At 71.3% G+C, this 114,507-nt stretch carries 96 protein-coding genes, 4 tRNA genes and 2 pseudogenes (2 of these 102 cut by a window edge); 31 read left to right on the top strand and 71 right to left on the bottom strand.

What is annotated here, in order from left to right; all coding sequences use genetic code 11:
- Positions 1-348: the final stretch of a pyridoxal kinase PdxY gene (gene pdxY, locus ASC64_RS09135; RefSeq protein WP_056907200.1), read on the top strand. It extends 516 nt beyond the left edge of the window; only the last 348 of its 864 coding nucleotides appear in the window; its start codon lies beyond the left edge, outside the window; the stop codon is at positions 346-348.
- Here pdxY and ASC64_RS09130 read toward each other — a convergent pair.
- Together ASC64_RS09130 and ASC64_RS09125 are read right to left on the bottom strand one after the other, a co-directional pair.
- Entirely contained in the window at positions 345-746 is a 402-nt protein-coding gene (locus ASC64_RS09130) for an HNH endonuclease (protein WP_056907199.1), read from the bottom strand. The two genes, pdxY and ASC64_RS09130, sit on opposite strands and share 4 nt — an antisense overlap.
- 32 nt (positions 747-778) lie before the next feature.
- Positions 779-850 (bottom strand) — tRNA-Thr (locus ASC64_RS09125).
- 61 nt (positions 851-911) lie between these two features.
- Here ASC64_RS09125 and ASC64_RS09120 point away from each other — a divergent pair.
- Complete coding sequence (locus ASC64_RS09120; protein ID WP_082550318.1) at positions 912-2,756, top strand: glycoside hydrolase family 13 protein; 1,845 nt, start codon at positions 912-914, stop codon at positions 2,754-2,756.
- Between the two features lie 9 nt (positions 2,757-2,765).
- A complete protein-coding gene (locus ASC64_RS09115; protein ID WP_056907197.1) occupies positions 2,766-3,974 on the top strand; it encodes a DUF4032 domain-containing protein in 1,209 nt (402 codons plus the stop codon).
- Here ASC64_RS09115 and ASC64_RS09110 read toward each other — a convergent pair.
- The 4 genes from ASC64_RS09110 to ASC64_RS09095 all read right to left on the bottom strand — a co-directional run bounded on the left by ASC64_RS09110 (position 3,958) and on the right by ASC64_RS09095 (position 14,085).
- On the bottom strand, positions 3,958-5,490 hold the full coding sequence (locus ASC64_RS09110) for a metallophosphoesterase family protein (protein ID WP_056907196.1): 1,533 nt from the start codon (positions 5,488-5,490) through the stop codon (positions 3,958-3,960). The two genes, ASC64_RS09115 and ASC64_RS09110, sit on opposite strands and share 17 nt — an antisense overlap.
- 10 nt (positions 5,491-5,500) lie before the next feature.
- Positions 5,501-6,460: a 23S rRNA (guanosine(2251)-2'-O)-methyltransferase RlmB gene (gene rlmB / locus ASC64_RS09105; RefSeq protein WP_056907195.1), complete on the bottom strand. Its 960-nt coding sequence runs from the start codon at positions 6,458-6,460 to the stop codon at positions 5,501-5,503.
- 1 nt (position 6,461) lies between these two features.
- Positions 6,462-7,862 carry a cysteine--tRNA ligase gene (cysS, locus tag ASC64_RS09100; RefSeq protein WP_056907194.1) on the bottom strand — a complete coding sequence of 467 codons (1,401 nt, stop codon included), beginning with the start codon at positions 7,860-7,862 and terminating at the stop codon, positions 6,462-6,464.
- Positions 7,863-7,950: 88 nt separating this feature from the next.
- On the bottom strand, positions 7,951-14,085 hold the full coding sequence (locus tag ASC64_RS09095; protein ID WP_156385101.1) for an ExeM/NucH family extracellular endonuclease: 6,135 nt from the start codon (positions 14,083-14,085) through the stop codon (positions 7,951-7,953).
- A 191-nt stretch (positions 14,086-14,276) separates the two neighbouring features.
- Between ASC64_RS09095 and ASC64_RS09090 the strand changes: the two genes are divergently transcribed.
- Positions 14,277-15,479, top strand: coding sequence for a peptidase C39 family protein (locus ASC64_RS09090; RefSeq protein ID WP_056907192.1), 1,203 nt, complete (start codon positions 14,277-14,279; stop codon positions 15,477-15,479).
- Here ASC64_RS09090 and ASC64_RS09085 read toward each other — a convergent pair.
- On the bottom strand, positions 15,476-16,999 hold the full coding sequence (locus tag ASC64_RS09085) for a molybdopterin-dependent oxidoreductase (RefSeq protein ID WP_056907191.1): 1,524 nt from the start codon (positions 16,997-16,999) through the stop codon (positions 15,476-15,478). The two genes, ASC64_RS09090 and ASC64_RS09085, sit on opposite strands and share 4 nt — an antisense overlap.
- Positions 17,000-17,036: 37 nt before the next feature.
- Here ASC64_RS09085 and ispF point away from each other — a divergent pair, with 37 nt between their 5' ends.
- Positions 17,037-17,534 carry a 2-C-methyl-D-erythritol 2,4-cyclodiphosphate synthase gene (ispF, locus tag ASC64_RS09080; RefSeq protein WP_268788233.1) on the top strand — a complete coding sequence of 166 codons (498 nt, stop codon included), beginning with the start codon at positions 17,037-17,039 and terminating at the stop codon, positions 17,532-17,534.
- Positions 17,534-18,217: an IspD/TarI family cytidylyltransferase gene (locus ASC64_RS09075; RefSeq protein WP_056907190.1), complete on the top strand. Its 684-nt coding sequence runs from the start codon at positions 17,534-17,536 to the stop codon at positions 18,215-18,217. The genes ispF and ASC64_RS09075 overlap by 1 nt, the downstream gene beginning before the upstream one ends.
- Here the strand turns inward: ASC64_RS09075 and ASC64_RS09070 are convergent.
- Both ASC64_RS09070 and ASC64_RS09065 read right to left on the bottom strand, forming a co-directional pair.
- Positions 18,198-18,668 carry a 2-C-methyl-D-erythritol 4-phosphate cytidylyltransferase gene (locus ASC64_RS09070; RefSeq protein ID WP_235563608.1) on the bottom strand — a complete coding sequence of 157 codons (471 nt, stop codon included), beginning with the start codon at positions 18,666-18,668 and terminating at the stop codon, positions 18,198-18,200. The two genes, ASC64_RS09075 and ASC64_RS09070, sit on opposite strands and share 20 nt — an antisense overlap.
- A gap of 113 nt (positions 18,669-18,781) precedes the next feature.
- Positions 18,782-19,267, bottom strand: a complete 486-nt coding sequence (locus ASC64_RS09065; protein WP_056602200.1) for a CarD family transcriptional regulator — start codon at positions 19,265-19,267, stop codon at positions 18,782-18,784.
- A gap of 159 nt (positions 19,268-19,426) precedes the next feature.
- Here ASC64_RS09065 and ASC64_RS09060 point away from each other — a divergent pair, with 159 nt between their 5' ends.
- Genes ASC64_RS09060 through ASC64_RS09050 form a run of 3 tightly spaced genes read left to right on the top strand, consistent with a single transcriptional unit; the run spans position 19,427 to position 21,360 of the window.
- Positions 19,427-20,125 carry a UbiA family prenyltransferase gene (locus ASC64_RS09060; protein ID WP_056907188.1) on the top strand — a complete coding sequence of 233 codons (699 nt, stop codon included), beginning with the start codon at positions 19,427-19,429 and terminating at the stop codon, positions 20,123-20,125.
- A 21-nt stretch (positions 20,126-20,146) separates the two neighbouring features.
- The gene (locus tag ASC64_RS09055; protein ID WP_056907187.1) at positions 20,147-20,620 is read left to right on the top strand and encodes a hypothetical protein; all 474 of its coding nucleotides are present in this window, start codon (positions 20,147-20,149) and stop codon (positions 20,618-20,620) included.
- Positions 20,617-21,360 (top strand): phosphoglyceromutase, encoded by a 744-nt coding sequence (locus ASC64_RS09050; RefSeq protein ID WP_056907186.1) that lies wholly within the window; start codon positions 20,617-20,619, stop codon positions 21,358-21,360. Before ASC64_RS09055 ends, ASC64_RS09050 begins: the two co-directional genes overlap by 4 nt.
- Before the next feature lie 120 nt (positions 21,361-21,480).
- Here the strand turns inward: ASC64_RS09050 and phoU are convergent, their stop codons facing one another.
- A complete protein-coding gene (gene phoU / locus ASC64_RS09045; RefSeq protein ID WP_056907185.1) occupies positions 21,481-22,131 on the bottom strand; it encodes a phosphate signaling complex protein PhoU in 651 nt (216 codons plus the stop codon).
- Positions 22,132-22,250: 119 nt separating this feature from the next.
- On the opposite strand from phoU, the gene ASC64_RS09040 reads away from it, so the two are divergent.
- Both ASC64_RS09040 and ASC64_RS09035 read left to right on the top strand, forming a co-directional pair.
- The gene (locus ASC64_RS09040) at positions 22,251-23,480 is read left to right on the top strand and encodes a sensor histidine kinase (RefSeq protein WP_056907184.1); all 1,230 of its coding nucleotides are present in this window, start codon (positions 22,251-22,253) and stop codon (positions 23,478-23,480) included.
- Entirely contained in the window at positions 23,477-24,154 is a 678-nt protein-coding gene (locus ASC64_RS09035) for a response regulator transcription factor (protein ID WP_056907183.1), read from the top strand. The genes ASC64_RS09040 and ASC64_RS09035 overlap by 4 nt, the downstream gene beginning before the upstream one ends.
- Before the next feature lie 18 nt (positions 24,155-24,172).
- Here ASC64_RS09035 and ASC64_RS09030 read toward each other — a convergent pair whose 3' ends face one another.
- Positions 24,173-24,385 carry a hypothetical protein gene (locus ASC64_RS09030; protein ID WP_056907182.1) on the bottom strand — a complete coding sequence of 71 codons (213 nt, stop codon included), beginning with the start codon at positions 24,383-24,385 and terminating at the stop codon, positions 24,173-24,175.
- A 161-nt stretch (positions 24,386-24,546) separates the two neighbouring features.
- Here ASC64_RS09030 and ASC64_RS09025 point away from each other — a divergent pair, with 161 nt between their 5' ends.
- Complete coding sequence (locus ASC64_RS09025) at positions 24,547-25,458, top strand: DMT family transporter (protein WP_056907181.1); 912 nt, start codon at positions 24,547-24,549, stop codon at positions 25,456-25,458.
- Between the two features lie 32 nt (positions 25,459-25,490).
- On the opposite strand, the gene ASC64_RS09020 is transcribed toward ASC64_RS09025, so the two are convergent.
- The 5 genes from ASC64_RS09020 to ASC64_RS09000 all read right to left on the bottom strand — a co-directional run bounded on the left by ASC64_RS09020 (position 25,491) and on the right by ASC64_RS09000 (position 30,132).
- Positions 25,491-26,882, bottom strand: coding sequence for a serine hydrolase domain-containing protein (locus ASC64_RS09020; RefSeq protein ID WP_056907180.1), 1,392 nt, complete (start codon positions 26,880-26,882; stop codon positions 25,491-25,493).
- Between the two features lie 101 nt (positions 26,883-26,983).
- Positions 26,984-27,463: a YbjN domain-containing protein gene (locus ASC64_RS09015; protein ID WP_056907179.1), complete on the bottom strand. Its 480-nt coding sequence runs from the start codon at positions 27,461-27,463 to the stop codon at positions 26,984-26,986.
- A gap of 7 nt (positions 27,464-27,470) precedes the next feature.
- Positions 27,471-28,727, bottom strand: a complete 1,257-nt coding sequence (gene mshA / locus ASC64_RS09010; RefSeq protein ID WP_235563607.1) for a D-inositol-3-phosphate glycosyltransferase — start codon at positions 28,725-28,727, stop codon at positions 27,471-27,473.
- Positions 28,728-28,826: 99 nt separating this feature from the next.
- Complete coding sequence (locus ASC64_RS09005) at positions 28,827-29,198, bottom strand: hypothetical protein (RefSeq protein ID WP_056907178.1); 372 nt, start codon at positions 29,196-29,198, stop codon at positions 28,827-28,829.
- Positions 29,199-29,235: 37 nt separating this feature from the next.
- On the bottom strand, positions 29,236-30,132 hold the full coding sequence (locus ASC64_RS09000; RefSeq protein WP_200937547.1) for a ribonuclease HI family protein: 897 nt from the start codon (positions 30,130-30,132) through the stop codon (positions 29,236-29,238).
- 25 nt (positions 30,133-30,157) lie between these two features.
- Here ASC64_RS09000 and ASC64_RS08995 point away from each other — a divergent pair, with 25 nt between their 5' ends.
- Together ASC64_RS08995 and ASC64_RS08990 are read left to right on the top strand one after the other, a co-directional pair.
- Entirely contained in the window at positions 30,158-30,910 is a 753-nt protein-coding gene (locus ASC64_RS08995) for an SDR family NAD(P)-dependent oxidoreductase (RefSeq protein WP_056907176.1), read from the top strand.
- Between the two features lie 67 nt (positions 30,911-30,977).
- Positions 30,978-31,667, top strand: a complete 690-nt coding sequence (locus tag ASC64_RS08990; protein WP_056907175.1) for an aspartate/glutamate racemase family protein — start codon at positions 30,978-30,980, stop codon at positions 31,665-31,667.
- Here ASC64_RS08990 and ASC64_RS08985 read toward each other — a convergent pair.
- The 4 genes from ASC64_RS08985 to ASC64_RS08970 form a co-directional block, all read right to left on the bottom strand.
- On the bottom strand, positions 31,664-32,527 hold the full coding sequence (locus tag ASC64_RS08985) for a hypothetical protein (RefSeq protein WP_056907174.1): 864 nt from the start codon (positions 32,525-32,527) through the stop codon (positions 31,664-31,666). The genes ASC64_RS08990 and ASC64_RS08985 overlap by 4 nt on opposite strands.
- Complete coding sequence (locus ASC64_RS08980) at positions 32,524-33,744, bottom strand: class I SAM-dependent methyltransferase (protein WP_056907173.1); 1,221 nt, start codon at positions 33,742-33,744, stop codon at positions 32,524-32,526. Before ASC64_RS08980 ends, ASC64_RS08985 begins: the two co-directional genes overlap by 4 nt.
- Positions 33,745-33,885: 141 nt before the next feature.
- Entirely contained in the window at positions 33,886-35,154 is a 1,269-nt protein-coding gene (locus ASC64_RS08975) for a hydroxyacid-oxoacid transhydrogenase (RefSeq protein WP_056907172.1), read from the bottom strand.
- Positions 35,147-36,085 (bottom strand): NUDIX hydrolase, encoded by a 939-nt coding sequence (locus ASC64_RS08970; RefSeq protein WP_082550316.1) that lies wholly within the window; start codon positions 36,083-36,085, stop codon positions 35,147-35,149. The genes ASC64_RS08975 and ASC64_RS08970 overlap by 8 nt, the downstream gene beginning before the upstream one ends.
- 31 nt (positions 36,086-36,116) lie before the next feature.
- Between ASC64_RS08970 and ASC64_RS08965 the strand changes: the two genes are divergently transcribed.
- Positions 36,117-37,139 carry an acyltransferase family protein gene (locus ASC64_RS08965; protein ID WP_156385100.1) on the top strand — a complete coding sequence of 341 codons (1,023 nt, stop codon included), beginning with the start codon at positions 36,117-36,119 and terminating at the stop codon, positions 37,137-37,139.
- Here the strand turns inward: ASC64_RS08965 and ASC64_RS08960 are convergent.
- From ASC64_RS08960 to ASC64_RS08825, 28 genes and pseudogenes are all read right to left on the bottom strand, one after another.
- Complete coding sequence (locus tag ASC64_RS08960) at positions 37,075-37,905, bottom strand: lysophospholipid acyltransferase family protein (RefSeq protein WP_162245781.1); 831 nt, start codon at positions 37,903-37,905, stop codon at positions 37,075-37,077. The two genes, ASC64_RS08965 and ASC64_RS08960, sit on opposite strands and share 65 nt — an antisense overlap.
- Positions 37,902-39,149: a geranylgeranyl reductase family protein gene (locus ASC64_RS08955; RefSeq protein WP_056907169.1), complete on the bottom strand. Its 1,248-nt coding sequence runs from the start codon at positions 39,147-39,149 to the stop codon at positions 37,902-37,904. The genes ASC64_RS08960 and ASC64_RS08955 overlap by 4 nt, the downstream gene beginning before the upstream one ends.
- 30 nt (positions 39,150-39,179) lie before the next feature.
- Positions 39,180-40,205 (bottom strand): sugar phosphate isomerase/epimerase family protein, encoded by a 1,026-nt coding sequence (locus tag ASC64_RS08950; protein ID WP_056907168.1) that lies wholly within the window; start codon positions 40,203-40,205, stop codon positions 39,180-39,182.
- 129 nt (positions 40,206-40,334) lie between these two features.
- The gene (locus ASC64_RS08945) at positions 40,335-40,916 is read right to left on the bottom strand and encodes a DUF4232 domain-containing protein (RefSeq protein WP_056907167.1); all 582 of its coding nucleotides are present in this window, start codon (positions 40,914-40,916) and stop codon (positions 40,335-40,337) included.
- Positions 40,917-41,016: 100 nt separating this feature from the next.
- Positions 41,017-44,862: a DNA-directed RNA polymerase subunit beta' gene (locus ASC64_RS08940; protein ID WP_056907166.1), complete on the bottom strand. Its 3,846-nt coding sequence runs from the start codon at positions 44,860-44,862 to the stop codon at positions 41,017-41,019.
- 84 nt (positions 44,863-44,946) lie between these two features.
- A pseudogene (gene rpoB, locus ASC64_RS08935) lies at positions 44,947-48,498 on the bottom strand (DNA-directed RNA polymerase subunit beta); the annotation flags it as partial.
- Between the two features lie 261 nt (positions 48,499-48,759).
- Entirely contained in the window at positions 48,760-49,548 is a 789-nt protein-coding gene (locus ASC64_RS08930) for a J domain-containing protein (protein WP_056907164.1), read from the bottom strand.
- Positions 49,545-50,207 (bottom strand): hypothetical protein, encoded by a 663-nt coding sequence (locus ASC64_RS08925; protein ID WP_056907163.1) that lies wholly within the window; start codon positions 50,205-50,207, stop codon positions 49,545-49,547. Before ASC64_RS08925 ends, ASC64_RS08930 begins: the two co-directional genes overlap by 4 nt.
- Positions 50,208-50,253: 46 nt before the next feature.
- The gene (locus tag ASC64_RS08920; protein ID WP_056907162.1) at positions 50,254-51,567 is read right to left on the bottom strand and encodes an MCE family protein; all 1,314 of its coding nucleotides are present in this window, start codon (positions 51,565-51,567) and stop codon (positions 50,254-50,256) included.
- Positions 51,564-53,006: an MCE family protein gene (locus tag ASC64_RS08915; RefSeq protein WP_056907161.1), complete on the bottom strand. Its 1,443-nt coding sequence runs from the start codon at positions 53,004-53,006 to the stop codon at positions 51,564-51,566. The genes ASC64_RS08920 and ASC64_RS08915 overlap by 4 nt, the downstream gene beginning before the upstream one ends.
- On the bottom strand, positions 53,003-54,148 hold the full coding sequence (locus tag ASC64_RS08910) for an MCE family protein (protein ID WP_056907160.1): 1,146 nt from the start codon (positions 54,146-54,148) through the stop codon (positions 53,003-53,005). Before ASC64_RS08910 ends, ASC64_RS08915 begins: the two co-directional genes overlap by 4 nt.
- Positions 54,149-54,150: 2 nt before the next feature.
- Entirely contained in the window at positions 54,151-55,122 is a 972-nt protein-coding gene (locus tag ASC64_RS08905) for an MCE family protein (protein WP_056907159.1), read from the bottom strand.
- Positions 55,119-56,156, bottom strand: coding sequence for an MCE family protein (locus ASC64_RS08900; RefSeq protein ID WP_056907158.1), 1,038 nt, complete (start codon positions 56,154-56,156; stop codon positions 55,119-55,121). The genes ASC64_RS08905 and ASC64_RS08900 overlap by 4 nt, the downstream gene beginning before the upstream one ends.
- On the bottom strand, positions 56,153-57,427 hold the full coding sequence (locus tag ASC64_RS08895) for an MCE family protein (protein ID WP_056907157.1): 1,275 nt from the start codon (positions 57,425-57,427) through the stop codon (positions 56,153-56,155). The genes ASC64_RS08900 and ASC64_RS08895 overlap by 4 nt, the downstream gene beginning before the upstream one ends.
- 7 nt (positions 57,428-57,434) lie before the next feature.
- Positions 57,435-58,259 (bottom strand): MlaE family ABC transporter permease, encoded by an 825-nt coding sequence (locus ASC64_RS08890; protein WP_056907156.1) that lies wholly within the window; start codon positions 58,257-58,259, stop codon positions 57,435-57,437.
- A 9-nt stretch (positions 58,260-58,268) separates the two neighbouring features.
- Positions 58,269-59,054 (bottom strand): MlaE family ABC transporter permease, encoded by a 786-nt coding sequence (locus tag ASC64_RS08885; RefSeq protein ID WP_056907155.1) that lies wholly within the window; start codon positions 59,052-59,054, stop codon positions 58,269-58,271.
- 6 nt (positions 59,055-59,060) lie between these two features.
- On the bottom strand, positions 59,061-60,017 hold the full coding sequence (locus ASC64_RS08880) for an ABC transporter ATP-binding protein (RefSeq protein WP_056907154.1): 957 nt from the start codon (positions 60,015-60,017) through the stop codon (positions 59,061-59,063).
- 191 nt (positions 60,018-60,208) lie between these two features.
- Positions 60,209-61,189 carry an electron transfer flavoprotein subunit alpha/FixB family protein gene (locus ASC64_RS08875; RefSeq protein ID WP_056907153.1) on the bottom strand — a complete coding sequence of 327 codons (981 nt, stop codon included), beginning with the start codon at positions 61,187-61,189 and terminating at the stop codon, positions 60,209-60,211.
- Positions 61,186-61,962: an electron transfer flavoprotein subunit beta/FixA family protein gene (locus ASC64_RS08870; RefSeq protein ID WP_056907152.1), complete on the bottom strand. Its 777-nt coding sequence runs from the start codon at positions 61,960-61,962 to the stop codon at positions 61,186-61,188. Before ASC64_RS08870 ends, ASC64_RS08875 begins: the two co-directional genes overlap by 4 nt.
- 91 nt (positions 61,963-62,053) lie before the next feature.
- Positions 62,054-64,579, bottom strand: coding sequence for a GcvT family protein (locus tag ASC64_RS08865; RefSeq protein WP_056907151.1), 2,526 nt, complete (start codon positions 64,577-64,579; stop codon positions 62,054-62,056).
- 125 nt (positions 64,580-64,704) lie between these two features.
- A complete protein-coding gene (locus ASC64_RS08860; protein WP_156385099.1) occupies positions 64,705-66,447 on the bottom strand; it encodes a BCCT family transporter in 1,743 nt (580 codons plus the stop codon).
- Between the two features lie 154 nt (positions 66,448-66,601).
- The gene (locus ASC64_RS08855; protein WP_056907150.1) at positions 66,602-67,591 is read right to left on the bottom strand and encodes an ABC transporter substrate-binding protein; all 990 of its coding nucleotides are present in this window, start codon (positions 67,589-67,591) and stop codon (positions 66,602-66,604) included.
- 57 nt (positions 67,592-67,648) lie between these two features.
- On the bottom strand, positions 67,649-69,709 hold the full coding sequence (locus tag ASC64_RS08850; RefSeq protein ID WP_082550314.1) for an ABC transporter permease: 2,061 nt from the start codon (positions 69,707-69,709) through the stop codon (positions 67,649-67,651).
- Position 69,710: 1 nt separating this feature from the next.
- Positions 69,711-70,739, bottom strand: coding sequence for a quaternary amine ABC transporter ATP-binding protein (locus ASC64_RS08845; RefSeq protein ID WP_056907149.1), 1,029 nt, complete (start codon positions 70,737-70,739; stop codon positions 69,711-69,713).
- A 326-nt stretch (positions 70,740-71,065) separates the two neighbouring features.
- Positions 71,066-73,096, bottom strand: coding sequence for a choline BCCT transporter BetT (betT, locus tag ASC64_RS08840; RefSeq protein ID WP_056907148.1), 2,031 nt, complete (start codon positions 73,094-73,096; stop codon positions 71,066-71,068).
- 55 nt (positions 73,097-73,151) lie between these two features.
- Positions 73,152-74,861 carry a choline dehydrogenase gene (betA, locus tag ASC64_RS08835; RefSeq protein WP_056907147.1) on the bottom strand — a complete coding sequence of 570 codons (1,710 nt, stop codon included), beginning with the start codon at positions 74,859-74,861 and terminating at the stop codon, positions 73,152-73,154.
- The gene (locus ASC64_RS08830; RefSeq protein WP_056907146.1) at positions 74,858-76,336 is read right to left on the bottom strand and encodes an aldehyde dehydrogenase family protein; all 1,479 of its coding nucleotides are present in this window, start codon (positions 76,334-76,336) and stop codon (positions 74,858-74,860) included. The genes betA and ASC64_RS08830 overlap by 4 nt, the downstream gene beginning before the upstream one ends.
- A gap of 90 nt (positions 76,337-76,426) precedes the next feature.
- Positions 76,427-77,200: an IclR family transcriptional regulator gene (locus ASC64_RS08825; RefSeq protein WP_056907145.1), complete on the bottom strand. Its 774-nt coding sequence runs from the start codon at positions 77,198-77,200 to the stop codon at positions 76,427-76,429.
- A 99-nt stretch (positions 77,201-77,299) separates the two neighbouring features.
- Here ASC64_RS08825 and purU point away from each other — a divergent pair, with 99 nt between their 5' ends.
- Both purU and ASC64_RS08815 read left to right on the top strand, forming a co-directional pair.
- Complete coding sequence (gene purU, locus ASC64_RS08820; protein WP_235563605.1) at positions 77,300-78,148, top strand: formyltetrahydrofolate deformylase; 849 nt, start codon at positions 77,300-77,302, stop codon at positions 78,146-78,148.
- 37 nt (positions 78,149-78,185) lie between these two features.
- The gene (locus ASC64_RS08815; protein WP_056907143.1) at positions 78,186-79,865 is read left to right on the top strand and encodes a formate--tetrahydrofolate ligase; all 1,680 of its coding nucleotides are present in this window, start codon (positions 78,186-78,188) and stop codon (positions 79,863-79,865) included.
- Between the two features lie 8 nt (positions 79,866-79,873).
- On the opposite strand, the gene ASC64_RS08810 is transcribed toward ASC64_RS08815, so the two are convergent.
- Complete coding sequence (locus tag ASC64_RS08810) at positions 79,874-81,313, bottom strand: trimethylamine methyltransferase family protein (RefSeq protein WP_056907142.1); 1,440 nt, start codon at positions 81,311-81,313, stop codon at positions 79,874-79,876.
- Between the two features lie 137 nt (positions 81,314-81,450).
- On the opposite strand from ASC64_RS08810, the gene ASC64_RS08805 reads away from it, so the two are divergent.
- From ASC64_RS08805 to ASC64_RS08785, 5 genes are read left to right on the top strand one after another with little or no spacing between them, the layout of a single operon-like run.
- Positions 81,451-82,245: an IclR family transcriptional regulator gene (locus ASC64_RS08805; RefSeq protein ID WP_056907141.1), complete on the top strand. Its 795-nt coding sequence runs from the start codon at positions 81,451-81,453 to the stop codon at positions 82,243-82,245.
- A complete protein-coding gene (locus tag ASC64_RS08800; RefSeq protein WP_056907140.1) occupies positions 82,242-82,907 on the top strand; it encodes a corrinoid protein in 666 nt (221 codons plus the stop codon). The genes ASC64_RS08805 and ASC64_RS08800 overlap by 4 nt, the downstream gene beginning before the upstream one ends.
- Positions 82,904-83,785 (top strand): dihydropteroate synthase, encoded by an 882-nt coding sequence (locus ASC64_RS08795; RefSeq protein ID WP_056907139.1) that lies wholly within the window; start codon positions 82,904-82,906, stop codon positions 83,783-83,785. The genes ASC64_RS08800 and ASC64_RS08795 overlap by 4 nt, the downstream gene beginning before the upstream one ends.
- A gap of 7 nt (positions 83,786-83,792) precedes the next feature.
- Positions 83,793-85,781: an ASKHA domain-containing protein gene (locus ASC64_RS08790; RefSeq protein ID WP_082550312.1), complete on the top strand. Its 1,989-nt coding sequence runs from the start codon at positions 83,793-83,795 to the stop codon at positions 85,779-85,781.
- Entirely contained in the window at positions 85,714-86,382 is a 669-nt protein-coding gene (locus ASC64_RS08785; protein ID WP_200937546.1) for a DUF1638 domain-containing protein, read from the top strand. The genes ASC64_RS08790 and ASC64_RS08785 overlap by 68 nt, the downstream gene beginning before the upstream one ends.
- Here the strand turns inward: ASC64_RS08785 and ASC64_RS08780 are convergent.
- The 3 genes from ASC64_RS08780 to rplJ form a co-directional block, all read right to left on the bottom strand.
- Entirely contained in the window at positions 86,379-87,221 is an 843-nt protein-coding gene (locus tag ASC64_RS08780; RefSeq protein WP_056907138.1) for a methylenetetrahydrofolate reductase, read from the bottom strand. The genes ASC64_RS08785 and ASC64_RS08780 overlap by 4 nt on opposite strands.
- A gap of 202 nt (positions 87,222-87,423) precedes the next feature.
- The gene (gene rplL / locus ASC64_RS08775) at positions 87,424-87,816 is read right to left on the bottom strand and encodes a 50S ribosomal protein L7/L12 (protein ID WP_056907137.1); all 393 of its coding nucleotides are present in this window, start codon (positions 87,814-87,816) and stop codon (positions 87,424-87,426) included.
- Positions 87,817-87,893: 77 nt separating this feature from the next.
- Complete coding sequence (gene rplJ / locus ASC64_RS08770) at positions 87,894-88,553, bottom strand: 50S ribosomal protein L10 (RefSeq protein WP_056907136.1); 660 nt, start codon at positions 88,551-88,553, stop codon at positions 87,894-87,896.
- A 310-nt stretch (positions 88,554-88,863) separates the two neighbouring features.
- On the opposite strand from rplJ, the gene ASC64_RS08765 reads away from it, so the two are divergent.
- Complete coding sequence (locus ASC64_RS08765; protein ID WP_056907135.1) at positions 88,864-89,853, top strand: DnaB-like helicase C-terminal domain-containing protein; 990 nt, start codon at positions 88,864-88,866, stop codon at positions 89,851-89,853.
- A 36-nt stretch (positions 89,854-89,889) separates the two neighbouring features.
- Here the strand turns inward: ASC64_RS08765 and ASC64_RS08760 are convergent, their stop codons facing one another.
- The 6 genes from ASC64_RS08760 to ASC64_RS08735 form a co-directional block, all read right to left on the bottom strand.
- The gene (locus tag ASC64_RS08760; RefSeq protein ID WP_056907134.1) at positions 89,890-90,756 is read right to left on the bottom strand and encodes a hypothetical protein; all 867 of its coding nucleotides are present in this window, start codon (positions 90,754-90,756) and stop codon (positions 89,890-89,892) included.
- A 143-nt stretch (positions 90,757-90,899) separates the two neighbouring features.
- Positions 90,900-91,622 carry a 50S ribosomal protein L1 gene (rplA, locus tag ASC64_RS08755; RefSeq protein ID WP_056907133.1) on the bottom strand — a complete coding sequence of 241 codons (723 nt, stop codon included), beginning with the start codon at positions 91,620-91,622 and terminating at the stop codon, positions 90,900-90,902.
- 62 nt (positions 91,623-91,684) lie between these two features.
- Positions 91,685-92,113, bottom strand: a complete 429-nt coding sequence (gene rplK / locus ASC64_RS08750; RefSeq protein ID WP_056907132.1) for a 50S ribosomal protein L11 — start codon at positions 92,111-92,113, stop codon at positions 91,685-91,687.
- A 213-nt stretch (positions 92,114-92,326) separates the two neighbouring features.
- Complete coding sequence (nusG, locus tag ASC64_RS08745) at positions 92,327-93,172, bottom strand: transcription termination/antitermination protein NusG (RefSeq protein WP_439956795.1); 846 nt, start codon at positions 93,170-93,172, stop codon at positions 92,327-92,329.
- Positions 93,173-93,222: 50 nt separating this feature from the next.
- Complete coding sequence (gene secE / locus ASC64_RS22730; protein ID WP_235563603.1) at positions 93,223-93,531, bottom strand: preprotein translocase subunit SecE; 309 nt, start codon at positions 93,529-93,531, stop codon at positions 93,223-93,225.
- Positions 93,524-93,596, bottom strand: a tRNA-Trp gene (locus ASC64_RS08735). The genes secE and ASC64_RS08735 overlap by 8 nt, the downstream gene beginning before the upstream one ends.
- A 129-nt stretch (positions 93,597-93,725) precedes the next feature.
- On the opposite strand from ASC64_RS08735, the gene ASC64_RS08730 reads away from it, so the two are divergent.
- Positions 93,726-94,766 (top strand): adenosine deaminase, encoded by a 1,041-nt coding sequence (locus ASC64_RS08730; RefSeq protein ID WP_056907131.1) that lies wholly within the window; start codon positions 93,726-93,728, stop codon positions 94,764-94,766.
- On the opposite strand, the gene ASC64_RS08725 is transcribed toward ASC64_RS08730, so the two are convergent.
- From ASC64_RS08725 to ASC64_RS08695, 7 genes are all read right to left on the bottom strand, one after another.
- Complete coding sequence (locus ASC64_RS08725; RefSeq protein ID WP_056907130.1) at positions 94,767-95,819, bottom strand: UDP-N-acetylmuramate dehydrogenase; 1,053 nt, start codon at positions 95,817-95,819, stop codon at positions 94,767-94,769.
- Positions 95,812-96,213: a MaoC/PaaZ C-terminal domain-containing protein gene (locus ASC64_RS08720; RefSeq protein WP_056907129.1), complete on the bottom strand. Its 402-nt coding sequence runs from the start codon at positions 96,211-96,213 to the stop codon at positions 95,812-95,814. Before ASC64_RS08720 ends, ASC64_RS08725 begins: the two co-directional genes overlap by 8 nt.
- A complete protein-coding gene (locus ASC64_RS08715; RefSeq protein WP_056907128.1) occupies positions 96,210-96,623 on the bottom strand; it encodes an FAS1-like dehydratase domain-containing protein in 414 nt (137 codons plus the stop codon). Before ASC64_RS08715 ends, ASC64_RS08720 begins: the two co-directional genes overlap by 4 nt.
- Positions 96,624-96,692: 69 nt before the next feature.
- Positions 96,693-96,863 (bottom strand): 50S ribosomal protein L33, encoded by a 171-nt coding sequence (rpmG, locus tag ASC64_RS08710; RefSeq protein WP_056907127.1) that lies wholly within the window; start codon positions 96,861-96,863, stop codon positions 96,693-96,695.
- A 48-nt stretch (positions 96,864-96,911) separates the two neighbouring features.
- Positions 96,912-96,988: transfer RNA gene (locus tag ASC64_RS08705), tRNA-Met, on the bottom strand.
- Between the two features lie 34 nt (positions 96,989-97,022).
- A tRNA-Thr gene (locus ASC64_RS08700) sits at positions 97,023-97,095 on the bottom strand.
- Between the two features lie 59 nt (positions 97,096-97,154).
- Positions 97,155-98,561, bottom strand: coding sequence for an amidase (locus tag ASC64_RS08695; protein WP_056907126.1), 1,407 nt, complete (start codon positions 98,559-98,561; stop codon positions 97,155-97,157).
- A gap of 86 nt (positions 98,562-98,647) precedes the next feature.
- On the opposite strand from ASC64_RS08695, the gene ASC64_RS08690 reads away from it, so the two are divergent.
- Complete coding sequence (locus ASC64_RS08690) at positions 98,648-99,379, top strand: class I SAM-dependent DNA methyltransferase (protein ID WP_056907125.1); 732 nt, start codon at positions 98,648-98,650, stop codon at positions 99,377-99,379.
- A 21-nt stretch (positions 99,380-99,400) separates the two neighbouring features.
- On the opposite strand, the gene ASC64_RS08685 is transcribed toward ASC64_RS08690, so the two are convergent.
- Entirely contained in the window at positions 99,401-99,985 is a 585-nt protein-coding gene (locus tag ASC64_RS08685) for a DNA-3-methyladenine glycosylase I (RefSeq protein WP_056907124.1), read from the bottom strand.
- 4 nt (positions 99,986-99,989) lie between these two features.
- A complete protein-coding gene (locus ASC64_RS08680) occupies positions 99,990-100,940 on the bottom strand; it encodes a pirin family protein (RefSeq protein ID WP_056907123.1) in 951 nt (316 codons plus the stop codon).
- Between the two features lie 159 nt (positions 100,941-101,099).
- On the opposite strand from ASC64_RS08680, the gene nemA reads away from it, so the two are divergent.
- From nemA to ASC64_RS08665, 3 genes are all read left to right on the top strand, one after another.
- On the top strand, positions 101,100-102,194 hold the full coding sequence (nemA, locus tag ASC64_RS08675; RefSeq protein WP_056907122.1) for an N-ethylmaleimide reductase: 1,095 nt from the start codon (positions 101,100-101,102) through the stop codon (positions 102,192-102,194).
- A 63-nt stretch (positions 102,195-102,257) separates the two neighbouring features.
- Positions 102,258-104,141: an ABC transporter ATP-binding protein gene (locus ASC64_RS08670; RefSeq protein WP_056907121.1), complete on the top strand. Its 1,884-nt coding sequence runs from the start codon at positions 102,258-102,260 to the stop codon at positions 104,139-104,141.
- Positions 104,138-106,063, top strand: a complete 1,926-nt coding sequence (locus ASC64_RS08665; protein WP_056907120.1) for an ABC transporter ATP-binding protein — start codon at positions 104,138-104,140, stop codon at positions 106,061-106,063. Before ASC64_RS08670 ends, ASC64_RS08665 begins: the two co-directional genes overlap by 4 nt.
- Positions 106,064-106,086: 23 nt before the next feature.
- On the opposite strand, the gene ASC64_RS08660 is transcribed toward ASC64_RS08665, so the two are convergent.
- Genes ASC64_RS08660 through ASC64_RS08645 form a run of 4 tightly spaced genes read right to left on the bottom strand, consistent with a single transcriptional unit; the run spans position 106,087 to position 111,828 of the window.
- Positions 106,087-107,313, bottom strand: a complete 1,227-nt coding sequence (locus tag ASC64_RS08660; protein WP_056907119.1) for a multidrug effflux MFS transporter — start codon at positions 107,311-107,313, stop codon at positions 106,087-106,089.
- On the bottom strand, positions 107,310-109,166 hold the full coding sequence (locus ASC64_RS08655; protein WP_200937544.1) for a glycoside hydrolase family 15 protein: 1,857 nt from the start codon (positions 109,164-109,166) through the stop codon (positions 107,310-107,312). The genes ASC64_RS08660 and ASC64_RS08655 overlap by 4 nt, the downstream gene beginning before the upstream one ends.
- Positions 109,163-110,569: a glucose-6-phosphate dehydrogenase gene (gene zwf, locus ASC64_RS08650; RefSeq protein ID WP_056907245.1), complete on the bottom strand. Its 1,407-nt coding sequence runs from the start codon at positions 110,567-110,569 to the stop codon at positions 109,163-109,165. Before zwf ends, ASC64_RS08655 begins: the two co-directional genes overlap by 4 nt.
- Before the next feature lie 38 nt (positions 110,570-110,607).
- Positions 110,608-111,828 carry a homogentisate 1,2-dioxygenase gene (locus tag ASC64_RS08645; protein ID WP_056907118.1) on the bottom strand — a complete coding sequence of 407 codons (1,221 nt, stop codon included), beginning with the start codon at positions 111,826-111,828 and terminating at the stop codon, positions 110,608-110,610.
- 65 nt (positions 111,829-111,893) lie between these two features.
- On the opposite strand from ASC64_RS08645, the gene ASC64_RS08640 reads away from it, so the two are divergent.
- From ASC64_RS08640 to ASC64_RS21635, 3 genes and pseudogenes are all read left to right on the top strand, one after another.
- On the top strand, positions 111,894-112,757 hold the full coding sequence (locus tag ASC64_RS08640; protein WP_156385098.1) for a hypothetical protein: 864 nt from the start codon (positions 111,894-111,896) through the stop codon (positions 112,755-112,757).
- On the top strand, positions 112,754-113,965 hold the full coding sequence (gene fahA, locus ASC64_RS08635; protein ID WP_056907116.1) for a fumarylacetoacetase: 1,212 nt from the start codon (positions 112,754-112,756) through the stop codon (positions 113,963-113,965). Before ASC64_RS08640 ends, fahA begins: the two co-directional genes overlap by 4 nt.
- A gap of 51 nt (positions 113,966-114,016) precedes the next feature.
- A pseudogene (locus ASC64_RS21635) lies at positions 114,017-114,507 on the top strand (glycosyltransferase) (its annotated part continues 734 nt past the right edge of the window); the annotation flags it as partial.

Raw genomic sequence — 114,507 nt, 5'->3', positions numbered from 1 at the left:
GTCCGCGCGCTCGGTCCGGGGACCGTGCTGGTGACATCGGTGATCCGCGAGGGTGCGCCCGACGACGTGATCGAGATGCTGGCCGTGACCGGCGACGGCGCCTGGCTGGTCACCACACCACGGCTGCCGATGAAGGCCAACGGCTCGGGCGACATCACCGCGGCCCTCTTCACCGCGCACCTCCACGAGACCGGCTCCGCGGCCGAGGCCCTCGCCCGCACCGCATCGTCGGTCTACGCCGTGCTCAAGGAGACTTTCGACTCGGGCGAGCGCGAGCTCCGGCTCATCGCCGCCCAGGACGCGATCGCCGCGCCGGCGTGCGAGTTCGCGGTGGAGCAGGTGCGCTAGTAGGACTTGCCGTCGGCGTAGCGCTGACGGCGCCACGCGCGCCCCTTGCCTCGGTTGCGCGCCTTGAAGGTGGGCAGCTGCGAGTCGCAGTTGGGACACACCAGCCGGAGGTTGTCCCGTCGGTTGTTGCTCGCGTCGCCGTCGACATGGTCGAGGACGAGGCGCAGCTCGCTCCCCTGCCATGTCGTCGGACATCGGCAGATGGCACAGGCGGAGCCCTGCTCCTCGAGCACGTGCAGTCGGACGTAGTGCCCCGTCCCGCTCCCGGGCTGCGCCACACCGGTCTCCAGCCATCGAGCCACGTTGCCCGCGCGCTCCACGGCGCGCTGGCAACGGTTGCTGCAGAAGACCTTCTGATGCCGCTTGGTGAGGGCGGTCCCACATCCGAGACAGAACATGCCAGGACCCTAGGAAGGACCACCGACACCGGAGCCGCGTGAGAGATTCGAACTCTCGCAACCCAATTTACAAGATTGGTGCTCTACCCCTGAGCTAACGCGGCGTGCGTCCGGGGACGCGGCGCAATCCTAGTCAGCGCACCCGCGGCTGCGAGGATGGACCCCGTGAGCCTCCTCCACCTCCCCCACCACGACGGCTCGTCGCTCTACGTCGCGGACGAGGCGCCGACGCTGGGCGCCACGGTGGCCGTGCGGGTGCGGACGAGCGCCGACGATCCGGTGGACGCGATCTGGCTGCGCACGACGTACGACGCCGAGCCGGTGTACCACCCCATGACCGCCACCACCGACGGCGACACCGTGTGGTGGGAGGGCGGGCTGCCGGTCCACAACCCGGTGACGCACTACCGCTTCCTGCTCGTCCGCACCGGCCCGGACGGGGAGAGCGCCCAGGAGTGGCTCACCGGCGCCGGCACCGTGGGGCACGACGTGCCCGACGCCACCGACTTCCGGCTGTCCGCCCATTCAGCGGCGCCCGACTGGGGCCGCGACGGCGTGGTCTACCAGGTCTTCCCGGACCGGTTCGCCCGGTCCGCGGCAGCCGACGACCGCCCCAGCCCCGACTGGGCGCTGCCCGCCGGGTGGGACGAGGAGGTGGCGTTCGAGCCCGACGACCCGCGCACGCCGATGCAGCTCTTCGGCGGCGACCTCGACGGCATCACCGAGCACCTCGACCACGTCGCCGACGTCGGTGCCGACATCCTCTACACGACCCCGGTCTTCCCCGGCGAGAGCAACCACCGCTACAACGCCACCACCTTCACCGAGGTCGACCCGCTGCTCGGCGGGGACGAGGCGTACGCCCGGCTGAGCACCGCCGTGCACGAGCGCGGCTGGCGGATCCTGGGTGACCTCACCACCAACCACACCGGCGACACCCACGAGTGGTTCCTCGCCGCCGCCGACGACCCGGAGGACCCCCACCGGTCCTTCTACTACTTCGGCGACGACGGCAGCTACGCCTGCTGGATGGGGCACGGCACGCTGCCCAAGATCAACCACACCGACCCCGACCTGCGCGCCGCGATGGTGGAAGGTCCTGACTCGGTCGTCGGGCGCTGGCTGCGCCCGCCCTACGACGTCGACGGCTGGCGCATCGACGTGGCGAACATGACCGGCCGCCTCGGCCCCATCGACGTGGCCCACGACGTGGCACGGGCGGCCAGGGCGACCGCGGCGGAGCTGCGCGAGGACCCGTGGGTCATCGGAGAGCACAACCACGACGCCACCGGCGACGTCGACGGTGACGGCTGGCACGGCACCATGAACTACTCCGGCTTCTCCTGGCCTGTGTGGTCCTGGCTGCGCGACCCCGCGTCCGCGGCACGCCCCTTCGGCCGTCCGGTGCCGGTCCCCCGGCGCGGCGGCCCCGCGGTGGTCGACACCTTCCGGGCGTGGCAGGGCACGCTCGGCTGGCGAGCGACGGCCGACAGCTGGAACATCCTCGGCTCGCACGACTCCGCGCGCATCCGCACGCTCGTCGGCGGCGACGCCGCCGTGCACCGCGTCGCGGCCGCCCTGCAGTTCACCCTCCCCGGCGTCCCGATGGTGTTCGCCGGCGACGAGATCGGCCTCGAGGGCGTCAACGGCGAGGACGCACGCCGCACGATGCCGTGGGACCGGCCCGAGACGTGGGACCGCACCACCCTGACGACGTACGCCGACCTGGCGCGGCTGCGACGAGCGCGCCCCGCGCTCCGGCGCGGGGGCCTGCGGTGGGCCCACGTCGACACCGACGCCATCGCCTACCTCCGCGAGCACGAGGGGGGCTCGGTGCTGGTGGTGGCGCGGCGTGCCGCCGGACCGGGCTTCGACCTGCCGGTCGCGGCGGGCGCCCACCTCTTCGGCTCCGAGCCCGGGGGCGCCGACCTCGCGGCGAGCCCGTCCGGTGTGCACGTGCCGGCGGCCGACGGACCGCGGCTCGACGTCTGGGCGCTCGACACGGAGTAGGTTGCTGGGATGGCCATGCGGATCGTCGCCAGCCGGCCCGACCCGGCCATCCTCGGCCTGCCGTGGGACACCCCGCTCGAGGACTGGCCCGACGACGTCGTCGTCCCCCTCCCGCGCGGCCTGTCGCGCCACGTGGTGCGGATCGTGCGGCTCCGCGACCGGGTCTACGCCGTCAAGGAGACGCAGGGCGACATCGCCTTCCGGGAGTACCGGATGCTGCGCGACCTCCAGCGGATGGGCATGCCGGCCGTCGTCCCGCAGGGCGTCGTCACCGGTCGCGAGGACGGCCAGGGCGAGGAGCTGCCGGCGGCGCTGATCACGCAGCACCTCCAGTTCTCGCTCCCCTACCGCAGCCTCTTCAGCCGCGGCATGGACGCCGAGCACGTGCCGATCCTCATCGACGCCATCGTGGTGCTGCTCGTGCGGCTGCACCTGGCCGGCTTCTTCTGGGGCGACGTCTCGCTGTCCAACGTGCTGTTCCGCCGCAACGCCGGCGAGTTCGCCGCCTACCTCGTGGACGCCGAGACCGGCGAGCTGCACGAGGGAGTGAGCGACCGGATGCGGGAGTACGACATCACCGTCGGCTGCGAGAACATCTTCGCCGAGCTGATGGACCTCAGCGCCAGCGGCGCGGTCAACCGCCCGATCGACGGGCTGGCCATCGTCGATCACCTGCGCGAGCGCTACGAGGCGCTGTGGGGCGAGCTGACCGGTCTGGAGGAGTTCCGCGCCGACGAGATGTGGCGGATCGAACGCCGCGTCGAGCGGCTCAACGACCTCGGCTTCGACGTCGACGAGCTCGACATCGTCACCGACCTCGGGGGCGACACCGTCAGGATCCAGCCGAAGGTCGTCGACCTCGGCCACCACACACGCGAGATCCAGGCGCTGACCGGGATGACGGTCGAGGACAACCAGGCGCGCCGACTGCTCAACGACATCGCGTCCTACACCGCGCACCTCGACCTCGGCCGCGAGGACAAGCACCTGGTCGCGAGCCGCTGGATGCACGAGATCTTCGAGCCGATCATGGCGATGATCCCGCCCGACGCGACCGGCAAGCTGGAGCCGGCCGAGATCTTCCACGAGATCCTCGAGCACCGCTGGTACCTCTCGGAGCAGGCCGGCGAGGAGGTCGGCATCCACGAGACCGCTCGTGACTACATCGACCGCTTCCTGACCGCGAAGCCGGACGAGGCGATCACGGGCGAGGAGTGAGGTCGTCGGCGGCCACGGGCTCGATGGGCGCCCAGTCGCCGACCCGCCACGTCCCGTCGGTGCGCAGGCGCACCCACTGCAGGCCGGTGGGGCGTCCGTCGGCGTAGGTGACGAGACTGACGTCGGCGTTGCGGCGCGGCTTGCTGCCGAGCGCGATGGCGTACGCCGCCCCGCCGGTCGTGCCGTTGGTCCACCGGTAGCCGACGCTGCCGTCCTCGCCCTCGACCGCATCGGGTCCTGCCTGGACGTGGGTGTGCCCGCCGACCACGAGGTCCACGCACCCGCGGCTCAGCGCCTCGCGGCCGAGGTTGGCGTCGTGGACCAGCACGGTGCTCACCCGCTTCCCGTCCTCCATGGCCGAGCAGGCGGTGTCGGCCAGGCGTTCGGCGACCTCGGCGAAGCTCAGGCCGGTCTCGTCGCGCCAGCTCCCCAGGCCGCTGCTGCGGGGGTCGTCGACGCCGAGGAGGGAACCTCCCCAGGGCGCCTCGACCACCTCGCTGTCGAGCATCGTCCAGCCGAGATCGGCCAGGTAGCCACTGACGAAGGGGCCGTGGTCGTGGTTGCCGGCGACGCCGAAGCGGTCCCAGTCCTCGAAGGCTCCGGCCAACGAGTCGAGGCTGAACGCCTCCCACGGCTGCCCGGTGGAGGTGTCGTCCCCCGCGTCGAGCACGACGCTGGCGCCCGCAGCCTCACCGACGGCCCGCGCGACGCGGTCCATCCCGATGTTGTCGTGGCGGTCGCTCACCAGCAGCGCCACCGTCTCCCCCGGCTCCGGCTCACGGAGGTCGAGGTCCGCCGCCTCTGCTGCCGCGTCGGAGTAGAAGTCCTTGCTCGTGCTGTAGGTCCCGAGCGCGCTGAGCACCAGCCGCCTGCTCTGCGTGGTGAACGCGCTCGTGCGGATCTCGATGTCGCGGACCTCGCGGGGCAGGACGGCCTCCGGACCGACGAAGTCCTCGAGGGTCACCCAGGTGCCCTGACCCTCCTGCGTCTCCTCCGGAGACTCCCACGGCTGCCAGACCAGCACGGGCAGGACCAGGATCAGGACCAGCGCCAGCAGCCCCTGCCGGGTGCGGAGACCGCGGAAGAGCTCTCCGCGGCGGTGGCGTCCGAGGAGCAGGAACACCGCCACCGGCAGCAGACCCACCCCCAGCCCGCGGATGGCCGCCGCCACGGCCATGTCGATGAGCACGGCCCTCACCTTGTCGACCTGCGCCGTCGGGTCGCCGGCGATGTAGGCGTAGCGGTCGACCAGCTCCTCGATCGAGCCGACCTCGGTCTTGCCGAGCGCCAACGTGGCCCCCACTGGTCCCACGTCGCGGATCCGGAGGTCCGGGAGGATCGGCCCCGTCTGGATCACCGCGTCGCGCGCCAGGGTGGGACGCACGACGGTGTCGTGCCCCAGCAGCACCACCGTCCGGCTGCTGGTGAGGAACAGCGACACCGCGACCACCAGGCCGAGCGCCACGCTGAGGGTCACCAGCGCGGCGCCGACGAGCAGGCGACGCGGGAGGCTCATCCGGCGGAGCTCATCCCAGGCGGGCCTGCGAGATCGCGTAGAGAGCCACCGAGGCGGCCACACCGGCGTTGAGGGACTCCAGCTGACCGGCCATCGGGATCGACACGATCTGGTCGCAGGTCTCGGTGACCAGACGGCCCAGGCCCTTGCCCTCCGAGCCCACCACCACGACGAGCGGGCCTGCGGCCAGCCCGTCCGGCGCGACCAGCTCGGGCAGCGTGATGTCGCCGTCAGCGGCGAGGCCGACGACCATGCAGCCGGCGTCCTGGTAGGCCTTCAGCTGGCGGGTCAGGTTGACGGTCTGGGCGACGGGCAGCCGAGCAGCCGCGCCGGCGCTGGTCTTCCACGCCGAGGCCGTGATGCCGGCGGCACGGCGCTCGGGGATCAGCACGCCGTGGGCGCCGAAGCCCGCGGCCGAGCGGATGACCGCGCCCAGGTTGCGGGGGTCGGTCACCTGGTCGAGCGCCACGATGAGGGCCGGCTCCTTGAGCTCCGCGGCACGCTCCAGCAGGTCGTCGGCGTGGGCGTACTCGTAGGCCGGGAGGCGTACGGCGAGGCCCTGGTGCACGGCGCCGCTGGTCATCCGGTCCATCTCGTTGCGGGTGACCTCGAGCAGCGTGAGTCCACGGTCGGCGGCGAGCCGGAACGCCTCGCGCATCCGGCCGTCGCGCTCGGCGCCCTCGGCGACGTAGATCGCCGAGACGGGCACGCCCGCCTGCAGCAGCTCGACCACCGAGTTGCGCCCGGCCGCCCACTCCGCCTCGGAGGTCGTACGACGCTTGGGGCGGGTGGACCGCTCCTTCTCCGCTCGGGCCGCCGACTTGTGCGCCTTGTGGTAGGGCCGGTCCTTGGCCTTCGGCGTCGGTCCCTTGCCCTCGAGGCCGCGGCGTACGCGACCGCCGGACCCGGCGGTGGGGTTGCCCTTGCCGGTCTTCTTGATGGCGCCCTTGCGCTTCGAATTGCCAGCCACTTCACACGCTCCACTTCGGTCCGGACGGGGTGTCCTCGACCTCGACACCGGCTGCCTTGATCTGGTCCCGGATCGCGTCGGCCCGCGCCCAGTCCTTGGCCTCGCGGGCAGCCGCACGCTCGGCCAGGAGGCCCTGCACCAGGGCGTCGACCACGTCGGTGAGCCGGTCGTCGCTGCGGCCGGTGGCCCAGGCGGGGTCGGCCGGGTTGAGGCCGAGCACGTCGAGCATCGCGATGACCTCGCCGAAGGTCCGGCTCAGCGCGTCGGACGGCCCGGCGGTCAGGAGCCGGTTGCCCTCGCGCACGGAGTCGTGGATGACCGCGACGGCGGCCGGGGTGCCGAGGTCGTCGTCCATCGCCTCGATGAAGGTGTCGGGCAGCGCGGCGAACCACGAGCCGACGACCGGGGCGGCGCGGTCGAGGAAGTCCTCGACCCGCTGGAACGCCTTGGCCGCCTCGTCGAGCGCCTGGAAGGAGAACTCGACGTGCGAGCGGTAGTGCGCGGCCACCATGTAGTAGCGCAGCTCGATCCCGCGCACGCGCTCGAGCACCGACGGGATGAGCAGGGAGTTGCCGAGCGACTTGCTCATCTTCTCGCCCGCGGTGGTGATCCAGGCGTTGTGCAGCCAGTACGACGCGAACGGCCGGCCGGCCGCCCGGGACTGGGCCTGCTCGTTCTCGTGGTGCGGGAAGCGGAGGTCGACGCCGCCACCGTGGATGTCGAACGCCGGGCCGAGGTACTTCCCGGCCATCGCGGAGCACTCGATGTGCCAGCCCGGACGCCCCGGGCCCCAGGGCGAGGGCCAGGCCGCCGTCTGCGGCTCGGTCTCCTTCTTCCAGCCCTTCCAGAGGGCGAAGTCGCGCGGGTCGCGCTTGCCGCGCGGGTCGGCGTCACCTGCCGGCTCCATGTCGTCGATCTTCTGCCGCGTCAGCTCGCCGTAGGACGGCCAGCTCCGCACGTCGAAGTAGACGTCCCCGCTGCCGTCCTCGGCCGCGTAGGCATGGCCGCGGACGACGAGCTGCTCGATCAGCTCGACGATCTCGGGCACGTGCCCGGTGGCGCCCGGCTCGTAGGTCGGGGGCAGCACGTTGATCGCGGCGAGCGCGGAGTCGAGCTCGCGCTTCATCGCGCTGGCGAGGGCGTACCAGTGGACGCCCTGCTCCGCGGACTTGGCGAGGATCTTGTCGTCGATGTCGGTGACGTTGCGGATGAAGTCGACGTCGTAGCCGGTCGCGGTCAGCCAGCGCCGCAGGACGTCGAAGTTGACCGCGGAGCGCACGTGGCCCACGTGGGGCTCCGACTGGACGGTGAGGCCACACACGTAGATGCCCGCCCGACCCTCGACCAGGGGGACGAAGTCGCGCGCCTCGCGCGTCGCGGTGTCGTGGAGCCTCAGAGTCACCCGCCGAGTCTAGGGGCGAGGGTCTCCCAACGCAGAAGTCCCGGGCCACCGTGGTGGCCCGGGACTCTGGTCGTTCAGTGGATGCCGGTCACCTCACCCGCAGCCGGGCGGTGTCACCGCCGGGCAGCGTGCCGCGGTCGCCGCCGTAGATCGCGGTGACCTCGTAGTCGCCCGCCTTCGCCATCCGCGGCCGTACGGTCGCCTGCCCGTCGTCCAGGCTCGCGAGCACCTCGGCGTGCTTGCTGCCGTCCCTCAGGAGGACCAGCACCAGCCCGGTCGGCGTGTGGCCGTCCGCGGACACCTCGACGGTGATCGATGCCCTCTCCCCTGCCTTGATCGCCTTCGGCTCGTCGATCCGGACCGCGGGCGTGGCCTTGGGCTTGGACTTGGTGACGGTGACCGTGACCGTGCCCTGGGACGCGGCGTGGGTCGCCGAGCCCAGGTAGCTCACGGTCAGGGTGTGACGCCCGACGTCGAGCGCCTTGGACGGGATCGTGATGCGAGCCGAGCCGCCGTTGAGGGTGGCAGAGCCGAGCCGCCTCGTGCCGTCGAGGAGCTCCACCGTGCCGGTCGCCGCAGCCGGGGACACGGTGACCTGCACCGAGCCGCCCTTGGCCCACTGGATCGTGGTGTCCGAGCCGGACACGGTCGTCGGGGCCTTGGCCACGGTCACGGTCACGGTCCCCTCGCTCCCCGCGTGCCGGGCGTCGCCGAGGTAGGTCAGCGTCAGCGAGTGGCTGCCGGGCGTCAGCGTCCCGGCCGGGATCGCGATCGTGGCTGCGCCCGAGTCGAGCGTGGCCTCGCCGAGCTTCGTCGCGCCGTCGTGGAGCTCCACGGTGCCCGTCGCCGACGACGGGTCAACCGTCACCGACACCGAGCCCGCCTCGCCCCAGGTGATGTCGGCAGCCGTGCCCGACACCGTCGACGGGGCCTTCACCACCGTGACCACGACCTCGCCCTGCGAGGGCTTGACGCCGTCGGTCCCGAGGAACCTCAACGTCAGGGTGTGGGCCCCCACGGACAGCGACTCGGCCGGGACCGCGATCGTCGTGGCGTCGCCCGCGAGGGTGCCTTCGCCGATCTTCGTCGTGCCGTCGTAGAGCTCCACCGTGCCACCGTCGGCAGCCGGGCTCACGGCCACCGAGACCGAACCCGCCTCGCCCCACGTGATGTCGCTGGCGGTGCCCGTGACCGTGGAGTCCGCCCTGGTGTCGACGACGTCGACCGGGATCCTGGCGGTGGTCCCGGTGGCGGCGCCGGTGAGGGTGAACCACGTGGTGCCGCCGCTCAGGCCGGCCGGCAGCGTGAAGCTGACCGAGGCCGTGCCCGGGACGTCGTAGGGCGTGGTGGGCAGCGCCGTCGTGACCGGGAAGGTCCCCAGGTCGACCGCGCCGCGGGAGACGACCACCGAGGTGTCCGTGACGTCGGTGACGTCCGCGGAGGTGCCGCCGCCGGTCATCGACAGGGAGTCGAGGGCCACGGTGACGGTGTCTCCCGCGCCGAACGGACCGCCGGCGACCCGCGCGCCCACGCCGTGCTGGCGGTAGTCCACCGGCAGTGGCGCGTCGCCCTCGGACGTGTTGGCGTGCTCGTCGAGGTAGTCGATGGTCGCCTGCAGGTCGGTGAAGCCGGTGTCCTGCCGGTCGGTTCCCAGCGTCAGCGCCCGGAAGTTGTCGCCTCCGGTCGCGATGAAGCTGTTCGCGGAGACCGTGTAGGTGCCGGCCGGGTCGATGGCCACGCCGTCGAGCCACATCCCGGTGATCCGGTTGCCCTCGGCCCGGGACGAGTCCTCGGTCCAGGTGAAGCCCTGCGAGGTGCCCAGGCGCAGGAACGGCCGTGAGGGGACGTTGTTGTCGGGGTCACGCTGCCACTGCTGCTCGAGCAGCAGCTTGAGCTGCGCCCCCGTCAGGTCGACGGTCACGAGCGTGTTGGCGAAAGGCTGCACGTTGGCCGCCTCGCGGCGGGTGACCGGACCGGGACCGTCGCCGGTGCCGATCAGGTCGTCGCGCAGGCCGCCTGGGTTCATCACGCCGATGTCGGCGCCGGTCTTCCAGCGCTGCATCTCCGCGACGAGGTTGCCGAGCGTCGACTCGCCACCGCGGTTCTCCACGACGCCGCTCTGCGGGTCGACCCGCCGGGCGCGCTTGAACGGGGCGGCCACCTGGCCGAGCTCGACCGCACCCTCGACCTCGGCGACCTGGACGGCAGCGTCGACGATCGCCTTGGTGTCGGCGTCCTCGTCGTAGTCCTTCATCGCCAGGACGTGCTGGCGGATGCCCACCAGGTCGTCGGTGCCCGGCGCGAAGTCGAACTGCAGCTGGTTGAGGTAGGAGCCGTACTGGCCGGCCGAGACCACCGGACGCGGGAGCGCCTTGCCGGCGACGTCGACCTTGCAGTTGTACTTGAGGTGGGTGTGACCGGAGACGATGGCGTCGACGTCGGTGCTCGCCCCGTGGACGATGCGGCCGAAGGTCGAGGCGGTGTCGTTGCGCACGGTGTCGCAGCTGGGGCTGGGCGCACCCTCGTGCACCAGCTCGATCACCAGGTCGCAGGCCTCGCCGCCACAGCCGGTGGCCTTGAGGTCGGCGGCGGCGTCGTTGACCTCGTCGACGATGCTGGTGATCTCCAGCCCGTCGATCGCCGACGGGGCGACCAGGGAGTCGAGGTCCTCCGTCACCGCACCAACGAAGCCGACCTTGATGCCGGCCCCGCCGTCGAGGCCGGTGAACTCCTTCCACCAGGTGGCGCCGTCGGAGTGCGCGAAGTTGCCGTCGGTGCGGTCGGTCGCGAGGGCGTAGTCGCCGGTGGCGGCGTCACGGACGTTGGCCGCGATGTAGGGCCAGGCGGCCCCGCCCTCGGGGTCGGTCGCGGACATGATGCGGTCCATCAGGTCGTCGTAGCCCTGGTCGAACTCGTGGTTGCCGGCCGCGGAGACCTCGAGGCCGGCCTCGTTCATCGCATCGATCGTGGGCTTGTCGTTCTGGATGAACGACTCGAACGTCGAGGCACCGACGATGTCGCCGGCCATCACGAACGCGGTGTTGCCGTTCTCCTGGCGCAGGCCCTTGACCGCGCCGGCCATCGCCGCCGCACCTGCGGAGGCGCTGCCCGGGTCGTCGAGGAGGCGTCCGTGGAAGTCGTTGGACGCGAGGACCTGGACGGTGTCAACGGTCGCCGGGGCCGCGGAGGTCGGGGCCCGGATGCCGATGATCTCCGGGTTGTGGTCGGAGGAGCGGAACGCGGTCTCGTCGTAGAGCGGCGTGACGTTGTAGTTGTAGCGGCTGTACTCGTAGTAGATCGGCTCGTTGGCGTTGATCGGCCAGATCGTCGCGCCCTGGACCAGGTCCAGCGCGGCGTCGTTGGCGAAGACGTGGTCGAGCGATCCGGCCAGGCCACCGAAGAAGTAGCTGGTCTCACCGTTGTCGGCGTCGAGCGGGTTCCAGCCGAGGCCCTCGAGCGTGGTGACCGGGTCCTCGTGGGAGTAGGAGTTGTAGTCACCGGTCATGAAGACCGACGCGATGCCCTTGTCCTCGACGAGGGAGTCGGCGAAGGCGTCGAGGGCCCGCGCCTGACGGACGCGGTCACCGTTGTAGGAGCCGGCGCCGTTGCCCGTGTCCTCGTTGTCGGTGCCGGCGATGGTCGACGGGTCGTCGGGCCCACCCTTGGACTTGAAGTGGTTGACGATCACCAGGAAGGCGTCGTCGCGCGTGCCGTCGACGTGCTTGAAGGCCTGCGCCAGGGGCTCACGCGCGTTGCGGAACGGCGGCGAGTTCACGAGGATCTCCGAGCGGCCCACGGTGCTGACCACGCGCGGGTTGTAGATGAACGCCGAGCGGATGGCGTCCTGCTCCTGCACGGTCGGCTGCGCCGCGGCGCGCGGGGTCTCGACGTAGGCCCAGCGCCTGCCGAGGACCTGCGGGTCCTGACCGGGGTGCGTGGCGTCCCAGTCGGCGTTGAGCGCGGCGACGAGCACCTTGAGCGCGGCGTCGCGGTCGGAGTAGCCCAGCTTGACCGGGTTCTCGACCTCCTCGAGGCTCATCACGTCGGCGTCCATCGTGTTGATGGCCGCGACCTCCTTGACCTGCTGGCGCGCCAGGCTGACGGCCGTCGCAGCGCCACGGGGGCCGATGTCGGGCAGGGTGCCCGGCGGCTGGGTGCGCGGGTCGCGCCACGTGCAGGTGTTCGCGGTGATCCGGTTGCCGGCGCGGTCGTTGTAGTAGGTGCAGGTGCGGCTGGTGCCGGGGTAGGCGTCACCGCCGGTGGCGACCCAGTCCTGTGCCGGGTGGACGAAGTAGTTGAGCATGTTGAAGGTGGCGATCTTCAGGTTGCCCGCGGCGCCGGTGACGTCGTCCGGTGAGGCGGGGCGGTCCTGCTCGAAGGCGACCTGCCCGCTGCCGTCGCTGCCCGGCTGGATGCGGTTGGCGGGCTGCAGGCGCCACGAGCCGAACCGGTAGTCGAGGACCACCGGCTTGACGAAGGTGGCGCCCGCACCCGCGCGGACCGTGTTGGTCAGGGTCAGCCACGGGTAGGCGGTGGAGGCGTTGAACGTGACGGTCGCGCCGTCGTCGAGCACCACGCCGTGGGCGGCGTTGAACGCGGTGATGTCGGCGATGCGCTGCGACTCGGTCGGACGTGCCTTCTCCAGCGGGACGTAGAGGGGCTCGGCCGAGCGCATCGCGAGCTTGAACTCGCCGCGCATCGACGACGACCCGACACCGCCGCTGTAGGAGTCGGTGACGGTGTGCGCGCCGGTCGGCAGGAACGCCTCGTGCTCGTGGGCCTCTCGGAGCGCGTCGAGCTCGGCGCCCGTCGGGCAGTCGCCCTCGGCGCAGTCGGTCCCGGGGACGACGGTGCCCGGGGCGACGGCCTCCTCGGCGGTGGCGGCGCGGGTCTCGACGAAGTCGCCGTTGGTCACGGTGACCTCGGTGATGCCGGAGAACTCGGTGACGCGACCGTTGAGGATCGTGACGTGCTCGCCGACCGCGGGGACCGGGTAGCCGGGGGTGGAGCCGAAGTAGACGAACAGGCCGTCCGAGGCGGCCGGGGTGGCGTCGTCCTGCGGGTCGTAGCCGGGCGTCTGGATGACGTAGCCGTTGAGGCCGCCGTCGGGGTAGCGCGCGGTGACGACGCCCTCGACCGAGACGTCCTGGCCGTCGAGGGGGGAGGTCGCCCCGTCGCCCTGGATCTCCGGGATGGTCTTCAACGGCTTGACCGGCAGCTCCGAGACGACGATGTCGAACTCGGTCGACGCCGTCGCACCGGCCGCGTCGGTGGCGGTCGCGGTGACCGTGGAGGTGCCCGTCGCGGTCGGCGTGCCCGAGACGACGCCGGCAGGGCTCACGGTGATGCCGTCCGGCAGGCCCGTGGCGCTCCACGTGTAGGGCGTCGCTCCGCCGGTCGCCTGCAGCGTGATCTCGGCCAGCGGCTTGCCGACGTAGCCGGTCCGGTCGCCCGGGTCGGTGGCCGCGAGCGGGGCAGCGCCGCCACCGGCGGCGATGGTGATGTTGTCGACGCCGACGTGCTCGTTGCTGCCCGAGGCGTTGTCGAGCGTGATCACGCGGAGGAAGACGTCCGGGCGGCCGTCGACGGCCGACGGCAACGTCGCCGAGACGTGGGTCGAGGTCACCGTGGTGTTGGCCGCGGTCGTGGCATCGGAGACGTAGGCGGACGGGACGTTGGTGTAGGCGCCCGAGGTGCCGACCCGGTACTGGAGGGCGACGCGCGTCGGCTGGTCGTCCGCGCTGCTGTCGAGGTCCTGGAGGTCGTAGTCGACGCTGAAGCCGGACCGGCCGGTCGTGTCGAGGTGGAACGCCAGCAGCGGCGTGGTGACGCTGCCCGTGGCGCTCAGCGCCACCGTCTTGTTCGCGACGTTGGGGTAGGCGAGGACGCCACCGTTGGAGTCGCCGTTGGGGGCGGCCGTGCCGGTGCGGATGACCAGGTTGGAGGTCAGCGTGCCCTCGGCGGTCAGGGTGCCGACGTCCGTGGTGTTGGGCAGGTTGCCGGCCGCGATGGTGGTGCCGGTCGTGAAGCCCTCCACGCCGGGGAAGTCGGCCCAGGTGCTGGTGGCGGTCAGGCCCGACCAGTCCTGCGTGTAGGGGAAGGACGAGATCGCGGACGAGACGCTCGCGCTCGCCGGGGCGGTGATGCCCACCGCCAGCGGGGCGGCCACCAGGGCCGTCAGAGTCGTCAGGTGGAGCGCTGTGCGGAGCGTGCGTGCGGGCAAAGGAGGTCCCTTGGATCGAGGGCCGCAGGACAACCCGAATTGGCGGCCGAGCCGCAGACTAAGCGGCAGGACTGACAAGTGGCCACAAAGGTCCCCACGATCCGTGGGGACATTTTCGTGAACATTGGCCGTAGGCGCCCCCAGTCCTGTGACTCGTGGGACGGGTGGGTCTGGGCGGGTTATCGTCGTCCGTGCTCAGACGTCCCGCCAGCGCTCTCGTCCTCGCCCTCGTGGGCCTCCTGCTCCCCCACGCGCAGGCGGCGGTCGCCGCCCCGGCGGCCCGCGCCCGGGTGACGCCGCAGGTCGAGCTGACCTCCTGGAGCACCTACGCCGACCTCAAGTCCGGCACCCGGAGCGGCCTGAAGCTCGGACGCGGCGACGTGTCGATCCGCAAGCCCCGGACCCGCACCGTCTCCGGTCGCCGCTACGACGCCGGCACCTGGACCTCGCCCTGGGCCACGCCGGCGTTCGCCGCGACCGCGCTGATCCCCTCGTGGGAGGCCACGACCCCCGGCAAGAGCCTGGTGCGGGTCGAGGTCCGCGGCCGCGCCGCCGACGGCAGCACGGGCACGTGGGACACCGTCGCGGACTGGTCCCGCCTCAACAAGCGGCTCCCGCGCACGACGTACTCCGGGCAGGCCGACGACCTCGGCCGGGTGAGCGTCGACACCTGGTACGCCACCACCTCGGTCGCGGCGTGGCAGGTGCGGGTCACCCTGCTGCGCCCCCGGGGCAGCGACCTCGCCGTCAGCCTCGAGCGGGTCGGCGCCGTCGCCTCCGCGGACGCCGCGGCGGCGAGGCCGACGTCGCTGCCCGGCCCCGGCGCGGGCACCGTCCTGCCGGTGCCGACGTACTCCCAGATGGTGCACTCCGGCCACTACCCCCAGTGGGGCGGCGGCGGTGAGGCCTGGTGCTCGGCGACGTCGACCGCGATGGTGCTCGCCTACTACGGCATCGCTCCCACCCCGAGCGGCATCGCACGGGGCCACGTCGACGCAGCCGTGGACCACACCGCCCGCATGGTCTACGACCACGGCTACGACGGCACCGGCAACTGGGCCTTCAACACCGCCTACGCCGCGACCCTCGTCGCCGGCGACTCCTACGTCACCCGGATGCGCGACCTGCGCGAGGCCGAGGACTACGTCGCGGCCGGCGTCCCGCTGGTCATCTCGATCGCATTCGGACGCAACCAGCTCACCGGGGCACCGATCTCGGCCAGCAACGGCCACCTGCTGGTGGTCGTCGGGTTCGAGGCCGACGGCGACGTCGTGGTCAACGACCCCGCGGGTGCGACCGACGCCGACGTACGCCGCGTCTACGACCGCGCGCAGCTCGAGCGCATCTGGATCGCGGCCTCGGGCGGCACGGCCTACGTCATCCGCAACAGCTAGGACTGGCTCGCGCTGATCTCGATCGTGTGCAGCCCGGTCGCCCCGTCCGGGGCCGGGTCGCGCACGACGCCGGTCTGGGTGTCGCCGTCCCGGCCGACCGCCCGTACGCGCACCTCGTGGTCGCCCTCGGGCAGGTCGACGGTGAGTGCCCACTGGACCCAGGTGTCGACCGAGGGGACCGTGCCGAGCTCCGCGCGCTGCCAGGGGCCACCGTCGACCTGCACCTCCACCGCGGCGATGCCGGTGTGCTGGTGCCAGGCGACCCCGCCGATGGAGACCGGGCCCGCCTCGACGTCGTCCCCCGACCGCGGCACGTCGATGCGGGAGGCGATCTTGACCGGGCCCTCGGCCGACCAGCCCTTCGTGGTCCAGTAGCCGACGGCCTTCGCGAAGGTCGTCACCTCGAGGTCGACGACCCACTTCGTCGCCGAGACGTAGCCGTAGAGCCCCGGGACCACGGTCCGCACGGGGAAGCCGTGCTCGATCGGCAGCGGGCGGCCGTTCATGGCGACCGCGAGCATCGCGTCGCGCTCGTCGGTGAGCACCTCCAGGGGCGTCGCGCAGGTCCAGCCGTCGTGCGACGTCTGCAGCACGCAGTCGGCCTCCTCGCTGATGCCCAGCCCGGACAGCAGCGTGGCCAGGCGTACGCCGCTCCAGCGCGCGTTGCCGACCAGGCCGCCGCCGACCTCGTTGCTGACGCACGCGAGGGTGATCCACGACTCGGTCTTCGGACGCGCGACCAGCTCGGAGTAGGTCAGCTCCAGCTCGCGCTCGACCAGGCCGTGGATGCGCAGCGACCAGTCCTCGGGCTCGATGGTCGGCTTCGCGATGGTGGTGTCGATCAGGTAGAAGTCCTCGTTCGGCGTCTGCCACGGGGCGACCCCGGGAAGCCCCACCGACGTGGCGGCCGGCGCCTGCCGGCGGGTGACGCCCGGGATGCGCAGGAGCCGGCGGCTCACCTCGACGTGCCGGCGGCCGGCGCCGACGAAGCGGCCGGCGACCGCGATGCCGAGCGAGGCGACGGCGACGACGCCCGCGACCATCACGAAGACGCGGCGCTCGCGGGACTCGAGGTCGGGACGCCGCTGCTCGCGGCGGAGCGCGTCGGTCAGCGCGGAGTGGACGGTGATCCACGTCATCAGCCCCACCACCACGGGCAGGGCGTCGACCGGGTCCGCGCCCCGCTGGGTGAGGACGGCCACGAGCCCCAGGCCCGCCAGCGCGGCCCAGACCGTGATCGGCAGCCACCACGACCTGCGGGCCAGGACTCCAGCTCCCGCGAAGCACCCCAGCAGGAGGACGACGATGCCGACGACCAGGGCCGGCTTGTCGAGGTGGCCGAGCACCGAGATCGCGCGCTCGGCGACCGCGCCGGGGGTGAGCCGGATGACGAGCTCAGCCACGGCCACCACCGGCGACTCGCGGATGGTGAGCACCATCGCGGCGGCGTAGCTGGTGGCGAGCCCGGCGAGACCGGCGAGGACGCCGGCCAGCGCCCAGGGCGGGCGGTGAGTGGTCACTGGACCATTCTGGCCTCCCCTCGGGCATGATGCGGACGTGACCTCAGCCGCCACCGGACTGCCCACCGGCCTTCGCATCGGCATCGGCACCGACGTCCACCGGCTGGTGCCCGGCGTGCCGATGCACCTGGCCGGGCTGGAGTGGCCCGACGAGCCGGCCGGGCTCGAGGGGCACTCGGATGCCGACGTCGCCGCCCATGCCGCGTGCGACGCCCTCTTCTCCGCCACCGGACTGGGTGACCTCGGCAGCAACTTCGGCACCTCCGCCCCGGAGTGGGCGGGCGCCTCGGGGGCGAGCCTGCTGGCGGAGACCGCGCGCCGGGTGCGCGCCGCCGGCTGGGAGATCGGCAACGTCGCCGTCCAGGTGATCGGCAATGCGCCCCGGCTCGGACCGCGCCGTGACGAGGCGGTCACCGCGCTGTCCGCCGCTGTCGGCGCACCGGTGAGCGTCTCCGCGACCACCACCGACGGTCTCGGGCTCACCGGGCGCGGCGAGGGCGTGGCGGCGATCGCCACCGCGCTGGTCAGCCGCTGATGGCGGCAGCCGTCGTCATCCTCGCGGCCGGGTCGGGGAGCCGGGTCGGCGCGCAGGTCAACAAGGTCCTGCTGCCGCTGGGCGACGTCCCGGTGCTGGTCTGGTCGGTGCGCGACGCCCTCTCGCTCGACGACGTACGACGTCTCGTGCTGGTCGTGCGACCGGAGGACCGGACCGCCGTGGAACAGGCCGTCGCGCCCCACCTGGGTGATCGCGAGGTGCTCGTGGTGGACGGCGGCGCCACCCGGCACGCGTCGGAGTGGGCCGCGATCCGCGTGCTGGCCGACGACATCGTCTCGGGCGAGGTGGACGTCGTGGTCGTGCACGACGGCGCTCGGCCGCTGGCGGGCCCGACGCTCTGGCGCGAGGTGGTGGCCGCAGCACGCGAGGTCGGCGGCGCCATCCCGGTCGCGCCGGTGACGCACCTGCTCCACGCGGACCTGACCGCCGTGACCGAGGACGTCGGCGGCGTGCAGACGCCGCAGGCCTTCCGCGCCCCCGAGCTGCTCGCGGCCTACCGGGCCGCCGCCGAGGACGGCTTCGAGGCGACCGACACCGCTGGATGCGTGGCCGCCTTCCGCGACGTCGCGGTGGCCGCGGTGGCGAGCAGCGCGCTCAACCTCAAGGTGACGTTCCCCGAGGACGTGGCCCTGGCGGCGGAGCTCAGCCCGCGGCGGTCGTGAGCGCGTCGAGGACCCGGACGTCCTCGGCCGAGGAGACGCGTCGTCCCTCGGGAGGCGCGGCCATCGTCTCGATCGGCTGACCCGCGCCAGCGAGGTCGGCCACCGCCCGGGCCAGGTCGACGTGCGGGCGCACCGGCACCTCGGCCAGCACGCCGGCGGGGATGACGAGGGGTGAGGTGACCGCGAGCAGCGCGTCGCGGTCGAGGGTGGCGCCGACCAGGTGGTCTGCGACGACCTTGACGGTGTCGGTGACCGGGCGCACGCCGATCACCGCGCGGCCCGTCGACCGCGCCCGGTCGAGGCACGCGTGGATGAAGGCGGGCGGCGTCATCGGGCAGAGGGAGTCGTGCAGGACCAGGTCCTCGCCGGTGGCGACGACGTCCTCCCACGCCACCGTGGCGTCGACCAGCTGGACGCCTGCCTCGCCCAGGGCCCAGGCGGCACACGCCACCAGCGCCTCGCCGTGGATCAGCGTGAACGGCAGCGAGCCCCGCTCCTCGTCCAGAACGAGACCGAGGCCCCCGGGATCGTCGTCCCAGGGGCCTCGGTCGGTGTCGTTGCTGCTCAGGAGGCGAGCACCTCGTCGAGCATGGCCTCGGCCTTGTCCTCGTTGGTCTTCTCCGCCAGGGCCAGCTCGGAGACGAGGATCTGGCGCGCCTTGGCCAGCATCCGCTTCTCGCCGGCCGACAGGCCCCGGTCACGCTCGCGGCGCCACAGGTCGCGGACGACCTCGGAGACCTTCATGACGTCACCCGAGTGCAGCTTCTCCAGGTTGGCCTTGTAGCGGCGCGACCAGTTGGTCGGCTCCTCGACGTGGGCCGCACGGAGCACGTCGAACACGCGGTCGAGGCCCTCCTTGTCGACGACGTCGCGGACGCCGACGAGGTCGAGGTTGCAGGCCGGCACCCGGACGACCAGGTCCTGCTGGGCGACGATCCGGAGAACGAGGTACTGCCGGTCCTCTCCCTTGATCGTCCGCATCTCGATGTCCTCGATGACTGCGGCCCCGTGATTGGGATAGACGACCGTTTCGCCAACGGTGAAAGTCATATGTTCAGTTCCCCTTCCTAGGGTGTCCATTCTAACACGGGTTCGAATGGGCTCCCGACGCGTTTGCGCAGGTCAGAGGCCACATCCGGGCTTGACAGATCGCTGGTTCCTGTGGTGCGCCCCGGGTCCTGGGACGCCCCGTGGGACATACTGCGGCCCATGCCGACGCCTGCTGCGCTGCTCCTGTTCCGTGCCGCGCACCCGCGCCAGGCGATCGCCACCGCGGCTGCGGTGGCGACCGCGGCGGCGGTCGCCGGACGCCCTCTCCGTGAGGTCGGCCTGGTCGCTGCGACCGTGCTCGTCGGCCAGTCCGTGCTCGGGTGGGCCGACGACCTCGCCGATCGTGGCCGCGACCAGCGGCACCGGCCCGACAAGCCGCTGAGCACCGGGCGGCTGGACCCCGGGACGGTGTGGTTCGCCCTGACCTGCGCGGTCCTGCTGGTGGTGCCCCTCGCGGTGGCCAACGGCCGCAGTGCGGGACTGGCGTACCTGTCGCTGCTGGTCGTGGCGGCCGTGGGTGACTGGATCCTCCACGCCCGCCCTCTGTCGTTCCTGCCGTGGATGGCCTCCTTCGCCTGCTATCCGGCCTTCCTGGCCTACGGCGGCTGGGGCGGGGTCGGTACGTCGACGCCGCCCACCGCGGCGATGACCTGCCTCGCCGCGGCCCTCGGCCTGGGCGTGCACGTGCTGCTCGCGCTGCCCGGGCTGGTGGCCGACAACGAGGAGGGCGAACGCTCCCTCCCGCTCCTGGTCGCGCTGCGCATCGGCACCCCCCGGGCGCTGGTCGCGGCCGGGGTCTTCACCACCCTCGTCGTGGTCGGCATCCTCATCGCAGGGCGGAGCGTCGGGCTGACCTGAACCGACGCTAGGCTGTGGGCCATGCAGCTTCGACCTCTCGCGACCGCAGCGGCGGTCCTCGCGCTCGCCGTGCCGCTGTCCTCGTGCGGCTTCGACTACGCCACCGATCGTGACTACACCCCCGCCGGCGGCGCCAACAACCGCGAGGGCGACGTCGACATCCTCTCCGCAGTGGTCGTGTCCGCGACAGACGGCTCGGGCACGTTCGTGGCCTCGCTGTCCAACAACGACACCGACACCGAGCAGTCGTTCACCGGCGTCTCGGGCGACGAGGGCGCCTCGATCGAGGCCGCCGACTTCGACCCCATCACGATCCCGGCCGGCGGCCTCGTCAACCTCGCCGACCCGGCCGCCGACGTGGTGCTCAACGGCGACTTCGGCGCCGGCGACTTCATCCCCCTGGCGGTCGACTTCGGCAACGGCGAACGGATCACCATGAAGGTCCCCGTCGTCGCCGACGACTCCGGCTACTGGGAAGGCATGGACGCGTCATGACCTACACGCTGGTCCTGCTCCGCCACGGCGAGAGCGACTGGAACGCCAAGAACCTGTTCACCGGATGGGTCGACGTCGCGCTCACCGAGAAGGGTGAGCGCGAGGCGGTCCGCGGGGGCCAGCTGATCCGCGAGTCCGGCGTGCTGCCCGACGTGGTGCACACCTCGCTGCAGCGCCGCGCCATCAACACCGCGGCCCTCGCCCTCGACGCAGCCGACCGCCACTGGATCCCGGTCAAGCGCTCGTGGCGCCTCAACGAGCGCCACTACGGAGCGCTCCAGGGCAAGGACAAGAAGCAGACGCTCGAGCAGTACGGCGAGGAGCAGTTCATGCTCTGGCGCCGCTCCTTCGACACCCCTCCCCCGCCCCTGGACGACTCCGACGAGTACTCCCAGGCCGGCGACCCGCGCTACGCCGACCTCGGCGACGAGCTCCCCCGCACCGAGTGCCTCAAGGACGTCATCGCGCGCTTCCTGCCCTACTGGGAGGGCGAGATCGTGCCCGACCTCCGGGCCGGGAAGACCGTGCTGGTCGCCGCCCACGGCAACAGCCTGCGCGCGCTCGTCAAGCACCTCGACGGCATCTCCGACGAGGACATCGCCGCGCTCAACATCCCCACCGGGATGCCGCTGGTCTACCGCCTCGACGACTCGTTGCAGCCCACCGTCGCCGGTGGCCAGTACCTCGACCCCGAGGCCGCCGCCGCGGCCGCGGCGGCCGTGGCCAACCAGGGTCGATGACCAGCGCTGACCGACGGAGTCGGTCAGCGCGTGGGGTCATCGAGATTGAGCAAGCCCCGCGGCTGAGGGACGAAGCCGCGACGGGCGCGACGAAATCCGGCCGGGATGCCGAGGGCGATCTCAGTCGCGGGCCGGCACCTCGCCGGTGACCACGAAGACGACGCGGTTGGCGACCGACACCGCGTGGTCGGCGATGCGCTCGTAGTAGCGGCCCAGCAGGGCCACGTCGACCGCGGCCTCCACGCCGTGCTGCCAGTCGGTGGACAGCAGCTCGGTGAAGCTGCGGCGGCGCAGCTGGTCCATCACCTCGTCGTCGCGGCCGAGCTCGATGGCGGCCTCGACGTCGCGGTCCACGATGATGCTGCGCACGCGACGCACCATGTCCTCGGCCGTGAAGGCCATCTGCTCCATCGTCGGGCGAAGCTCGTCGGGCACCGCCACCGACGGCACCCGGAGGCGCGCGATCTTGGCGACGTGGACCGACAGGTCGCCCATCCGCTCGAGCTCACTGACCATCCGGAGCGCGGACACGATCATCCGCAGGTCGCCGGCGACCGGCTGCTGCAGCGACAGCAGGGCGAACGACGTGTCGTCGACCCGCTCCCGGGCGGCGTCGATCGCCGCGTCGTCACTGATGACCTGGTCGGCGGTGTGCACGTCGCCGGTCATCAGTGCCTTGGTGGCCTCTCGTACGGCGACCTCGACCTGCCCGCAGATCTCGGAGAGGTCGGCGAAGATGCCGTCGAGCTGGTCATGGAAAGCCTCACGCATGCCGGCACTGTAGGCACCCGAAGCGAACAGATGTGCGTGCCCGGTGAACGGCGCATGAACACTCGGAGCTCGGCGTCCATCCGGCCTGGACGCAGGGCCCCGATGCGTACGATGTGAGCGTGGATCCGACGATGCAGGCCGGGTTGGCCGCGATCATCGGGGCCATCGTGGCAGGTGGAGCAGTGCTCGCGTGGCACATCAGCGACCGCCAGCGACACACCATGCCGACGGTGGAGGAGCCGGTCGTGCAGGAGGGTGTCGCCGCCGTGCTCAGCATCCTGCGCTCCAGTGCGGTCGTCGTCGACGAGTCCGACCACGTGCTCAAGGCCTCCGCGCCGGCGTACGCCTTCGGGCTGGTGCGCGGCAACACGCTGGTCGTGGCGGAGCTGCTCGACATGATCGCCCAGGTCCGCCGCGACGGGCAGATCCGCGAGAGCGAGCTCGACCTGCCGGCCACCGACGGTGGCACCGCCCGCACCCTGACCGCGCGCGTCGCGCCGCTCGGCGCCCGGCTCGTGCTGGCCCTCGTCGAGGACCGCACGCGCGAGCGGCGGGTCGAGGCCGTGCGTCGCGACTTCGTGGCCAACGTCAGCCACGAGCTGAAGACGCCGGTGGGCGCGATCCGGCTCCTCGCTGAGGCCGTCACGGACGCCTCCGACGACCCCGAGGCCGTCCAGCGCTTCGCGACCCGGATGCTCACCGAGAGCGACCGGCTCTCCCGCCTCGTGCAGCAGATCATCGAGCTGTCCCGCCTCCAGGGACACGACCCGTTGGAGACGCCGGTCATGGTCGACCTCGATGCCGCGGTGGCGACCGCCGTCGACACCAGCGCCATGGAGGCGGCCGCCAAGGACATCACCGTGGAGTCACGCGGCGAGCACGGTCTCGAGGTCTTCGGGTCGCAGGAGCAGATCGGCGCCGCGATCAGCAACCTGGTCGCCAACGCCGTGACGTACTCCAGCCAGGGATCCCGGGTCGTCGTGACGACCCGCTCCGAGGGCGAGCAGGTGCAGATCTCGGTGGTCGACCAGGGCATCGGCATCCCCGCCGAGGACATCGACCGGATCTTCGAGCGCTTCTACCGCGTCGACCCGGCCCGGCACCGCTCCACCGGCGGCACGGGACTGGGGCTGGCGATCGTCAAGCACGTGGCCGCCACCCACGGGGGCGACATCTCCGTGTGGTCGGTCCAGGGCCAGGGCTCGACCTTCACCCTCACCCTCCCTCGCAACTCCCAGCCCGGCTCGGGCCGCACGACCACGCCCGTCGAGGTCGTCGTGCCGCCGACGGACCGGTCGCCGGGCACCGGCTCCACCACCCGCAGAGACCAGCAGGAGATCAACAGATGACCCGCGTACTCGTCGTCGAGGACGAAGAGAGCTACAGCGACGCACTCGCCTACATGCTCCGCAAGGAGGGCTACGAGGTGGCGATCGCGGCCGACGGCAACACCGCCCTCACCGAGTTCGACCGGTTCGGGCCCGACATCGTGCTCCTCGACCTGATGCTGCCCGGCGTCCCCGGCACCGAGGTCTGCCGCCAGATCCGCCAGTCGTCGTCGACCCCGGTGATCATGGTCAGCGCGAAGGACGACGAGGTCGACAAGGTGGTCGGGCTCGAGCTCGGCGCCGACGACTACGTCACCAAGCCCTACTCCCCCCGCGAGCTGGTCGCCCGGATCCGTGCGGTGCTGCGCCGCGGCCAGGAGCCCGACCTGATGCCCGACACGCTCGAGGCCGGCCCGGTCCGGATGGACGTCGAGCGCCACGTCGTGACCGTCGACGGCAGCGAGCAGCGCCTGCCGCTCAAGGAGTTCGAGCTGCTCGAGATGTTCCTGCGCAACCCCGGCCGGGTCCTGACCCGCGGTCAGCTGATCGACCGGGTGTGGGGATCCGACTACGTCGGCGACACCAAGACCCTCGACGTCCACGTGAAGCGGCTGCGGGCCAAGCTCGAGCCGGACCCGAGCGAGCCGAAGTACCTCGTGACGGTCCGCGGGCTGGGCTACAAGCTGGACCTCTGAGGCGGTCGGGGCACCCGGTCAGGCCGATCGCGGCATCGCCCGCGGGCACTGCTGGGCGTGGCTGCGCGCGTCGTAGCGCACGTGGCAGCTGCCGCAGTAGACCTCCAGGACCTCGATCCTGGTCCCGGCGGGCAGCACGTGCCGCCCGGTGCGGGCCGCATGCTCGGCGCGACGGGTCTGCCCGACACCCATGCCGACCAACGCGGCCCCGACCCACTCATGTCCCGACATGTGCCCAGCTCCCCACTGACGACTCTATTTACACGGTAAATGGTGTTATTAATTCTGGCATCGCGCAATAGTCATTTCGGCCCATCCCGCGCGGCGGGATCTCGGCGTACGACGTCCGAAATGCGCTGGCGGCCCGTCATGACCGTCCCTAGCCTTGGGTCGTGACAACGCAGACCACCGCCACCCCGTCCGGCACGACCGCGGCGCCCGCGCCCTGGCTTCCGGTTGCGGCCGGCGCGATCACCCTGGTGATGTGGGCCTCGGCGTTCGTCGTCATCCGCCACGTCGCCCACGAGGTGAGCCCCGGCGCGATCGGTGCGGGCCGCCTGCTCGTCGCCGCACTGGTGGTGCTCCCGCTGGTGCTGCGGCGCGGGTGGGTGCGCCCCGACCGCCGCGAGTGGGCCCTGCTGGCGCTCGGCGGGGTCGGCTGGTTCGGCGTCTACAACCTCGCGCTCAACGCGGGTGAGCGCCACGTCGATGCCGGCACCGCGGCGATGATCATCCAGATCGGCCCGGTGATCGTGGCGCTGCTCGCGGTGCCGCTCTTCGGTGAGCGGCTCCACGCCTGGCTCGTCGCTGGCATGGTCGTCGGCTTCGCCGGCGTCGCGGTGATCGCGCGGGGCTCCTCGACCGACGCCGACGCCAGCCTGGTCGGCGTGCTGCTGGTGCTGGTGGCCGCTGCGATGTACGCCGTCGGTGTGCTGACCCAGAAGATCCTGCTGCGCCGCATCCCGTCGGTGCAGGTGGTCTTCGTGTCGTTCCTGATGGGCGCGGTGACCTGCCTGCCCTTCGCCGGCGACCTGCCCTCGATCGTCGCCAACGGCGGCTCGGAGCTGTGGTGGATCGTCTACCTCGGCGTGCTGCCGACCGCGGTGGCCTTCACGACGTGGGCCTACGCCCTCACCCACACCGACGCGGGCAAGCTCTCGCTGACGACCTTCCTGGTGCCGGGCATCGCCACGCTGGTGGCATGGCTGACCATCGACGAGGTGCCTCCGTCGCTGACCTTCGTGGGCGGCGCGCTCGCGATCGTCGGCGTGCTGATGACGCGGCGGCGGCCGAAGGTCGCCTAGCGCTCACACTGCCCGGTCGCCGCCGTGCCGGGTCAGCGGGGGACGTACGCCACCCGGTGCAGGGGGAACCCGACGTAGTTGACACCGGCGATCGCGCCCTGCCCGGACCGGAGGAAGACCACCCGCTCCCCGACGGACTCGCCCTCGCCCAGCGTGAACACCAGCGGGTCGTCGGTGGCCGCGAGTCGCGCCGCTGACGGAGCGCCGCTCTCGAGGATGACGAGGGTGCCGTCGCGACCCTCGACCCGGATGCCGAAGCCGTACTCGTCCTCCTCGTAGGCGCCAAGGAGCTCTCGGTGCGCCGCTCGCAGAGGTCGCGGGGGACCTTCCGGGAGGTCGGGCGGCCGGTCCCGATGTGCCTGCAGGACCAGCGACGCCACGTCGTCCACCAGGGACGCGGGTCGAGCCGAGCCGTTGACGAGCGCGACCACGGCGAGACTGTCCTCGGGACGGAACAGCAGCTCTGCACGCCAGCCGAAGAGGGAGCCGGTGTGGCCCACCCACCGGGCGTCGCCGAGCCGCCGCGACATCCAGCCGAACCCGTAGGCCAGGTTCCAGTCCGCGTCCACCAGGACTGCGGATCGCTGCATCTCGCGCAACGAGGGCCCGTCCAGGACCCGGTCACCGTCCCCGCGCTCGTCATCGTCCTTCGTGCGGAACTGCACTGTTGCCCAGCGGGAGAGGTCCGCGACCGTCGACCACAGTCCGCCGTCGGCGAGACAGGTCGCGGAGTCGAACTGCCTGCTCGGGGACAATGCCTCGTCGAACCGGTGCGGGCCGTGGCCGGTCGCCAACCGAGGAGCCTGCATCGGATCGGGGAAGAACGTGGTCGAGCTCAGTCCAGCGACGTCGAGGACGTGCTCTCGGACGTAGGCGTCGTAGGGCTGTCCCGACACTCGACCCACCACGACGCCGAGCAGCCCGTAGGCGACGTTGCTGTAGCGCCACTCCGTCTCCGGCGGCGCCAGCACCCGCACACCGTCCAGCCGCACGAGCAGCTCCCTCTCGGTCCACAGGGCCAGCTGCCACGGGTCGTCGCTGGCTGGCAGGTCGTTCTGGAGCCCGGATGTGTGGGACATCAGCCTCCGGAGGGTCACGTCCTCCACCGGCCCGAACGGGTCCTCGATGGCTCGCGCTTCGGGCACGTGGGCGACGAGGGGGTCGTCGAGCCGAAGCCGCCCGTCGTCGCGCAGCTGCAGGATCGCCGTCGCCGTGAACGACTTGGTGATCGAGGCGATCCGGAACATCGTGTCCGTCTCGATCCGGCGGCCCGAGGCCTGGTCGGCGAAGCCGATCGCGCAGCTCCATGCCAGCTCGCCGGCGTGCACCACCCCCATCGCCATCCCGGGCAGCCTCTGGTCGACGAGGAACCTGGCGACGAGGGTGTCGAGCCGGGACGCGATCGGGTCGACGACGGTGGACACACTGACATCGTGGCACTGTGCGGCCCGTCGAGACATCCACAGAAACAGGCACGTCTGCTCGCGGCCGAAGGGCCCGCCGACGCACCACGTCCGAGCAGGGCTCAGGCCTCGAGCCAGCCCCGGAACGCCTCGAGGTTGCGGGTGGACTCGCCCCGCGAGATCCGCCACTCCCACTCCTTGCGGATGGAGGAGGCGAAGCCGAGCTCGAGGATCGCGTTGAACGACTCGTCGGCGTTGGCGAGCACCGAGCCCAGGATGCGGTCGAGCTCGTCGGGCTCGACGGCGGAGAGCGGCAGCCGCGCCTCGAGGTAGATGTCGCCGGTGCGGTCCACGGCGAAGGAGACGGCGTACATCCTGAGGTTGCGCTCGAGCAGCCAGCGGTACACCCGTGCGTGGTTCTCGTCGGGGTTGCGGCACACGAAGGCGTGGACGCCCAGCGCGTGCGAGCCGACGTCGAGGCGGACGGGGGTCTGCAGCTTCTTCTCCCCCGGCAACGTCAACGAGAACGACGTCTCGCCGATCTCCTCGTGCTCGATCTCGTTGTCGACCAGGTAGGCCCGCAGGACCTCGACCGCGCTCATGCGGTCATCATGAGGCAAGCTCGGCGCGCATCCGGCCACTGGCCCGCACGTAGGCCTCGAGGGTCCGCTCGGCGGTGCGCTCCCACGAGAACTCCTGCGCGTGGGCGACCGCGCCGGCGCCCAGGCGCTCGACGAGCTGCGGGTCGTCGATCAGCCGGCGCAGGCTCGCCGCCCAGTCGCGCGGCTCGTGGGTGTCGACCAGCAGCCCGCTGACCCCGTCCCGGACGACCGTGGTGAGGCCGCCGACGGCAGCGGCGACCACGGGCGTGCCGCTGGCCTGGGCCTCGACGGCGACCAGGCCGAAGGACTCGTTGTACGACGGCACGGCGACCGCCGTGGAGGCCGCGGCCCACACGGCCAGCTCGGCCTGGGTCACGGGAGGGACGAAGCGCACCACGTCGGCGATGTCGAGGTCGGCGGCCAGGTCGGCCAGCGACGTGGGGTGCGCCAGCCCGGACCCCGACGGTCCACCCACGACGGGTACGACGAGGCGCCCGCGCAGCGACGGGTCCTGCTCCAGCAGCACGTCGACCGCGCGCAGCAGCACGTCGGGCGCCTTCAGCGGCTGGATGCGACCGGCGAACATCAGCACGACGGCGTCCTCGGGGAGGCCGAGCTCCCGGCGGGCCTCGGCACGGTCGCGGGGCGTGAAGACGGAGAGGTCGACGCCGGGGTGGATGACCTCGACGGAGTCGGGGCTGGCGCCGTAGAGGTCGACGAGCTGGCGGGCCTCGGCGTCGGTGTTGGCCACCAGCAGGTCGGCGGCCTCGACGACCTGCTCCTCGCCGATCACCCGGGACACCGGTTCCGGGGTGTCGCCCTCGGCGAGCGCCTCGTTCTTGACCTTGGCCATCGTGTGCATCGAGTGCACCAGCGGGACGTTCCAGCGGTCGCGGGCCAGCGCCCCGACCTGCCCGGAGAGCCAGTAGTGCGAGTGCACGGCGTCGTAGTGGCCGAGCGGCTGGATCGCCTCGGCGCGCAGCACCTCACGGGCGAAGGTGCACAGCTGGCCGGGCAGCTCGCCCTTGGTCAGGCCCTCGAACGGGCCGGCCGCGATGTGGCGCACCAGCACCCCGTCGGCCGCCTCGACGACCTGGGGCAGCCGGGAGGACGTGGCGCGGGTGAAGACGTCGACCGCGATGCCCTGCGCAGCCAGGCGCTTGGAGAGCTCGATGACGTAGACGTTCATGCCCCCGGCGTCGCCCGTGCCGGGCTGGTCCAGGGGTGAGGTGTGCAGGCTGATCATGGCCACCCGCTCGCCCACGCTGTCTCCTTCGGTTCGCTCGACGGCCGCCCAGCACTGGGCACCTCAGGCACAACGGTGCGGGTGGCCCGGGGATTCCCCGAGCCGGTGTGACGTGGGTCAGCGGGCGTGGGCGCCGGCCGCGGGACGACCCGGGGAGCGGCCGCGGTGACGCAGCAGGCTGAGGCCGCCGATGAGGGCGGCGACGATGCCCCAGAACCCGTCGTACCAGACCGATCCGACCGGTCGGAACGCCTCGATCATCGAGAGCACGAGGAGCGCGGAGGCGACGGCGACGACCACGCGCATGGCGAGGGCGTCGCTCCTGACCAGCGTGGTGCCGAAGACGGCAGCGGCGACGAGCAGCGAGGCGAGGCCGACGAAGTGGAGGGTGCCGGCCAGCGGGTCACTGCCACCGCCGAGGAGGGCGCGGATGATCCACAGCACACCGCCGAGGAGCGCGGCGGACGCAGCAAGCTTTGCGGGGGGCATCGGACGAGTGTGCCACGGGGGCGGGACCCCGCCCACCTCACGGTTCGTCGGTGCCCTGGTGGAACCGGGCCTGCCACTGGCCGCCCGTGCGCACCCACAGCGTGCTGCGCAGCGTGGAGCGATCCGGGGTGGACGTGCGCCACAGCAGCAGGATCGTGTCGGGTCCGAGCCGGTCGGTCGAGACCACCTCGACCTCCAGGGGCTCGATGGGGCCGATGGTGTCCAGCGTGTCCTCGCGCGTCCAGAGCCGGCCGGAGCGGCCGATCTCCTGCCAGTCGGGGTGCAGCAGGGCGGCCACGGCGGCGCGGTCGGATCGGACCTCGTCGCTCAGCAGGGACCGCTCCAGCGCGACGACGTGCTGCTCGTCGGTGGGTGCCGGCTCGTCACCGAGCTCATGGGTCAGGTCGCTGAACAGGTCCGGCTCCGCCTCGACCTGCCCGACGGTCGCCGCCGGGTGCGCGGTGCTGCTGCCGGTGAAGCCGGGCCCGGCGTCGGGCTCGACGCCCCGCTGGTACGCCGTCGCGGCGGCGTTGGCGCGCACGTCGGCCGCCTCGTTGAGCTCGTGGCCGGCGTGGCCCTTGACCCACTCGAAGCGGACCCGGTCGCGTCGCCCGTCCATCGCCGCGTCGATCGCCTTCATCAGCTCGACGTTGAGCACTGGCTTGCCGTCGCTCTTCTTCCAGCCCTTGCGCTTCCAGCCCGGCATCCACTTGGTGACGGAGTCGATGACGTACTTGCTGTCGCAGTAGACGTGCAGGTCCTCGTCGAGGTGCGCCGTCTGCTGGAGCAGGTCGAGGACCGCCATCAGCTCGCCCATGTTGTTGGTGCCGTGCTTCCAGCCGCCCGAGGCCCAGCAGGAGTCGTCGACGTACCACGCCCAGCCGGCCGGACCGGGGTTGCCGAGTGCCGAACCGTCGGCCGCCGCGATGATCACGGGGACATCTTGGCAGGATGGATCCATGACCTCAGACGAGACCCGCCCCCGCACCGCCGTCGTCACGGGCGCGTCGAGCGGCATCGGGGCCGCCACCGCCCGGGCCCTCGCGGCGCAGGGCTTCCGCGTCGTGTGCGCCGCCCGGCGCACCGACCGGATCGAGGACCTCGCCGCCGAGATCGGCGGCGAGGCGATCACCTGCGACATCACCGACGACGCCTCGGTGGAGGCGCTGGCCGCCGCAGTCCCGGTGTGCCACGTGCTCGTCAACAACGCCGGCGGGGCCGTCGGCACCGACCGCGTGGACGGTGCCGACGTCGACGCGTGGCGCTGGATGTACGACGTCAACGTGCTCGGGCTGGTGCGCGTCACCAAGGCGCTGCTGCCCGCGCTGCGGGCCAGCGGCGACGGCGTGATCGTCAACGTCGGGTCCACGGCCGGCCGCTGGGCCTACGAGGGTGGCGGCGGCTACACCGCGGCGAAGCACGGCGTGAAGGTGGTCACCGAGACCCTGCGCCTCGAGCTCAACGGAGAGCCGATCCGCATCACCGAGGTCGCGCCCGGCATGGTGCGCACCGACGAGTTCTCGCTGGTGCGCTTCGGGGGCGACCAGGAGCTGGCCGACGCGGTGTACGCCGGCGTGGACCAGCCGCTGGTCGCCGAGGACGTCGCCGACGCGATCGCGTGGGTCGCCACGCGCCCCTCGCACGTCGACATCGACGAGCTGGTGATCAAGCCGCGCGCCCAGGCGGCGGTCCACAAGGTCCACCGCCGCTGACCCCCTCTCCGTGCGCAGCAGGCGAGACGGAGGCGGCCACGTGCCCGGACGTGGGAGACTGCCGCGCGTGAAGACGATCGGACTCGTGGGCGGGATGAGCTGGGAGAGCAGCGCGGTCTACTACCGCGACCTCAACCTCGGGATGCGGGAGCGCCTCGGCGGCCTCTCCTCGCCCAAGCTGGCCCTCACCACGGTCGACTTCGCGGAGGTGACCCACCTCGAGGACGACGAGCGCTGGGACCAGGTCGGCGTGCTCCTGGCCGACGCCGCGCGTGCCGTCGAGCGGGCCGGCGCCGACTTCCTGCTGCTGTGCACCACCACGTTCCACAAGGTCGCCGACCAGGTCGAGGAGGCCGTGGACATCCCGGTCCTGCACCTGGCCGACGTCGTGGCCGCCGCGGTCAAGGCCGCCGGCGTGGAGACGGTCGGCCTGGTCGGCACCAAGGTCGCGATGTCGGAGTCCTTCTTCGTCGACCGGCTGTCCGACCACGGTCTGTCCGTGATCGTGCCCGACGAGCGGCACCACGACTTCCTCAACGACGCGATCTACGAGGAGCTGGTCCACGGCGTCGTCCTGCCCCGGACCCGTGCCCGGGTCGTGTCGATCATCGAGGAGCTCTGGGACGCCGGCGCCGGGGGCGTGCTCCTCGGCTGCACCGAGCTCGAGCTGCTCGTCAAGCAAGCCGACGTCGAGCTGCCGGTCTTCCCGTGCACGACCCTGCACGTCCAGGCCGCCCTCGACGCGGCCCTCGCCTAGAGCGGGAGACCACGAGCGGTCGCCAGCCAGCGCAGCGCCGTCCACGCCGGTGAGCGCAGGTCGGTGGCGCCGGCCTCCGGTGGCAGCGGCACGGCCAGCACGCGCGACCGGGCTCCCTCGGTGCTCACCAGCAGGTCGCGTCCCGAGACTGCCACGCCCTCGCCCTGGTCCTGCGGAGGGAGGTCCCACGAGGAGACCCCCTGCCACGAGGGGAACGACGCGAGGTGGGCGCGGGAGTAGGTGCGCATCACCACGCCGCCACCGCCGGGCAGGAACGTCGCGTCGGTGACGATGCCCGGGGCGTCGCCAACCTCCTCCAGCAGGTTCGGCCGGTCCGCGCTCAGCCTCGCCGGAGCGGCGTACACCGTGCCGCCGAAGACGCCCTTGGTGATGACGTAGAGCCGCCCGGTGACGGGATGGCTCACGAGCGCCTCGGCGTCCCGAGGTCCGTCGGGGTAGACGAGCTCGAAGGCCTGCGGGCTCGCGACCCGGTCGCCCCGGCCGACCGGCACGCGGAGCAGCTGGACGGAGTCGCGCTCGTGCCGGTTGTCACCCGTGTCGGCGACCCACACCTGCCCGTCGCCCGTGGGGGCGAGGGCCTCGACGTCCACCGGGTCGTCGGCCCACGACGTCACCCCGACGGTCGCGCCCGTGGCGGGATCGACGGCGAACACGCGCCCGGAGTCGCCCGAGTCGTTGCTGGTGACGACCAGTCCCGCCGAGACCGCCAGACCGCTGGACTCGACGATCTCCGGATCGGTGAACCGGAAGGCGGGGTGGCTGCCCACGGCCGTGTCACCGGCCGCGGCGCCCAGCAGGAACGGCGCTGCGACGACGACGCCGACGGCGAGCCGCCTCACAGCAGCTCGCCCAGCCGGGGGTGCACGCCCCACGTGCCGAGCAGCTCGTCGTACTCGCGCGCCGCGCCCCGGGCCGCGTCGGTGCTGCCCGGCGTGCGCACCGCCCGCAGCAGGGTGTTGCGCGGGGTGTGGGCACTCTCGACGAACTCCACCACGTCCACGCGGTAGCCCTCTCGGCGCAGCAGGGTGGCCCGCAGCGCGTCGGTGAGCGTGTCGGCGAAGCGCTCGCGCAGGATCCCGTCCCGAACCAGCATGGCGTAGGGCGCCGGCGGCTCCGCGGCCCGCAGCTGGGCGGCGATGTCGTGGTGGCAGCAGGGCGCGGCGAGGACGAGTGCGGCGTCCCACCCCAGAGCCCGCGCCAGGGCGTCGTCGGTCGCGGTGTCGCAGGCGTGCAGGGCGAGCACGACGTCGGGCTGCAGGTCGAGCGTCGCGTCGGCGATCGAGCCGACCACGAAGTCCGCGTCGATGCCCAGACCCGCGGCGACGGCCGAGTTGTGGTCGGCCGACTGCTGCTTGACGTCGACGCCGGTCATCCGCACCGGCATCCGGTCGCTGAGGTGGGCGTGCGCCGCGAAGGTGAGGTAGGCGTTGCCGCACCCGAGGTCGACGACCCGGAGCGGGTCATCGGGGGTGGGCGTGCGCACGTGGCCCTGCGCGATGGCCTCGGTCAGGCTGGCGTCGAGCAGGCGGACGAACTCCTCGACCTGCCGGTACTTCGCCTGCCGGCTGGGCTTGACCCGCCCTTGGGCGTCGCTGATGCCGAGCGCCTTCAGCACCGGGTGGTCCTCGGCCAGCAGCCGGTCCTTGGGCCGGTCGTGCTCGCGCGTGAGGTCGGCCTCCCCGGACCGGGCCGACGCGTGCAGCATCGGCACGCCCTTCTTCGTCACCCGCACCTGGAGCGTCTCGGTGGAGGTGTCGAGGTGCCAGTTGGCGAACGGCTGGCCGAGCAGCGCGTCGACCGCGGCCTCCGCCGCCTCACCGACCGGGTGGTTGGCCGTGTGCGCCTGCGTGGCGTCGTACGTCGTCACCTGCAGGTGGCGGCCCGCCTTGAGGTCGACGACGCGGACCTCCGCGCGCCGCACCTCGCGACCGTCGACCTCCGGCGCAGGCCGCCCCTTGCGCCGGCCGCTGGCCAGGGCGCGCACGAGGTGGTCGGCGTCGAGGACCGCGGCCCGCAGCCGCGCCCACTCCCCGGTCGCGGCGGCGTCCGCGCTCACAGGACCGCGGCGAGGACGACGATGAGGATCAGTGCCCCCAGCGCCACCGGGATCACGAGTCGGCGGTGGCGAGGATTCATGCGGTCATTTTGTCACGACGGCCCTCGGACACCCTCTTCCACGCGGCGGCCGGGACCTCCCTCACCAGTGCTCGAGCGAGGCGCGGAAGACCGTCGCGAGGTCGTCGGCCGTGACCTCGATGGGCGCGGTGGCCAGCAGCCGCTGCTGCTTCAGCGCGCCCTCGACCAGGTCGTCGACGTCGGCGGAGCCGTAGCCCAGCTCCGCGAGGCCGCTGGGGAGGCCGACGTCGCGCATCAGGCCCCGGAGCACCTCGGGGAGAGGGCGCCCCTCGCCGCCGAGCAGCTCAGCCGCGCGACGGTGGCGCTCGGGCGAGGCGGAGAAGGTGAGGTCGAACGCGGCGGGCGCGGTCATCACCACCGCCATGCCGTGCGGCACGATCGGCTCGTCGGCGGGATAGCCCTCGGGGCGGTAGTCGCGCACCCGGCCCGCGATGGGGTAGGCGCAGGCGTGCGGCACGTGGACGCCCGCATTGCCGAAGCCGAGGCCGGCGAACGTCGCGGCCAGGGCCATCTGCTCGCGGGCCTCGCGGTCGAAGCCGTCCTGCACGGCGCAGCGGAAGGAGCCCGCCAGGAGCGAGAGCGACTTCTCGGCCCACATGTCGGCGATGGGGTTGGCGCCGCAGTAGGGCACCCGCTGCTCGGGCTGCTTCGCGGCGAAGTCGCCGAACCAGCGTGCGGTCCAGCTCTCCAGCGCGTGGCAGAGGATGTCCATCCCGCACGACGCGGTGACCATCGCGGGCTGGGTCATCGTGAGGTCGGGGTCGACGACGGCCAGGGTCGGGCGCAGCCGCGCGTGGGAGATGCCTGTCTTCACCTTGAGCGCGAGCACGTCGAGCACGCAGATCGTGGTGGACTCCGCCCCCGTGCCGGTCGTGGTCGGCACCGCGACGAGCGGCAGCAGTGGCTGCTCGGGTGCCCGGCCGCCACCGACGGGAGCGTTGACGTAGTCCATCAGCTCGCCGTCGTTGGTCAGCAGCAGGTTGACGGCCTTGGCCGTGTCCATGGCCGAGCCGCCGCCCACGGCCACGATCGCGTCGAACGGCCCGGCGTCACGCGCGTGGGCGATCGCCTCCTCCAGGGACGCGTCCGTCGGCTCGACGCGCGCCCCGGCGTAGACCGTGACGTCCAGCCCGTGCGAGCCCATCGCCCCGGCGACGCGGTCTGGGTGCCCGGTCGCGGCGACACCCGGGTCGGTGACGAGCAGGACGCGACGTGCCTCGCCGCCCGGGGTCGCGCGGCAGAGCTGCTGGACGTCCCAGCCGATCTCCCCGCTGGCACCCCGGCCGAACTTCAGGCCGGGCGCGGCGTAGGTGAAGACGCTCTCAGTCACCGGGGTCTCCGTTCTCGCTGGTCGCGTGGTCGCGGGGGTCGGGCGCCGTGTCGAGCCCGAGGGCGTGGCGGACCAGGTCGAGCACCGGCACTGTCCCGTCCGCCACGTCGGCCAGGTCGACCCAGGCGACGGCGTCGGTGGTGCCGTCCTCCTCGACGACGCGCGGCTCGCCGTCGGCGACGGTCGCGCGGTAGAGCAGGTGCACGCCGTGGAAGTCCTCGATGCGGCCGGACGGGGCGGTGCCGGAGAAGTGGGTGTCGTGGACGTCGAGCAGCTCACCGACCTCGCACGCGAGACCGCACTCCTCCTCGACCTCCCGCGCGAGCGCGACGGCGGGGCGCTCGCCGTGGTCGATGCCACCGCCCGGCAGCGTCCAGCGGCCCGGGTGCGCTGCCCGCGGTGACAGCCGGGTGAGCAGCACCTGTCCCCCACGCTCGGCCAGCGCGTACGCCGCCACCCGCTGCAGGCGGAAGGGCTGGTGGTCCACCAGCGCCTCGCCCACCAGCGCGGAGACCGGCACCGCACCGGAGGCGACGTCGGCGAGCGGCTTCCAGGCCGCCTCCATCGTGGACCCGTCGACCTCGAGGACCTGCGGCTCGGGCGCCTCGGGCGCCACCCAGCCGTCGTAGACGATGCGGATCGCGTGGGCGTCGACGAGCTGCCCGTCGCGCGGGGCACGGGGCATGTGGGCGCTGTAGACGCGGGCCCGGTCGCCGATGGTCGCCGCGAGCCCGGTCTCCTCGTGCACCTCGCGGATCAGGGCGTCCCGCGGGTCCTCACCGTGGTCGACGCCGCCACCCGGCAGGGTCCAGAGCTCGGTGCGCGAGACCCGCGGCGCGAGCCGGCTCAGGAGGACCTCGACGAGGCCCCCGCGCTCGCGGAGGATCACGGCGTAGGCCCCCACACGTTGGCGTCTCGGCAGGGATCCCATGCCTCCAACCTAGTGAAGTACGGTGAGCGCCGTGTCCCCCGCGTCTCGAGATCCCTGGCTCGACAACGTCAAGATGGTGCTGGTCACCCTCGTCGTGGTGGGACACGCGATCGGGCTGGTGGAGGCGACCCAGGGCAGCCACTGGGTCTACGACTTCATCTACATGTGGCACATCCCGGCCTTCGTGTTCGTGAGCGGCTACCTCTCGAAGTCCTTCGAGTGGGACCGGCGCCGGATGAAGAGCCTGGTCTACACCCTCGCGATCCCCTACCTGCTCTTCGAGCCGGCCCTGTTCTACTACCGCAAGCTCGTCGTCGGCGAGGGCGTCGAGTACCCGCTGTGGATCGAGCCGCACTGGACGATGTGGTACCTCATCGTGCTGCTGATGTGGCGCCTGGTGACGCCGATCCTCAAGCGGCACTGGTTGTTCCTGCCGCTGTCGGTGGTCGTCAGCCTGGCCGGCGGCCTGTGGGACACCGAAGCCCTGATGATCCCGCGGTTCCTGGGCCTGCTGCCGTTCTTCGTGCTCGGCCTGCACCTCAAGCCCCGCCACCTCAAGCACCTCGACGACGTCTGGGTGCGCCTGGCAGCCGTGCCGACGCTGGTGGGCATCGGCGTCATGGCGCTCTACACCGACGCGTGGGCCGAGACGGCGCTCCTGTGGTACGACACCGGCTACAACAGCCTCCCGATCGACAACGAGATCATCTGGCAGACCCGGCTCACCGTGATGATGGTCGGGCTGCTCGGGGCCTTCGCCGCGATGTCGCTGGTGCCGCGCCGCTCGCTGGGGTGGTTCACCACGATGGGCACCGCGACGATGGTCGTCTACCTGTTCCACGGGTTCGTCATCAAGACCGCGATGCTGCTCGGCTGGCCGGACTTCACCGCGGCCCACCCGACCCTGGGCCTGGTCCTGACGGTCCTGGGGGCCATCGGGCTGGCGATGCTGCTGGCGAGCCCTCCCGTGCGCAGGGCGCTGGAGCCCCTCACCAACCCGCTGGGCTGGATCGAGAAGCGTCGGAAGGCGAGCACGGCCCCCACGTCGGCGTGATCGCCGACCTCGGCACGTCGTCGAGGTGGGCCGCCTGCGCCCGGGTCGGCGCGTGGCCGCCGAGGTGCGCGGGGTGCCACGGCGCGTGCTCACCCGGGCGCGGCCGGTGGTGCTCCAGCCGCTGCAGCGTCTCGAGCTGATCGGTGAGGACCGCACCGAGGTGGCGGGTCCACTCGGTGAGGTCGTCGCCGGCGTCGACCGTCAGCGGCGCGCCGAAGGACACGTCGGCCCGCCGCCCGCGTCGCAGGCTCGGTCGCGGCCCCTTGCCCCGCGCGTCGGGCAGGCCCACCGAGTACACCCGCTGGGGACCCCACACCGCCACCGGCACGACCGGCGCCCCGGTCTCGCGGGCCAGGCTGGCGACCCCGCGCATCAACGAGCGCACGGTGTAGGAGTAGGAGATCCCGGCCTCGGGGAAGGCGCAGACCGCCTCGCCCTCGCGCAGCAGCCCGCGCGCCAGGACGTACGCCCCGGCGGGGGCCTGCCGGTCGACCGGGACGTGGCGCATGGCGGTCATCGGGCGTGACAGGCCGGGCACCTGCCACACGTCGTGCCGGGTCATGAAGCGGACGTAGCGACCCGACGGACGAGCGGCCTCCTGCACGAAGACGAAGTCGGGGTACGACACGTGGGTCGCCGCCAGCAGCACCGGGCCGCTGGTCGGCACGTGCTCGACGCCGTGGCCGGTGAGCCGGAGGTCGAGGACGCGGAGCGCGGCGCGACCGAGGCCCAACGCGACGCGGTAGGTGCGCTCGGGCCCGCTCACGCGAAGGGCGGGCGGGCGTCCCGGGCCATCGAGCGACGACCGGCCCAGCGCCACACGCGGGCGGCGCGGTCGCGGTCGGCGTCGTCGACCAGGTTGCCCATCCACCGCAGGGCCAGCGTCATCAGCCAGTCCGAGCGCATGCCGGCCGGACCGAGGGCGGCGACGACCCGGGGCTGCGTGGCGATGCCGGCGAGCCGGCGCGCGATCGAGAACGCCTCGCCGTAGTGCTCCACCAGCGTGCTGCGCCACGCCTCGCCGAGGCCGGTGCCGCTCGCGATGTGCTCGGCGACCAGCCGGCCGGTCTCCAGCCCGTAGTCGATGCCTTCGCCGTTGAGCGGGTTGACGCACGCGGCGGCGTCGCCGATCAGCGCCCAGTTGGGCCCGGCGACGTTGCTGACGGCACCGCCCATCGGCAGGAGGGCCGAGGTCGGCATCCGCAGCTCGCCGGAGATCCCGAAGTCCGGGCCGATGGTGTCGGCATAGGTCTGCATCAGCGGCTTGATGGCGACCTCGGTGGGCCGCTTGCTGGTCGCCAGCGTGCCGGCACCGAGGTTCACCGAGCCGTTGCCGAGCGGGAAGATCCAGCCGTAGCCGGGGACCAGCTCGCCCTGCTCGTCGCGCAGCTCGAGGTGGGAGCTGATCCACGGGTCGTCGCTCATCTCCGAGTCGACGTAGGAGCGACCCGCCACGGCGTAGACGGTGTCGCGGTGCCACTCGCGACCCAGCAGCTTGCCCAGCGGCGAGCGGACCCCGTCGGCGACCACGAGCCACCGGCAGGCGATCTCATAGGTGCCGTCGGCGTCCTTGAGCGCGACCGCAGCGACCCGCTCCCCCTCCCGGCGTACGCCGACCGCGCGGGCGCCGTCGATCGCGAGGGCGCCGCTCTTGATGGCCACCGTGCGCAGGTGGTCGTCGAGCTCGGTGCGAGCCACGGCGGAGCCCCAGTCGGGCAGGGAGCCACCGGGCCACGGCAGGAGGAGGGTCTGGCCGAAGCCGTGGGCGCGCAGGCCCTCGTTGACGGTGTGGGCCCGCAGCCAGTCCTCGAGGCCGAGCTTCTTCATCTCGCCGATTGCCCGGGGCGTCAGCCCGTCGCCGCAGGTCTTGTCGCGGGGGAAGGTCGCGGCGTCAGCGAGCACGACGTCGAGGCCGGCCCGCGCCGCCCAGGCCGCTGCGGCGGAGCCGGCCGGGCCGGCCCCGACGACGAGCACGTCGGTCGAGGTCGGGCGCGAGGAGGGGGTCGTCACGGGCAGATTCTCTCAGACCCCCTCCCCTTCTCAGAACTCCAGGTGCTCCAGGTAGAGGTGCCCCACCGCCGCCGTCAGCAGGGGCGCCGCAGCGTTGTCCGGGGTGTCGTTCTCGACGATGTACTCCTCGACCTGGTGGTTGTCGAAGAGCTCGGCGAAGTCGATGACGCCGACACCGAGGTCGCACATGTCTGCCTCCGCCGGGGCCGTGCCCATGCTGGTGCGGTCCTTGACGTGGTACTGGCGCACCTTCAGCGGGGCCTCGTTCACCACGTCCTTGGCGAACTGGAGCGCCGACTCGGCCGTCGTGTGCCCGGTGTTCACGCCTGCGGTGAACGCCCAGTAGAGGTCGACCTCGAGGTGCACGAGCCGGCGGTCGAGGCGCTCCATGAAGACCTCCCACGGGGTGAGGCCGCCGCCGAGGTCGATCGTGAACTCGTGCGCGTGGTTGTGGTAGCCGTACTTCAGCCCGTAGCGCTTCGCGATCGCCGCCTCGGCGTTCATCTGGTCGGCCCACCGCTGCCAGTCGGCGAGGCTGGCGGAGTTGAGGTAGGGGACGTTGACGTACTCCTGGCCGAGCGTCACCGCGTTCTGGAACTTGGTGTGCGCCGCCCCGGTGTCGACGCTGATCCCGTCGTGGCTGGAGGACGCGCGGACGCCGAGCCCGTCGAGCGTGGCGCGCATGCTCGCCGCGGTCTGGCCGTAGAGGCCGGCCAGCTCGACCCGCTCGTAGCCGTAGCGGGCGACCGCCTCCAGCATGGCCTCGTAGCCGATGGCTGCCGGAGCGGTCGGACTCGGCGCCTGCGCCGCTGAGCGCAGGGTGTAGAGCTGGATGCTGAGCCGGTCGTGCGGCACCTGCCGGGTCCGCCCGTGCCCGTGGCCGTGCCCGCCGTGCGCCTTGTCGCCGTGCGCCGACGCGGGGGCTGCACCCAGCGCACCGAGGGCGGTGGCGCCGGCAGCGACACCCGCCGCTCCGCGCAGCAGTCCGCGCCTGCTGGCGCCCAACTGGTCGAGCGAGCGCTCGAGCGCCGCCTCGCCGTCATGTCCGAAGCACATCCGAGAACACCTCTCCGTCGGGCGCGGGCGCGTGATCGCCCTCACATCGGTTCGAAGTTAGAGGCACTTTTGACTGTTCGTCAATCAAAAGTTGCGCGCGTCTCGACATGGGGACGCGACGCGCGGCGCTCAGCCTCGGTACGCCCGGTGCGAGAGCAGGTGCACCGACGGGTTGCGGCACCCGGTCGTGCGGTGGGCGACGAGCTCGGAGCGAGTGGAGTCCGGCGCGAAGACCCGGAAGCCGTCGACCGGTGCCGGCCGGCACCGGGCGCGCGGGTAGTTCGCGGCCGCGGTCTCCGACACTGCGCTCACGGCACGGTCCCCGGGCTCGAGCACCACGCGGCGCCCCGGGGCACCGTCACGGTCGGCCGCGGCACCGACCTGGGTGCCGTCGCCACCGCCGACGTAGGACAGGCCGCCCCACCCCTGCACGACGCACGTGCGGTCGCTGGTGTTGCGCAGCCTGCTCACGCCGAACCGGTGCCCCGCGCCCGCGTCGCGCGCTCGGAAGCTGGCGTGCAGGTCGGCGGCGCCGCACTCGGCGACGCTGGACGTCTCGCTGCTGCTCGCGGCGATGCTGCTCGCGGCGGTGCCCGCGTCGGGGCCGGCCGGGGCGGCCTGGACGCCGTGCTCGTGGAAGGAGGCGACCAGCAGCACGCCGCACAACGCCACCAGGGACCAGAAGGTGCGGTGCCACATCGATCGGACCATGACGCCAGTGTGCGTCTCGTCCTGAAATGCGCCGGACCCCGGCCTCCTCGTGGGAGACCGGGGTCGGCGTTGCTACGTACGCGGATGGGTTTCGAGACGCTCAGTTCTGGTAGGAACCAAAGTCGAAGTCGTCCAGCGCGACGGCCTGCGACGACGGACCGAAGTCGTAGTCGTAGGCGTCGTAGCCGGTCACCGAGTAGGCAGCGGCACGCGCCTCCTCGGTGGGCTCCACGCGGATGTTGCGGTAGCGCTCCAGGCCGGTGCCGGCCGGGATGAGCTTTCCGATGATCACGTTCTCCTTCAGGCCACGGAGGCTGTCGGAGCGGCCGTTGATCGCGGCGTCGGTGAGCACCCGGGTGGTCTCCTGGAAGGAGGCCGCCGAGAGCCACGACTCGGTCGCGAGCGAGGCCTTGGTGATGCCCATGAGGACCGGGCGACCCGAGGCCGGCTTGCCGCCCTCGGAGACCACGCGACGGTTCTCCTCCTCGAACCGCACCCGGTCGACCAGGTCGGACGGGAGCAGGTTGGTGTCACCGGACTCGATGACCGTCACCCGGCGCAGCATCTGCCGGATGATGATCTCGATGTGCTTGTCGTGGATCGACACGCCCTGGGACCGGTAGACCTCCTGGACCTCGTCCACGAGGTGCTCCTGGGCCTTGCGGACACCCAGGATGCGCAGGACGTCCTGCGGGTCGGGCGTACCGGACGTGATGTGGTGACCCACCTCGATGTGCTGGCCGTCCTCGACGTTGAGGCGCGAGCGCTTCGAGACCGGGATCTCCTGGGGCTCGGAGCCGTCGTCGGGGGTGACCACGACGACGCGGGCCTTGTCGGTCTCCTCGATCTTGACGCGACCGGCGGACTCCGAGATCGGCGTACGACCCTTGGGCGAGCGGGCCTCGAAGAGCTCGACCACACGGGGCAGACCCTGCGTGATGTCGTCCGCGGAGGCCACACCACCGGTGTGGAAGGTACGCATGGTCAGCTGCGTGCCGGGCTCACCGATGGACTGGGCGGCGATGATGCCGACCGCCTCACCGATGTCGACCAGCTGGCCGGTGGCCAGCGAGCGGCCGTAGCACTTGGCGCAGGTGCCGGTGCGGGCGTCGCAGGTCAGGACCGAGCGGACCTTGACCTCGCTGATGCCGGCCGCGACGAGCTCACCGATCTTCACGTCGCCCAGGTCCTCACCGGCGGCGGCGAGGACCTCGCCGGTCTCCGGGTGGGTGATCTCGACGGCGGAGGCCCGGGCGTAGGCCGAGGTCTCCACGTGCTCGTCGTCGATGCGCTTGGGCAGTCCACGCTCGGTGCCGCAGTCGTCCTCACGGATGATGACGTCCTGCGACACGTCCACCAGACGACGGGTCAGGTAGCCCGAGTCGGCGGTGCGGAGCGCGGTGTCGGCCAGACCCTTGCGGGCGCCGTGGGTCGAGATGAAGTACTCGAGCACCGAGAGGCCCTCGCGGAAGTTGGCCTTGATCGGGCGCGGGATGATCTCGCCCTTCGGGTTGGCCACCAGACCACGCATGGCCGCGACCTGCCGGATCTGGTTCATGTTTCCGGAGGCACCCGAGTCGACCATCATGTAGATCGGGTTCTTGCGGTCGAAGTTGGTCTCCATCGCACGACCGACCTCGGCAGCAGCCTGGGTCCACAGCTCGATGAGCTCCTGACGACGCTCGTCGTCGGTCATCACACCGCGCTCGTAGTTCTTCTGGACCTTCTCGGCCTGCGCCTCGTAGCGGCCCAGGATCTCGGCCTTGCTGTCGGGCGTGGTGACGTCGTCGATCGAGACGGTCACACCCGAGCGCGTGGCCCAGTGGAAGCCGGCGTCCTTGAGGGCGTCGAGCGAGGCAGCGACCTGCACCTTGGTGTAGCGCTCGGCGAGGTCGTTGACGATGGCGCCGAGGCGCTTCTTGCCGACCTCCTCGTTGACGAACGGGTAGTCCGCCGGGAGCGTGTCGTTGAAGTAGACCCGACCCAGGGTGGTCTCGAGCAGGATCGCGGTCCGGTCCTCCCAGTCGGCGCCGAGCTCGAGGTCGAGCGGGGGCACGATGTCGTTCAGACGGATCCTGATCTTGCTCTGCAGGCCGATCTCGCCACGGTCGTAGGCCATGATCGCCTCGGCCGGCGACGAGAACACCCGGCCCTCGCCGACCTCGCCGTCACGGTCGCTGGTGAGCCAGAACAGGCCGATGATCATGTCCTGCGAGGGCATGGTCACCGGACGGCCGTCCGACGGCTTGAGGATGTTGTTGGTCGACAGCATCAGGATGCGGGCCTCGGCCTGCGCCTCCGCGGACAGCGGGAGGTGCACGGCCATCTGGTCACCGTCGAAGTCGGCGTTGAACGCGCCGCAGACGAGCGGGTGGATCTGGATGGCCTTGCCCTCGATCAGCTGCGGCTCGAAGGCCTGGATGCCGAGGCGGTGCAGGGTGGGTGCACGGTTGAGCAGCACGGGGTGCTCGGTGATGACCTCTTCGAGGACGTCCCACACGACCGGGCGCGCACGCTCGACCATCCGCTTGGCGGACTTGATGTTCTGCGCGTGCGACAGGTCGACGAGGCGCTTCATCACGAACGGCTTGAACAGCTCCAGGGCCATCTGCTTGGGCAGACCGCACTGGTGCAGCTTGAGCTGCGGGCCGGACACGATGACCGAACGGCCGGAGTAGTCCACGCGCTTGCCGAGGAGGTTCTGGCGGAAGCGACCCTGCTTGCCCTTGAGCATGTCGGAGAGCGACTTCAGCGGGCGGTTGCCCGGGCCGGTGACCGGACGGCCACGACGGCCGTTGTCGAAGAGGCTGTCGACGGCCTCCTGCAGCATCCGCTTCTCGTTGTTGACGATGATCTCGGGAGCACCGAGGTCGAGCAGTCGCTTGAGGCGGTTGTTGCGGTTGATGACGCGGCGGTAGAGGTCGTTCAGGTCGGAGGTGGCGAAGCGGCCACCGTCGAGCTGGACCATCGGACGCAGGTCCGGCGGGATCACCGGGACGGCGTCGAGCACCATGCCGATGGGCTGGTTGCCGGTCTTGCGGAAGGCGTCGACGACCTTGAGGCGCTTGAGGGCACGGACCTTGCGCTGGCCCTTGCCGTTGGCGATCGTGTCGCGCAGCGACTCGACCTCGGCCTCGATGTCGAAGTCCTGGAGGCGCCGCTGGATGGCGGTCGCGCCCATGTGGCCCTCGAAGTACTTGCCGAACCACGTCTTCATCTCGCGGTAGAGGAGCTCGTCGCCGAGCAGGTCCTGCACCTTGAGGTTCTTGAACGTGTCCCAGACCTCCTCCAGCCGCGCGATCTCGCGGTTGGCGCGGTCACGGAGCTGGTTCATCTCGCGGTCGGCACCGTCGCGCACCTTGCGCTTGGCGTCGGCCTTGGCGCCCTCGGCCTCGAGGGTGGCCAGGTCGTCCTCGAGCTTCTTGGCGCGGTCCTCGACGGAGGTGTCGCGACGCTTCTCGAGGCGCTCGCGCTCCAGGCCGACCTTGTTCTCGAGGGACTCCAGGTCACGGTGCCGGGCGTCCTCGTCGACCGAGGTGATCATGTAGGCGGCGAAGTAGATGACCTTCTCGAGGTCCTTCGGCGCCAGGTCGAGCAGGTAGCCCAGGCGCGACGGCACGCCCTTGAAGTACCAGATGTGGGTCACGGGAGCCGCGAGCTCGATGTGGCCCATGCGCTCACGGCGCACCTTGGAGCGGGTCACCTCGACGCCGCAGCGCTCGCAGATGATGCCCTTGAAGCGCACGCGCTTGTACTTGCCGCAGTAGCACTCCCAGTCCCGGGTGGGACCGAAGATCTTCTCGCAGAAGAGGCCGTCACGCTCGGGCTTGAGCGTGCGGTAGTTGATGGTCTCCGGCTTCTTGACCTCGCCGTGGCTCCACGCGCGGATGTCGTCCGCGGTGGCCAGGCCGATCTGGATCTGCTCGAAGAAGTTCACGTCCAGCAAGGTGTGTTCCTTTGGTTGCTGTTTGAGTCAGGTGGCTGGTGACTGAGGGGTCCCGGGCGGCGGCGGGCCGCCCGGGACTCGACCTCAGACTTCTTCGACGCTGCTCGGCTCGCGCCGCGACAGGTCGATGCCGAGCTCCTCGGCCGCGCGGAAGACGTCTTCCTCGGCGTCCTTGAGCGAGATGGCACTACCGTCCTGCGACAGCACCTCCACGTTCAGGCAGAGCGACTGCATCTCCTTGACGAGCACCTTGAACGACTCCGGGATGCCCGAGTCGGGGATGTTCTCGCCCTTGACGATCGCCTCGTAGACCTTCACGCGGCCCGGCACGTCGTCGGACTTGATCGTGAGCAGCTCCTGGAGGGCGTAGGCAGCGCCGTAGGCCTCCATCGCCCAGACCTCCATCTCGCCGAACCGCTGGCCACCGAACTGGGCCTTGCCGCCCAGGGGCTGCTGCGTGATCATCGAGTAGGGGCCGGTCGAGCGAGCGTGGATCTTGTCGTCGACGAGGTGGTGCAGCTTGAGGATGTACATGTAGCCCACAGCCACCGGCTCCGGGAACGGCTCACCCGAGCGACCGTCGAAGAGGCTGGCCTTGCCGTCCTCCTTGACCATCCGCTCACCGTCACGGTTGGGCAGGGTGCTGCCCAGCAGGCCGGTGATCTCGTCCTCGCGGGCACCGTCGAAGACCGGGGTCGCGACCTTGGTGTTCGGGTCGGCCTGGTCGGCGCCGATGGCGATGAGCCGCTGCTTCCAGTCGGCGTCGCCCTTCTGGCCGGACAGGTTGAGGTCCCAGCCCTGCTTGGCGAGCCAGCCCAGGTGGAGCTCGAGGATCTGGCCGATGTTCATACGACGCGGCACACCCAGAGGGTTGAGCACGACGTCGACCGGCGTGCCGTCCTCCATGAACGGCATGTCCTCGACGGGCAGGATCTTGGCGATGACGCCCTTGTTGCCGTGACGGCCGGCCAGCTTGTCGCCGACCGAGATCTTGCGCTTCTGGGCGACGTAGACGCGGACGAGCTGGTTGACGCCCGGGGGCAGGTCGTCGCCGTCCTCGCGGTCGAAGACGCGCACGCCGATGACCGTGCCGGACTCACCGTGGGGCACCTTCATCGAGGTGTCGCGCACCTCGCGCGCCTTCTCACCGAAGATCGCGCGGAGCAGGCGCTCCTCGGGGGTGAGCTCGGTCTCGCCCTTGGGCGTGACCTTGCCGACGAGGATGTCACCCGTGGTGACCTCGGCGCCGATGCGGATGATGCCGCGCTCGTCGAGGTCGGCCAGGCCCTCCTCGGAGATGTTCGGGATGTCCCGGGTGATCTCCTCGGGGCCGAGCTTGGTGTCGCGGGCGTCGACCTCGTGCTCCTCGATGTGGATCGAGGTGAGGACGTCCTCCTGCACCAGGCGCTGGCTGAGGATGATCGCGTCCTCGTAGTTGTGACCCTGCCAGGGCATGAAGGCGACGAGCAGGTTGGTGCCCAGCGCCATCTCGGCGTCGTCGGTGCAGGGACCGTCGGCGATCGGCGTGCCGACCTCGAGGCGGTCGCCGGCCTTGACCAGCGGACGCTGGTTGATGCAGGTGCCCTGGTTGGAGCGACGGAACTTGGCCAGCTTGTAGGTCTGGTAGGTGCCGTCGTCGTTCATCGTCTCGATGGCGTCGGCGGACACCTCCTTGACCACACCGGCGTTGTCGGCGACGACCACGTCACCGGCGTCGACGGCGGCGCGGTACTCCATGCCGGTGCCGACCAGCGGGCTGTCGCTGGTGATCAGCGGCACGGCCTGGCGCTGCATGTTGGCGCCCATGAGCGCGCGGTTGGCGTCGTCGTGCTCGAGGAAGGGGATCAGGGCCGTCGCGACCGACACCATCTGGCGCGGCGAGACGTCCATGTAGTCGACCTCCTCGGCCAGGATCGCGTCGACCTCACCCTTCTGCTGGCGCACCAGCACGCGGTCCTCGACGAACTTCATCTTCGCGTCGAGCGGCGCGTTGGCCTGGGCGATGACGTAGCGGTCCTCGTCGTCGGCCGTGAGGTAGTCGATCTCGTCGGTGACGACACCCTTGACCACGCGGCGGTAGGGGGTCTCGACGAAGCCGAACGGGTTGATCCGCCCGTAGGAGGCGAGCGAGCCGATCAGGCCGATGTTGGGGCCTTCGGGCGTCTCGATCGGGCACATGCGGCCGTAGTGCGACGGGTGGACGTCACGGACCTCCATGCCGGCGCGGTCACGGGACAGACCACCGGGACCGAGCGCGGACAGGCGACGCTTGTGCGTCAGGCCCGCGATCGGGTTGGTCTGGTCCATGAACTGCGAGAGCTGCGAGGTGCCGAAGAACTCCTTCAGCGCCGCCACGACGGGACGGATGTTGATCAGGGACTGCGGCGTGATGGCCTCGACGTCCTGGGTCGTCATCCGCTCGCGGACCACGCGCTCCATGCGGGCCAGGCCCGTGCGGAGCTGGTTCTGGATGAGCTCGCCCACGGTGCGCATGCGGCGGTTGCCGAAGTGGTCGATGTCGTCGGCCTGGACCTTGACGGGAGCACCGTCGGGGCCCTCGACGACGTTGCCCTCGGCGTCGACCAGGTCGGGAGCCTCGACCTGCGTGCCGGCAGCGTGGAGCTGCACGACGTAGCGGATCGCGGCCACGACGTCGTCGATGGTCAGCGTCTGCTGGTCGAAGGCCTCGTGCAGGCCGAGCTTCTTGTTGATCTTGTAGCGGCCGACCTTCGCCAGGTCGTAGCGCTTGGGGTTGAAGTAGTAGTTGTTCAGCAGCGTCTGCGCGGCCTCGGCCGTCGGCGGCTCGCCCGGGCGGAGCTTGCGGTAGATGTCGAGCAGCGCGAGACGGGTGACCTCGTCGTTGACCTGCTCGGCGGTCGGGGCCTCGCCCCGCGCCTTCTTCTGCAGCTCCTCGTGGACGACCTCGTAGCGGACGCTGTCCTTCTCGAGCGTCAGCATCATGGACTCGTACTGACCGAACTCCTCGCGGATCTGGTCAGTGGTCCAGCCGAGGGCCTTGAGCAGCACGGTGACGTTCTGCTTGCGCTTGCGGTCGAGACGGACGCCGACCAGGTCGCGCTTGTCGATCTCGAACTCCAGCCACGCGCCACGGCTCGGGATGAGCTTGGCGGTGAAGATGTCCTTGTCGGACGTCTTGTCGGGCGTGGACTCGAAGTAGACGCCGGGCGAACGGACGAGCTGGGACACGACGACCCGCTCCGTGCCGTTGATGATGAAGGTGCCCTTCTTGGTCATCATGGGGAAGTCGCCCATGAAGACCGTCTGGCCCTTGATCTCGCCGGTCTCGTGGTTCATGAACTCGGCCGAGACGTAGAGGGGCCGGGAGTAGGTGAAGTCCTTCTCCTTGCACTCCTCCTCGGTGTACTTCTCGTCGAGGAAGACGGGGTTGTCGAAGGAGAGCATCATCGTCTCGGAGAAGTCCTCGATCGGGGAGATCTCCTCGAAGATCTCCTGCAGACCGGTCTTCTCGGAGACGTCCTCACCGTTTGCCCTGCGGGCAGCCACCTCGGTCTCCCACCGCTCTCCGCCGACCAGCCAGTCGAAGCTGCTGGTCTGGAGCGAGATGAGCGGGGGAACCTCGAGGGGTTCGGTGATCTTTGCAAAAGAGGTACGGCGGTGGTTACCAGCAGAGCTGCGCGCGGCCAAGAGGTGTCCTCACAGATGAGCAAGTGATCGGCGCCAGCCGACCACCACGACAGCCGTCCGGAGGGCGTCGGGCATCTGAGGGCAGGCGCAAAGATCCACGATAGCGCACTTGTGGACACGCCTCAAACGCGGGGTCAATTTCCCGAAGGGAGGAGCGCCACGCGTTGGCCACGACTATGAACGCCGAAGGGCCCCGGGTCAAGCAGAACGCGCCGAACCCACCCGGTCGGGCTAGCCCTGCACGGGCGAGGTGACGAGGTCGTCGACCAGCCACTGGCCGTCGACGAGCTGCATGGACAGCGTCACCTGGTCCTTGTAGACGGTCGGCTCGGCGCTCAGCTTGTTGGTGGTGGGGCGGTCGACGAAGACCAGCACCTGCACCCGGTCGCCGGCCGCGCGGACGATGCCGGACGCGACGACCTCGGCGGTGACCTTGGTCCTGGTCCGGGGCGCGTTGTCCTCCAGCACGGCGAAGAGCTTGTCGTACTCGGACTTGTAGCTGCCCGTCATCAGCGCCGTCGCGGCGTCCTGGTCGGCCTCGAGGTGCTCGTAGTCGTAGGACAGCACCGGCACGACGGCTCGCTCGGCCGCCACCTGGGCGTCGCGTGCCGCGGCACCGTCGCCCTGCTCGCCCGCGGTCCACATCCACACCACCGCGGCGACGAGGCCCGCGGCGAGGACGCCGAGGCCGGCCAGCAGCCACGTGGGCACGCCCCGACCCGGCCGCTCGTCGCCCGGGGTCGCGGTGCGAGTCGCGGCGACGGGCGCCCGGTCGCCGTCCTCGACCGGCGGGGGCGTGGGCTCGTGGTCGCCCTCGGCCGCGTCGTCGGGCAGCGAGGCGTCGTAGGCCGCGCGCCCGGCGGGGTCGAGCAGCACCTTGGCCGCGCGGTTGAGGGCGTCGAAGCGCTGGTCACCCGGCTCGAGGTCGGCGATGTGGGTCTTCCAGGCAGCGCGCACCTCGTCGGCGGAGGCGTCGCGCGAGACGTCGAGGAGGTCGTACCAGGTGGGTGCGTCGCTCACGGCGTGATCCCCTCCCCCGTGCCGGACCCGCTGCCGGCGGGGGTGTCCCCGCTGCTGACGGGCGTGAAGTCGTCGACGAGCCACTCGCCGTCGATCGTCACGAGGTCGACGGTGAACCGGAACGGCAGTGGCTCCTGGTCGACGGTCGCGGACTTCTTGCCCGAGCCCTGGGCGTAGCTGTCGTTGAACGCGCCCGCGACCAGCACCCGCGCGGAGTCGTCGTCGATGGAGGACACCGCGGTGGCGAACACGTCGGCGGTGCGGGTGATCCGTCCCTGCGCGACGAGCTGCTCGGCCGCGGCGACCTCCTTGTCGAAGTCGGCGGCGAACTTGGGCGTGATCACCTCGCGCACCTGGGCGCGGTAGTCGGGCATCTGCCCGGACCCGTCGACCATGTCGGGGCTGTAGGTGCCCAGCCGCTTGACGAACTGGTCGGTCATGCTCATCACCTGCTCGCGCTCGTCGACCTGGTCGAGGCCGCCGCCGGTGGGCGCACGACCTCCGGCCGACAGCCAGACGAGCAGGGCGACGCAGACCGCGACCACGAGCGCGAGCCCCGCGGCGAGCAGCACGCGCCAGCGCGGCGCGCGCGCCGGGGTGCGGCCGGGCGTGGCCTCGGCGGGCTCGCGCCGCTGGGCGCGTTCGGACAGCACGGACATGTTCCCTCCCTCGGAACCAGGCTCCTCCTCCAAGGAGCCTGCATCATCAACGACCGCGACGCCCGGACGTCACGCCCTCACCGAGCAACGGCTCCAGGTAGAGCCACTTCCAGCTGTCCTCGCCGAGCGTGCGGGGCGAGGCGACGCGGGGGCCGAGGAGGCGGTCGATCTCCGCCGGGTCCGCGGTCAGGGCGCCGGTCGCCGGGTCGTAGGCGAAGTCGGCGTCGCCCCACCCCGTCGCCGCGCGGGGCGCCTGGATGTTCTGGGCGCCGCGGGCGTTCGTCTTCGACGCCGGGGCGGTGCACCCGGCGTCCTCCTTCATGGGTCGGTTGCTGCCGTCGAGCGGCGAGCGGCGGTCGGTGCCCTCGTAGCCCTGGAGGCACACCGGCGGGTCGGTGGTGAGGACCATGCCGAAGTGCGCGTCGTAGAGCCCGGTGCCGGGCGACTTCGACACGACGGTGAAGCCGCCCTCGACGACGTAGGGGTAGAGCACGAGCAGCTGCTCCACGCCGTCGAGGTGCTTGACGACGATCTCGCCGGTGGTGACCAGGTTGTTGATCAGCTCGCCGAGCTCGACCTCGTTGTCCTCGAGGAAGGTGCGCAGCTCGTTGGCGCCCACGGACCCGTCCTCGATGAGCCGGCGCAGGTCCTTGTCGTGGTCGGCGACGGTGGTGGAGAACGTCGAGAGGTCGCGGGCGAAGCGCCGGAAGGCACCCTCGGAGGCGATCTGGCCCTTCAGCACGGTGTTGCTGTCGCGGATCAGGTCGACGGTGACCCCGAAGTTCTCGTCGGCCGCGGTGATGAACGCGTTGCTGCTGTCGAGGATCGTCTGGAGGTCCTCGCCGGCACCGTTGAACGCCTTGCCGAACTCGGAGGTGACCGTGCGCAGGTCCTCCTGGTCGACGCTGCGCACCGTCTCGTCGAGGTGGGTCAGGAGCGTGTCGGTCTGGATCGGCGTGGTGGTGCGGTCACGGGCGATCTCGGACTCGTCCTGCAGGAACGGGCCCTTGTCGCTCTGCGGCTGCAGCTCGACGTACTGCTCGCCCACCGCGGAGCGGTTGCCGACGAGGGCGTGCGCGTCCGCCGGGATCCGGTCGAACTCGTCGTCGATGTCGAGCAGCAGGTCGACGCCGTCGTGGGTGAGCCGGAGCTCCTCGACCTGGCCGACGCGCACGCCGCGGTAGGAGACCTCGGCGCCCGCGAAGGCGCCTCCCGAGTCGGCGAAGTGCGCGACGACGGTGTAGCTCTGGTCGAGGAACACCCGGTCGAGCCGGGCATAGCGCGCACCGACGAAGCTGACGCCGACCAGCGTGATGAGGGCGAACACCAGGAGCTGGACCTTGGTCCGACGCGTGATCATCGCTGCACCATCCCGGGGACGAGGAGGCTGACGAGCGCGGGGTCGTAGAGCTCGGTGAGGTCACCGACCGTGGGCCCGCGCCGGCGATCGGGTGGGGCTCCCGAGGGGTACGCGCCGGGGCGGGGCAGGCCCGGCAGCGTGATGGTGGGGAGCGTCGGGAGCGGGACCGTCGGCAGCGACGGGGTGGGCAGGGGCACCGTGGGGGTGCCCGACCCGCCGCACAGCCCGGGCACGGGGTACTGCTGGCACACGACGCTGATGACCGAGCCGGGGAGGCCGAGGCAGGCGGTGACGTCACCGCGGCGCAGGCCCTCGAGGCAGTCGTTGATGGCGTCGATCGCGTCCTGGCACAGCCGGCTCGTGTCGGGGAGGGGCCCGTCCTGCGGCAGAGCGCTCAGCGGGATGCAGGCCTCGGTCGGCAACGTGGTCGGGATCGTGGTCGGGATGCCCGTCAGGTCGACGTCGAGGGTGATCGAGAGGTTGGTGTAGTCGCCCATGTGGAGGTTGCGGGCGACCTGAGGGTCACGGCCGACGACCTCGTCCACGAAGGGGTAGGTCAAGAAGACGTGGAAGGCGTTGGTGAAGTCGTCGCCCGACGCCGCGAGCTGGGTGAGCACCGGGTTCAGGCGGCGCAGCGAGGTGATCGTGGAGTCCTTCGACCTCGCGATGACGTCGACGGCGACCGACGAGAGCCGGTCCAGCGACTGGAGCATCTCGACGAGGTCGTCACGCTGGCGGTCGATGGACTCCAGGGCGCTGGGGAGCTCGTCGAGCGCCCGGTCGATCGTCGGCAGCTGCTTCTCGGCCGCGATAGCGAGCCGGTTGAGCTGCTCGATGGCGTCGACGATGTCGGCCTTGTTGTCGTCGACCTGTCCCATGAAGGTGCGCAGGTTGCGCAGGACGGACCTCGCTGAGTCCTCACGACCCTCGAGCGCCGCGTTGAGCTCCTGCGTGATCGTCTTGAGCTGGGCGACCCCGCCGCCGTTGAGCAGCAGGCTCAGCGCGCCGAGCACCTCCTCGACCTCGGGGTTGCGACCCGCGCGCTCGATGGGGATCGTGTCGCCGTCGCTGAGCGGGTTGCTGCTGGCGCCCTGGTCCGGCGCGCTCAGCTCGACGAACTTCTCCCCGAGCAGGCTCGTCTGGCGCAGCTCGGCCACCGCGTTGTCGGGCAGCTCCACGTCACGGCGTACCTGCAGGGTGACGAGCGCCTGGTAGCCCTCGAGGTCGATCGCGGTCACCTTGCCGACGCTGACGTCGTTGACCTTGACCGTCGACTGGGGCACGAGGTCCAGGACGTCGGCGAACTCGACCTTGACGGTGATCGGGTCCTCGCCCACGTCGGGACCGCCGGGCAGGGGTAGGCCGTAGACGCTGAAGTCGCAGGCCGACAGGAACATCGCCGCCAGCACGCCCAGCACGAGCACCTTCACGCGCTTCATCGCTCCACCTCCACGAGACCGCCGAGGGTGGGGTCGAAGACGTCCTGGGCCGGCAGCCGGTCGGGCTTGCCGAGCGCGCCGGGCCGGGAGCGGCCCAGCAGGTCGGTGATCCGGTCGCAGACCTGCCCCGAGCGCTCGACCTGGCCGACGAAGCCGCAGAGGAGCGCGGCCGGGTCGGCCTGGAGCTGGTTGATCGTCTCCCCGAAGTTGGCGCGGGTGTCGAGGGTGCCGGCCTGCGGGTTGTAGGTCAGCGCGAGGTTGTTGAGCGCACCGGGGGCGACGTGCAGGATCTCGTCGAGCGCGGCCCGCTGGCGTACGAGCACCTTGGAGACCCGGTTGAGGCCGGAGATGTTGCGGCTCAGCGAGTCCTTGTTCTCCTCCACGAAGCCCTTCACCGAGGTGAGGGCGACCGAGAGGTTCCTGGTGGCCGCCACGAGCTCCTGGCGCTCCCCCGCCAGCATCGTCGACACGTCGGCGAGCGACTGGTTGAACTGCCGGACAGTCTGGTCGTTGTCGGCGAGGGTCTGCATGAACCCCTCGAGCGCCTGGACCGAGCCGAAGAGCTCCTCCTTGTTGCCCGCCAGCGTGGCGCTGAGGCGGGAGAAGTCCTTGATGGTCTGGCGGAACGTGGTGCCCTGGCCGCCGAAGTTGTCCGCGGTCACCGAGAGCAGGTCGGACAGCGCACCGGTCCTGTTGGCGCCCCGGGGACCGAGGGCCACGTTGAGCCGGTCGAGGCTGTCGTAGATCTGGTCGAGCTCGAGCGGCTCGGCGGTCTCCTCGACGCTCAGCTCGGCGCCGTCGGTGAGCACGTCGCCGGTGCCGGGGTAGGCCGGCGTGAGCTGGACGTAGCGGTCGCCGACCACCGACGGCGCGATGATCACCGCCTTCGCGTCGGCCGGTAGCTTGACCGTGTCGTCGTAGGCCATGGTGACGGTGACGTCGGTGCCGGTGGGCTCGACGCGGGTCACGGTGCCGACGGGCACGCCGAGCACCCGCACGTCGCTGCCCTCGTAGACGGAGATCGTGCGCGGGAAGTGGGCGACGACGGTCTTGGTGCTGTCGCCGCCGAAGACGCTGACGGCGGCCGCGACGAGGAAGCCGAGCACGACCAGCGGGACGAGGAGACGCTTGACGAGGTCCATGGTCAGCCCACCTGCGGAACCGGGGGGAAGTTGGCGATCCACGTGTCGAACCACGGCCCCGTGCCCAGGGTGTTGGCGAACACCCGGTAGAACGGCGCCATCAGCCGCAGGCTGCTGTCGAGGTTGTCCTCGTTCTTGTTGAGGACGGCGACGACGTTCTCCAGGTGGGCCAGGGCGGGCTTGAGGTCCGCGCGCGACTGCTTGATCAGGGCGGTCAGCTCCTTGGACAGCGTGGTGCTCGACACGAGCAGGTCGTGCACCGCCTCGCGGCGGGCGACCAGGGCGCGGAACAGCACGTCGCTGTCCTTCATCAGCGCGATGATGTCCTCGTCGCGGGCGTCGAGGACCTTCGAGACCCGCTCGAGGTTCTGCAGCAGGGTGTTGAGCTGCTCGTCCTTGGCGGCCACGTTGGCCGAGAGCCGGCTCAGCCCGGTCAGCGCACCGCGGAACTCCTCGGGGGTGTTGCGGGTCAGGTCTGCCAGGGTGGTCAGCGACTCGGCGAGCTGGTCGGTGTCGATCTGCTCCGACGTCGAGGCCAGGCCCTCGAACGCCTCGACCACGTCGAACGGCGAGGAGGTCCGCTCCGCAGGGATCGTGGCGCCCTCGTCGAGCTGGCCGCCGCCGGCCGGCTCGAGGGCGAGGAACATCGAGCCCAGGATGGTCTTGACCTTGATCGCGGCCCGGGTCTCGGTGCCGAACTCGGCCGTGTCGTCGACCTTGAAGCTCACCTCGACCTGGTCGTCGGCGAGCTCGATCTCGTCGACCTTGCCCACCCGTACGCCGGCGATGCGCACCTCGTCGTTGACCTTCAGACCGCCCGCCTCGGTGAACATCGCGTGGTAGGTGTCGCCACCACCGATCACCGGCAGGTCGTCGGCACGCAGCGCGGCCACCATCACGGTCGCCATGACGACGAGGCACACGGCCCCGACGACGATCGGGTTGCGCTCACGGAACGGCTTGAAGTGGGTCATCCCAGGTCACACCTGTCGGAGCCGGTGTTGTACTTCACCGGGATCGAGGTCCCGGCGGGGAGGTTGACCCGGCCCTGGAACTCGCAGAGGTAGAAGTTGAAGAACGAGCCGTAGATCGCGGTGCGGCCGATCTTGTCGAGCTTGATCGGCAGCACCTGCAGGGCCCGGTCGAGCTCGGCCTTGTTCTTGTCGATGTTGCCGGCGACCGCGCGCAGCTCCTTGATGTCCTTGACGAACGGCTCGCGGATCCCGTCGATCAGCGAGGCGGTCTGGACGGACAGGTCCGAGACGTCCTCGAGCGAGTCGAGGATCGCGTTGCGGTCCTTCTTCAGCCCGCCGACCAGGGTGCGGAAGGAGTCGATGAGGCGGGTCAGCTGCTTGTCGCGGTCGGCCACGTGGTCGAGGACGAGGGACAGGTTGTCGATGAGGTCGCCGATGACCTGGTCACGGTCGGCGAGCGTCGAGGTGACCGAGGCGGTGTGCGCCAGCAGGCCCTCCAGGGTGCCGCCCTCGCCCTGGAAGACCTGGACGAGCTCGTAGGAGAGCTGGTTGACGTCCTCGGGCGACAGCGCCTGGAAGAGCGGCTTGAAGCCGTTGAAGAGCACGGTCAGGTCGAGCGCGGGGTGGGTGCGCGAGACCGGGATGGTCGAACCGCCCGGCAGCCGCTTCGTGTCACCGACCTCCTGGGTCAGCGAGATGTAGCGCTGACCGACGAGGTTGCGGTAGCGGATCGCGGCGTTGGTGCCGCCGTTGACCGAGGTGTCGTCGGCCACCGAGAACGTGACCAGCGCGCGGGTGCGGTCGATGATCTCCACGTCGTCGACCGTCCCGACCCGGACACCGGCGACGCGGATGTCGTCGCCCTTGTTCACACCGGTGGCGTCGGTGAACTCGGCCTTGTACTCCCGCGAGGAGCCGAAGCCGATGTTGCCGATGGTCACCACGAGGACCGCCGTGGCGAGCGACGTCACCACCACGAAGACCACCAGCTTGACCAGGTCGACGGACGTCTTCTTGTCGAGGAGCCGGCTCATCGCAGCGACACCTCCGCCCCGCGCGCCATCGGGCCGACCAGCAGCACGCCCAGGTCGGGTACGTCGTCCGCGCTGACGCCGAGCCCCGGGGCGAGCAGCGCCTTGAGCAGCGCCGACTCGTCGCGGCCGCCCGCATAGCCGGCGGCGGTGCCCGACCAGCCGGGTCCGACGCGGCTCGTGCCCTTGCCGGTGGGCTCGTCGACGCCGTCCACGAAGTTGGGCTGGTGGGTGACCGGGTTGCTCTGCGACCACGGCGGGGTGGGCAGGCGGCCGCAGTAGTAGCCGCGCTTGTCGCCGTAGACGGGGGCGTCCTGCGGGCCGTAGGCGCGGGGCTGGTTGGGCAGCGTCTCGAGGACGATGTGCAGCGTGAAGCCGCGGAAGGCCTGGGCCTGCAGCTTGCCGGCACCGACGATGCCACCCAGCAGGCACGGGTAGCCGGGGGCGTAGCGCGCGAAGACCTCGAGCTGGGCGGCGGCCAGGTCGCCGAGGCGCACCAGGTTGTCGCCGTTGTCGCGGGTGAACCGCTCGGCCACCGCGGCGAACTTCGAGACGTCGTTGAAGAGCGCCTTCAGCTTCTCCTCGCGGTCCTCGAGCGTCCCGGTGGTGGTGATCGTGTTGCGCAGGATGGTGGCCACCTCGGGCAGCACGTCGGCGTAGGTGTCGGACACCCGGGCGGTGAGCCTCAGGTCCTCGATCAGGCCGGGGAGCTCGGGGTTGAAGCGGGTGAGGTAGTCGTCGAGCGTCTCGAGGCTCTGGCCGAGCTGCTCGCCGCGGCCCTCGAGGGCGGTCGCGATGGCGTTGAGCGTGGTGTTGAGGTCGGCCGGCTGGACGGCCCGCAGGAGGGGGTAGAGGTCGCTGAGCACCTGCTCGACCTCGATCGAGAGGTTGGTGCGCTGGATCTCGTCGCCGTCGGCGATGGGCGCGGCGTCCGACCCGCCGTCGGGCACGACCAGCGAGACGAACTTCTCGCCGAACAGGGTCTTGGGGAGGATCGAGGCGGTGACGTCCTCGGGGATGTCGGTGGTGCGGTCCTTGTAGAGGCCGAGCGTCACGTCGGCGCCCTCGGCGGTCGGCTCGTAGTCGAGCACCTCGCCGACGATGACGCCCTTGATCTTCACGTCGGCGCGCTGCGGGAGCTGCAGACCGATCCGCGACGCGTGCACGACGACCTCGTCGTAGTCGCTGAACTTCTTGGTGAACACGCCGTAGGTCGCCCACACGCCGGTGAGCATCACCACGAGGAAGACGACTCCCAGGGACTTGCGCCTCATCGCCCGCTCACCCGGCCAGCCGCACGGTAGTGGCCGCGCCCCAGATGGCCATGGACAGGAACAGGTCGAGCACGTTGATGGCGACGATGCTGGTGCGCACCGCGCGACCCACGGCGACGCCCACCCCGGCAGGTCCGCCGGACGCGGTGTAGCCGTGGTAGCAGTGGATGAGGATGACGGTGACGGCGAACACCAGCACCTTGCCGAACGACCAGAGCACGTCGCCCGGCGGCAGGAACGCGTTGAAGTAGTGGTCGTAGGTGCCCGAGGACTGGCCGTAGATCTGCGTGACCACCAGGCGGCTCGCGAAGTACGACGACAGCAGCCCCACGACGTACAGCGGGATGATGGCGATCAGGCCACCGATGACCCGGGTGGCGACCAGGAACGGCATCGACGGGATCGCCATCACCTCGAGGGCGTCGACCTCCTCCGAGATCCGCATCGCACCGAGCTGGGCGGTGAAGCCGCAGCCGACGGTGGCGGCCAGCGCGATCCCGGCGACCAGCGGGGCGATCTCGCGGGTGTTGAAGTAGGCCGAGACGAAGCCGGAGAAGGCGGCCGTGCCGAGCTGGTTGAGCGCGGCGTAGCCCGAGAGGCCGACCTGGGCGCCGGTGAAGAAGGTCATGCCGATGATCACGCCGACCGTGCCGCCGATGACGGCGAGCGCACCCGAGCCGAGGGTGACCTCGGCGAGGATCCGCATGATCTCGCGCGGGTAGCGGGTGACCGAGCGGGGCACCGCCTTGAGCACGCCGATGTGGAAGGAGAGCTGCTCACCCAGGCTGTCGAGCGAGGCGAGGGGCTTGCCGTAGATGTCCTTGAGGGCCATGGCGTCGCGTCACCCGCCCTTCGGGGGGATGATCTGGAGGTAGATCATGCTCAGGACGAAGTTGGCGACGAAGAGCAGCAGGAAGGTGATGACCACCGACTCGTTGACCGCGTCGCCCACGCCCTTCGGGCCGCCGTTGGCGTTCATGCCCTTGTAGGACGCCACGATCGCGGCGATCAGGCCGAAGACGAGGGCCTTGATCAGGCCGATCCACAGGTCGGGAAGCTGGGCGAGGGCGGTGAAGCTGGCGAGGTACGCGCCGGGGGTGCCGTCCTGGAGGATCACGTTGAAGACGTAGCCGCCGGTCACGCCGACCACGCTGACCATGCCGTTGAGGAAGAACGCGACGAGCATGCAGGCGAGCACGCGCGGCACGACCAGGCGCTGGATCGGGTCGATGCCCAGCACCATCATCGCGTCGAGCTCCTCGCGGATCTTGCGCGCGCCCAGGTCGGCGGCGATGGCCGAGCCTCCGGCGCCGGCGATCAGCAGGGCCGTGCCGATCGGCGCCGCCTGCTGGACGACCGCCAGCACCGATGCCGAGCCGGTGAACGACTGCGCGCCGAACTGCTTGATCAGCCCACCCACCTGCAGCGCGATGACGGCGCCGAACGGGATGGCGACCAGGGCGGTCGGGACGATCGTCACCGACGCGATGAACCACGCCTGCTGGATGAACTCGCGCAGCTGGAAGGGCCGGCGGAACAGCCCGCGGAACACGTCGAGGGCGAAGGCGAACAGGTTGCCGGCGACGCCGATCGGCGCCAGTGCGCGCGAGGACAGTGAGGAGGCCATGGCAGGTCAGGCCCCCGGTGCCAGGCCGGCGTTGCTGGACTCGAAGGAGCCGGGAGGAGGCGTGACGCCGTGCTCGCGGCACCACTCCCCCGCGGGCCGCTGGCTCCGGCGTGGGATGCCGTTGGACGGGTCGAGCTGCAGCGGGATCGGCGGCAGCGGGGGCAGCTCCTGGCCGGCCTCGGCGGCGAGCTCGTCGGCGTCCTTCTCCTCCGACATGCCGATGGGGCCCACCTTCTGGGCGTTGAGGAACTGGCGTACGACGGGCTCCTCCGAGCTGAGCAGCTCCTCGCGGGGGCCGAACATCGCGAGGTGACGGTGGTAGAGCAGCCCGATGTTGTCGGGGACCGTGCGCGCGGTGTTGATGTCGTGGGTGACGATCAGGAACGTCGCGTCGATCTGGGCGTTGAGGTCGACGATGAGCTGGTTGAGGAACGCCGTGCGCACCGGGTCGAGGCCGGAGTCGGGCTCGTCGAAGAGCACGATCTCGGGGTCGAGCACCAGCGCCCGGGCGAGGCCGGCGCGCTTGCGCATGCCGCCGGAGATCTCGCCGGGGAGCTTGTCCTCGGAGCCGAGCAGGCCGACGAGGTCCATCTTCTCCATGACGATGTCGCGGACCTCGGACTCGGACTTGCGGGTGTGCTCACGCAGCGGGAAGGCGACGTTGTCGTAGAGGTTCATCGAGCCGAACATCGCGCCGTCCTGGAACAGCACGCCGAAGAGCTTGCGGATCTCGTAGAGGTCACGCTCCGAGCAGCTGGCGATGTCGGTGCCCTCGATGAGGATCGAGCCCTTGTCGGGCTTGATCAGCCCGATCAGGGTCTTGAGGAAGACCGACTTGCCCGTGCCCGAGGGCCCGAGCATCACGCAGATCTCGCCCGCGGGGATGGTCAGCGTCACGTCGCCCCAGATCAGCTGCTTGCCGAACGACTTCGTGAGGTCGTCGACCTTGATCTCGACACCCATGTATCCGGACCTTCCTCCCCGCCCCTACTACTGGGTAGTCCAACGCCGGACTGCGCGAGAGGTTACGCCCTGGTGCGACGCTCGTCACTCGCCCGTGAGGGCGAGTCGGGCGCGGCTGCGCGCGAGCAGAGTGTGGTCGCCATGACGCACCCCGTACGTCACCAGGACCGCGGTCAGCGCCTCAGCCCCACTCAGCCCCTGCGGCGCCGGATCTCCTCGTTGATCGCGGGCACGACCTCGTGGAGGTCGCCGATCACCGCGTGGGTCGCCTTGGTGACCATCGGGGCGTCGGCGTCGGTGTTGATGGCGAGGATCGCCTTGGCGCTGCTGCACCCCGCCCAGTGCTGGATGGCACCGCTGATGCCGCACGGGATGTAGAGGTCGGGCGAGATCCGGCTCCCGGTCTGGCCGACCTGCTCGTGGTGCGGCCGCCAGCCCAGCGAGGTCACCACGCGGGAGACCCCGAGCGAGGCGCCGAGCAGCTCGGTGAGCTCGAGGATCTCGCCGAAGCCGTCGGCGGAGCCGGCCCCACGACCGGCACCGACGACGACCTTGGCGGACTTGAGCGTGCCCGACAGGTCGGGCTCGGGCTCCTCCGTGGAGACCACACGGGCGAGGAGGTCGGCCTCGGCCACCTCGGGGGTCTCGACGACCAGCTCGCCGGCGCCGGGGGCGTCGGCCGGCTGCGCCTGGACCGCGTGGCCGGCGACGGTGAACACCGCGGGCCGCGACGGCAGCTGCATCTCCTCCAGCGCCGCGCCGCCGACCACCTGCCGGGTGACGGTGAAGGGTGAGAGCCCGCCGAAGGAGAGCACGTTGGCGGCCATCGGCACACCGCTGCGCGCGGCCACGTGGGCCATCACCTCGTTGCCGCGCGAGGTGCCGGCGGCCATGACCACGACCGAGCCGGCCGTCTCCCGCACCGCGAGCAGGCCGGCGGCCCACGCGGCGCCGGCGAAGGCGTCGTACGCCGGACCGGTGAGCGCGTGCACGCGGCGCACGCCGTACGAGCCGAGCAGCCCGACGAGCCCGTCCGCGGGAGTGCCGACCACGACGGCGTCGATCGGCACGCCACCGCCGGCGCCGGACAGCTGGCGGGCGAAGGTGATCGCCTCGCGCGACGTCTCCACGGCCTCACCCTCGGGCGTGACCTCGACCAGCACCAGGATCATCGGGAGAGCACCCCCAGCTCCTCGAGGAGGTCGACGACGGCCGGCGCGGCGGCGGCGCCGGTGCCGAGGACCTGGACGCTCGACGGTGCCGGTGGCGGGAGGACCAGCCGGACGCGGGAGGGGCCCGCCGGCTCGGCCACCGGGGTGCGCTCCTCGATCCCGACCTTCTTGGCCTTCATCCGGCCGGGGACCGTCGGGTAGCGCGGCTCCACGCCCCCCTCCAGCACCGTGACCACGGCGGGCAGGGGCAGCCGGTAGGTCTCGTGTCCGTCGGGGCCGTCACCGCTGGCGGTGACCTCGCCGTCGGCCACGCTCACGCGGCTGACGCCGTTGACCACCGGCCAGCCCAGCTCGTAGGCGAGGCGGATGCCCACCTGGAAGTCGCCGCTGTCGGCCGCGTCGTTGCCGAGCAGAACCAGGTCGTGCGGGGTGCCCGCCTCAGCATGGTCCCGGACGACCGCCGCGATCTCGCGGGCCACGTCGGCAGGGCCGAAGGCCTGCGCGTCGGCCACGACGTGGGTGGCCGCCGTGCAGCCGACGGCCAGCGCGGAGCGCAGCTGCTCCACGGCGTCGGCGTCGCCGAGCGTGAGGACCGTGGCGGCGCCGCCTCCGGCACCCGCGACCTGCACCGCGATCTCCACCGCGCACTCCTCGTGCGCGCTCATCGTGAAGCCGGCGTAGCGACCGTCCACGCCCTGCGCGTCGTCGGTCAGGACGATCTCGCTGGACGCGTCGACGACGCGCTTGATGCAGACGAGCGGACTCACACTCATACGGCCACCTCCATCGAGGGATCGGGGTCCCCGCGGCGTTGTTCGGCGGAGGAGCGGAGCGGGGGAGACGAAGAACGCCGTGGGGTGATCTTCATCTGATTCTCTCGTTGGTCGGGTCGAGGAGCGGCGTCGCGTCGACCGAGCCGACGGTCACGGGGTAGAGCTCCTCCATGTAGGACACGGCGAGCTCGTTGCCGATCACGGCCTCCTCCGGAGGGAGGTAGGCCAGCAGCACGTGCTTGCCCAGCGAGGGTGCCGAGCCCGCGCTGGTGACGTAGGGGTGGTGGCCGTGCCCGTCGGTGAGCGTGCCGCCGTCGCGGGTGCGGATCGGCTCGCCGCCGAGCATGTAGCGCCTGGTCCCCGACGCCGAGGTGTGGTCGTCGACCGTCAGCGTGCAGAGCACCGCCTGCGGCGCCGCGTCGCGCTGCGCGAGGTAGGCCTCCTTGCCGATGAAGTCGGCGGCCTTGACCTTGGGTCGCTGCATGCCGGCCTCGATGATGGTGCGCTCGCTGTCGAGCTCGGCGCCGTAGGCGCGGTAGCCCTTCTCGATGCGGCCGGTGGTGCCGTAGACACCGATCCCGGCGGGTACGGCGCCGTGCGGGGCGCCCGCCTCCAGCAGGCTCTCCCACAGGTCGGCTGCCCGGTCCATCGGGACGTAGAGCTCCCAGCCCAGCTCGCCGACGTAGGAGATCCGGGAGGCGAGGACGCGCACGCCGCCCAGGTCGACCTCCCGGCACGTCAGGAACCCGAAGCCGGCGTCGGAGACGTCGTCGGAGGTCAGCGACGCGACGATGTCGCGGGCGCGGGGACCCCAGATGCCGATCGTGGACACGTCGTCGGTGAGGTCGGTCAGCGTGGTGGTCCCCCCGTCCGGCAGCTGCCCGGAGAACCACGCCCGGTCGGCCATGCCGTGGGCACCGCCGGTGACCACGCGGAAGTGGTCATCGCCGAGCCGCATCACGGTGAGGTCGGAGCGGAAGCCGCCCTTGGCGTCGAGCACCGGGGTGTAGATCACCTTGCCGACCGCCACGTCGCACTGGGCGACGCAGGTCCTCTGCACGACGTCGAGCGCCTCGGGACCCTCGATGTCGAAGATGCAGAACGCCGACAGGTCGATGACCGCGGCGGCCTCGCGCATCCGGAGGTGCTCGGCGTTGATGATCGGGCTCCACCAGCGCGAGTCCCACTCGTGCTCGCGCGGCATGACCGCGTCGCCGTACTGCTCGAGGAGGCCGGCGTTGGACTCGTACCAGAACGGGCGCTCCCATCCCGCGGTCTCGAAGAAGACCGCGCCCAGCTTCTGCTGCGAGTCGTGCATCGGCGAGAGCCGCTGGTCGCGGTCGGACTCGTACTGCTCGGCCGGGTGGACGATCCCGTAGGTCTTGATGAACGACTCGGTCGTGCGCAGGCGGGTGTGCTCGCGGCGCTTCTGGTGCTGGTGGAAGCGGGCGATGTCGCTGTGGTGCAGGTCGATCTCGGAGTGGCCGTCGGTCATCCACTCGGCGACCGCGCGGCCGACGCCTGGACCCTCCTTGATCCAGACCGCGGCGGCGGTCCAGAGGCCGGCGACCTCGCTCTCGCCCAGGATCGGGTTGCCGTCGCAGGTCAGCGACAGCAGGCCGTTGATGGCGTAGCGGATCTCCGCGCCCTCGGCCCCGAGGAGCTCCGGCATCAGCTCGTAGGCCTGCTCGAGCTGGGGGTCGAAGTCGTCCTCGGTGAAGGGCATCTCCGTCGGCGAGAGCTTGGCCTGGTCGATCGACGGGATGTCCTCGGGCTCGTGGAGGATCGCGCGGTGGGCGTAGGAGCCGACCTCCATGTCGGCCCCGTGCTGGCGCTCGTAGCAGAAGGTGTCCATGTCACGGACGATCGGGAAGGAGATCTCCCCCTCCTTCTCCGCCAGCTGGGGGCAGGGCCCGACGCTGATCATCTGGTGCACCGCAGGGGTCAGCGGGATGCTGATCCCGGCCATGTCGCCGAGCTTCGGGCTCCACACGCCGGCCGCGATGACCACCGTGCCTGCCTCGATGTCGCCGCCCGTGGTGCGCACGCGGGTGATCCGACGGCGGCCGTGCGGTCCCTCCTCGGTGTCGAGCCCGACGACCTCGACGGTGGGTACGACGGTGAGCTCACCCGTCGCGAGGGCGCGCTCGCGCATGATCGTGCCGGCCCGCAGCGAGTCGACGACGCCGACCCCAGGGGTCCAGAACGCGCCGATGAACTGGTCGGTCTCGATGAAGGGCACCTTGTCCTTCACGAACTCCGGCGAGACGAGCTCGGCCTCGATCCCCCACGCCTTCGCGCTGGACATGCGGCGCCGCAGCTCCTCCATCCGCTCCTCGGTCCGGGCGATCTCGAAGCCGCCGGACTCGGTGAAGACGCCCATCTCCTTGTACTGCGCCACGGAGTCGAGCGTGATGTCGGTGATCTCGCGGGAGTGGTCGACGGTGAAGATGAAGTTGGAGGCGTGGCCGGTGGAGCCCCCCGGGTTGGGCAGCGGCCCCTTGTCGATCTGCACGACGTTCTTCCACCCCAGGCGGGTGAGGTGGTGGACGAGGCTGTTGCCGACGATGCCGGCTCCGATCACGACGACGTCGGCGGTCGCGGGGACCTCGGCCATGGCTGCCTCCTGCAAGGGAATCGGTTGTTGCGTATCACGCAACGAGTTGCGCTATGTGCGACATGCTGAAATCTACGTCGACGCCCCCGGCCGCTGTCAAGGAGTCGGGGGCGCCGGCGGACGGCTCACGAGGCGCTGATCGGACGGCCCTCGGCGTCCGTCTCGGGCATCGGGTCGCCGGTGACCTCCTCGGGATCGGCGCCGAGTGCCGCGAGGGCGACGGTCTGGTTCTCCATGGAGTCGTAGTGCTGCGCATGGATGACGGCCTTGCGCACCCGCGACGGGAGCGTCGACTCGTAGGGCTCGGCCCGCAGCGCCTTCAGGAGCGAGACGCACATCGCGCAGATGACGAGCATGAAGGGCCCGGCCACGATGATCACCAATGTCTGGAGGGCCTGCAGGCCACCGGAGAAGAGCAGCACGCCGGCGACGGCGCCCTGCGCGACGCCCCAGAAGATGATCAGCCAGCGCATCGGCTCCTCCTTGCCGTGCTGGCTCAGCATGCCCATCACGATCGAGGCGGAGTCGGCGCCGGTGATGAAGAAGATCGCCACGAGGAAGACCGCGAGCACCACCGTGATGCTCGAGAGCGGGTACTGGCGCAGCGTGGTGAACAGCGCGCTCTCGGTGCCGTTCTCCCCCGCCAGCACCTTGCCGAGGTCCTTCGCGCCCGACAGCTGCAGGTCGAAGGCCGCGCCGGCCAGGATCGAGAACCACACGAACGACACCACGCTCGGCACCAGGATCACGTAGACGACGAACTGGCGGATCGTGCGGCCCTTGGAGATGCGCGCGATGAACATCCCGACGAAGGGCGTCCAGGAGATCCACCAGGCCCAGTAGAAGATCGTCCAGGTGCTCAGGAACTCGCTGCCGCCGAACGCACCCGTGCGGAACGCCATCGTGGGCAGGTGCGTGAGGTAGCCGCCGAGCGACTCGGTGAAGGTGCTCAGGATGAAGACGGTCGGTCCGACCACGAAGAGGAAGAACACCAGCACCACGGCCGCGATCGCGTTGGCGTTGGAGAGGAACTGCACGCCCTTCTCGATGCCCGTCACGGCCGACACCACGAAGCAGGCCGTCAGCACCGCGATGACGATGACCGTCAGCCACTTGGACTGCCCGCTGCCGAAGACGTCGTCGAGGCCACCGGTGATCTGCAGCGCGCCGAGACCCAGCGACGTGGCGGAGCCGAAGAGCGTCGCGAAGATCGCGATCACGTCGATCGCCTTGCCCGGTCCGCCCTTGGCACGCGCGCCGAGCAGCGGGCCGAACGCGCCCGAGACCAGGTTGCCCGCCCCCTTGCGGTAGGCGAAGTACCCGATGGCCAGTCCGATGACGGCGTACATCGACCAGGGGTGGAAGCCCCAGTGGAAGAAGGCGTACTCCATCGCGACCCGCGCGCTGTCCGGGGTGGACGGGTCGCCCCGGCCCGGCGGGATGCTGCTCGCGTCGGTGGCCGTGAGGTAGGTCAGTGGCTCGGCGACGCCCCAGAACATCAGGCCGATGCCCATGCCGGTCGCGAACATCATCGAGACCCAGGAGAAGGTGGAGAACTCCGGCTCCGAGTCGTCGGGGCCCAGCCGGATGTTGCCGTAGCGCGTCACCGCGAGGTAGGCCGAGAACAGCAGGAACATCGCACTGACCAGGATGAACAGCCAGCCGAAGTTCTTCTCCAGCCACGCCAGGGTGTCACCCGTGGCCGTGCCCATCCCCGCTGAGTCGAGCGTCCCCCACAGCAGGAACGCCACCGCGACGGCGGCCGCGGTCCCGAAGGTCACCTTGTCGAGCGGGAAGTGGGTCTCCCCCTCGATCGGAGGCGGCACGACGTGGTCCCGGTGGATGTGCGAAGGATCTTTGATGGCCATGGCGCCCTCCCGAGTGTGTTGCGCCAAGCGCAACACCGTGCGTGATCTGCAACACAACTAGTCGTCACAGTGCTCCGCCCCCAGACGGGCTGTCAAGGCTCGTCCGGGGGCGGGCGCGGTGCACCGATCACGTGCACCGATCACACGCTGTGCGTCACCCGAGCCACGCGTCCACCTTGTCCTGGTTCTCCTCGATCCACTTCGCGGCCGCATCCTCCGGGGACATCTTGTCGGCGGCGATGTAGCCGGCGACCACGTTCTGGTCCTCGTTGGTCCAGGTGAAGTTCTTCACCAGGTCGACCGCCGTGGAGTCCGAGGCCGCCCAGTCGGTGCCGACGATCTTCTTCAGCTCGGTCTCCGGGTAGTCGCAGGCCACGGTCTGCGGGTCGTCCTGGCACCCGTCCTCGTAGGGCGGGAGCGAGACGCGCTGCATGGCGACCTCGGCGTTGAAGTACTGCGGCTCGTACCAGTAGCCGATGACCCACTCCTTGTTCTCCTCGGCCTTGCGGAACGCCTCGATGGAGGCGGCCTCGCTTCCCGAGAAGACGACCTTGAAGTCGAGGTCGAGGTTGCTCACGATCGCCTCGTCGAACTGCACGTAGGACGGGTCGGCGCCGAGGAACTGGCCCTTGCCGCCGGACTCCGACGTCTCGAACTCGGAGGCGTACTTGTTGAGGTTCTTCCAGTCGAGGATGTCGGGGTGCTCCTCGGCGAGCCACGGCGGCACGAACCAGCCGATGATGCCGACGTTGCCCTGCGGCCCGAAGTCCTCGGCGGTGCCGTCGCCCTGGTCGGCGAAGAACTTCTTCTCCAGGTCCGGGTGGCCCCAGTCCTCGATCACGACGTCCACCTCGCCGGTGCCGAACCCCTGCCAGGAGACGTCCTCCTTGAGCTCCTTGTAGTTCACCGTGCAGCCGAGCTCCTTCTCGGCCACGGCGCCGACAACGTACGCGCTCGCCTCGTAGCCGACCCACGGGTTGACGGCCATGTTGAGGTCGCCGCACTCTCCCCCGCCCTCGGCAGCCTTCTCCTCGTTGGCCGTGGTCTGCTCGTCGATCGACCCACCGCCGCAGGCGGACAGCGCCATCACGGCGACGGTGGCGAGAGCGCCGAGGCGGGCTCCTCGGCTTCTGGCAATCCTCATGTGCTGCTCCTCATCTGCTGGTGGGCTTGTGTGGGATCTGGCTGGGGCGGGCGGCGGTCATGCACCGGGCGGGCCGATGGGCAATCGGATGTTGAAGGGCCTTCGGGAGCCGGGTCCGTCGTCGCGGCGGACGTCGGAGGCGGCGCGGGTGATCCGGTCGAGCATCACGCCGAGCAGCACGATGGTGATACCCGCAGCCAGGCCCTTCCCCCACGCCTCACTGCGCGCGAAGCCGTAGACGACGTCATAGCCCAGGGCCCCGGCCCCGACCAGGCCGCCGATGACCGTCATCGACAGGACGTAGAGCAGGCCTTGGTTGGTCGCGAGCACGAGGGAGCCCTTGGCCATGGGCAGCTGGACCTTGGTGATCTCCTGCCAGGTGGTCTGGCCGGTCGAGCGGCCCGCCTCGATCGTGGTGGGCGAGACGGCCTTCACACCGTCGGCGACGAGCTTGATCGCTGCCGGCGCGGCGTACACGATGCCCGCGACGATCGCGGTGAAGCGGGACGGGCCGAAGAGCGCGAGCACGGGGATCAGGTAGACGAACGGCGGGATGGTCTGGCCGGCGTCGAGCAGCGGCCGGATGCCGAGGTCGACGCGACGGTCGCGCGCCATCCAGACGCCGAAGACGAGAGCCAGGATCATCACCAGCACGGTGGCGACGAGCGTCATGTTGAGGGTGATCATCGCGTCGTGCCACAGGTCGAAGTACCAGATGCCGGCCAGGCACACGGCCGTGCTGACCAGCGCGCGCAGACCACCGAAGACGAAGGCCAGCGCGGCGATCGCCACGAACGCCAGCCACCAGGGCGAATCCGCGAGCAACGCCTGCGTGCGGTTCAGGAACTGGTTGGTGACGAGGTCCTTGACCCACCCGGTAGCGCCGCCGAACGTGTCGGTGAACCAGTCGACACCGTCGCTCACGGCGGTCGCGATCGTGTCGCCGATGCTGTACGTCGGGAACTCGGCGAGGCCGACGTAGGTGCGCGAGAGGTAGACCGCGACCAGCGTCGCCGCGCCGCCGCCGATGATCAGCCCCCGGCGCACGCGCGGGTCGCCGCCACCACCGCGCGCGACCCTCTCGGCGCGCTCGCTCGCCGCGGTCGTGGTTCGGTCGAGCATCACCGCCATCACCACGATCAGCGCACCGGGCACGAAGGCCGTGCCGACGTCGTTGATGCGCAGGCCGTCGAGCACCGGCTTGCCGAGCCCGGGGCCGTTGACGAAGGCGGCCAGTGTGGCCATCGACAGCGCTGCCAGCGTGGTCTGGTTGAGACCGACGATGATGGTCTTGCGGGCCATCGGGATCTGCACCTTGAGCAACCGCTGCCAGTAGGTCTGGCCGGCCGAGTCGGTGGCCTCGATGGTCGTCGCCGACACCTCGCGGATGCCGAAGCCCGCGATCCGGATCAGGGGCGGCAACGCGTAGATGAGTGTGGAGACCACGGCCGCGCTCGGGCCGATGCCGAAGAAGAGCACGATCGGGAGCAGGTAGACGAACGTCGGCATCGTCTGCATGAAGTCGAGGAAGGGCGTGACGACCTGGTTGGCCCGCGCGCTGGTGCCGATCAGGACGGCCAGCGGGATCCCGATGACGACGGCGAGCACGACCGAGATGCCGGTGATGATGAGCAGGTCGAGCGAGTCCTGCCAGTAGCCGAGGACGCCGAAGGACAGGAACGACGCCGCCACGAGCAGGGCGATGCGCCAGTTCGCGACGACCAGGCCGACGTAGGTCGCGATGGCGACGACGCCCAGCCAGCCGATCTCGGGCACCGGCCGCGGGAAGTTGGGCAGGACGACCATCCGCTGGAGCCACTCGACCGCACTGCGCAACGCGTCGGCGATCGCGTTGGTGAACTGCATGACCGGATTGGTCGCGCGGCCGGCCAGCAGGTCGTTCTGGAACTCGGTGAGCCGGTCGTGCAAACCGGTGCGGGACGTGCCAGGCAGAGCGAGGGTGTCGTTGCCGTTCGTGAAGTACCAGGCCACGACCCAGACGGCCAGGATCACCGCCGCCGGGATCCAGCGGCTCACCCTCGTGTGTTCCTCGACCGGCGGCGCGGCGCCGGGCTCGACGGGCTTGGGCGTCGGCGCGGTCGAGGTGGTGGCGCTCATGTCACTTCACCTCTTCCTCCGCCACGACCACGCGCATGATGTCCTCCTCATCGACCACACCGAGGAGGGTGTCGCCGTCCACCACCCGGATCGGCGCGTCGGAGGCGATCGCGGCGCGCGCCGCCTGGCGTACGACGGTGGTGACCGGGAGGGTGGGCCCGTCCATGGCCTCGCCGGGGCGGGGCTCGCGCATCACCCACTTCAGCGTGAGGACGTGGGCCTTGGGCACCTCGGAGACGAAGTCCTTGACGTAGTCGTCGGCCGGGCGGGCCACGACCTCGTCGGGGGTGCCGATCTGCACGATCTCGCCGTCGCGCAGGATCATGATCCGGTCGCCCAGCTTGAGCGCCTCGGCGAGGTCGTGGGTGATGAACACCATCGTCTTCCCGAGCTCGCTGTGGAGGCGGATCACCTCGTTCTGCATGTCGCGGCGGATCAGTGGGTCGAGCGCGGAGAACGGCTCGTCGAACAGCAGCATCTCCGGGTCGCCCGCCAGCGCACGGGCCAGGCCGACGCGCTGTTGCATGCCGCCGGAGAGCTGGTCGGGGTAGGACCTCTCGTAGCCCTCCAGGCCGACCAGGTCGATGATCTCGGTGGCCTTCGCGCGCCGCTCCTTCTTGCCGACGCCGCGCACCTCCAGCCCGTAGGCGACGTTGTCGATCACCTGGCGGTGCGGGAGCAGGCCGAAGTGCTGGAACACCATCGACACCTGCTTGCGACGCACGTCGCGCAGCTGGCTCTCCGATGCCGACGTGATGTCGACCCCGCCGAGCTGGACGGTCCCGCTGGTGGGCTCGATGAGGCGGGTGAGCAGCCGGACCAGCGTCGACTTCCCCGACCCGGACAGCCCCATCACCACGAAGACCTCGCCGGGGGCGACCTCGAAGGAGACGTCCTTGACGCCGACCACGTTGCCCGTCTTGGCCTTGAGCTCGGCGCGCGAGAGCTCGGCGTCCGGCGTCCCGATGACCTTGTCGGACCGGGGCCCGAAGATCTTCCAGAGACTGTCGACCGACAGGGCTGCCGTCATGACTTCTCCTCCGCCTGGCGGGGTTTCGCCCCGGTGCCGTGACGGCGGGGAGCAGGTGTGTGGAGCGGCATGCCGACACGCTGCCCGCCGTCGACCACGAGCGCCGAGCACAGCGGGGACATACCCAGAATGTGGTCAGCGGTGCTGACGGGAAGATCCGGCACGCGTGTCCTCGCCTTCGACGTTGTTGCGTATGCCGCAACTGGATGCTCGCAGCGCAACCAGCCGGACAAGCGAAGGATCCTGCGAGACCTCCGCCCGGTCAAGGGGGGTCGGCACACCGTGACCTGCCGGTGACCCGTCCCGACCGTGCCGAAGGGCCCGGATCAGAGCGTGCGGAGGAACTCCAGGTGCCGCTCGTACTGGTCGAGGCAGTCGTGGATGACCTGCTCGGGGGTGTAGCCCATGACGTCGTAGTCCTGCCCGCCGTCGGTGAGGTGCACCTCCAGCCGGGCGTACTGGTCGCGGTTGCCGATCATCCGGCCTCCGTAGGTCGGCACCGGCGAGCGGCGCACCACGACGCGGTAGACGAACCCGTCCTCGCCCTGCTCGGTCGCGAGCTCGACCCACGGCAGCACGTCGCTGCCGATCGCCCCACCGACGGAGACGGCGGCCGGGACGCCCATCGACGTCAGCTCCTGGGCGACCTCGGTCAGTGCGGGCGCGACCGTCGAGGCCAGGTAGTCGGCCGCCGCGTCGTCGTCGACGAAGTTGACCGCCCGCGCGAGCCGCGCCTTCCATGCCTTCCGGTTGTCCTCGGTCGACCCGGTGCGCGCGGAGAGGAGCGGTGCGATGCCACGCACGCCCCCGGCCTTGCGCCCCTCCTCACGCAGGGACCGGAACAGCCCCCACATCACGAGCACCAGGACGAAGGCGAACGGAAGGCCCATGATGATCGTGGCGTACTGCAGGGCGAAGATCCCGCCGACGGCGAGCATCGCGACCGTGAGCAGGCCGGTGATGCTCGCCCACGACACGCGCAGCCAGGGCGCACAGTCCTGCTGGACGTCGTGGAGCTCGGAGCAGAGGTTGCCCATCACGAGGGCCGCGGAGTCGGCCGAGGTGATGTAGAAGAGCAGGCCGACCAGGAAGGCGACGAAGATGACGGCGTTGGCCAGCGGGTAGTCCTTCAACAGCTCGTAGAAGCCGACGCCCGTGAAGTCGACGGCGACGTCGGCGAAGGCGTCGTCGCCGCCGCGGACCTTGTCGATGGCCGCGTTGCCGAAGATCGAGATCCACATGACGATGTAGCTGAACGGGATGACCATCGTGCCGAGCACGAACTGACGGATCGTGCGCCCGCGCGAGATCCGCGCCAGGAACTGGCCGACGAACGACGCCCACGCCACCCACCAGGCCCAGAAGAACAGCGTCCGGAGCTGCATCCACTCCTGGGTGTCGGTGAAGGCGAACGTCTCGAGGGTCTTCGCCGGGAACGTGCGGACGAAGTCGCCGACGTTCATCACCACGGCGTTGAGCAGGAACGACGTCCGGCCGGTGACGAGCACCCAGCCGGCCAGCAGGAGGGCCAGCAGCACGTTGAGCTGGGAGAGGAACCGGATCCCCTTGTCGACGCCTGTCGTGGCCGAGACCGCAGCCACCGTGACCGCGAGGACGGCCAGCGCCGCCTGGGCCCCGGTGCCCACCCCCACTCCGAAGATCACGTTGAGCCCGACGTTGAGGAACACGACCCCGATCCCGAGGCTGGTCGCAACCCCGAAGATCGTGCCCAGCACGGCGGCGGTGTCGACGGCGTGGCCCAGCGGTCCCTCGATCCGCTTGCCGAACACGGGGTGGAGCGCGGACCGGACGGCCAGCGGGAGGTTCTTCCGGTAGGAGAAGTAGGCCAGGGCGAGCCCCATCAGGGCGTACATCGCCCACCCGGTGACGCCGTAGTGGAAGAGGGTCCACACCGTCGCGTCGCGGGCCGCGTCCACGGTGCCCGGCTCGCCGACCGGCGGCGCGGTGTACTGGGACACCGGCTCGATGACGGAGTAGAACATCACGTCGGTGCCGATGCCGGCAGCGAAGAGCATGCTCGCCCACGCGAACGTGGAGAACTCCGGGCGGGAGTGGTCGGGGCCGAGCCGGATGCTGCCGTAGCGCGAGGCGCCGAGGAAGATCACGAAGCCGACGATCACGGTCGCCAGCGCGACGTAGAACCAGCCGAAGCCGGTGCCGACGCGCGACACGATGTCGCCGATGACCTTCTCCGCGTTGGTCGGGGACACGAGCGCCCACAGGGTCACCACGCAGACCCCCGCGAAGGAGGTGATGAAGACCGGCCACCGCACCGAGGGGCCGGCAGCTCCGGACCCCGGATCGTGGTGGGGGCGCGCGTCGAGCTGTGCGGTCATGGTGCCTCCGGTCTCGGCTGTCGCGGACGGGCTGTCCCGTCCGTCCCGGGCGTGGTCAGCTGTTGCGCGGGTCTCCCGGTGGGTGGAGCGGGCTCGCGTCCCGGTGCCGGTAGTAGGGGACGTCGGACGCGGCGAGCGGGGTGTTGCCCAGGATCAGGTCAGCCGCCTTCTCGGCGACCATCATCACCGGGGCGTAGATGTTGCCGTTGGTGACGTAGGGGAAGACGCTGGCGTCGACGACGCGGAGGCCCTCGGTCCCGTGCACGCGCATGCTGCCCGGGTCGACCACGGCCATGTCGTCGGTGCCCATCTTCGCCGTGCACGAGGGGTGCAGCGCCGTCTCGGCGTCCTTGCGCACCCACTCCAGGATCTCCTCGTCGGTCTCCACCGAGTGGCCCGGCGAGAGCTCACCACCGTTGAACGGCGCGAACGCCGGTTGGTTGAGGATGTCGCGCGCGACGCGCACGGCCTCGACCCACTCGCGCTTGTCGTTGTCGGTCGAGAGGTAGTTGAACAGCATCTTCGGCTTCTGCTTCGGGTCGGCCGAGGCGATGCGGACCCACCCGCGGGTGTCGGCGTACATCGGCCCGATGTGCACCTGGTAGCCGTGGGCGTACTTGTCCTGCCCGGCCGGCGCGGAGCCGTCGTAGCGGATCGCGATCGGCAGGAAGTGGAACATCAGGTTGGGCCAGTCGACGTCGTCGTTGGACCGGCAGAACCCGCCGCCCTCGAAGTGGTTGGACGCCGCCGTGCCGGTGCGCTTGAGCAGCCACTCGAGCCCGACGAGGGGACGGTTGCGCCACTTGAGGCCCTCGACGATCGACACCGGCTGGAGCGAGGCGTACTGGATGTAGACCTCGAGGTGGTCCTGCAGGTTCTCCCCGACGCCGGGGAGGTCGTGCACCATCTCCACGCCGAGCGGGCGCAGGTGCTCGGGGTTGCCGATGCCCGAGAGCTGGAGCAGCTGCGGCGAGTTGATCGCACCCCCACAGAGGATCACCTCGCCCGCAGCCACGTAGTCGCGCCGCCGACCGGCGCGGAGGTACTCCACGCCCACCGCCCGCCGGCCGTCGAACCGCACCCGCGTGGCGTGCGCGAACGTCTCCACCGTGAGGTTCTTGCGTCCCATCACCGGGTGGAGGTAGGCCCGGGCGGCGGACATCCGGACGCCCTTGACGATGTTGCGGTCGAAGCGCCCGAAGCCCTCCTGCCGGTAGCCGTTGACGTCGTCGGTCAGCGGGTAGCCGGCCTGTTGCGCGGCCTCGAAGAAGGCGCTGAAGAGGGGGTTGGTGGCCGGGCTGCGCTCGAGCTTGAGCGGTCCGGAGCCGCCACGCCAGGCGTCGGCGCCCACCATCCCGTCCGGCAGGATGAGCGACTCCATGCGCTTGAAGTACGGCAGGCAGTGGCGGTAGTCCCACGCCTCCATGCCCGGGTCGGCGGCCCAGCGCTCGTAGTCCATCGGGTTGCCGCGCTGGAAGATCATGCCGTTGATCGAGGACGAGCCGCCCAGCACCTTGCCGCGTGCGTGGTAGACGCGCCGTCCACCCATGGCCGGCTCCGGCTCGGTCTCGTACTTCCAGTCGTAGAGCGCATTGCCGATGGGGAACGGCAGTGCAGCAGGTGCGTGGATCAGCGGGTCGAAGCGGTCGGTGCGCCCTGCCTCGAGCACCAGCACGCTGGTCGAGGGATCCGCGGAGAGCCGGTTGGCCAACGCCGAGCCCGCCGAGCCACCCCCGACGATCACGTAGTCGTAGGACGTGCTCATGCGCGGTCGCCGCCGAACCAGCGCTGCACGGCGGGCCGGATGTTGTGCCAGACGTGCTTGGTCTCGCGGTACTCCTCCAGCCCGGCCACGCCGAGCTCGCGACCGGTGCCGGACTGCTTGTAGCCGCCCCACTCGGCCTGGGGGACGTAGGGGTGGTAGTCGTTGATCCAGACCGTCCCCATCCGCAGGCGCGCCGCCACCCGTTGGGCGCGGCCCGCGTCCTGGGTCCAGACCGCCCCGGCGAGGCCGTAGATGCTGTCGTTGGCGATCGCCACCGCGTCGTCCTCGCCGCTGAAGGTCTCGACCGTGCGCACCGGTCCGAACGACTCGTCCTGCGTCACCGACATCGACGACGTGCAGCGGTCGAGGATCGTCGGCAGGTAGTAGAACCCGTCGGCCAACGACTCGTCGTCCGGCCGGGCGCCCCCGCAGCGCAGCACGGCCCCCTCCTCGAGCCCGCGGGCGACGTAGGCCTCCACCTTGTCGCGGTGGGCTGCACTGGTCAGCGGACCGGTCTCGGCGGACTCGTCGAAGGGACCGCCGAGCCGGATCTGCGTCGCCTGGTCGACCAGCGCGTCGACGAAGCGGTCGTGCACCGACTCCTCCACGAGGAGCCGGGCGCCCGCTGAGCACACCTGGCCCGAGTGCAGGAAGACGGCCGTGAGGGCGTAGTCGAGGGCGACGTCCAGGTCGGCGTCGGCGAAGACGATGTTGGGGTTCTTGCCGCCGAGCTCGAGGGCGACCTTCTTCACCGTCGCGGACGCCGCCTCGGCGATCCGGCGGCCGGTCTCGAGACCGCCGGTGAAGGACACCATGTCGACGCGCGGGTCGGTCGAGAGCGGAGCGCCGGCGGTGGCGCCGGGTCCGAGGACCAGGTTGCCGACCCCCGGCGGCAGTCCCGTCTCCTCGAGCAGGCGCATGAGGTGGATCGCCGAGTGCGGGGTGAGCTCGCTGGGCTTCAGCACGAACGTGTTGCCGGCGGCGAGGCACGGGGCGACCTTCCAGGACACCTGCAGCAGGGGGTAGTTCCAGGGCGTGACCAGCCCGCACACCCCGATCGGCTCGTGGACGATCCGGCTCACCACGTCGGGGTTGCCGGTGTCGACCACGCGGCCGGACTCCTCGGCGGCGATCCGTCCGTAGTGCCGGAACACCGACACGACGTCGGCCACGTCGTACTGGCCCTCGACGAAGCGCTTGCCCGTGTCGAGCGACTCCATCCGGGCGATCTCGTCGGTGTCGCGCTCCAGCAGGCCCGCGAGCCGCAGCAGCAGGTCTCCCCGCTCACGGCTCGAGGTGTGCGGCCACGGGCCGTCGTGGAAGGCCGCGTGCGCCGCGGCGATGGCGGCGTCGGTGTCGGCGGCGCCCCCCTCGTCGACCTCCGCGACGAGGCTCCCGTCGGCCGGGCAGCGGATCTCGCGGTGCTCACCGGTGCGGGCCGGGACCCAGCGTCCGTCGATGTACAGGTCAGCCACAGTGCCTCCCTCTCGTCTGCCGAAACAATGCTGCGACCCGGGCCGAGCGTCAAGCCTCGGTCCGGCATGTGTGGACCGGCCGGCGACGGGTCAGCGATGACCCCAGCCGAGGCGGTGGGACACCTCGGCGGCGGACGACACGGTCAGTGCGACCACGTGGTCCAGACGTTCGGCGCCGAGCCGGAAGGACGGTCCCGAGACGCTCATCGAGGCCACGACGTCGCCGTGCGCGTTGCGGACCGGGGCGGCGACTGCGGTGAGGCCGACCTCGAGCTCGTCGACGGCGAGCGCGTAGCCCTGGTCGCGCACGCGGGCCAGCTCGTCGCGCAGCTTCGCCCGGCGGGTGATCGTGTGCTCGGTGTAGGTCGACAGCGTGCCGAGCGCGGCGTCGAGCTCGTGGTCGGCGAGCCCGCTCAGCAGCACCTTGCCGTTGCTCGTGGCGTGCAGCGGGATGTGCTGGCCGACCCAGTTGTGCGGCTGCAGGGCCGAGGAGCCGGCCACCTGGTCGAGGTAGAGCGCCGACCCGTCCGAGAGCACCGCGACGTTGACGGTCTCCCCGGTGTCGGCCGCGAGCTGGCGGCAGATCGGGCGCGCCTCCTGGACGAGGTCGAGCCGTGCGGTGGTGGCGCCGGCCAGGCGCAGGATGCCCACCCCGAGCCGGTAGCGTCCGCGGTCACCGGTCTGTTCCACCAGGCGGTGCGACTCGAGGGTGGCGACCAGCCGGAAGGCGGTGCTCTTGTGCACCCCGAGCTCGGCCGCGATCTCGGTGACGCCGCCCTCGCCGGTGCGTGCGAGGACCTCCAGGATGCTGAGTGCCCGATCGACCGACTGGACGCCGGTGCCGGCCTCGGCGGCGTTGCGCATGGCGCGACACTAGCGCACGAGCTGTTGCGTATCGCAGACTTCGTTTCGTCAAGCGCAACAATGGGCGCCCTTGACAGCACCCCTGAAGGAGCAGCATCCGTGGGAGACTTCGTCCTCATCCTCTCGTGCCCCGACCGGCCGGGCATCGTGCACGCCGTGTCCGGGTTCCTCGTGGAACACGGCGGCAACATCGTCGAGAGCCAGCAGTTCGGGGACAGCCTCACCGACCGCTTCTTCATGCGGATCGGCTTCACCACCGGCGACGGGCACGACGCGGCCTCGCTGCACGCTGCCTTCGAGACCGTTGCCCAGCGCTTCGCGATGGCGTACGAGCTGTGGGCGGCGCAGGCGCCGTACCGCACGCTGCTGATGGTCTCCAAGCACCTGCACTGCCTCAACGACCTGCTCTTCCGCGCCAGCACGGGCGCCCTCCAGGTCGAGATCCCCGTCGTGGTGTCCAACCACCGCGACGCCGAGCCGCTCGTGCGCTCCTACGGCATCGACTTCCTGCACCTGCCGGTCACCCCGGACACCAAGGCGGACGCGGAGAAGCGGCTGCTCGAGGTCGTCGAGGAGACCGGCACCGACCTCGTCGTCCTCGCCCGCTACATGCAGGTGCTGTCCGACGACCTGTGCCGGCAGCTGTCCGGGCGGGCGATCAACATCCATCACTCGTTCCTGCCCAGCTTCAAGGGCGCCCGGCCCTACCACCAGGCCTTCGACCGCGGCGTGAAGCTCGTCGGTGCGACAGCGCACTACGTCACCGCCGACCTCGACGAGGGGCCGATCATCGAGCAGGACGTGATCCGGGTCGACCACACCTACGACCAGGACCAGCTCGTCGCCGCCGGGCGCGACGTCGAGGCGCACGTGCTCTCCCGAGCCGTGCGCTGGCACACCCAGTCCCGGGTGCTGCTCAACGGGGACCGCACCGTCGTCTTCAGGTAGGCGACGCACCAACGGCGCAACAACGGAGGGACCACCCATGCTGTCCGACATCGAGATCGCCAACGCTGCCGTGCTGCGCCCCATCCGCGAGATCGCGGACCGGACGCTGGGCATCCCGGAGGAGAGCCTGGTCCCCTACGGCCACTACAAGGCCAAGGTCGACCTCGGCTACGTCGCCTCGCTGGCGGACCGGCCTCTCGGCCGGCTGGTGCTGGTGACCGCGCTGTCGCCGACCCCGCCCGGCGAGGGCAAGACGACCACCACGGTGGGTCTCACCGACGCGCTCCACGGACTGGGGCACAGCACCGTCGCCTGCCTGCGTGAGCCCTCGATGGGACCGGTGTTCGGCATGAAGGGCGGTGCCGCCGGCGGCGGCTACAGCCAGGTCGTCCCGATGACCGACATCAACCTGCACTTCACCGGGGACTTCGCCGCCATCGCAGCGGCCAACAACCTGCTCGCCGCGTTGATCGACAACCACGTCCACCACGGCAACGAGCTCGACATCGACGTCCGCAGCATCACGTGGAAGCGCGTGCTCGACGTCAACGACCGCGCGCTGCGCGAGGTGACCGTCGCCCTCGGCGGGCACGCGAACGGCTTCCCGCGCGAGGACGGCTTCGACATCGTGGTGGCCTCGGAGCTGATGGCGATCTTCTGCCTCACCGAGTCGTGGGGCGACCTCAAGCGTCGCATCGGCGACATCGTGGTCGGCTACACGCGCGCCATGGCCCCGGTCACCGCGCGCGAGCTCGGCGCCGACGGCGCCATGGCCGCGCTCCTGCGCGACGCCCTGGCCCCCAACCTGGTGCAGACGCTCGAGGGCGCTCCCGCGTTCGTGCACGGCGGCCCGTTCGCCAACATCGCCCACGGCTGCAGCTCCGTGATGGCGACGCGCGCCGGGCTGCGGCTGGCCGACATCGTCGTCACCGAGGCCGGCTTCGGCGCCGACCTCGGTGCGGAGAAGTTCGTCGACATCAAGTGCCGCAAGTCCGGGCTGCGCCCCGACGTGGCGGTGGTCGTGGCGACGGTGCGGGCACTCAAGTACCACGGTGGCGTCGCGCTCACCGACCTCGGCACCGAGGACCTCGCCGCGGTGGAGGCGGGCATGGTCAACCTGCGCAGGCACCTCGACAACATCCGCGACGTCTACGGCATCCCGTGCGTGGTCGCGGTCAATCGGTTCCCCACCGACAGCGACCTCGAGGTCGCGAAGGTGGTCGAGCTCGTCGGCGCGGAGGGCGTACGCGCCTTCCCGGCCACCCACTTCGCCGACGGCGGCACCGGTGCACAGGACCTGGCGAAGGGCGTGCTGGCCGCCCTGGACGAGCCGTCGCCGTACGAGTTCTCCTTCACCTACGACGACGACCTCTCCCTGACCGAGAAGGTCGAGGCCATCGCGACCCGGCTCTACGGCGCCGGGCTGGTCACGTGGGAGGCGCGGGCGCGTCGGCGGCTGCTGCGCATCGAGAAGGACGGCTACGGAGGGCTGCCGGTCTGCGTGGCCAAGACCCAGTACTCCTTCTCGACCGACCCCACCTCCCTCGGCGCCCCGTCGGGCCACGAGCTGCACGTGCGCGAGGTCCGGCTCTCGGCCGGCGCCGGCTTCGTGGTGGTCGTGTGCGGCGACATGATGACCATGCCCGGGCTCCCCCGCGACCCCTCCGCCGGCCGCATCGACCTCCTCGACGACGGGACCATCCTCGGCCTCAGCTGAGCGCCCGGTCAGTCGCCGAGCTCGGCCCGGCGACGGATGACGTACTCCTGGAGCTCCTCGCGGATGGCGTCGTCGAGCGGCGGCTCCTCGTAGTCGGCGAGGGTCTTCTGGTACTGCTCGGTGGCCCGGTCGTTGGCGTCCTTGCCGCCGTTGCGCATCCAGCGCTCGTAGTTCTCCGAGGAGGAGAGCAGCGGGCGGTAGAAGCAGGTGCGGAAGCGCTCCATCGTGTGCATCGCGCCGAGGAAGTGGCCGCCGTGCCCGACCTCCTGGTGGGCGTCGAAGGCCATCGACGCCTCGTCGATCTCGAGCGGGGTGAACTCGTGGCGCAGCATCTGGAGCAGCTCGATGTCGACGATGAACTTCTCGTAGCCCGCGACCAGGCCGCCCTCGAGCCAGCCCGCCGAGTGCATCACCCAGTTGGCGCCGGCCAGGAAGGTCGGCATGAGCGTCATCAGGGCCTCGTAGCCCGCCTGGGCGTCGGCCACCTGCGAGGACGTCAGCCCGCCGCCGGTGCGGAACGGCAGCCCGAAGTGCCGCGCGATCTGGCCCGTGCACAGCAACCCGAGGCCCGACTCGGGGGTGCCGAACGTCGGCGAGCCCGACTGCATGTCGATGTTGGACAGGAAGGACCCGAAGATCACCGGGGTGCCGGGGCGGATCAGCTGCGACAGCGCGATCCCCGACAATGCCTCCACGATCTGCTGCACCAGCGCGGCCGGGATCGTCACCGGCGACATCGCGCCCATCAGGATGAACGGCGTGAGCACCACCGGCTGGCCGGCGGCCGAGTACTCGAACTGCGCCTCCAGCATCCGGTCGTCCCAGCGCAGCGGCGAGTTGCAGTTGATCAGCGAGATCGTCGCCGGCGTCTCCTCGATGGCCTCGCGCGAGCCGAAGAGGATCGACGACATGGCGATCGTGTCCGCGGCGTTGACGCCGGAGACGACGTTGCCCATGTAGACCTTGTCGGTCAGCGTCTGCAGGGCGTACGTCATGTCGAGGTGGCGGCTGTCGAGCGGGGTGTCGTTCGGCTCGCAGATCACCCCGCCCGCCGAGTCGAGCACCGGGAACGACTGGGCGAGCTGGGTGAAGCGGCGGAAGTCGTCCATCGTGGCGTCGCGGCGCACCTCGCCCTCGCGCACGAACGGGGGGCCGTAGACGGCACCGAACGCCATCGCGTCGCCGCCGATGTGGATCGAGTGCTCGGGGTTGCGCGCCTGCACGTCGAACTCGCGCGGCGCCTTGGCCACCTGCTCGAGCACGAAGTCGGGGTCGAGGAAGACCGTGCGGTCCTCCACCTTCTGCCCGGCGGCGCGGAACAGCTCGAGCGCGCGGTCATCCATGAACTCGACCCCGATCTCGGTCATCAGACGCCGCCAGCCCTTGTCGAGCATGGCCATGGCGTCCTGGGACAACACCTCGTAGCGGGGCATCACGTTGCGGAACACGGGTCCTCCTGAGTCGGGGGGAGGTCTGGCCGTGACGCTTGACCGCAGCGGGACACGGCTTCTAGCCTCATCATGTGGAACAAAGGTTCCACATCATGGAACCCGTTGGGAACCCCCTCCGGCGAAGGGAGCCACACGTGGGCGACGCAGCCCCGGGCACCCGCGCCCTCGACCGCGCGGCAGACCTGGTCGCCACGGTCGTGCACGCCGACGAGCCGATGACGTTCGCCGACCTGCAGGACGCCAGTGGGCTGGCGAAGTCGACGACCTCACGGATGCTCACCGCGCTGGAGCGCAGCGGCCTGCTGGAGCGCGACGCAGCAGGCTCCTACGTCGCCGGCCGGCTCTTCTGGCTCTACGCCGCCCGGCACGACCCCTGGGACGAGCTGGTCCGGCTCGCCCGCCCGGCGATGGAGGCCATCGGCGAGGCCACCGGCGAGACGGTGCACCTGAGCATCAGCCGCGGCGACCGCGTCGTGCAGGTGGCGCAGGTCGACTCCCGCTACCTCCTCGGCACCCGCGACTGGACCGAGGTCGAGGTGCCGAGCCACTGCTCGGCGCTCGGCAAGGTGTTCCACGCGTGGCACGCGCTCGAGGTCCCCGAGGGCGAGCTCGAGCGGCTCACGCCGCAGACGCTGGCCACCCCCGCGGCCCTGCAGCGCGACTGCGTCCGCACCCGCGAGCGCGGCTGGGCGATCACCGCCGACGAGCTCGAGATCGGGCTCACCGGCGTCGCCGTGCCCGTGCACGGAGCCCGCGGCGACGTCGTCGCGGCCCTCGGGGTCTCCGGCCCCACCCCTCGCCTGGAGGGCCGGCTCGACGAGCTCGGCCGCAGCCTCCTGGACCACGCCACCGCGCTCTCGGCACTGCTGCGCGGACCGGCACCCCACACGCCCCGAGATCCGGCCCGAGCCCAGGAGGTGGTCGCATGACACCCGAGGAGATCCTGCAAGCCCTGTACGACGAGACCCTCGTCGGCAACGCACCCCGCGTGCTCGAGCTGACGGAGGAGGGTCTCTCGGTCTCGATGGAGCCGCAGACGCTGCTCTTCGACGCGCTCATCCCCTCGCTCGAGGAGGTCGGCGCACGCTTCGAGCGCGGCGACTTCTTCGTCCCGGAGATGCTCATCGCCGGCCGCGCGATGGCCGGGGCCATGGAGCGGCTGCGTCCCCTGCTCGCCGAGACCGGCGTGCAGACCGTCGGCAAGTTCCTGATGGGCACGGTGAAGGGCGACGTCCACGACATCGGCAAGAACCTCGTCAACATCATGCTCGAGGGTGCCGGCTTCGAGGTCATCGACCTCGGCGTCCAGGTCGCGCCCGAGAAGTTCGTCGCCGCCATCGACGAGCACCAGCCCGACATCGTCGGCTTCTCGGCGTTCCTCACCACCACGATGCCGATGTTCAAGGCCAACATGAACGCCCTCGAGAAGGCCGGCATCCGCGACAGCGTCATCGTCATGGTCGGCGGCGCCCCCGTCACCCAGGAGTACGCCGACGCGGTCGGCGCCGACGGCTATGCGGCCGACGCGTCCCAGACGGTCAAGGCGGCCAAGCGGCTGCTGCAGGAGAAGCGCTCCAAGGTGCCTGCATGAGCACCGCCCCTCCCCTGAGCACCGTCCTGCGCTCGGCCAGCAAGGAGGTGGTGATCGGCCACGAGCACCGCTTCTGCCTCATCGGCGAGCGGATCAACCCGACCGGCCGCCGGATCTTCCAGGAGCAGCTGCGCGGGGGCGACTTCTCCGCCATCGAGCGCGACGTCAAGGCGCAGGTCGAGGGTGGCGCCGACGTGCTCGACATCAACATGGGCGTCCCGCTGACCGACGAGCCCGACCTGCTCGCCAAGGCCATCACGATGGTCCAGGAGCTGACCGACCTGCCGATCTGCATCGATTCCTCGGTCGTCGAGGCCCTCGAGGCCGGGCTGTCGGTCTACCAGGGCCGGGCGCTGGTCAACTCGATCACCGCGGAGGACGACCGGATGGCCGCGATCCTCCCGCTGGTCAAGAAGTACGACGCCGCGATCATCGCGCTGCCCAACGACCACGACGAGATCCCGATGGAGGCCGACAAGCGCGTCGACCTGACCCGCAAGATCGTGCGGGTGGCGACGCAGGAGTACGGCATCGAGCAGGCCGACATCGTCATCGATCCGCTCGCGATGCCGATCGGCGCCGACACCACGACCTCGCTGGTCACCTTCGAGGTGATGCGGCGCATCCGCGACGAGTTCGGCGTCAACATGACCTGCGGCGCCTCCAACGTCAGCTTCGGCATGCCCGGACGTCACACGCTCAACGGCACGTGGCTGCCGATGGCCATGACCTCGGGCCTCACCAGCGCGATCATGGACACCCGCACGCCCGCGGTCGTGGAGGCGGTGAAGGCGGCCGACGTCTTCCTCGGGCACGACGACTGGGGCATGGCGTGGATCTCGGCGCACCGCGCCAAGCAGGCGGCGGCCCAGGCGTGACCCGACGATGACCCAGCCTCCCGACGGGCCCGACTTCTCGCTCGCGGACGTCGCGCGCGAAGGCCTCATCGAGAGGCCCGGCGCGGAGCCTGCCTCGCACGACGGCACCGGCCGCGTCGACCTCGCGTTCACGGTCGCCGGCCGGGCCGAGGACGGCGCCGACCTGCCGCCGACCCAGCGCGGCGTACGCGTCCCGCCCGGCGTCACCGTTTTCGACGCGGCCTCCTGGAACGGCATCGCCATCGACTCCACCTGCGGCGGGCACGGCACCTGCCACAAGTGCAAGGTGCGCGTCACCTCGCCGGTCGAGCTCCCGGTGACCCGGCACGACGCACGCACCTTCACCGAGGCCCAGCTCGCCGAGGGCTGGCGGCTGGGCTGCCTGGTCCAGGCGACGCGCGACCTCGCCGTCGACGTGCCGCCGCTGACCACGCGGCCCAAGGCCGCCACCGTCGGGATCGGCCGCCAGGTCATCCTGCGACCCGCGGTGCAGAAGCGCTACGTCGAGCTGGAGGAGCCCACGTTGGCCGACCAGCGCACCGACCTCGCCCGGCTCACCGACGCGATCGACGACCTCGAGGTCACCGCCGACGTCCACGCCCTGCGCCGGCTCGGCACGGTGCTGCGCCAGTCCGACTTCAAGGTCACGGCCGTCGTCGTCGACGAGGACCTCGTCGACGTCGAGCCGGGCGACACCACCGCGACGCGCTACGCCATCGCGTTCGACCTCGGCACGACCACTGTCGTCGGCACCCTCCTCGACGTCGGCACCGGCACCCCGCTCGCGGTCGCCTCGACGCTCAACCGCCAGCAGCCGTTCGGCGGGGACGTCATCACCCGCATCAGCGCGACGATGATGGACGACCAGGCGCTCGACCGGCTGCGCGAGGCGGCCGGGGCCACGCTCGCGGAGCTCGCGACGCGGGTCTGCCGCGAGGCCGGGATCGAGCCCACACAGGTCTACGAGGTCGCGGTCGCCGGCAACGCCACGATGACCTCGCTCGTGCTGGGCATCGACCCCGAGCCGCTCGGGGTCGCGCCGTTCGTCATGCCCGTCGCCCAGCCACCCACGGTCCTCGCCGCCGACATCGGCCTCGACCTCCACCCCCGCGCGCGGGCCTTCTTCTTCCCGGCGCTGGGCGCCTACGTCGGGGGCGACATCGTCGCCGGCATGCTGGCCACCGGCATGGACCGGGACAAGCGGGTCCGGCTCTTCATCGACGTCGGCACCAACTGCGAGATCGTGCTCAGCGACGGCGACCGGATCGTCTCGACCGCGGCCCCCGCCGGGCCGGCGTTCGAGGGCGGCGCGATCCGGTGTGGCATGCGTGCCGCCGACGGTGCCGTCGAGGTGGTCAAGGTCGACCCCCACGCCGGGTCGGACGAGCCTGCGGTGACCCTCGGGGTGATCGGCGACGTCGAGGCCAAGGGCCTGTGCGGGTCGGGCCTGGTCGACGCCGTGGCCGAGCTGGTGCGCGTCGGCCTGCTCGACGGCACCGGCCGGCTGGTCAGCGACGAGGCGGCGAAGGAGATCGCGCCCGCCCTGGCCGACCGGCTGGCCCGCATCGGCGAGGAGCGCGTGTTCATCCTGCACCGCCCCACCCCCGACGCCGAGACCGTCGAGTGCGTCTACCTCTCCCAGCGCGACGTGCGTGAGCTCCAGTTCGCCAAGGCGGCGATCTCGACCGGCTGGTCGCTCCTGCTCGAGGAGCTCGGCCTCGAGCACCGCGACGTCCAGCAGGTGCTGCTGGCGGGATCCTTCGGCAGCTACCTGTCCCCCGCCTCCGCGGTCCGGATCGGCCTCGTGCCCACGCTGCCGGTCCTCCGCATCGTCGCCGCCGGCAACGTCGCGGGCGAGGGCGCGAAGATGGCGCTGCTGTCGATCCGCGAGCGGGCCGGCGCGCTGGCCCTGCTGGAGGAGGTGACCTATGTCGAGCTCTCCGACCGCCCCGACTTCAACGACGCCTTCGTCGAGCAGCTCGCCTTCGGCAGGTGAGCGGGCGGGCCGGGTCGCGCTGATCGCGTGCGGCGCCCTCGCGCAGCCCGCGGCCGCGGTCGTCCAGCGGCACCAGTGGCCGGTCGACGTGCACCCCCTCCCGCCGCTGCTGCACAACCACCCCGAGCGGATCGCCGACGAGGTGCGCACGACCGCCGAGCGGCTGCGGGCGTCGTACGAGCGGGTCGTGATCGGCTACGCCGACTGCGGCACCTACGGCGCGCTCGACGCGGTCTGCGCCGACCTCGGGATCGAGCGACTCCCGGGCCTGCACTGCTACGACCTCTACGCCGGCAGCGAGCGGCTCGAGCGGATCTTCGACGAGCAGCCGGGCACCTACGTGCTCACCGACTTCCTGGCCCGCTCGTTCGCGCGCACGGTGCTGCAGGAGCTCGGCCTCGACCGCTACCCCGAGCTGCGCGACACCTACTTCGGCCACTACACCCGCGTCGTCTGGCTCGCCCAGCAGCCCGACGACGAGCTGCGGGGTCTCGCCGAGCAGGCCGCGGCGAGCATCGGTCTGCCGCTCACGGTCGTCGAGACGGGCGACGTCGGCCTCGACCGGGCACTCGCGGACCTCGTGGGCGAGCGGGCCGGCTAGGACCGCAGCCGCTCGAGCATGTCGGTGCGCCAGGCCTCGGTCTCGGCGATCTGGTTGAACGTGAAGACGTGGAGTCCCTCCACCAGCGCGCCCTCGCCGAGCGCCGGGGCGCACTTCTCCAGGAAGCTCTCGCCCGTGAAGCCGCCGGGGGCGGCGAGCCGGGCGAACAGGCCCTTGTTCTTGGCGAGGAACCGGGTGGACTCGCCCACCCCGATCTTGGTCGCCATGCCGAGCAGCTTGGCGCGCTCGACAGGCCCGGGGAGGCCGAGCAGCAGTGGCATGGTCACCCCGCGGGCGCGCAGCCGGCGGACCCAGTCGCGCACCACGGCCGGGTCGAAGGTCAGGTTGCTGACGATGTGGGTGGCGTAGCGGCGCTTGTCCCACATCGACTGCACGGTGAGGTCGTCGTGGATGGTGGGGTGCGACTCCGGGTAGCCGGTGATGCCGACGTGCGCGAAGGGCGAGCCGAGCGCGGCGAGGTCCTCGAGCAGGCCGAGCGCGTCGAGGTAGTCACCGGCAGGCTCCGCGTCGCCGCCCGGGACGAACACCCGAGTGATGCCCTTCCCGACGAGCCGGTCGACGATCTCCTCCAGCTCCGAGCGGCCGCTGACCATGCGCGCGGCCAGGTGGGGCACGACGACGTAGCCGTGGCCGTGGAGCCGCTCGGCGAGGTCGAAGGTGGCCTCCAGACCCTTCGAGGGCGAGGCCGTCACGGTGACCGTCCGGTCGCGGGGCACGTGCTCGAGGAGCTTGTCCTCCGTGGAGGCCGTGGGCAGCACCTCGTAGCGGGCGGCGGTCAGCAGCCGGGCGAGGGTCGCGGCGTGTCGCTTGTTGCGCATGGAGCAACTCGTTTCGTGATGCGCATCGAGGTTGCTCACTCTAGTGCGTCCGACCCCGCCGCGACAGAGCCTCCGACGGCGAGGTAGTCCCCTACGTTCTGCACGTCGCGTAGCAGAACGTAGGGGACTACCGCGGGGGTGAAATGACACGAGGGGCGGCCACCTCTCGGTGACCGCCCCTCGTGGAGCAGCTAGCGGATCGTCACTTGACGGTGACGGTGGCGCCGGCGGCCTCGAGGGCCTCCTTGGCCTTGTCCGCGGCAGCCTTGTCGACGTTCTCGAGGATCGTCTTGGGCGCGGCCTCGACGAGGTCCTTGGCCTCCTTCAGGCCGAGGGAGGTCAGGGCGCGCACCTCCTTGATGACGTTGATCTTCTTGTCGCCGGCGGCCTCGAGGACGACCTCGAAGTCGGTCTTCTCCTCGGCGGCGGCGTCGCCACCAGCGGCACCACCGGCGGCCGGGGCGGCGGCCACGGCGACGGGGGCAGCGGCGGTCACGCCGAAGGTGTCCTCGAACTGCTTCACGAACTCGGAGAGCTCGATGAGGGTCATCTCCTTGAACGCGTCAAGGAGCTCGTCGGTGCTGAGCTTCGCCATGATGGCAAACCTTTCGTCTGTGGCGCGGTCGCGGTGTGCGGCTGCGCCGGGGTTTCAGGTGGTGTACGTCGGCCTGGTCAGGCGTCGGTGGACTCGGCTGCCGGCTCGGCAGCCTCGTCGGTCGCCTCGGGCTCGGCGGCCTCCTCGGACGAGGGGGCCTCCTCCGCCGGGGCGTCCTCGGCAGCGGCCGGCGTGCCGGCACCACCTGCGAGGATCGAGGGGTCCTGCTCGGCCTTGGCCTGGAGCGCACCCGCGAGACGGGCGGCCTGGGCGATCGGCGCGTTGAGCAGGTAGACGGCCTGGGAGAGGCTCGCGAGCATCGCGCCCGCCAGCTTGCCCATCAGCACCTCACGCGACTCGAGGTCGGCCAGCTTGGCCACCTCGGCTGCGTCGAGCGGCTTGCCGTCCAGGACTCCACCCTTGATGACAAGGGCGGGGTTGGCCTTGGCAAAGTCACGCAGACCCTTGGCGGCCTCGACCACGTCTCCATTGATGAAGGCGATGGCGGTGGGGCCGGTCAGCAGGTCGTCGAAGCCTTCGATGCCCACCTCAGTGGCGGCGATCTTGGCCAGCGTGTTCTTGACCACGGCGTAGTTGGCGTTCTCGCCGAGGGCTCGCCGCAGGTCCTGCAGCTGCTTCACGGTGAGCCCGCGGTACTCGGTCAGCACAGCGCCGGCGGAGTCGTTGAACGAGTCAACGATCTCTGCAACGGCGGCAGTCTTTTCTGGCCGCGCCATGGGTCTCCTTCCGGGGTTGACCACCGGCGTCCGGCCCACAGACGACGAACGCCCTGAGCGCAGGCTCAGGGCGTGGATGCGGCCGAGGCCGCTGCTCTGTCACCTGCGCCGGCCGCCCGCTGCTGCGGACCTTCGGTCACGGACGTGGAGCCCATGACAACCTGCGGTCTCTGGTTTCGAGATGGAACAGTACGCGCTCGCGACGGGTCGGCCAAATCGGGAGCAGCGGGGCGTGCGAGGCCCGGTCGGGGGGGCGGCCAAACACCCCATTCGCCTGCCGTGGACGCACATCACTGGTTCCATGAGGGGCGTGGATCACCAGCTCATGACCGTCGGGGCCTCACTGGCCCGGAGCGACGAACGCATGCTCACCGGGCGCAACGCGGCCGGCCGGGTCTGGAAGACCGGCTTCGCCGGGCTCGACCCGCTCATCGGCGGCGGCATGCGCGCCGGCTCGCTCATCCTGCTCGCCGGCCCGCAGGGCCTGGGCAAGTCGACCTTCGCGCTGCAGATGGCGCGCAACAACGCCGCCACCGGACGCCCCGTCCTCTACTTCTCCTACGAGCACGACGCCGAGGACATCACCCAGAAGCTGCTGGCGATGGAGGCCGGCGAGCTCGACGAGTCCGACCAGGTGCGCGTCAACACCATCCGTTCGATCTTCGACGACCTATGGGTCAGCTCGCTCGAGCACCGCCTCGAGTCCGTCCCCTGCGGCGTCGAGGCGCTGGGCCGGGTCGAGCACTACTCCGAGCACCTCTTCGTGCACCGCTCCACGGGCACCCGCACCGACCTGACGGCGATCCAGGCCGCCATCGACGGCGTACGCCAGCTCGCCGGCACCACGCCGCTGGTGGTGGTGGACTACCTGCAGAAGGTGAAGTCCTCGCACTCCGACGAGGAGTCCCGCTCGACCGAGATCGTCGAGGGCCTCAAGGACCTCGCCATCGACATCGGCGCACCGGTGCTCGCGATCGCCGCCGCCGACAAGGACGCCCTGCGCACCGGCAAGCGGATGCGCGCCAGCGACCTGCGCGGCTCGAGCGCGTTGGCGTACGAGGCCGACGTGGTGATGGTGCTCAACAACAAGTACGACATCGTCGCGCGTCACCACCTGACGTACGACCTCACCAACGCCGAGCGCTTCAAGGACTATGCAGTGCTGACCCTGGAGAAGAACCGCTTCGGCCGCGACGGGGTCACGCTGCAGTTCAGGACGCGCTTCGACCAGGGCCGTTTCGAGGCCGAGGGTGTCGAGGTCAAGGAGCAGCTGATCGACGAGCGGGTCTTCCGGGAGTGACCCGCCCGCCGATCGCGGCGTGCGTGCTGTCGGCGCTCAGGCGGCGCCGGGGAACATGTCCTCGGTGACCTCGTCGGCGGGCGGCGCCTCGATCTCGACGTCGGTGCCGAAGTCGGAGTAGGTGCCCTCGCTCGTCGTCGAGGTCGGCTTGCCACCGGCCGCCGACGGCACCTCGAGGGTCTGGGAGAACTTGCGCGGCAGGTCGTCGCCGTCGACCCACATCTCGGTCACCAGCTCCTTGGGCATCATGTCGGCCATCCCGGACGGGAAGTCCATGGCCGCGATGTACTTCGCGGGGTCCAGGGTGATCCGGTAGTGGTTGGTCTCCACCCCGTCGACCTCCTCGGTGCCGACCAGCTCCAGCTTCTTCGGCGCCTCCATGGCCTTGAACATCACCTCGGGGTCGGTCGCCTTGCCGATCATGCCGAAGAGCGAGTTGGGGTCGCTGAGGTCCACCTTGAGCCACTTGTCACCGGTGCCGAGGTCGGGCGACTTCAGGTACATCGCCTTGTCGAGCAGGATCAGCTCCATCGGCTGCGCGCCCGTGCTCGACGCCTTCATCTCCATCCCGCCGTCGGCGAACCGGGCCTGGCCCTCCATGGTCTGTGACTGGCCGGCGGACTCCGAGACGGTCTGGAAGTTGAACGTCTCCGCCTCGCGCATCGCCTCCATCACGGCGGGGTAGAAGCCGGCGCCGTCGAGCTCGGTCAGGGCCGCGGCGTCCTCGGTCTCCGTGACGTCGTCGGACCCGTCGTCGGAGCTGTCGTCGGCCCCGCTGTCGGTGGCGGAGCTCGAGGAGCCGGAGTCCGACGAGTCGTCGCTGCTGCAGGCCGCGAGGCCGACACCGACGCTCAGGACCAGGGCGGCGGAGCCGAGTCGGCGGGCGAGGGACGTGACGCGCATGGAGTCTCCTGGTGCGGTGGCGTGGAAGGCGTGCACGCCCTTCCTACCCGATGCCTCCACGCCGAAACGACCGCGGCGCCGCAGATGCAGATCGGCCCGGCCATCCCGTGAGGGATGACCGGGCCGATGTGGCGCGACGTGGATCAGGCCTGGGCGGCCTCGTCCTCGCTGGCGACGTTCTTGATGCGGTTGGGGTCGACCTGGATGCCGGGGCCCATCGTCGTGGAGACGGTGACCTTCTTGATGTAGCGACCCTTGGAGCTGGCCGGCTTGAGACGCAGCACCTCCTCGAGGGCTGCGGCGTAGTTCTCCGCGAGCTGGGTCTCGGAGAAGGAGGCCTTGCCGATGATGAAGTGCAGGTTCGAGTGGCGGTCGACGCGGAACTCGATCTTGCCGCCCTTGATGTCCGTGACGGCCTTGGCGACGTCGGGGGTCACCGTGCCGGTCTTCGGGTTCGGCATGAGCGAGCGCGGGCCGAGGACGCGGCCGAGGCGACCGACCTTGCCCATCATGTCGGGCGTCGCGACGACGGCGTCGAAGTCGAGCCAGCCGCCGGCGACCTTCTCGATCAGCTCGTCGCCACCGACGAACTCGGCGCCGGCCTCACGGGCGGCGTCGGCCTTCTCCGCGTTCGCGAAGACGAGGACGCGGGCGGTCTTGCCGGTGCCGTGCGGGAGGTTGACGGTGCCGCGGACCATCTGGTCGGCCTTGCGCGGGTCGACACCCAGGCGCATGACGACGTCGAGGGTCTCGTCGAACTTCTTCTTGGAGCCACCCTTGGCGATCTTGATGGCGGCCAGCGGGGCGTAGAGCTCGTCCTGGTCGAACGACTCCGCGGCCGCGCGGTAGGTCTTGCTGCGCTGCATTGTCTTCTCGTTTCTGTGGTGCGAAGGATGTGGTCAGCGGGCCAGCGCGGCCCTCCCACGGGTCAGTCGGTCGTGACGCCCATCGAGCGGGCGGTGCCCTCCACGATCTTCATCGCGGCGTCGATGTCGTTGGCGTTGAGGTCGGGCAGCTTGGTGGTCGCGATCTCGCGGACCTGGTCCTTGGTCAGCTTGCCGACCTTGTCCTTGTGCGGGACGCCCGAGCCCTTCGAGAGGCCGGCGGCCTTCTTGATCAGCTCGGCGGCCGGCGGGGTCTTGGTGATGAAGTCGAACGTGCGGTCCTCGTAGATGGTGATCTCGACGGGGATGACGTTGCCGCGCATGGACTCGGTCTGGGCGTTGTAGGCCTTGCAGAAGTCCATGATGTTGACGCCGTGCGGGCCGAGCGCCGTACCGACCGGCGGGGCCGGGGTGGCCGAACCGGCCTGAAGCTGCACCTTGACAAGCGCGGCGATCTTCTTCTTGGGAGGCATAGCCTTCTTCTTTCTACTCTTGTGGTCACGACGAGGACGGACGCCCTCTGCCACGGGTTGTTGCTAGTTCATTGTCGCCCTGTGCCGGGCAGGTCGTGAAATCGGGACTTCACGGGTTTCGAGACGCGTCACGCACTCCTTCGCTTCGCTCAGGTGTGCGCGTCGCTCCTCAACCTCTTCGCTGATCGGGATCGAGCACGCTCGATCCCGCGCTCAGACTTTCTGAATCTGGCTGAACGACAGCTCGACCGGCGTCTCGCGGCCGAAGATCTCGACGAGGGCCTTGACGCGCTGCGACTCGGCGTTGATCTCGGTGATCGTCGCGTGGAGCGTGGCGAACGGACCGTCGACGACCATGACGGAGTCGGAGACGTCGAAGTCGGCCACCTCGACCGGCTTGCGCGGGGTGGTGGAGGAGCCCTTCTCGCCCGACGCGGCGGACTCGGCCTCGGCGACGGCCATGACGGCCGGGGCCAGCATGTCCTCGACCTCGCTCATGCTCAGCGGCACGGGCTGGTGGCTGTGGCCCACGAACCCGGTGACCGACGGCGTGTGGCGCACGGCGGACCAGGACTCGTCGGTGAGGTCCATGCGGACCAGGACGTAGCCGGGGAGGACGGTGCGCGTAACCATCTTGCGCTGGCCGTTCTTGATCTCCGCGACCTCCTCGGTGGGGACCACGATCTCGTGGATGTAGTCCTCCATGTTGAGGGAGATGATGCGGTTCTCGAGGTTGTGCTTGACCCGCTTCTCCATGCCGGAGTAGGTGTGCACCACGAACCAGTCGCCGGGCTTGGCCCACAGCTCGCGGCGGAAGGCCTCGAGCGGGTCGTTCTCCGCGGCGGCGCCGGACTCCTCGTCCTCGTCGGCGGCGTCCTCGTCGGCAGCGTCCTGGTCGTCCTCGACCTCGGTCGCCTCGTCGACGACGTCGCCGTCGACCTCGTCGGCGGCGTCAGCCTCGACGGTCTCGTCGCCCGTCAGGTCGGCGTCCTCGGGGTTCGCCTCGTCGATCGAGTCGACCTGGTCCTCGACCTGGTCCACGTCATTGCTGTCCGACACGTCTCACTCCGTACTGGTTGCTGGGGGGCGGGGGTCCACTGCCCCGGATGTCACTGGGTGGTGCTGCCGGTGAAGAGCTCGAAGACCAGCTTTCCGAAAGCCAGGTCGAGCACCGACACCAGAGCCATCACCACGGTGACGAAGACCAGCACCACGAAGAAGTAGGTGATCAGCTGCTGCTGGGTGGGCCACACCACCTTGCGGAGCTCGGCCACCACCTGGCGCATGAACGTGACGGGGCTCGTGCGCCCACGGTCGTCGCCGCGCGAGTCGCGCCGCGCGTCCTGAACCGCGTTGCCGTCGGCCACGTTCTTCACCTTCTCGTCCGGGTTGCTGTGCAGTGTTTCCTCGCAGGGCACGAGGGACTTGAACCCCCAACCTTCGGTTTTGGAGACCGATGCTCTGCCAGTTGAGCTAGTGCCCTCCGGTGGTCTCCGCCCGACAGTGCGGGCATGCCGAAGCATCTGGCGAAACCACCAATCGGGAAGCATACGGGGCCGGTCCAGCCGAGTCGAACCGAGGCATCCCACCGACGCCCACCTACGATGCCCGCATGGGGACTCCGGACGTCGGCGGCGACCACCGGCGCGAGGTGTCGCGGTTGCCGAAGGCCCACCTCCACCTCCACTTCACCGGGTCGATGCGGCACGCCACGCTGCTCGAGCTGGCCGAGCGCGACGGCATCGCGCTGCCCGACTCGCTGGTCGAGGACTGGCCGCCGCAGCTCAGCGCCGCCGACGAGAAGGGCTGGTTCCGCTTCCAGCGGCTCTACGACGTGGCGCGCTCCGTGCTGCGCACGCCCGACGACGTACGACGCTTGGTGCTGGAGGCGGCCGAGGACGACGTACGCGACGGCGGGCGCTGGTTGGAGATCCAGGTCGACCCCAGCGGCTACGCGGCGCGCTTCGGCGGGATCACCGCGTTCACCGACCTCGTCCTGGACTGCGTGCGCGACGCCTCCGAACGCACCGGACTGGGCATGGCGGTGGTCATCGCCGCCAACCGCACCCGCCACCCGCTCGACGCGCGCACGCTCGCCCGGCTCGCGGGGCAGTACGCCGGCCGCGGCGTCGTCGGGTTCGGTCTCTCCAACGACGAGCGGCGCGGAAGGACGGCGGACTTCGAGGGCGCGTTCCGGATCGCCGAACGGGCCGGCCTCCTGCTGGTCCCGCACGGTGGCGAGCTCCTCGGCCCCGACCACATCCGCACCTGCCTCGACGACCTGGGCGCCCAGCGCCTCGGGCACGGCGTACGCAGTGCCGAGGACCCCGAGCTGCTGGACCGCATCGTGCAGGCGGGCGTCGCCCTGGAGGTGTGCCCGGTGTCCAACGTGGCGCTGGGCGTCTACTCCGACCTCACCTCGGTGCCGCTGCCCGACCTGCTCGCCGCCGGCGCGACGGTGGCGCTGGGTGCCGACGACCCGCTGCTGTTCGGCTCACGGCTCGCCGGGCAGTACGCCACCATGCGCGCCGCCCACGACCTCGACGACGTCACCCTCGCCCGGCTGGCGACCATGTCCTTCGAGGCATCGCAGGCACCGCCCGAGGTGCTGGAAGCGGCGCACCGCGACATCGCCGCCTGGCTGGCCGGCTAGTCAGAGGGTGCAGCCGAGGGTGACGGGCTCGTTGACCAGGCGCACGCCGAAGGCCGCCTCGACACCGTCGCGGACCTCACGGGCGAGGGCCAGCAGCTCGGCGGTGGTGGCGCCGCCGCGGTTGGTCAGGGCGAGGGTGTGCTTGGTCGACAGTCCGACCCGCTCCCCCGCCGCAGCGCTGGTGTAGCCCCTGCCGAAGCCGGCGTGCTCGATCAGCCAGGCGGCGCTCGACTTCACGGTGCCGTCGGGCTGCTCCCAGCGCGGCGCGTCGCCGGGAAGCCCGGCGGCCTGCTCGGGCGTGAGGAACGGGTTGGTGAAGAACGAGCCGGCCGACCACGTGTCGTGGTCGTCGGCGTCGAGCACCATGCCCTTGGCGCGCCGGAGCCCGAGGACGGCCTCGCGGACGTCGCCCAGCGGGGCGCGCCCACCCTCGGCCACGCCCAGCGTGCGGGCGAGCTCGGCGTACGCGACCGGGGCGCCGAGCACGCCCTGGCGGAGCTGGAAGGTCACGTCGAGGACGACGTGGCGGCCGGGGTCGGCCTTGAACCGGCTGGTGCGGTAGCCGAAGTGGCAGTCGGCCGCGGCGAAGGTGCGCACGCCGCGCAGCACCCGGTCCCACACCCGGACCCGGGCGATGGTCTGGGAGACGTCCTGGCCGTAGGCGCCGACGTTCTGGATGGGGGTAGCGCCGACCGAGCCGGGGATGCCGGAGAGCGCCTCGACGCCGATCCAGCCGCGTTCGACGGCCGTGGCGACCAGGTCGTCCCACGACTCCCCCGCCGCGACGGTGACCGTGGCGCCGGAGCACGACGGGTCGCCGGAGTCGTCGACGTCGGCGGAGATGCCACGGGTGGCGACCTCCACGACCGTGCCGGCGAAGCCCTCGTCGGCCACGACGAGGTTGGAGCCGCCGCCCAGGACGAGGACCGGCTCGCCCGCCGCGTCGGCGTCGCCGACGGCCGCCACCAGCTCGTCGTCGGTGGTGGCGCGGACCCACTGCCGGGCGGCGCCGCCGAGACGGAGCGAGGTGTGCGCGCTGAGCAGCTCAGGCACGCACGACCGCCTTGGGCATGCCCAGGACCTTCTGCCCCTCGCAGGTCACCTCGAGCACGAGCGTGACCAGGCCGTCGGCGACGGACTTGACGGTGCCGCCCACGACGACCTCCGCCCCACCCTCGGCAGGTACGACGACGGGGCTGGTGAACTTCGCCCCGAGGTCGACGACCTCGGCCCCGCCGGTCCACTCGGCGACGGCGCGCCCGACCAGGGCCAGGGTGTACATCCCGTGCGCGATCACGCCCGGCAGCCCGACGCTGCGGGCGACCTTCTCGTCCTGGTGGATCGGGTTGTGGTCGCCGCTGGCCTCGGCGTAGGCGACGAGGTCGGCACGGGTGACGGTGAAGGTCCGCGGCTCGAGGGCCTGGCCGGCGTCGAAGGTGGTGGTCACTGGTCGGTCTCCGCTCCGGACGAGTGCACGAGCGTCGCCTTGCCGGTGCAGACGACGGCACCGGCGGCGTCGGTGATCTCGCTGGCGGTGGCGATGATGTCGGCCCCGCCGATCTGGCGCAGCCCGGTGACGGTGAGCGTGGCGCTCAGCTCGTCGCCGACCACGAGCGGGCGGGCGTAGGCGAAGCGCTGCTCGCCGTGCACGATGCGGTGCAGGTCGATCTGCTCGGCGTCGAGGAAGGCCTGCATCGCGTCGAAGGCGAGCACGATCGGGAAGGTCGGCGGGACCACCTCGCCGGCGGCGCCGGGGTGGCCGACGGCGGCGGCGAAGGCGCCGACGCGCTCGGACGTGACGGTCAGGGGCGACGGCGCGGGGAACGCTCGCCCCACCAGGGACGGGTCGACGGACATGCCCCTGAGCCTACAAACACGACAACCCGTCCGAGTGCTCGGACGGGTCGGGTGCGACGAGGAACAGCGTCAGCGGGTCTCGCGGTGGATCGTGTGGCGACGGTCCCGGGGGCAGAACTTCTTCAGCTCGATGCGGTCGGGGTCGTTGCGACGGTTCTTCTTGGTGATGTAGTTGCGCTCCTTGCACTCGGTGCACGCGAGCGTGATCTTGGGGCGAACGTCAGAAGACTTGCTGGCCATGGGAAGAACCTTTTCGTTGCGGGTGGTGCGGGAGCTTGCCGACTTTGGTGGTAGCGGGGGCGGGACTCGAACCCGCGACACCACGATTATGAGCCGTGTGCTCTAACCACCTGAGCTACCCCGCCGCGGAGGACGGACACCCGGAGGGGTCCGACCCAGAGCCCCTTTACGGAATCGAACCGTAGACCTTCTCCTTACCATGGAGACGCTCTGCCGACTGAGCTAAAGGGGCAACGACGGAGAACGATACACAGGCGCCCGACGGATGAGAAATCGGCTCCTGCGCCCTCCTCAGACGGCCTGGATCCGGGGCCATCCGACCGCCTCCTCGAGCTCGTAGGCGAGGCCGAGGAGCCGCGCCTCGCGGCCCGCTCCGGCCCCCAGCATCATCCCCTGCGGCAGTCCGGCGGCGGTCGTGGCCAGGGGCAGCGAGATGGCGGGCTCGCCGGTGGCGTTCTGCAGCGGGGTGAAGGCCACCCAGTCCATCAGCCGGCCCATGATCTCGTCGTAGTCCTGGTCCGGGCGCAGGTGCCCGACCCGCGGCGTCTCGGTGGCCAGCGTCGGCGTCAGCGTGACGTCGTACTGGGCACGGTGGCGGGCGGCGACCCGCTGCGAGGCGCGCAGCACCGCGATCGACAGCGGCTGCTTGTGGAGGTTGCGAGCGGCGTGCCGGGCCAGGCCGAGGGTGAGGTTGTCGAGCTTCCCCGGGTCCCACGACGGGCCGAAGTCCTTCTTGCCCCGCCGCACGATGACGAGGGCGAGCATCGACCAGAACCGCACGAAGTGGTCGGGGAAGCTCGCCGGCACCGGGTTGTCGATCTCCTCCACCTGGTGGCCGAGCGACTCGAGCAGCGCCGCGGTCCGCAACGTCAGCGCGCGCACCTCGGGGCTGCAGTCGCGCCCGATCCCCTGGGTGACGACCGCGATCCGCAGCCGCGCCCGGCTGGGACGGGTGATGTCGCCGACCGGTGCCAGGAGCGGGTTGCGCCAGACCTTCTCCGCCTCGCGGTAGAACGCGGCGGTGTCGCGCACGGTGCGCGTCAGCACGCCGTCGGAGACGATCCGCACGGGCATGTCACGCATCATCCGGTCCTGCGCCAGCCGGCCCCGCGTCGGCTTGAGCCCGACGAGGCCGTTGACCGAGGCCGGGATCCGGATCGAGCCTCCCCCGTCGTTGGCGTGGGCGATCGGCACGGCACCGGCGGCGACCAGCGCGGCCGACCCCGCGGACGAGGCCCCCGCGTAGTGGTCGCGGTTCCACGGCGAGCGCACCGGGCCGAGGCGGACGTGGTCGGCCGCGCCGGAGAAGCCGAACTCGGAGAGCTGCGTCTTGCCGAGCGGGATCAGCCCGGTGGCGAGATACATCCGGGCGAAGTCGCCGTCGGCCTTTTGGGGCACGGCGGTGAAGGCGTCGGCGCCGTGCTGGGTGGGCATCCCGGCGACGTCGACGTTGTCCTTGACGAAGGTCGGCACCCCGGCGAACCAGCCGCCGCGCGGGTGGCGGGCCTCCTCGCGGGCGCGGTCGTAGGCGGCGTACGCCACCGCGCCGAGCTCGGCGTCCACCTGCTCGGTGCGGGCGATGGCGGCCTCGACGACCTCGGGCACGGACACGACGCCCGCCCGCAGCGCCTCGACCAGCCCGGTGGCGTCGAGGTCGGTCAGGGCGTCGTCGGCGGAGAAGGCGTGCAGGCGCGTCATGGACGGGCAGCCTACGGACTGCATCGCCCCGGCGGCAGGGGTGAAATCGGTGGAGGACGACCGGCGTCGTGGGGCAGCGTGGCGCCATGAGCAGCAGCGACCACTGGAGCGCGGAGACCGCGGCGGCGTACGACGAGAGCTCGGCGTTCATGTTCGAGCCGGAGGTCCTCGACCCCGCGGTCGACTTCCTGGCCGACCTCGCCGGTGACGGCCTCGCCCTCGAGCTCGCCATCGGGACCGGGCGGGTGGCGATCCCGCTGGTCGACCGCGGGGTCCCGGTCACCGGCATCGAGCTGTCCCAGCCGATGGCCGACGAGCTCCACCGCAAGCGCGCCGACCTCCCGGTGGTGGTCGGCGACATGGCGACGACGAGGGTCGAGGGCGCGTTCGACCTCGTCTACGTCGTCTGGAACAGCATCGGCAACCTCCGCACGCAGGCCGAGCAGGTCGCGACCTTCCGCAACGCGGCCGCGCACCTCGTCCCGGGCGGCCGCTTCGTGGTCGAGCTCTGGGTGCCGGGCATCCGGCGCTTCCCGCCCGGTCAGGCCGCGGTGCCGTTCCACGTCGGGCACCGGCACGTGGGGTTCGACACCTACGACATGTCCACCCAGCAGGGCACGTCCCACCACTACCGCCGCCACGACGACGGCACCGTCACCTACGGGGAGAGCAACTTCCGCTACATCTGGCCGGCCGAGTGCGACCTGATGGCGCAGCTCGCCGGGATGTCGCTCGAGCGACGGGTCGCCGACTGGCACGGCGCACCGTTCACCAACGACAGCGAGAGCCACGTCTCGGTCTGGCGCACGGCCGGCTGAGCCGGGCGCCGGCGTCGTACGTCAGCCGGCGCTGCCGCGGCGGTGGCACCCCGCGAGGTGGTCGTCGACGATGCCGATGGCCTCCATCAGGGCGTACATCGTGGTGGGCCCGACGTGGGCGAAGCCGAGCTTCTTGAGGGCCTTGGACATGGCCACGGACTCGGGAGAGGTGGTGGGCACGTCGGCGGTCGTGACGGGCGCGGGGCCGGGCTCGGGGCGGAAGGACCAGAGGAAGGCCTCGAGGCCGCCCTGCTCGCGCAGCGCGACGGCGGCGCGCGCGTTGGCGATGGCCGCCTCGACCTTGCGCAGGTTGCGCACGATGCCCGCGTCGGCCATCAGGCGCTCGACGTCGGCGGGGCCGTAGCCGGCCACCACGTCGGCGTCGAAGTCGGCGAACGCGGCACGGAAGGCGGGCCGCTTGTTGAGGATCGTCAGCCACGACAGCCCGGACTGGAAGGCCTCCAGCGTCAGCCGCTCGAGGTGGGCGGCCTCGCCGGAGACGCGCATCCCCCACTCGGTGTCGTGGTAGGCGAGGTTGACCGGGTCGCCGGCGCCCCAGGGGCAGCGGGCGACGCCGTCGTCGCCGACGATGGCCGCGATCCCCACCCGGTCAGTGCCTGAGCTTGAGGCGGACGTTGGGCAGCGACGGTGCGGGGATCGGCTGCAGGTCGAGGTCGACCCGGCCGAAGCGGCCGTCGGCGACCTCGCGTCCGTCGGAGACCACGTCGCCGTCGCCTCCCTCGCCCTGGATGATCTGCTCCTGCCACTCGCGGCGGTAGCCGGCGATCTCGTCGTGGCTGCGGCCGATGAAGTTCCACCACATCACGATGGGCTCACCGAAGGGTGGGCCGCCGAGGACGAGCAGCCGCGCCTCCTCGTGCGCGGTGACGGTGATGGAGTCGCGGCCGTGCGGGACGTGGCAGAGGTCGCTGGGCGCGAGCTCCTGGCCCTCGACGTCGATCAGGCCCACGTCGAGCAGCACCCCGTGCTCGAAGGTCGGGTCGACGTCGATCTCGAGGCTCTTGCCGGGAGCCAGCATCACCTCGGCGCCGAGCAGCGGGGTGTGGGTGACCACGGGCGAGGAGGCGCCGAGGAGGGAGCCGATGAAGACGCGCGCCTCCCAGCCGGGACCGCGCACGGGCTCGGGGGCGAAGTGCTCGAAGCGCGGCTCCACGTCTCGACTGTCGTCGGGCAGCGCGATCCAGAGCTGGGCGCCGTGCAGCACCGAGGTACCGGGCGTGGAGACCTCGGTGTGGCTGATCCCGCGGCCGGCGGTCATCAGGTTGAGCTCACCCGGCTTCACCGTCGCGAGGCTGCCCACCGAGTCGCGGTGCTCGAGCGCGCCGTCGAAGAGCCAGCTCGCCGTCTGCAGGCCGGTGTGCGGGTGGGCGGGCAGGACCATGCCGCCGGTCTCGTCGACCTCGTCGGGCCCGTAGTGGTCCACGAAGCACCACGCACCGATGAGCGACCGGTGGCGCTGGGGCAGCGTGCGTCGGACACGCATGGCCCGGGGACCGCCCAGCGGGACCTCGCGCGGACTGAGCACCTCGACGTCCGTCATCGGTCGCCACGGTACCCGGCTGCGGCAATCCGTGGGGCCGAGTCCGGGAGACCCCGACTTTGGTCGCACCCACCGCCCGCCGGGTGACCCTCCCGCGGACCGGAACCGGACCGGAACCGGACCGGAATACGTGGTGGCCCGCCCCGGTTGGGACGACTCGTGCCCTCCCTCTTCGAGCCCCTGACCCTCGGCGCGGTCCGCGCCGACAACCGCGTCCTGATGGCGCCGCTGACCCGGATGCGTGCGACCGTCCCGGGCGACGTGCCCAACGACCTGATGCGCGAGTACTACGTCCAGCGGGCGGGCGCCGGCCTGCTGATCTCCGAGGGCACGCAGGTGAGCCCGGAGGGCAAGGGCTACATGGACACCCCGGGCATCCACAGCGACGAGCAGGTCGCCGGCTGGCGGCGGATCACCGACGCGGTCCACGCGGCGGGCGGGCGGATCGCTGCCCAGCTGTGGCACGTCGGGCGCGTCTCGCACGAGTCCCTCCACGACGGCGCGCTGCCGGTGTCGGCGAGCGCCGAGCCGTTCCGCAACCGCACCACCGTCCGCGGCGAGGACGGTCGCCCGACGCGCGTGGCATGTCCTACCCCGCGGGCGCTCGGCCTCGACGAGGTCCCGCGCCTGCTCGAGGACTTCCGCCGCGCGACCGTCAACGCCCGCGAGGCGGGCTTCGACCTGGTGGAGATCCACGGCGCCCACGGCTACCTGCTGCACCAGTTCCTCGCCGCCGACAGCAACCAGCGCACCGACGAGTACGGCGGCCCGCTCGAGAACCGCGCCCGGCTGATGCTCGAGGTGACCGACGCCGTCGTCGGCGCCTGGTCCGCCGACCGCGTCGCGGTCCGGATCTCGCCGGTCGGGTCCTTCAACGGCACCACCGACCCCGAGGGTCCCGAGGCCGGGTTGTACGTCGCCCGCGAGCTGGGGGCGCGCGGCCTGGCCTTCCTCCACCTGTCCGAGCCCGACTGGGCCGGCGGCCCGGTCCTCGACGAGGACTACCGCCGCGCCCTGCGCGAGGCCCACGCCGGCCCGATCGTGGGCGCCGGCAACTACGACCGCGACAAGGCCGAGCGGCTGCTGCGCGCGGGACTCATCGATGCCGCCGCCTTCGGCCGGTCCTTCATCGCCAACCCCGACCTGCCACGCCGCCTCGCCGAGGACCTGCCGCTCAACGTGCCGCAGCCGGAGACCTTCTACGGCGGCTCCGAGACCGGCTACACCGACTACCCGGCGTACGGCGCGGCCTGAGACCGGGCTCACCCGTAATTGCGTCGAGACGGTCAGGTCCCGGCACCTAGGGTCATCCACGACATGCAGGACTTCCCACCCCGGATCGCGACGTTCTTCACCGGCACGGACGACGCCCCCACCCCGGACCCCGACACCCGGTCGCCCGCCTCCTTCCTCCGATGGGTCATCGGCCAGCAGAAGGCGCTGATCGCGCTCTCCTCGCTGTGCTACGCGCTGTGGTTCCTGCCGTCGACCCTCGGCCCGTGGATCTTCGGCCGGGCCGTCGACCAGGGCATCGTCGGCGGCTCGACGACCGCGCTGGTGGGCTGGGCAGCGCTGCTGCTGCTCGTCGTGATGATCGGCTCGGTGTTCGGCATCGTGTCCCACACGCTCGTGGTGCGCAGCTGGCTGGTCAGCCTCTACGGCACGCTCGAGATGGTCACGCGCAAGGTGGCGCAGATGGGGCACGTGCTCCCGCGCCGCTCCCCCACCGGCGAGGTGCTGAGCGTCGCCTCGAGCGACTCCGACGAGTTCGGCGCGCTCACCGAGATCCTCGCGCGCACGGTCGGCCAGCTGGTGTCCTACCTGACCGTGGCGTTCATCGTCCTCACGATGTCGTGGCAGCTCGGCCTGCTCACCCTCGTCGCGGCGCCCGTGCTGGTCGGCGCGGCGCTGCCGCTGCTGCGCCCGCTGCACCGTCGCCAGCAGGTCGAGCGGTCCCGGACCTCCGACCTGACCTCGATGGCGACCGACATCGTGGCCGGGCTGCGCATCCTGCGCGGGATCGGCGGCGAGCAGACCTTCGGCGCGAACTACGACCGGCAGTCGCAGTCGGCCCGGGACGCCGGCGTCGCCGCGGGCATCTGGCAGGCCGTGGTCGAGGCGGTCGGCGTGCTGCTCTCCGGGCTGTTCCTCGTCGCGCTCGTCTGGACGGGCACCCGCGAGGTGCAGTCCGGCTCGCTCACCGTCGGCGAGCTCGTCACCTTCCTCGGTTACGGCCTCTTCATGGTCGGGCCGATCCGCACCTTCTTCGAGTTCGCCCAGAAGGGAGTGCGCTCGCTGGTCAGCGCACGCAAGGCGATCGCGATCTTCGAGCAGCGCCCGCCGTGGCGCGACCCTGCCGAGCCGGTGGCCCTCGACGGCACCGCGGCACTGCACGACGCGGCCAGCGGGCTGACCGTCACGCCCCGGATCCTCACCGTGGTGGTGAGCGGTGTGCCCGAGCAGAGCGCCGCGCTCGCCGACCGCCTCGGGCGCTACCTCCCGGCCGACACCGAGCCGGTGGCCGCCGAGGAGGAGGACGGGACGAAGGGGCGTGCCGCCCGGCGTGCCCGCGCCGCCCGCGCCGAGGAGCGCGCCCGGATCGCCGCCCTCGACGAGGAGCGCGCCCGCCAGGAGTGGGGGGTCACGCTGGGCGGCGTCGACCTCGCCCGCGCCAACCTGGACGACGTACGCCGTCAGGTGCTGGTCAGCGACACCGGCAGCCAGCTGTTCGCCGGGACGCTGCAGGACGCCGTCGACCCGCACGGCCGGCTGACCCGCGAGCAGGCCGAGCACGCGCTGCGTGTGGCCAGCGCCGAGGACGTCTACGACGCGCTGCCCGAGGGCTGGCAGGGCCAGCTCGACGAGCGGGGTCGCGGACTGTCCGGGGGTCAGCGCCAGCGCGTCGTCCTGGCCCGGGCGATCGCGGCCGACGCCCCGGTCCTGGTGCTGGTCGAGCCGACCTCGGCGGTCGACGCCCACACCGAGGCCCGGATCGCGGAGCGGGTCGCCGAGACCCGCCGCGGCCGCACGACCGTCGTCACGACGGTCTCCCCGCTCTGGCTGCACCACGCCGACCACGTCGTGCTGCTGCACGACGGCACCGTCGTGGCCGAGGGCCGCCATGCGGACCTGCTCTCCGACAACGACGACTACCGGCGTGTGGTCGCCCGCGCGCTCGACGACGAGGAGGCGGTCCGATGAGCACCGACCTCCTCGCCACGTCGGCCGAGACCTGGCGCGACCGGTCCAACGACCCGCCCGCGATCCCCGACGAGCTGCGCCCGCCCCAGCACGGCGGCGTCCGCGAGCGCGGTCGGGCGCTGCGGCAGCGGCACGACCTGCGCCGCCAGCGCGCCGAGGACGTCTACGAGGCGTCACGCAACCCGGTCCGCGGGTGGCCGGTGTCCGGCAACCACGCAGTGCTGGCGTTCTTCGGCGACCTGGTGCGGAGCCGCAAGCGCTCGTTCGCTCTCCTCGTGCTCCTCAACGCGCTGGCGGCCGCCTCGGCCCTGGTGGTGCCGCGCCTGCTCGGCGCCCTGGTCAACCGGGTCCAGTCGCAGGGCGCCGCGGTCGACGGCCTCGACCGGCTCGCGCTCACCGTCGTCGGTGTCGTGGTGCTGCAGGCCCTCTTCACCTTCGGCGCCCAGCGCACCTCCACCCACTTCGGCCAGGACCTGCTGGCCTCCGCACGCGAGTACGTCGTCGGCACGATCCTGCGCCTGCCCATCGGCCGGGTCGAGGGCGCGAGCACCGGCGACCTCGTCACGCGGGTGACCCGCGACGTCGGCACCATGGCCCGCTCCGTCCAGTGGGGCGTGCCCCGGCTGCTGATCTCCCTGCTGACGGTCGTGCTGTCGGTGGTGGCGATGCTGCTGAACTCTCTGGTCCTCGCCCTGCCCGCCCTGGTGGTCTTCGCGCTGTGCACGCCGGCGGTGCGCACCTACCTGCGGCGCGCGCCCAAGGCCTACATCACCGAGGGGGCGACGTACTCCCGCATCAACACCACGCTCACCGAGACCGTCGAGGGCGCCCGCACCGTCGAGGCGCTGGGGCTGTCGGGGCGCCGGGTCCGCGCGGGCGGCGACGACATCGAGGTCTCGGCGCAGGCCGAGCGCTACGGCATGACCCTGCGCAACGTGCTGTTCGCCGCGCTCAACGGCGCCTTCCAGGTGCCGCAGGTCGTCACCCTCGTGGTGGGCGCCTACGGCTACAGCCGCGGCTGGGTCGACCTCGGCCAGATCACCGCCGCGATGCTCTACGTCGTCGCGCTCAGCGAGCCGCTCGACGCCGTCATCGGCGAGGTCGACCGCCTCCAGGTGGGCGCCGCGTCGACGAGCCGGCTGCTCGGCATCGCCGAGGTGGCCCCCGACCGCGAGGCCGGTGACCGCCTCCCCGACGGCGTCGAGCTGGTGGGCACGGACCTGCGCTTCGCCTACCGCGAGGGCCACGACGTGCTGCACGGCGTCGACCTGCGGCTGCGCACCGGCGAGCGGCTCGCGGTGGTCGGCCCCAGCGGCTCGGGCAAGTCGACCCTCGGCCGGCTGCTGTCCGGCATCAACCGGCCGCGCACCGGCACCGCCCGCGTGGGTGGCGTCGACCTCGTCGACCTGCCGCTCGAGGTGCTGCGCACCGAGGTGGCGCTGGTGACGCAGGAGCACCACGTCTTCATCGGCACCGTGCGCGACAACGTCGTGCTCGCGCGCGAGGACTCCGACGACGACGCGGTCCGCGCCGCGCTGCGCGCCGTCGGCGCCCAGGCCTGGGTGGAGCGGCTGCCCGAGGGGCTCGACACCGTCATCGGATCGGGTCGCCAGTCCCTCACGCCTGCCCAGGCCCAGCAGGTCGCGCTCGCGCGGCTGATCATCGCCGACCCCCACACGCTCGTGCTCGACGAGGCGACCTCGCTCATCGACCCGCGCACGGCCCGCACGCTCGAAGGGTCGATGAACAGCCTGCTGGAGGGGCGTACGGTCGTCGCGATCGCGCACCGGCTGCACACCGCCCACGACGCCGACCGCATCGCGGTCGTCCTCGACGGGCGGATCGTGGAGCTCGGCAGCCACGACGAGCTCCTCGACCTCGACGGGGAGTACGCCGCCCTCTGGCGCGCCTGGACGTCCTGAGGGCTCGGCGGGTCCGCCGGCTCTCAGGCCGCGACGGCCCGGCGCTCGGCGTGCTGGTGCCAGCGCCAGAACCCCCAGCCGAGGACCACGCACACGGCAGCCGCCACCGCGAAGCCGAGCACCGAGCGACCGGCGTACGGCGCGAGGAGGGCAGCGCTGGCGGCGTTGAACACCAGTGTGACGAACGACGACGCGGACATCACCGCGCCGCGGCGGGTGGGCACGAGGTCGAGCATCAGCAGCTGGATGTTGGGGAAGGCCAGGCCGTTGCCGAAGGCGACGAGCGAGATGCCGAGGGCGGCCCACGGCAGCACCTCGCCGGCGGGCGTGAGGGCGACCGCGATGCCGAGGAGGGCGCCCGCCGTGCTGACGGCGTAGCCCACCGAGACCAGGCGCGGGCTGGTGACCATCCGGCCCAGGCGACCGCTGACGACGGACCCGACGACCATCGCCCCGATCATCGGGAGGAACAGCTTCCAGAAGTCGAGCTCGCCCTCGCCGAGCAGGTCGACCACGAAGATCGCGGCACCGCCGATGTAGAGGAACTGGGCGCCGAACACGAGCGTGCCGGCCCACGCCATCCGGTGGAACGCCGGGACCCGCAGCACCGCGGTGAGGCCGCGGACGATCTCGCCGACCCGCAGGGGCACGCGTCGCTCCGGCGGGTGGCTCTCGGGGAGGAGCGCGACCGTCAGGCCGACCAGCACGAGCGCGAGGGCGGCCATGAACCAGAAGACCGTCTCCCACGGCCCGACCTGGACCAGCAGCCCGCCGACGACCGGCGCCGCGGCGGGCGCGAGCCCGAAGATCACCGCGACCTGGCTCATCAGCCGCTGGGCCTCGGGCCCGTCGAACATGTCGCGGATGATCGTGCGGCTCACGATCGTCGACCCGCCCGCAGCGAGGCCCTGCACGACGCGGCCGACGAGCAGCAGCTCCAGCGTCGGCGCGAACGCACACGCGACGGACGCGACGGCGTACACCAGCAGGGAGCCGACGATGACCGGGCGGCGCCCGATCGCGTCGGACAGCGGGCCGTGGAACACGCTCATCGCCGCGAACGACAGGAGGTACGCGGTGACCACCAGCTGGAGCTGGCCGACGGAGGCGTCGAGCTTCCGGCCCATCTCCGAGAACGCCGGGAACGGGGTGTCGATGCTGAACGGCCCGATCATCGAGAGCATGGCCAGGACGAGGGGGATCAGCGCGACGGACCGTGGGGTCGCCGTGCTGGTGGCGACTCCGGTCATGCGTCGAGGCTACGGTCCAGGTTGATCACCGCGCTGATCAGGCTCAGGTGCGTGAACCCCTGGGGGAAGTTGCCGAGCTGCTCGCCGTTGAGCCCGACCTGCTCGGCGTAGTGCCCGAGGTGGTTGGCGTAGGTGAACATCTTCTCCAGCGCGAGGCGCGCGTCGCCCAGCCGGCCGGCCCGGGTGAGCGCCTCGACGTACCAGAACGAGCACAGCGAGAACGTGCCCTCGTCCTCGGGTACGCCGTCACGGTCGCCGTCGGCGGACACCCCGTCGCCGAAGAGCTGCGGGTCGTAGCGCAGCACCAGGCTGTCGGACACCAGCCGCTCCTCGACCCGGGAGAGCGTGGCGAGGAAGCGCGGGTCGTCGGGCGCGACCATCTTGACCATCGGCATGAGCAGGGCGCCCGCGTCGAGGACGTCGCTGCCGGGTCCCGCCGTGAAGGCCCCGAGCTCGTCGTTCCAGCAGTCGGTCATCACGCGCTCGTAGATCGCGTCGCGGACCGCGGCGAGCTCGGTGAGGTCGCCCGGCAGCCCGCGTCGTCGGGCGATGCGCATCATCCGCTCGACCGCGACCCAGCACATCACCAGCGACGTGGTGTGCGTGCGCGGCTCGTCGCGGATCTCCCACATCCCGGCGTCGGGCCGCTCCCAGTTGTCCATCAGCCACGAGACCACGCGGCGCAGGTCGCCCCACGCGTCGTGGCTGATCCCACGTCCGTGCTTGTCGAAGAGGTAGACCGAGTCGATGAGCTCGCCGTAGACGTCCAGCTGGAGCTGGTCCACGGCGCCGTTGCCGACACGCACCGGCCGGGAGCCGCGGTGCCCCGCGAGGTGGTCGAGCTCGCGCTCGTGCGGGATCTGGCCGTCGAGGTCGTAGAGGACCCGCAGGGGGCCGAGGCGGTCGAGGGCGTCGTCGTCCTGCTCGGCCGCCTCCCCGATGCGCTCGGACAGGAACCGCACGAACGCCCGCGCCTCGTCGGTGAAGCCGAGACGCAGCAACGCGTAGACGCTGAACGCGGCGTCGCGCACCCACACGTAGCGGTAGTCCCAGTTGCGGCTGCCGCCGATCCGCTCGGGCAGGCTCGTCGTCGGCGAGGCGACGATGCCGCCGCTCGGCTCGTGGCACAGCAGCTTGAGGGTCAGCGCGGAGCGGTCGACCCACTCGCGCCAGCGCCCGGTGTAGGTGCTCTGCGCCAGCCACGACCGCCAGAAGCGCGCGGTGGCGTCGAAGAGCTCCGAGACGTCGTCCAGGGTGCACCCCCGCGCCGGCTCACCGGGGGCGAGCACCTCGAGGACGAACAGGGCGGTCTCGCCCGTGGTCAGGCCGACGGTCGCGGTCGCGGCGGCGTCGTCGACCTCCAGAGGGACGGTGCTGGACAGGGCGAGGTGCACCTGGCCGTCGGCGAACCGCACCACGTCGTCGTCGCGGGTGAGGTCGGGCTCGGTGAGCCCGTAGTCGGGCCGCGGCGCCATCCGCATCGTCAGGTCGACCGACCCGCGCAGGCCGACGACGCGGCGCACCAGCCGCTGTCGGTGCTCGGGGTCGTGCGGTCGCAGGACCGGCATGAAGTCCTGCACCTCCACCACCCCGTGCTCGGTCATGAAGCGGGTGACGAGGATGTTCGTCTCCGGGTGGTAGTACTGCTGGCTCCGCGCGTCGGGGTCGTCGGGACCGATCCGCCACGAGCCGGCGTCGGGGTCGAGGATGGCGGCGAAGACGCTCGGGGCGTCGAAGCGGCCGGGGCAGAACCAGTCGATGGTGCCGTCGGTGCCGACGAGGGCCGCGGTGCGCAGGTCACCCACGAGCCCGTGGTCGGCGATCGCCAGCACGTCGGCCCCTCGCTCGGTCACCGCCCGTCCCGTCCGAGCCGCCAGCCGCTGCCGGGGAGGTCGAGCGCCGCGGACGGACCCCACGAGCCGCGGTCGTACGGCAGTGGCTCGGGACGGTCCTCGAGGACGGGTTGGCAGACCTCCCACAGCCGCCGCGTCTCGTCGGCGTGGGCGAAGAGGGTGTGGTCGCCCTCCAGCACGTCGAGCAGGAGCCGCTCGTAGGCCTCCAGCGGCTCGGCCTCGGGGAGCTCCTCGCCGAGGTCCAGGCGCATCGTGGCCGGTGCGAGCTCCATCTCGGGACCGGGCCGCTTGCCGAGCAGGTCGACCTGCACGCGGGCCTCGTCGGTCAGCTCGAGGACGAGCTCGTCGGGCGCGCCGGCGTCACCGAACACCGTGGAGTCCGGGCCGCGGAACCGCAGCGTGACGGTGCGACGGGTCTCGGCCATCGCCTTGCCGGTGCGGAGGTGGAACGGGACCCCGCGCCAGCGCTCGTTGTCGACCCACGCCTCGAGGGCTACGAACGTCTCCACGGTCGAGTCCTCGTCGACGTCCTCCTCGTCGCGGTAGCCGTCGTACTGGCCGAGGACGACGCGCGACGGGTCGAGGAGGCGTACGTCCTCGAAGACCGCGGCCCGCGCCCGGCGGACCGCCTGCGCGGACCACTCCCCCGGGTCCTCGAGCGCGACGGCGCCCACGATCTGGAAGAGGTGGGTCGAGACCATGTCGCGCAGTGCGCCGGTGGACTCGTAGAACGAGCCACGACCCTCCATCTCCAGCGTCTCCGGCACGTCGACCTGCACGGAGGCGATGCTGCGCCGGTCCCACGCGGGCTCGAAGAGCGCGTTGGCGAAGCGCAGCGCGAGCAGGTTCTGCACGGCCTCCTTGCCGAGGAAGTGGTCGATGCGGAACACCTGCTCCTCGTCGAACACCTCGTGCACGTCGCGGTCGAGCTCCTCGAACGACGCGAGGTCCAGCCCGAAGGGCTTCTCGATCACCAGGCGCGCGCGCTCGGCGAGCCCCTCACGCCCGAGCATGCCGACCATCCCGGACATCGCGGTCGGCGGCACCGACAGGTAGACGAGACGGAGCACCTCGCCGCCGAGGTCGCTCTCGACCTCGCGGACCCGCGCGGCCAGGTCGGCGCCGTCGTCGGCGTCGGAGGTCTGGAACGACACCCGGTCCAGCAGGTCGCGAGCGACGTCCTCGTCGAGGTCGTCGACGCTGTCGCGCAGACCGCCGAGCACCTCCTCGCGGAAGTCGTCGTCGGAGCCCGGCGAGTGCCGCCCGCTGCCGACCACGGCGTAGTCCTGCGGCAGCCGCCCGGCGGCGGCGAGCCGGTAGAGGCCGGGGAACAGCTTGCGCGCCGCGAGGTCGCCGCGGGCCCCGAAGAGCAGGAAGACGCAGGGCGGCAGGTCGGCGGTCATGCTCGCCACGCTAACGACCACCCGAGGGGGTGGGCCGCTCAGCTGTTGCTGAAGACCGCCGGCCCGCCGTCGCCGTCGCCGGCGTCGGGGCCACGTCCCGCCCAGGTCCAGGCGTAGGCCGGGTCCTCGACGGCGAGGCCGCCCTCACCGAGCTCGAGCGGGGCGAAGGTGTCGACCATCACCGCGGACTCGTCGAAGTACGGCACCCCGAGGCTGGCCTCGATGGCGCTGGGCTGCGGACCGTGCGCGTGCCCTCCCGGGTGGAGGCTGATGGAGCCGACATTGATGCCCGAGCCCTTGCGGGCCTCGTAGTCGCCGCCGACGTAGAACATCACCTCGTCGGAGTCGACGTTGGAGTGGTAGTAGGGGACCGGGATCGCGAGGTCGTGGTAGTCGACCTTGCGGGGCAGGAAGTTGCAGATCACGAAGTTCCAGCCCTCGAAGACCTGGTGCACCGGCGGCGGCTGGTGGACCTTGCCGGTGATCGGCATGAAGTCCTCGATGTTGAACGTGTAGGGGTAGAGGCAGCCGTCCCAGCCGACGACGTCGAACGGGTGGGTGGCGTACGTCAGCCGGGTGCCGACGATGCCCGCGCTCGTTCGGTGCTTGACCAGGACCTCGACGTCGGTGCCCTCGGCCTGGAGCGTCTCGGTCGGGCCGACGAGGTCGCGCTCGCAGTAGGGCGCGTGCTCGAGGAACTGGCCGAAGCGCGACAGGTAGCGCTTCGGCGGGTGGATGTGCGAGTTCGCCTCGATGGCGTAGAGCCGCGAGGTCTCGGCCGGCACCCAGCGGTGGTCGGTCGCGCGGGGGACGATGACGTAGTCCCCGGCCCGGTAGGCGATGGCGCCGAAGACGGTCTCGACGGTGCCGCTGCCGGACTCGACGTAGACGCACTCGTCGCCGATGGCGTTGCGGTAGAGCGGGGACGGCTCGGTCCCGGTGACGACGTAGCCGATCCGGACGTCGTTGTTGCCGAGCACCATCCGTCGGCCCTCCACCGGGCAGGTGCCGGTCTGCAGGTCGTGCAGCGTGAGGTGGCGCGGCTTGAGCGGGTGGTTGGGCGTGCGCGTCTGGTCGGGCAGCTCCCAGACCTGGCTGTCCGTGATCGCGCTGGGGACGCCGCGGTGGTAGAGCAGCGAGGAGTCGGAGGAGAAGCCCTCCTCCCCCATCAGCTCCTCGCGGAACAGGTGGCCGTCGTCGTCGCGCAGCTGGGTGTGCCGCTGGCGCGGCAGCCGCCCGAGTGCTCGGTAGTGGGCCATCGGTCCGCTCCAATCGTCCGATCATCGGACACTGACGTCCGCTATCTGGTGGTTAGAGTAGTCGCGTGTCCCCGACTCCTCCACCCCCCGAGACCGGTCGACCTGACGCCTCGCCAGGGCTCCCCGAGCACTGGCACGGCCTGGTCGACGACGCGGCCGTGTTCCCGCCCGGCAACGCCCACCTGGGTGACGCCCTCGCGGCCTACGACGCGCGTCGCCCGGAGTGGTGGTCGGGGCTCGTCGGCTCCTTCGTGGTCACCGACACCGACCTCGGGTCGGTGCCTGCCGGCGTGCCCGTCTCGGTGGTGCTGACGACCGGCGCCGGCGCCGTCGAGGGGGTCGCGTCCCTGGCGGCACGCAAGGGCCTCACGCTCGCGGGTCTCGAGGTCGCCGTGCGCGACGCAGCCGACCCGGTCGGCAACGTCCGCCGCATCGACGCGGCCGCCCGCGCCGTGGACCTCGCCGCTCCGCTGTTCATCGAGGTCCCCGGCTCGGCGACGGCCTCGTGGCTGGCCGCGGTCGACGAGGTGGCCGCGTGCGACCACCGGCTCAAGCTGCGGCTCGGCAACGTCGACCACGACCTCGTCCCCGACGCCGCCACGGTCGCCACCTGGATCGACGCCGCGCTCGACCGCGAGCTGCGGTTCAAGGCCACGGCCGGCCTGCACCGCGCCGTGCGCCACGAGCCGGAGGGCGGCGGTGCCCACGGCTTCCTCAACGTCCTCGGGGCCACCGCAGCGCTGTGGGACGGCGGCTCGACGACCGACGCCGTCGAGGTCCTGGAGCAGCGCGACGGCGCCGCCCTCACCGACGTCGACGTGGCCGCTGCCCGTCGCTGGTTCACGTCCTTCGGCTCGTGCTCGGTGACCGAGCCCCTCGACGACCTCATCTCACTCGGACTGATCGAGAAAGTGGTGGACACGCAATGACAACGACGACCTGGGTCGAGGGAGCCGCAGGCTCCGGGTTCGACGTCGACCACCTCCCCTACGGCGTCTTCGCACGCTCCGGCGAGCACCCCCGCGTCGCGGTGCGCATCGGCGACCAGGTGCTCGACCTGAGCATCGTGGCGGCGGCCGACATGGTCGACACGCACGCACTGTTCGACCAGCCCACGCTCAACCCGTTCATGGCCGCCGGCCCCGCTGTCTGGGAGTCGACCCGGGCGTGGATCACCGGCCTGCTCACCGACGAGACCGAGCGCGACCTCGTCGAGCCGGCGCTGAGTCCCGTCGACTCGGTGCGGATGCTGATGCCGTTCACGGTCGGCGACTACGTCGACTTCTACGCCTCCGAGCACCACGCCTCCAACGTCGGACGGATCTTCCGGCCCGACCAGGAGCCGCTGCTGCCCAACTGGAAGCACCTCCCGGTCGGCTACCACGGCCGCTCCGGCACGGTCGTCCCGTCCGGCACCGACGTGGTGCGCCCGTCGGGTCAGCGCAAGGCACCCACCGACGAGCGACCGTCGTACGGTCCCTCCCAGCGCCTCGACATCGAGGCCGAGCTCGGCTTCGTCGTCGGCGTGCCCTCGGCGCTCGGCGAGCGCGTCCCCACCGCCGACTTCGCGCAGCACACCTTCGGCGTCGTCGGCCTCAACGACTGGTCCGCGCGCGACATCCAGGCCTGGGAGTACGTCCCGCTGGGTCCGTTCCTCGGCAAGTCCTTCGCCACCACGATCAGCGCCTGGGTCACCCCGCTGGCCGCTCTGGGCGCCGCGTGGACCGACCTGCCCGGGCAGGACCCGGAGGTGCTCGACTACCTGCGGGTCGACGGCCCGGCCGGGCTCGACATCGAGGTCGAGGTCGTGCTCGACGGCGAGGTCATCGCCCGCCCGCCCTACCGCACCATGTACTGGTCGCCGGCCCAGATGCTGGCGCACACGACGGTCAACGGGGCGAGCCTCCGCACCGGCGACCTCTGGGCCTCCGGCACGATCTCCGGCCCCGACCGCGACCAGCGCGGCTCCCTCCTCGAGCTGAGCTGGGGCGGCAAGGAGCCCTTCACGGCCGGCGGCCGTGAACGCACCTTCCTCGAGGACGGCGACGACGTGGTGCTGCGCTACACCGCGCCCGGCACCGGTGGCGGCCGGATCTCCCTCGGCGAGGTCGCGGGCCGCATCCTCCCGGCCCACTGACGGCCGGGACGGCGTCGGGCTCCGTTCACCTGGTTGGGCCACGGTGCGGCCATGCGCATCGCCCAGCTGGCCAACTTCGTCGGACCCGCGTCGGGGGGCATGCGCACCGCGCTGCGCGCCCTCGGCGAGGGCTACGCGGGCGCGGGCTGCGCGCGACTGCTCGTCGTGCCGGGCCCGGAGGACGTGCGCACCTCGACGCCCTATGGCGACGTCGTCCAGCTCCGGGCGCCCCGGGTCGGCGGCGGCTACCGGCTGATCGTCGAGCCGTGGCGGGTCACCGAGGTGCTCGAGCAGTGGCAGCCGACGTCGGTCGAGCTGAGCGACAAGCTCAGCCTGCTGCCCGTCGCCCGATGGGCACGGCGCAACGGCGTGGGGTCGGTGCTCCTCTCGCACGAGCGGCTGGGCGACATGCTCGCGCTGCGCACCGGGCTCGACACGACCAGCAAGGTCTCCATCGGCCTGCTCAACCGGCTGCTGGTGCGCAGCGTGGACGCCGTGGTCGTCACCTCGGACTACGCCCGCGAGGAGTTCCAGCAGGTCGC

The organism is Nocardioides sp. Root122 (genome assembly GCF_001425025.1).
Classification (GTDB): Bacteria; Actinomycetota; Actinomycetes; order Propionibacteriales; family Nocardioidaceae; genus Nocardioides.
The sequence above is the reverse complement of the archived record's forward strand: the minus strand, read 5'-3'. Positions and strand labels throughout refer to the sequence as shown.

What these genes read in the sequence shown, in the direction of transcription:
- ASC64_RS09130 (WP_056907199.1), bottom strand. Translation starts at nt 746, where the DNA reads ATGTTCTGTCTCGGATGTGGGACCGCCCTCACCAAGCGGCATCAGAAG.
- ASC64_RS09115 (WP_056907197.1), top strand. Translation starts at nt 2,766, where the DNA reads ATGGCCATGCGGATCGTCGCCAGCCGGCCCGACCCGGCCATCCTCGGC.
- ASC64_RS09110 (WP_056907196.1), bottom strand. Translation starts at nt 5,490, where the DNA reads ATGAGCCTCCCGCGTCGCCTGCTCGTCGGCGCCGCGCTGGTGACCCTC.
- ASC64_RS09075 (WP_056907190.1), top strand. Translation starts at nt 17,534, where the DNA reads ATGGCGGCAGCCGTCGTCATCCTCGCGGCCGGGTCGGGGAGCCGGGTC.
- ASC64_RS09065 (WP_056602200.1), bottom strand. Translation starts at nt 19,267, where the DNA reads ATGACTTTCACCGTTGGCGAAACGGTCGTCTATCCCAATCACGGGGCC.
- ASC64_RS09060 (WP_056907188.1), top strand. Translation starts at nt 19,427, where the DNA reads ATGCCGACGCCTGCTGCGCTGCTCCTGTTCCGTGCCGCGCACCCGCGC.
- ASC64_RS09055 (WP_056907187.1), top strand. Translation starts at nt 20,147, where the DNA reads ATGCAGCTTCGACCTCTCGCGACCGCAGCGGCGGTCCTCGCGCTCGCC.
- ASC64_RS09050 (WP_056907186.1), top strand. Translation starts at nt 20,617, where the DNA reads ATGACCTACACGCTGGTCCTGCTCCGCCACGGCGAGAGCGACTGGAAC.
- phoU (WP_056907185.1), bottom strand. Translation starts at nt 22,131, where the DNA reads ATGCGTGAGGCTTTCCATGACCAGCTCGACGGCATCTTCGCCGACCTC.
- ASC64_RS09035 (WP_056907183.1), top strand. Translation starts at nt 23,477, where the DNA reads ATGACCCGCGTACTCGTCGTCGAGGACGAAGAGAGCTACAGCGACGCA.
- ASC64_RS09030 (WP_056907182.1), bottom strand. Translation starts at nt 24,385, where the DNA reads ATGTCGGGACATGAGTGGGTCGGGGCCGCGTTGGTCGGCATGGGTGTC.
- ASC64_RS09015 (WP_056907179.1), bottom strand. Translation starts at nt 27,463, where the DNA reads ATGAGCGCGGTCGAGGTCCTGCGGGCCTACCTGGTCGACAACGAGATC.
- ASC64_RS09005 (WP_056907178.1), bottom strand. Translation starts at nt 29,198, where the DNA reads ATGCCCCCCGCAAAGCTTGCTGCGTCCGCCGCGCTCCTCGGCGGTGTG.
- ASC64_RS08995 (WP_056907176.1), top strand. Translation starts at nt 30,158, where the DNA reads ATGACCTCAGACGAGACCCGCCCCCGCACCGCCGTCGTCACGGGCGCG.
- ASC64_RS08970 (WP_082550316.1), bottom strand. Translation starts at nt 36,085, where the DNA reads ATGGGATCCCTGCCGAGACGCCAACGTGTGGGGGCCTACGCCGTGATC.
- ASC64_RS08950 (WP_056907168.1), bottom strand. Translation starts at nt 40,205, where the DNA reads ATGTGCTTCGGACATGACGGCGAGGCGGCGCTCGAGCGCTCGCTCGAC.
- ASC64_RS08945 (WP_056907167.1), bottom strand. Translation starts at nt 40,916, where the DNA reads ATGGTCCGATCGATGTGGCACCGCACCTTCTGGTCCCTGGTGGCGTTG.
- ASC64_RS08925 (WP_056907163.1), bottom strand. Translation starts at nt 50,207, where the DNA reads ATGTCCGTGCTGTCCGAACGCGCCCAGCGGCGCGAGCCCGCCGAGGCC.
- ASC64_RS08920 (WP_056907162.1), bottom strand. Translation starts at nt 51,567, where the DNA reads ATGATCACGCGTCGGACCAAGGTCCAGCTCCTGGTGTTCGCCCTCATC.
- ASC64_RS08915 (WP_056907161.1), bottom strand. Translation starts at nt 53,006, where the DNA reads ATGAAGCGCGTGAAGGTGCTCGTGCTGGGCGTGCTGGCGGCGATGTTC.
- ASC64_RS08910 (WP_056907160.1), bottom strand. Translation starts at nt 54,148, where the DNA reads ATGGACCTCGTCAAGCGTCTCCTCGTCCCGCTGGTCGTGCTCGGCTTC.
- ASC64_RS08905 (WP_056907159.1), bottom strand. Translation starts at nt 55,122, where the DNA reads ATGACCCACTTCAAGCCGTTCCGTGAGCGCAACCCGATCGTCGTCGGG.
- ASC64_RS08900 (WP_056907158.1), bottom strand. Translation starts at nt 56,156, where the DNA reads ATGAGCCGGCTCCTCGACAAGAAGACGTCCGTCGACCTGGTCAAGCTG.
- ASC64_RS08895 (WP_056907157.1), bottom strand. Translation starts at nt 57,427, where the DNA reads ATGAGGCGCAAGTCCCTGGGAGTCGTCTTCCTCGTGGTGATGCTCACC.
- ASC64_RS08890 (WP_056907156.1), bottom strand. Translation starts at nt 58,259, where the DNA reads ATGGCCCTCAAGGACATCTACGGCAAGCCCCTCGCCTCGCTCGACAGC.
- ASC64_RS08885 (WP_056907155.1), bottom strand. Translation starts at nt 59,054, where the DNA reads ATGGCCTCCTCACTGTCCTCGCGCGCACTGGCGCCGATCGGCGTCGCC.
- ASC64_RS08880 (WP_056907154.1), bottom strand. Translation starts at nt 60,017, where the DNA reads ATGGGTGTCGAGATCAAGGTCGACGACCTCACGAAGTCGTTCGGCAAG.
- ASC64_RS08875 (WP_056907153.1), bottom strand. Translation starts at nt 61,189, where the DNA reads ATGATCCTGGTGCTGGTCGAGGTCACGCCCGAGGGTGAGGCCGTGGAG.
- ASC64_RS08870 (WP_056907152.1), bottom strand. Translation starts at nt 61,962, where the DNA reads ATGAGTGTGAGTCCGCTCGTCTGCATCAAGCGCGTCGTCGACGCGTCC.
- ASC64_RS08865 (WP_056907151.1), bottom strand. Translation starts at nt 64,579, where the DNA reads ATGGCCGAGGTCCCCGCGACCGCCGACGTCGTCGTGATCGGAGCCGGC.
- ASC64_RS08860 (WP_156385099.1), bottom strand. Translation starts at nt 66,447, where the DNA reads ATGGCCATCAAAGATCCTTCGCACATCCACCGGGACCACGTCGTGCCG.
- ASC64_RS08855 (WP_056907150.1), bottom strand. Translation starts at nt 67,591, where the DNA reads ATGAGGATTGCCAGAAGCCGAGGAGCCCGCCTCGGCGCTCTCGCCACC.
- ASC64_RS08850 (WP_082550314.1), bottom strand. Translation starts at nt 69,709, where the DNA reads ATGAGCGCCACCACCTCGACCGCGCCGACGCCCAAGCCCGTCGAGCCC.
- ASC64_RS08845 (WP_056907149.1), bottom strand. Translation starts at nt 70,739, where the DNA reads ATGACGGCAGCCCTGTCGGTCGACAGTCTCTGGAAGATCTTCGGGCCC.
- betT (WP_056907148.1), bottom strand. Translation starts at nt 73,096, where the DNA reads ATGACCGCACAGCTCGACGCGCGCCCCCACCACGATCCGGGGTCCGGA.
- betA (WP_056907147.1), bottom strand. Translation starts at nt 74,861, where the DNA reads ATGAGCACGTCCTACGACTACGTGATCGTCGGGGGTGGCTCGGCGGGC.
- ASC64_RS08825 (WP_056907145.1), bottom strand. Translation starts at nt 77,200, where the DNA reads ATGCGCAACGCCGCCGAGGCCGGCACCGGCGTCCAGTCGGTCGATCGG.
- ASC64_RS08815 (WP_056907143.1), top strand. Translation starts at nt 78,186, where the DNA reads ATGCTGTCCGACATCGAGATCGCCAACGCTGCCGTGCTGCGCCCCATC.
- ASC64_RS08800 (WP_056907140.1), top strand. Translation starts at nt 82,242, where the DNA reads ATGACACCCGAGGAGATCCTGCAAGCCCTGTACGACGAGACCCTCGTC.
- ASC64_RS08795 (WP_056907139.1), top strand. Translation starts at nt 82,904, where the DNA reads ATGAGCACCGCCCCTCCCCTGAGCACCGTCCTGCGCTCGGCCAGCAAG.
- ASC64_RS08790 (WP_082550312.1), top strand. Translation starts at nt 83,793, where the DNA reads ATGACCCAGCCTCCCGACGGGCCCGACTTCTCGCTCGCGGACGTCGCG.
- ASC64_RS08785 (WP_200937546.1), top strand. Translation starts at nt 85,714, where the DNA reads ATGTCGAGCTCTCCGACCGCCCCGACTTCAACGACGCCTTCGTCGAGC.
- ASC64_RS08780 (WP_056907138.1), bottom strand. Translation starts at nt 87,221, where the DNA reads ATGCGCAACAAGCGACACGCCGCGACCCTCGCCCGGCTGCTGACCGCC.
- rplL (WP_056907137.1), bottom strand. Translation starts at nt 87,816, where the DNA reads ATGGCGAAGCTCAGCACCGACGAGCTCCTTGACGCGTTCAAGGAGATG.
- rplJ (WP_056907136.1), bottom strand. Translation starts at nt 88,553, where the DNA reads ATGGCGCGGCCAGAAAAGACTGCCGCCGTTGCAGAGATCGTTGACTCG.
- ASC64_RS08760 (WP_056907134.1), bottom strand. Translation starts at nt 90,756, where the DNA reads ATGCGCGTCACGTCCCTCGCCCGCCGACTCGGCTCCGCCGCCCTGGTC.
- rplA (WP_056907133.1), bottom strand. Translation starts at nt 91,622, where the DNA reads ATGCAGCGCAGCAAGACCTACCGCGCGGCCGCGGAGTCGTTCGACCAG.
- rplK (WP_056907132.1), bottom strand. Translation starts at nt 92,113, where the DNA reads ATGCCTCCCAAGAAGAAGATCGCCGCGCTTGTCAAGGTGCAGCTTCAG.
- ASC64_RS08730 (WP_056907131.1), top strand. Translation starts at nt 93,726, where the DNA reads ATGGGGACTCCGGACGTCGGCGGCGACCACCGGCGCGAGGTGTCGCGG.
- ASC64_RS08715 (WP_056907128.1), bottom strand. Translation starts at nt 96,623, where the DNA reads ATGTCCGTCGACCCGTCCCTGGTGGGGCGAGCGTTCCCCGCGCCGTCG.
- rpmG (WP_056907127.1), bottom strand. Translation starts at nt 96,863, where the DNA reads ATGGCCAGCAAGTCTTCTGACGTTCGCCCCAAGATCACGCTCGCGTGC.
- ASC64_RS08695 (WP_056907126.1), bottom strand. Translation starts at nt 98,561, where the DNA reads ATGACGCGCCTGCACGCCTTCTCCGCCGACGACGCCCTGACCGACCTC.
- ASC64_RS08690 (WP_056907125.1), top strand. Translation starts at nt 98,648, where the DNA reads ATGAGCAGCAGCGACCACTGGAGCGCGGAGACCGCGGCGGCGTACGAC.
- ASC64_RS08680 (WP_056907123.1), bottom strand. Translation starts at nt 100,940, where the DNA reads ATGACGGACGTCGAGGTGCTCAGTCCGCGCGAGGTCCCGCTGGGCGGT.
- ASC64_RS08670 (WP_056907121.1), top strand. Translation starts at nt 102,258, where the DNA reads ATGCAGGACTTCCCACCCCGGATCGCGACGTTCTTCACCGGCACGGAC.
- ASC64_RS08665 (WP_056907120.1), top strand. Translation starts at nt 104,138, where the DNA reads ATGAGCACCGACCTCCTCGCCACGTCGGCCGAGACCTGGCGCGACCGG.
- ASC64_RS08660 (WP_056907119.1), bottom strand. Translation starts at nt 107,313, where the DNA reads ATGACCGGAGTCGCCACCAGCACGGCGACCCCACGGTCCGTCGCGCTG.
- zwf (WP_056907245.1), bottom strand. Translation starts at nt 110,569, where the DNA reads ATGACCGCCGACCTGCCGCCCTGCGTCTTCCTGCTCTTCGGGGCCCGC.
- ASC64_RS08645 (WP_056907118.1), bottom strand. Translation starts at nt 111,828, where the DNA reads ATGGCCCACTACCGAGCACTCGGGCGGCTGCCGCGCCAGCGGCACACC.
- fahA (WP_056907116.1), top strand. Translation starts at nt 112,754, where the DNA reads ATGACAACGACGACCTGGGTCGAGGGAGCCGCAGGCTCCGGGTTCGAC.